Raw genomic sequence first — 114084 nt, 5'->3', positions numbered from 1 at the left:
CGGGGAAAACTCAGCGCCAACCCTCATCAGCTCCGTTCTGCAGGCGTAAAACTTTGAAAGCAGCTTCTGTGAGGAATTCCGGCAACTCAGGCTTTGCGGCTCAAAAAGCCCCCAAGCGCTGAGCGCCGTGAGTTTCTGGATGAGCGTCCCGGACACCCATTTGGGACCACTGATGAGGGTAATAACTGTGCTTGAAGCCTACCGCAAACATATCGAAGAGCGTGCAGCACTGGGTATCGTTCCCCAGCCGCTTAACGCCGAACAAACTGCAGGCCTGGTCGAGCTGCTGAAGAATCCCCCGGCAGGCGAAGAAGCTGTTCTGCTGGACCTGATCACCAATCGCGTTCCACCTGGCGTGGACGAAGCAGCCTATGTAAAGGCCGGCTTCCTGTCTGCCCTCGCCAAAGGCGAAGCAAAATCCCCTCTGATCGACAAGAAACGCGCTGTTGAACTGCTCGGCACCATGCAGGGCGGCTATAACATCGTGACTCTGGTTAATCTGCTGGACGACGCCGAACTGGCACCAGTAGCCGCCAAAGAACTCAAGCACACCCTGCTGATGTTCGATGCTTTCCACGACGTTGCGGAAAAAGCCAAGAACGGCAATGCTCACGCCCAAGGCGTACTGCAATCCTGGGCTGACGGCGAATGGTTCAAGAACCGTCCGACCCTGGCCGACAAGATCAGCCTGCGCGTGTTCAAGGTCACCGGCGAAACCAACACCGACGACCTCTCCCCTGCGCCTGATGCCTGGTCCCGCCCGGACATCCCGCTGCACGCCCTGGCCATGCTGAAAATGGCCCGTGACGGCATCGTTCCTGACGTACAAGGCTCCATCGGCCCGATGAAACAAATCGAGCAGATGCGCAACGACGGCTTCCCGATCGCCTACGTCGGTGACGTGGTCGGTACCGGTTCGTCGCGTAAATCGGCCACCAACTCGGTGCTGTGGTTCTTCGGCGACGACGTTCCTTACGTACCGAACAAGCGCTCCGGCGGTTTCTGCTTCGGCAGCAAAATCGCTCCGATCTTCTACAACACCATGGAAGATGCTGGCGCACTGCCAATCGAATTCGACGTCACCAACATGCACATGGGCGACGTGATCGACCTGTACCCGCATGCTGGCAAAGTCTGCAAACACGGCACTGACGAAGTCCTGACCACCTTCGAAATGAAGACCCCGGTGCTGTTGGACGAAGTTCGTGCTGGCGGCCGTATCCCGCTGATCATCGGCCGCGGCCTGACCGACAAGGCCCGTGCCGAATTGGGCCTGGGCCCTACCGACCTGTTCAAACTGCCTGAAGCACCTGTCGACACCGGCAAGGGCTTCACCCTGGCACAGAAAATGGTCGGCAAGGCTTGTGGCCTGCCAGAAGGCAAAGGCGTTCGCCCAGGTACGTACTGCGAGCCGAAAATGACCACCGTCGGCTCCCAGGACACCACTGGCCCGATGACCCGTGACGAACTGAAAGACCTGGCATGCCTGGGCTTCTCGACCGACCTGGTAATGCAGTCCTTCTGCCACACCGCTGCTTATCCGAAGCCGATCGACGTCACCACTCACCACACCCTGCCCGACTTCATCATGACCCGCGGCGGCGTTTCCCTGCGTCCGGGCGACGGCATCATTCACAGCTGGCTGAACCGCATGCTGCTGCCGGACACCGTCGGCACCGGTGGTGACTCGCACACCCGCTTCCCGATGGGCATCTCGTTCCCGGCCGGCTCCGGCCTGGTCGCGTTCGCCGCAGCCACTGGCGTGATGCCACTGGACATGCCGGAATCGATCCTGGTGCGCTTCAAAGGCAAAATGCAACCGGGCGTCACCCTGCGTGACCTGGTTCACGCCATTCCTTACTACGCGATCCAGGCTGGCCTGCTGACCGTAGAGAAGAAAGGCAAGAAGAACGCCTTCTCCGGCCGCATCCTGGAAATCGAAGGCCTGGACAACCTGAGCATCGAACAGGCTTTCGAGCTGTCCGACGCCTCGGCCGAGCGCTCCGCTGCCGGTTGCACCATCAAGCTGTCGAAAGAGTCGATCACCGAGTACCTGAGCTCCAACATCACCCTGCTGCGCTGGATGATCGGCGAAGGCTACGGCGATGCGCGTACCCTGGAACGTCGTGCTCAAGCGATGGAAGCCTGGATCGCCAACCCTGAGCTGATGGTTGCCGATGCTGACGCCGAATACGCTGAAACCATCGAAATCGACCTGGCCGACATCAAGGAGCCTGTGCTCTGCGCGCCGAACGATCCGGACGACGCCCGTCTGCTGTCCAGCGTTGCTGGCGAGAAGATCGACGAAGTGTTCATCGGTTCGTGCATGACCAACATCGGTCACTTCCGCGCTGCCGGTAAACTGCTGGATCAGGTCAAGGGACAGCTGCCAACCCGTCTGTGGCTGTCGCCACCGACCAAGATGGACGCTCACCAACTGACCGAAGAAGGCTACTACGGCATCTACGGCAAGGCTGGCGCACGCATGGAAATGCCGGGCTGCTCGCTGTGCATGGGTAACCAGGCACGCGTAGAACCGAACTCCACCGTAGTCTCCACCTCGACCCGTAACTTCCCGAACCGTCTGGGCGATGGTGCCAACGTTTACCTGGCTTCGGCCGAGTTGGCGTCGGTGGCGTCCATCCTGGGTCGCCTGCCGACCGTCGAGGAGTACATGGTTTACGCGAAGGAAATCGACACCATGGCCAGCGATGTGTATCGCTACCTGAGTTTCGACCAGATCGCCGAGTTCCGTGAAGCTGCAGCGAACGCCAACATTCCGGTCGTTCAAGCCTAACGTTACAGCGCTATAAAAAACGCCGCCCATCGCACGATGAGCGGCGTTTTTTTATGCCTGGCGTTCCGCCTTTTGTACCGCACCGTCCACACTCAGACCGCTGAGGCTGACCTGCGACCGCTCGACCTCCGGCAATGCGGCCAGCACGCTCAGTGCTTCATGCTTGAGGCGAGCCAGCACTAGGCGCTTGCCTTCAAGGTGCACACGAAGGAAGAACTCCTCCAGCGCTTCGATACTGGTACCGTCCAGGTCCGGCGACTCTTCCAGGCTGAGAATTACCGTATGAATCGGCACCTCGCTATGTCGGACCAGCCGTAATGCCGCCCCCAGAATCCGCTCGGCGTTGGCGAAGAACAGCGCCTCGCTCGGCCGGACAATCAGCACGCCCGGCACCGGTTTGGCCAATGGATGGCGCTGCAGGTCGACAAAGTCGTGTCCGCCGCCGATCTGCCCGAGGATCTGGATATCCGCCGCCGACATCTGCTTGAGCATCAGCAACACACTGATCGCCACCGCCAGCAACAGACCGTCCAGCACCCCGAGCACCAGCACTGCTGCCACGGCGCAGATCACCAGCAGGCGATCACGGCGCCAGATAAAGTAACGACCCAACGGCTGCAAGCTCAGGCCACGGCCCAGCGCATGCATGACAATCGCCGCCAGCACCGGCTCCGGGGTCAAGGCGATGTAGGGCAATACTGTCAGCACAATCAGCAACACCACCAGCGCCGCCAGCCCACCGGCCAAGCGTGAGGTCGCGCCCGCCGCTTCATTGGCGGACGTCGCGGAGTACCCCGCCCCGGCCGGCATGCCATGGAACAGCCCGGACAGCAGATTGGCCGCGCCAAGGGCCAGCAAGTCCCGGTTGGAAGTCACTCGGTCACCATGCTTGAGTGCGAAGGCGCTGATTGAGCCGTAGGACTCTGCGTAAAGAATCATCACCATGGCAAACCCCAACTCCCCCAGGCGCAACCAATCGGCAAAGGGCAGCACCGGCAGCCGTGGCACCTCCAGGCTGAGATCGATCACACCTATCAGCGGAACGCCATGATCCGGCAGATTCAGCCATTGACCCGCCGCGATACCGATCATTACCACCAGCAATCCACCGGGCCAACGCCGGAACCGTGCGAAGAGCCACAACAACATCAGCGCCACCGCCGCGACACCCGCGCCCGCCCAGTTCCACTGGGGCAACTGTTCCAGTAACTGAGGCAAAAAGCGGATCAGGTTAGCGTCACTCACGTGCACACCGACCACACTGGCGAACTGCTTGAGGATGATTGTCAGCGCCAGGCCAAAGGCAAACCCACGCAGCACCGGTTTGGCAATAAAGGACGTGACGCTGCCGAGCCGGAACAACCCAGCCAGTAAAAAGAACCCGCCGGTGACCAACACCAGGCCGAAAGCCAGCGTGGAGCGCAGCGCCGGATCACCACCTGACAGCGTCATGCTGGCCGCCGCCAGCACTGCCGCCGAAGACGAGGTCGCCGAGACAATGGCAAACCGGCTGGTACCCAGCAGTCCATAGCACAACAACCCGGCGAACAACGCAATGACGCCCGCCTGGGGCGCCAACGCGGCAATACTCGAGTAAGCGACCGCTTCGGGCAGCAGTAAACCGGCAATCGACAACCCTGCCAACAGGTCCTGCCAACGGTTCGGCCGATCACGGACGCTGGAAGGCTCAGCCGGCAATCGGACCTCCCCGGCCCGCTGACAGGCAGGCCTCCCCATGAGGCGCAAGGGTCTGTGGCGAGTGTTCGCGAGCCATGTAGGGTCTCCAGTCGGGCCTTTTCAGGTCGGTGAGGGAGTGTAGCGTCTAATCCGCCCATCGCCGACCAACGGCAGAGTTTGCCCCCGTACACGCGCACGGCTACCAGATCAGGTAGTTGTCCTGACCCGGCCTGCGGATAAGAATTCCTCCTGCTGCACGCGACCCGCAGACACGCTTGCACATCGATCCGGCGCTGCAACTCAAGGAGGAGTTATGCGCATTATCATGATCGCCATCGGTTCAGAGGGGGACGTCCCCCCCTTCATCAGCCTGGCTAATGCACTGGTGCGCCGTGGGCACCCTGTGACGGTGTGCAGCCTGCCGGCATTTGCCTCGATGATTGAAAACAACGGCCTGGAGTTTGTCGCGATCTGCGACGAAACGACCGGTAACACGGCCACGAACCACTCGAAAATCCAGGATTCCAGGACCTCGTTCGCCACACGGTGGAAAGCCCTCTCGGGCATGCTTGAACCAGTCTATGAGTACATTGCTGCCCGGCGACACGATGACATCGTCGTCGTGGGTTCGTTATGGGCGCTGGGCGCGCGGGTCGCCCAGGAAAAATTCGGCATGCCTTACCTTTCGGTGCAGGTATCGCCCTTCACGCTGATCTCCGCTCACCTGCCGCCAGTACACCCCAGGTTCAAGGTTGCGCAGGGCATTCCGCTGGCCTTGCGCAAAATGCTCTGCCGCGTGATTGAGTACATCAGGCTGGATCGCACATGTGCGCCACAGATCAATGCCCTGCGTCACAAAAAAGGTTTGCAGGGCACAGTGAAGCAGGTGTTCAGTCAGTGGATGCACGCGCCTGACGGTGTCATCTGCCTGTTTCCCGAGTGGTTCGCCCCGGTCCAGCAAGACTGGCCGCAGCCGCTGCACATGGCCGGTTTCCCGCAGTCCGAGCATACCGACGAGACCCTTGACGACGAACTACAGGCCTTTCTTCGCGCAGGTCAGCCACCGATTGTTTTCGCACCGGGTTCGGCCCGGCACTTCGACGAGCACTTCTACCCCATGGCCCTGTCCGTCCTGCAAAAACTCGGGGCGCGGGGGATTTTCCTCGGCGAGCAGCGCACGCCCCTCAAACGCCTGCCCTTGAGCGTGTTACAGCGCGAGCACGCGCCCATGACGGCCCTGTTGCCGCACACGGCGGGCCTGGTGCATTCGGGCGCAATCGGAATCATGAGCCTGGCGCTGGCCGCCGGTGTCGGACAAGTCGTCATGCCGACCGCCCATGATCAGTTCGACAATGCCGAACGGCTGGTACGCATGGGGTGCGGCATCAAACTGACCTTGCCACTGGACGAAGCCCGCCTGCGTGACGCCTTGATCGACCTGCTGGAGGACGCTCGCATGGTGGCGGCCTGCGCCCGCACTCGACAACTTTCAACGCCCGCCATGCTGGCCTGCGAGCATGCAGCCAGCATCATCGAACGCTGCCGCCCCCCAACAAAACCACGCCTACTGCAGACGGCGTCATGAAGAGGCCCACGCTAGAGCGCTTACTATTTAAATTTTGATGCCTTGAACAATTGACAGACGGTCGTCGTGAACTAGATTTCCTCCTGTGCACGGAAGCACGGCAGCAGGACGACGATCATGGAAAAAGAATCAGGCTTCATGCACTGGTGGAATGACCTGCGCTTGGAGATGCTCAAGCGAGACGAAGCCCCACAGATTTTTGCGCTTCTGGAACAAGAAGTTCAGCGGCTGGGTTTTGATTATTATGCTTACGGTGTACGCCATTCGGTCCCCTTCACCCGCCCGAAAACCGACATCTGCGGCTCATACCCCAAGCATTGGCTGGAGCATTATCACCAGCACAACTACGCGGCAATCGATCCGTCGATCGTGAACGGGCTGCGCTCGACCCAAATGATGCGCTGGGACGATGCGCTGTTCGAGAACAGCCCGAGTTTATGGCGCGAGGCGCAAGACTGGGGGCTGCGAATCGGGGTGACTTTACCGATGCGCTCACCCAACAACACCTTGAGCGTACTGTCACTGGCTCGCACCTACACCCCCATCGGGGCGGCAGAGTGCGAGTACATACGCCTGCGCCTGCACTGCATCATCGAAATACTGAACTCCCGCCTGGCCGACATCGGCCATCAACAGACGACGTCGGAACTCATCGAGCTAAGCCTGCGCGAGCGGGAAATACTGCAATGGACCGCCGACGGTAAAAGTTCGGGGGAAATTGCGCTGATCCTCGGTATCTCGGTGAACACCGTGAACTTTCACTTGAAGATCATTCAGAAAAAATTCGGCGCTGCCAATAAAACCCTCGCAGCAGCCTATGGCGCCGCGCTGGGCTTGATCTAGCGCCACACCCAAACGATAAGGATATCGACCCATGATTACCGTGATATCACGGCATCGTCAGGAGCTCACGCCTGCGTTGCATGACGACCTCGGCCGTTACCGGCACAACGTTTTTATCAAGCAACTGGGCTGGGAATTGAACACCAGCAGCCCATTGCCGGACCGTGAGTTCGACCAGTTCGACCATGCCGATACACGCTACATCATCGCTCTGGACCGCGACCAGCATGTCCACGGCTGCGCCCGCCTGTTACCGACCACTCAACCGTACCTGCTGTCCGACGTGTTTGGTTTTTTGTGCGATCAGGCCATCCCCCGGCGTAGCGATACCTGGGAGGTCTCGCGGTTTGCCGCCAGCGCACTTGAGAACGGAAAACTGCCCATGCGGGTGTTCTGGAACAGCCTGCACAGCGCCTGGTCGCTGGGAGCAACCGAGGTCGTGGCAGTCACCACCCCTTCGCTGGAACGCTACTTCCTGCACCATGGCGTGCAACTGCGTCGACTCGGCCAGCCACAGCGGGTAAACCGCGATGACGTGGTGGCGCTGAGCTTTCCTGCCTACCAAAAAAACGGCCGCGCCGCGCTTCATGCGCAGTCAGCGGCCGTTACTTCGCTCAATCAGGCATTCCTGCGGTCCGGCTCAGCGCTGGCGCACCAGGCTGAGCGAGCGCAGGCTTAGGCTGTCAGCGAGTAGATCAACGCCGAAATCGCTACCAGGCCCACCAGTGTCACGAAGACGTTGGAGGCCTGGCCGCGATAACGCGCCATGGCTGGAACCTTGCGGATCGCATACATCGGCATCAGGAACAGGATGGCCGCGATGATCGGCCCGCCCAGGGTTTCGATCATGCCCAGGATGCTCGGGTTCAGCGTGGCGACGATCCAGCACACTACCAGCATGAAGGCTGCAGTCATGCGGTCCAGCGTCTTGGGTGCCGGACGCTTGCCGCTCTTGACGATCAAGCCCTTGAGGCCTTCGCTGGCACCGATGTAGTGCCCCAGGAACGACTTGGAGATGGCCACGAATGCAATCAACGGTGCCGCGAAGGCGATCGTCGGGTTGCTGAAGTGGTTGGCCAGGTACGACAGAATCGACAGGTTCTGCGCCTTCGCTTCAGCCAGTTGGGCCGGCGACAGGGTCAGCACGCAGCTGAACACGAAGAACAGCACCATGACCACCATCAGCAGGTGGGCGCGGGACAGGATCTGCGAGCTGCGCTCTTGGGCATGAACACCATAACGACGCTTCTGGTCCACCGCGAACGCCGAGATGATCGGCGAGTGGTTGAACGAGAACACCATCACCGGAATCGCCAGCCACAGCGTATGCATCAGCGCCGAAGGCTCAGGCAGCGTGCTTGCCGTGGTGAGGATGCCGCCATTCCAGTGCGGAATCAGGAACACCGCCAGAAACAGCAGCGCAACGATGAACGGGTACACCATCAGGCTCATGGCCTTGACGATCACCTGCTCGCCACAACGCACCACGCCCAGCAGGCCGAGGATCAGCACGAACGACAGGATCGCCCGCGGTGGCGGCATGATGTGCAACTGGTGTTCAAGGAAGCTGCCCACGGTGTTAGTCAGGGCCACGCTGTAAATCAGCAGGATCGGGAAGATCGCGAAAAAGTACAGCAAGGTGATCAGGGCACCGGCCTTGATCCCGAAATGCTGCTCGACCACTTCCGTGATGTCCGCGCCTTCACGGCCGGAAAGCACAAAGCGGGTCAGGCCACGGTGTGCATAGAACGTCATCGGGAATGCCAACACCGCCAGAATCAGCAGCGGCCAGAAACCGCCCAGGCCTGCGTTGATCGGCAAAAACAGGGTACCCGCACCAATCGCCGTGCCAAACAGGCCCAGCATCCAGGTGGTGTCATGGCGATTCCAGCTTGCAAGGCTAGCTGGTGCCGCCGCTTCAAAGCGTTCATCAACGCTATTGGCCTGATCATTCATCCGGTCGGATCTCCGCATTCCGGTCATTTGCCACACAGTCGGGACGAGTCAGAAAAGGCTGACAGGCAGCGCCCCGGCCGTAACAGGGGCGCGATTGTCCGGGATTAATCAACAGAAGCAAAGACTTAGCTGAGGAGTGGTTATGCGGATCAGTTCATGTGAGATGGCTTTTTGACGCACAGCCCGCGAAAACCGGGCCATCGATCCAAAAAACATTCAAGAAAAGCAAGATGCGTAACCGGTAATCACCACGCCGGAAATATCCAGCAACAACGACATTGACAGGCCCTTTGCAGCCACAGCATGATCGGCCCATGAACATTTTGACGCTGAACCTCACCCGCACCACCACGACCGCCCTTGGCGGGTCGAGTGGTGGCTGGCTGATATGAACCCAGCGCAGTAACCGCAAGGCCCCGCCAGCAATGGACGGGGCCTTTTTTTGGCCTTGCTTTTGGCCTTTCAAGGAGAAAAACCATGGCACTCCCTGCTTCCAGCTCCTCTGCCCTGTTGATCGTCGACATGCAGGTCGGGCTCTTCAACGGCCCGGAAAAACCCTATGAGGGCGAACGGGTACTGGGCAAAATCCAGCAACTGATCCGAAAAGCCCGCTCAGCCTCGGCACCGATCTTTGCCGTTCGCCATACCGGCCCGGCCGGTTCGCCCATCGCGGCCGGCAGTGCGTTCTGGCAGTTGCTGCCCGCCCTTGAACTGGACCCGGCGCTCGACACCCTGCTCGACAAAACCAGGCCCAGCAGCTTTTTTGGAACCGGGCTGGCACGACAGCTCAACGACGCGGGCATCAAGGACCTGGTGATCGTCGGCATGAAAACCCAGTTCTGCATCGACACCACCTGTCGGGTCGCAGTGGAATCGGGCTTTGACGTGACCCTGGTGGCCGACGCCCATACCTGCATGGACACCCCGCAGTTATCGGCCAAAATGATTATTGAGCATCACAATGCAACCCTTGGCGCCACGCTGGTCAAACGGCTGGACACCGCGCAGGTGGCGTTCTGACCGACACACAGTCGCGCAGTGCACATCCTTGCCAAACACGGCGCCAATGCCTGGGCTTGAGCCTCGCCATTGACGCCGCACTGGCACACTTTTTCGTTTGATCATCCCTCAGGAGCCCAGCATGCCTGCAACCGTTCTGGTACTGGTTGAAACCATCAATGACTACCTGCCGATTCTTGAGCATCAGGGCTTTCATCTGATTCTCGCGCCAACACCCAGCGAGCGCGCCCAGGCGATTGCCACTCATGGGGGGCAAATCAAGGCCGTGCTCACACGCGGCCCGTTGGGCCTGTACGCCGAAGAGATCGCCGCGCTGCCACAGTTACAGATCATCTGCGTGATCGGTGCCGGTTTCGAACATGTCGACCTGCAGGCTGCCAGCAACCGTGGGATCACCGTAACCAACGGCGCCGGGGTCAACGCCTCGTCAGTGGCCGACCACGCGATGGCCTTGCTGCTGGCACTGGTGCGCGATATCCCTCGGGCCGACGCGGCGGTACGCCGTGGCGAGTGGCCGAAAATCATGCGCCCGTCCCTGGCCGGCAAACACCTGGGAATCCTGGGGCTCGGCGCCGTCGGCATGGCCATTGCTCAACGGGCGACCCAAGGCTTCAACATGAGCGTCAGCTACCACAATCGCCAGCATCGCAACGACGTGCCCTACCACTACTGCTCAACCCCGACGGAGCTGGCGCGGGCCTCTGACTTCCTGATCATCGCCACCCCCGGCGGCATCGGTACCCGCCACCTGATCAACAAACAGGTGCTCGACGCACTGGGCCCCAATGGTTTCCTCGTCAATATTGCCCGGGCCAGTGTCGTGGTCACCGCCGACCTGATTACCGTCCTGGAGCAGCGGCGGATTGCCGGCGCCGCCCTGGACGTATTCGACGCAGAACCTCACGTCCCCGACGCACTCAAGGCATTGAGCAACGTGATCCTTACGCCCCACGTCGCCGGGTTATCGCCAGAAGCCACCCAGGCAACCGTGGAGCTGGTGGGTAAAAACCTGCAGGCGTTCTTTGTCGGGCGCCCCGTGTTGACACCTGTTGCCCTGCCCCCGCCCACCAAATCCAGACCCTAGGGGCACCCCGGTAAGGGACGACTGCACATCAGGAACGCTGATTATCCGGCAACACGCTAACCTATAAGGCCTTGTCGCGCTTGTGGCTCTTCGGGCGCGCCATTAGATTAGTCAATGATGTCTGGCCTCCAAAATAAGCAGAAGGGATAAGCATGGCGCTTACTGACCAGTCCACCCGTATCCGTGCGGGCGAAGAACTCGATGCCAGCCTGATCGATCCATACCTCAAGGCACATATCCCGGGTTTGCGTGGCACGCCGCAGATCAGCCAGTTCCCGGGGGGCGCGTCGAACCTGACCTACCTGCTGGAATACCCGGAGCAGGAGTTCGTGCTGCGTCGGCCGCCGTTCGGCCACAAGGCCAAGTCCGCCCATGACATGGGCCGCGAATTTCGCATCCTCAATCAGCTCAAGGACGGCTTTGCGTATTGCCCCAAAGCCTACGTGCACTGCACCGACGAGTCGGTAATCGGCGCCGAGTTCTATGTGATGGAGCGGGTCAACGGAATCATCCTGCGTTCCGAACTACCACCCGAGCTGGGCCTTGATGCCGATAAAACCCAGACCCTGTGCAAGAGCTTCATCGACAAGTTAGTTGAACTGCACCGCGTCGACTACAAGGCCTGTGGTCTTGGCGATCTGGGCAAACCCGAAGGTTACGTCGCCCGGCAGATCAAAGGCTGGAGCGAGCGCTACGAAAAAGCCCTGACCCCCGACGCGCCGAGCTGGGAAGCGGTCAAGGCCTGGCTCAACGACAAAATGCCGGCCGACCACCCGACGTCGAGCATCGTTCACAACGACTACCGCTTCGACAACGTGATCCTCGACCCGAACAACCCGATGCAGATCATCGGCGTGCTGGATTGGGAGCTGACCACCCTGGGCGACCCGTTGATGGACCTGGGCAACACCCTCGCCTACTGGATCGAAGCCGGCGACCCGGCGCCAGTGCAACTGATGCGCCGCCAACCCAGCCACGCCCCCGGCATGCTGACCCGCCGCGAATTCGTTGACTACTACGCTGAACGCTCGGGCATCCCGATCGACAATTTCGACTTCTACTACACCTACGGGCTGTTCCGCCTGGCCGGTATCGTGCAGCAGATCTACTACCGTTTCTTCCATGGCCAGACCCAGGACAAACGCTTCGCTCAGTTCATTCACATGAACAAACTGCTGGAACACATGAGCCTGCAAGTCATCCAGAAATCCAGCCTCTGATCGTGCCTGGCGCCACGCCCATCACAAGGAAAAAACCATGTCCAAGACTCAGTTGTTCGACCTCGACGGCAAGATCGCGTTCGTCTCCGGCGCCAGCCGTGGCATTGGTGAAGCCATCGCCAGGCTGCTGGCCCAACAAGGCGCCCATGTGATCGTCTCAAGCCGCAAACTCGAAGGCTGCCAGCACGTGGCCGACGCGATCATTGCCGACGGCGGCAAAGCCACCGCCGTTGCCTGTCACATCGGTGAAATGGAACAGATCAGCCAGGTCTTCGCCGGCATTCGCGAACAATTCGGGCGCCTGGACATCCTGGTCAACAACGCCGCCACCAACCCGCAGTTCTGCAACGTACTGGACACCGACCTCAGCGCCTTCCAGAAAACCGTCGACGTCAACATTCGCGGGTATTTCTTCATGTCGGTAGAAGCCGGCAAACTGATGCGCGAACACGGCGGTGGCAGCATCATCAACGTTGCCTCGATCAACGGTGTCTCGCCGGGCGTGTTCCAGGGCATCTACTCGGTGACAAAAGCAGCGGTGATCAACATGACCAAGGTATTTGCCAAGGAGTGCGCGCAGTTCGGCATTCGTTGCAACGCCCTGCTGCCAGGGCTGACCGACACCAGGTTTGCCTCGGCACTGGTGAAAAACGACGCGATTCTGAATGTCGCCTTGCAACAGATTCCGCTCAAGCGTGTGGCCGCCCCGAGTGAAATGGCCGGTGCGGTGTTGTATTTGGCGAGTGATGCGTCGAGTTACACGACCGGGGTTTCGTTGAATGTAGATGGGGGGTTCCTGTCCTGAAACCGGACACTCAAGGGCCATGCACCGCTGTTGAGCGACACCTTTACCGATAGCAAACAGCACAATGCCTGACCCTCAACGGGGCCAGGCATTTTTTGTTTCTGACAGGACCTGTAGCACTGCACTTCAACCGAGTTGATCATCTTAAACCTCATATCCGACGACACTTCTTTAACAATAGCGTTAACACTCAAGCGCACGTTCAAAAACAATCAACACCACTAACCGACCGCACTACCTTAAACATTCAGAAGTGCAATTTTTACTAACGACACAATCAAAGACGTTAGCATCCAACCCGCAGCTAAACGCATCAACAACTTTACCTCAGCTCGTTTGCTGCACGATGCTCACGCGCGCCCTATCACAATCAATCGGGAAAATAACGCGCCTACTATTATTGAACTGGAACATGCCCATGACGTCACCACTCAAACTTTCTTTCACCATGATGTGCCTGATGGCAACCGGATTTACCGGGCATCTTTACGCAAACAATGATGAATACGGCGCGAAGATCAGCGCACAGGTCAGCGCCAACTATGCGGCCACCCCTGACTCATGCGGCCGCTACGCACAACCGGCTTTCGCCTGTTCAGGCGTCATGATCAGGTCCACGCGTTACTCGGACGCCTATCGTTCGTGGGAGCCAAGCCCAAAATCCAAAGCTTCCGGCGGAGTATCGTTCTCTTACCTCAGAGCCGACTCGAAGTTCAACGAACTGGCAAGTGTTGGTCGCAACGGCTTCATCCGCTACCCGGATCATCAAATGCCCGCCGGCATTAATGGCACACAAGTTATTTGCGCCTTCCCAATTGATGGTGGCACTGATGAGCGGCAAGTATTAGGGTGCGACGACTCCAACCTGACCCGTGAATTTGAAAGCAGTTGCCAACGGCAAGGTATTTACACTGCAAAACAGTGGCATGACTTCTATATAAAAAATAATAAATCACATCATCGCCAGTGCTCTTTCGACGTACTCAACGGCCCGACCGGCCCCGCAGCAAAAGAGTTCATTGAAACCCTGCGGGCGATGCAATACATACAGGATGAAAGTTTTGGTCTTCTAGGAAAGAGCAATAACGAATTGCGCCTCGCCACATGGGCAAATGGCCTTGGAAAAGCATTTCCGGTCATGTCGTTCTTTTACATTGAAGGGGGCCTTGAGGCCGCACAAAAAGATCAAAAAGCATTTCATGCCGATACGGGAAGATTCGTTCCGGTCCTGAACATCACCTTGCCGCGCTCCCCCTCAGAGGATGCGACATTCACCTACCGCCCTTCTGACCAGCTCGCGCTGAACGATACGTCAGGCCACTCAAGTCACCGCTAAGGCAATACGGCTCGCATGATCGTTGCCACGTGCAACAAAGGAATGCAGCCGGGGACGCTCCGCGTCCACCTTCGGCTGCGACACAGGGCGTGGGAACGATCAACGATAAAGAATATTTATTCCAACAATTGCATTTAGAGAATTTATATTCCATAAATAGGCATCCTGAAAACAATAATCCAAAGGACCCTGTTATGCATGAACTCGGAATCGGACTCATCGGCACAGGCTTCATGGGGCGCGCCCATGCACTGGCCTTTCGCAACGTCAATGCGGCATTTGAGCTGCCCTTCACGCTTCGCCTCGCCGCCCTTGCCGACGCCGATCCTGTTCGCGCACAGGCGTGTGCCAATGCCTGGGGTTTCGAGCAGGCCCACAGTGACTGGCAGCAGTTGATCAACGATCCCAAGGTCAACCTGATCGCCATCACCACCCCCAATCATCTTCACTACCCCATGGCCATGGCGGCCCTGGCCGCAGGCAAATCGGTGTATTGCGAAAAACCCCTGGCCGTCAGCCTCGAACAGGCCAATGCCATGCGCTTGGCGGCGAAAGCGTCGGGCGTCGTTACCCGAGTGGGCTACAACTATCAGCACAACCCGATCATCACGCTGGCTCATGCATTGATTCAGAATGGCGACCTTGGCGAAATCATCAGTTTTCAAGGTGAGTTCAGCGAAGACTTCATGGCCGATCCGACATCGCCGTGGTCCTGGCGTTGCGAAGCCGCGCATGCGGGGGGTGCCCTGGCGGATTTGGGCAGCCACTTGCTGGCCATGGCGCGTTATCTGGTGGGCGATGTTCAGGCCGTGTGTGCCGATAGCCAGACTGTTCACCGGCAGCGGCCCGCAACGGCGGGTAGCCAGGAACAACGCGATATTGCCGTCGACGATCAGGTTCACGCCTTGCTGCGCTTTACCAACGGCGCCCGCGGCACCGTCAGCAGCAGTTGGCTCAAGCAAGGTTACAAAAATCACCTGAGCTTCGAGATCAGCGGCACCCTTGGCACCCTGGCGTTCGATCAGGAGCGCCTGAACGAATTGCGCCTGTGCCGCGCCGGTCAGGACGGGTTCCAACGGATACTGGCCGGGCCGAATCTGCCCGGATACGCCGCTTTCAGCCCTGCACCGGGCCATCAACTGGGCTACAACGAGTTGAAAACGCTGGAAGTACACGCCCTGATCATGGCGCTGGCCGGGCAAGGCCGGGACGGCACCGACTTCGAGCAGGCCTGGGAAGTGGAACGGCTGGCGGCCGCAATCCGAATGGCGGCGCAGGAACAACGCTGGGTCAGGATCGAAGAGGTCTGACGCGCTCGCTGCCGGGACCGATCAGCCGAGCACCAAACGCTGCGCCAGGGCCTTGGCCTGGCTCGCCACATCGGTCACCGCAGTGCTCTCCCACCACATTCCGCGCAACGGTGGGCCCATGGCGAACAATCGATTTGAGACTCGGCCTTCGGCATCCAGCACCGCGCCAGTCGCATCTGCTGCGATCCCCAGCGCCAACGGACCCGGCTGAACCAGCCCGCGTGCCAACAACTGCCGCGGTAACGGGCGGGCGACACGGCGCCAGTCATATTCTATACCGCTGGAATTGATCAGCCCGTCACCCGTGACTTGCGTCACTTCAGCTTCGCCACGACGCCGAATGCAGAGGCTCACACGGCCATCCGCTGAAGGCGCCAGGCCTTTGAATGAAGCGGCCTGAATCCGCAGTCGGCCTTCACGGTACAAGCGCGCCACCAAGGCGGCGCTCAAGGGTGGCGAACGGTGATGATGGCTCTCCCACCACGGCCGCACATGGCGCACAAACTGACGCCGCTGCACGTCCGTCGCCTGACTCCACAAACGGGCGATGTGAGCCCGCACCGTATCCAGTGGCGCTTGCCAGTCGACACCTTGGGCCATTGCCGCACGACACTGGCGCCGTAACTCCCGAACCAACTGCCGGGGGGTGCGAATACCGTGGTCCAGCGCCAGGAAGTCTTCCCAAACCGGAGGCTGGCGGCGCACATGTGGGAGCAAACCGTGACGGGAGAACACTTCGATCGGCCCACGATGCCCGGCCTGCTCCAGCGATACCACGGCATCGACCATGGTCAGCCCCGAGCCGATGATCAATACCGTCGACTGCGGATCAAGCTGCGCCATCGCCGCCACATCCCAAGGGTCGAGCGCCGCTGCGTTCAGGCCACTGGACTCGGTTTGTGGCGTGCGCGCAGCAGGAAACAGGCCGGTGGCGAGCACCGCGACACGCCCCCGCAGCCGGGTGCCGTCGCTCAATGTCAGCAGCGCTGCATGCGCCTCGGTTTGCAGGTCGACCACCTCACCCCGCACATGTTCGACGCTCGAACCCTGAAGCGCGCCCACCGCCCGGGCCTCGGCCAGGCGTTGCTGCACATACAGACCGAAGATCCCGCGTGGCGCAAACAACTCGGCCACCGGCACCGATTGCTGATCCGACTCCGGCCAACCGCCCTTGGCGATAAATGCCGTCAGCCATTGAGTCAGGTCATCCGGATTGTCCGGGTCAACGCTCATGCGCGCCGCGTTGCCATTCAGCGTATGGCCCAACTCGACGGCGCTGTAGGCCTCGCCCCGCCCCAGTTCGGCACGCGGCTCGATCACCAGCAGCCGACGCTCACCGGGCAACCGCAGCAACTGTACTGCCAGCAACGTACCGCTCAAGCCTCCACCGACAATCAGCACATCGGCGCTGCGCAGAACGTCACGGGGTTGCCCGCCAGAGGTTGAAGTCATGCTGTGCTCACTGATCCGCGTTACCTGAATAGAAAGAAGTCGCAGCTTGCGTGCACACGGAATGTAGCATCAGGTCGCCATCGACACCGGCGAAACACTGCGCTTGCCACGAGCGCCGCTCAAATCACCACATTACGCACGAACCGCACAGCCACCAGCCCCTCGTTACGATAGGCATGACGGCGGTTGCTTGCGAAACTGACAAACTCGCCTTGCGCGATCAGCCGCTGCTCTTCGCCGATCACCAGCGTCAAGCCTCCTTCAAAGACATAGAGTTGCTCGCTCCAGCCATCAGCGTCAGCTTCAGACAGGTATTCTTCACCCGGTTCCAGCCGCCACTCCCAGAGCTCGACTTCACGGCTGGCGTTGGCCTTGGCCAGCAAAACCGCTTTACTGCCGGGGATCAAACCGGCCCAGGCCAGTTCGTTGATGCGGCTCGGGTCACGGGCGTCGGGGGCCTGGATCAAGTCGCTGAACGCCACCGCCAGCGCTTCGGCCACGCGGTCGAGGGTGGTCAGGCTGACGTTCTTTTCCCCGGCCTCGATGGCCACCAGCATTCGCCGGCTGACCCCGGACTTTTCTGCCAGGGCGGTCTGGCTCAGCCCGGCGACATGCCGCAGTCGGCGGACATTCTGGCTGACGTGTTGCAGGACGGACGCCCGTTGAGTGGAATCGTTGTGCACTATATTGCTCACTGGGTGACGTTGGGCAGTATACTGCCCAACTTCGGGCGCATTGTGCGTCCCACTCAGGTAGTGCGCAAGGTCATGACGTCGTCAAACACTTCCCAGCCGTCCTCCCGGTTTTCACGGTTCAGCAAGGCTGAATGCGTGCTGGTGCTGATCACCATGGTTTGGGGCGGGACATTTTTGTTGGTGCAGCATGCAATGACGGTCAGCGGGCCGATGTTCTTCGTCGGCCTGCGCTTTGCCGCCGCAGCGAGCATTGTCGCGTTGTTTTCCTGGCGCAGCCTGCGGGACCTGACCGTGTTCGAGCTCAAGGCCGGCGCCTTCATTGGGGTGGCAATCATGCTCGGTTACGGTTTGCAAACCGTCGGCTTGCAGACCATTCCCAGCAGTCAGTCGGCGTTCATAACCGCGGTGTACGTGCCCTTCGTGCCCTTGCTGCAATGGTTGATCATGGGCAAACGCCCGGGTTTGATGCCGAGCATCGGCATCATGCTGGCGTTCACCGGGCTGATGATGCTCTCCGGGCCCTCCGGGGCGTCACTGAATTTCAGCCCCGGCGAAATCGCGACGCTGATCAGTGCCGTCGCCATCGCCGCCGAAATCATTTTGATCAGCACATACGCCGGCCAGGTCGATGTGCGCCGGGTAACCGTCGTGCAATTGGCGGTCACCTCGGTGCTGGCATTTTTGATGGTGGTGCCGACCCAGGAAGCCATTCCCGGATTTTCCTGGTTACTGCTATTCAGCGCCGTGGGCCTGGGTGCCGCCAGTGCGGCGATTCAGGTAGCGATGAACTGGGCGCAGAAAAGCGTTTCACCGACCCGCGCTACCCTGATCTATGCCGGCGAGCCGGTCTGGGCGGGGATCGCCGGGCGTCTTGCGGGTGAACGCTTGCCGGCGCTGGCGTTGTTCGGCGCAGCCTTGATTGTGGCGGCGGTGATCGTCAGCGAACTGAAAACCAAGGGCAAGAACGATACCGCGCTTGAAGAGGGCCCCCTGCGCGAACCCGTTGATTCGAACGACTGAATTCACCGTGCCGAAGTACGCAGAATCTCCAGCAGATCCTTGCGGGTAATCTCGCCGGACTTTACCGCTGCCGCCACATCGTCACGAGTAATCGCCAGGCGTCGGACGCCTGCTACAGCGTCCGACGTCTCAACATCTGACAGCCACAACGGCGCGATCAGCACGCCGCCGTACTTCGGCTCCATCGGCACCTCGTCATACGCGATGGGGCCTTTATAGTTGAAGTAAACGATGTACCGGGTGAATCCCTCTGCAAAGCTCTGGTCGTGATAGAGCACCGTGCCCGCAGGCAACATGTAACTACGCCCATCGTCATGGGGGCCTTCGATTACAAACGGCTCCTGGGTCTTGAGCATTGTCCGCCCGAAGATTTTTGAAGGGCCGTAGAGCAACATCAGGGCGGCGCCCAGCAAGACGCCACACACCACGCCCATGAACAGGTAAGCGAGTTTTTTACTCAGGGCGGTTTTATCCATAAAAGTGCATCGCTGTATTCCCTTCACGTTTGGCCTGCGTTTTGGCGGGCGTCAAAATACCACTTCCAGAGGCGGTTGAACGTGGCATTGATCACACCAGATCCTGTGAGTCCATTCCCTGGAAACAAGGATAAACAGGAGTTTTCCACCTACCTTGTAGGATCCTGCCACAGCTTGACGGTTGGTGATCCGGGGTCCGGCACGTATGATCCTTCACAAACTTTCGCAGATTAGAAGCCTATGTCCCTGATAGTTCTACTGCTTCTGCCATTCATTGGCAGCTGTCTGGCGGCCTTGCTGCCGCACAACGCACGTAACACCGAATCCTTGTTGGCGGGGCTGGTCGCATTGATCGGCACCGTCCAGGTGGCCCTGCTGTACCCGCAAATCGCCCATGGCGGCGTCATTCGTGAGGAGTTCCTCTGGCTGCCGAGCCTGGGCCTGAACTTCGTCCTGCGCATGGACGGGTTCGCCTGGTTGTTCTCGATGCTGGTGCTGGGCATCGGCACGCTGGTGTCGCTGTACGCCCGGTATTACATGTCACCGGAAGATCCGGTGCCGCGCTTCTTCGCGTTTTTCCTGGCGTTCATGGGGGCCATGCTCGGGCTGGTGATCTCCGGCAACCTGATTCAAATGGTGTTTTTCTGGGAGCTGACCAGCCTCTTCTCGTTCCTGTTGATCGGCTACTGGCACCACCGCGCCGACGCCCGCCGTGGCGCCTACATGGCGCTGATGGTGACCGGTGCCGGGGGGTTGTGCCTGCTGGCGGGGGTCATGCTGCTTGGCCATGTCGTCGGCAGCTATGACCTGGACAAGGTCCTGGCCGCCGGCGATCTGATTCGCGCCCACTCCCTCTACCCCATTCTGTTACCCCTGATCCTGATCGGCGCCTTGAGCAAAAGCGCCCAATTCCCCTTTCATTTCTGGCTTCCCCACGCCATGGCCGCGCCGACACCGGTCTCGGCTTATTTGCACTCGGCCACCATGGTCAAGGCAGGTGTATTTCTTTTAGCCCGGTTGTGGCCGTCGTTGTCCGGCAGTGAAGAATGGTTCTACATCGTCAGCGGGGCTGGCGCCTGTACGCTGTTGCTTGGCGCGTATTGCGCGATGTTCCAGAACGACCTCAAGGGCCTGCTCGCGTACTCGACCATCAGCCACCTGGGCCTGATCACCCTGCTGCTGGGGCTGAACAGCCCACTGGCCGCCGTGGCGGCGGTGTTCCACATTCTCAACCACGCCACCTTCAAGGCGTCGCTGTTCATGGCCGCCGGGATCATCGACCACGAAAGCGGCACCCGCGACATTCGAAAACTCAGCGGCCTGATCAAACTGATCCCGTTCACCGCGACCCTGGCCATGGTCGCCAGCGCCTCGATGGCGGGCGTGCCGTTGCTCAACGGTTTCCTGTCCAAGGAAATGTTCTTCGCCGAAACCGTGTTCATCAATGCCACCGCCTGGGTCGAGATGAGCTTGCCGATCGTTGCGACCATCGCCGGCACCTTCAGCGTCGCGTACTCCCTGCGGTTCACCGTGGACGTGTTCTTCGGCCCCACCGCCACCGACCTGCCCCACACCCCGCACGAACCGCCACGCTGGATGCGTGCGCCGGTGGAGTTGCTGGTGTTCACCTGCCTGGTGGTGGGGATTTTCCCGGCGCAAGTGGTGGGCCCGCTGCTCGCCGCGGCAGCGTTGCCGGTGGTGGGTGGGACGCTGCCCGAGTACAGCCTGGCCATCTGGCATGGCTGGAACGCGCCGATGATCATGAGCCTGATCGCCATGTCTTGCGGCATTCTGCTGTACCTGCTGCTGCGCAATCAGCTCAAGCGCGGGCGCTTCAAGTACCCGCCGATCATCGGCCGCTTCAACGGCAAACGCCTGTTCGAGCGCAGCCTGGTGGTCATGATGCGTGCAGCCCGGCGCATTGAACGGCGAGTCACCACCCAACGCCTGCAAACCCAATTGTTCCTGCTGGTGCTGCTGGCGGTGCTGGCCGGGCTGGTTCCGATGCTTCACAGCAACCTGACGTGGGGCGACCGGCCAAAGATTCCGGGCTCGATCGTTTTCGTCACCCTGTGGTTGCTGGCGATTGCCTGCGCACTGGGCGCCGCCTGGCAGGCCAAGTACCACCGGCTCGCGGCCCTGACCATGGTCAGCGTCTGCGGGTTGATGACCTGCGTGACATTCGTCTGGTTCTCGGCCCCTGACCTGGCGCTGACGCAACTGGTGGTCGAAGTCGTGACCACGGTGTTGATCCTGCTCGGTTTGCGCTGGTTGCCGCGCCGGATCGAAGACGTCTCGCCACTGCCCAGCAGCGTGCCCAAAGCCCGGATTCGCCGTTTGCGCGACTTGCTGCTGTCGATTGCCGTGGGTGTCGGCATGGCCGTGCTGTCCTACGCCATGCTGACGCGCCAGACACCCAACTTCATCTCCTCGTTCTACCTCAGCCGCGCCTTGCCCGAAGGGGGCGGCAGCAACGTGGTGAACGTGATGCTGGTGGATTTCCGTGGCTTCGACACCCTCGGCGAAATCACTGTGCTGGTGGCCGTGGCCCTGGCCGTGTTCGCCCTACTGCGACGCTTCCGCCCCCCCAAAGAGAGCATGCAACTGCCGGCGCAACAGCGCTTGCTGGCACCGGACGTAGTCACCGACCTAGTCAACCCGCGCCAGGCCAGCGACACTGCGCTGGGCTTCATGATGGTGCCGGCAGTGCTCGTGCGGCTGCTGCTGCCGATTGCGCTGGTGGTGTCGTTCTACCTCTTCATGCGCGGACACAACCAGCCGGGTGGCGGCTTTGTCGCCGGGCTGGTGATGTCCGTGGCGTTCATCCTGCAATACATGGTGGCCGGCACCCAATGGGTCGAGGCGCAGATGAGCCTTCGGCCGTTGCGCTGGATGGGCATCGGGTTGTTCTTCGCCACCGTGACCGGCCTTGGTGCGATGGTGGCCGGCTATCCGTTCCTGACCACCCACACCTGGCACTTCACACTGCCAGTGCTGGGTGACATTCATATCGCCAGTGCCTTGTTCTTCGACGTCGGCGTGTACGGCGTGGTCGTCGGCTCGACCTTGCTGATCCTCACCGCCCTGGCTCACCAGTCGGTGCGTGGCCACAAACCGGGCTATCAGCCCAAACCCATTGCCAAGCCAGGAGCCGCCTGATGGAAGAAGTCATCGCAATTGCCATCGGCGTACTGGCGGCCTCCGGGGTCTGGCTGGTGCTGCGCCCGCGGACCTTTCAGGTGGTGATGGGCCTGTGCCTGCTGTCCTATGGGGTCAACCTGTTCATCTTCAGCATGGGCAGCCTGTTCATCGGCAAAGAACCGAACATCAAGGACGGCGTGCCGCAGGACTTGCTGCATTACACCGACCCGCTGCCCCAGGCGCTGGTACTGACGGCTATCGTCATCAGCTTCGCCATGACGGCGTTGTTTCTCGTGGTACTGCTGGCCTCGCGGGGCCTGACCGGCACCGACCATGTGGATGGCCGGGAGCCTAAAGAATGACCTTGATGCCTCATTTGATTGCCGCACCGATCCTGCTGCCGCTGCTGACCGCCGCGCTGATGCTGATGCTGGGCGAGAAGCACCGCCCGCTCAAAGCCCGGATCAACCTGTTTTCCAGCCTCGTGGGCCTGGGCATTGCCGTGTTGCTGCTGCAATGGACCCAGCAAACCGACGTGCCGGGCTCTATCGGCGTGTACCTGCCGGGCAACTGGCAAGTACCGTTCGGCATCGTGCTGGTGGTCGATCGCCTGTCGGCGCTGATGCTGGTGCTCACCGGCATTATCGGCGTGAGCGCCCTGCTCTTCGCCATGGCTCGCTGGGACCGTGCCGGCGCGAGTTTCCACGCGCTGTTCCAGATCCAGCTGATGGGCCTCTACGGGGCCTTCCTGACGGCGGACCTGTTCAACCTGTTCGTGTTCTTCGAAGTGCTGCTCGCGGCCTCCTACGGCTTGATGCTGCACGGTTCGGGTCGGGCGCGGGTGTCGGCAGGCCTGCATTACATTTCCATCAACCTGCTGGCGTCGTCGCTGTTCCTGATTGGCGCGGCACTGATCTATGGCGTCACGGGCACCCTGAACATGGCGGACCTGGCGCTGAAGATTCCGCTGGTGCCGGAAGCCGATCGTGGTTTGCTGCACGCCGGCGCGGCCATTCTGGCCGTGGCGTTCCTGGCCAAGGCCGGCATGTGGCCGCTGAACTTCTGGCTGGTGCCGGCCTACTCCGCTGCCAGTGCACCGGTGGCGGCGATGTTTGCGATCATGACCAAGGTCGGCGTCTACACCTTGCTGCGTCTGTGGACGCTGCTGTTCTCCGGCCAGGCCGGCGCATCGGCCTACTTTGGCGGTGAATGGCTGACCTATGGCGGCATGGCCACGATTGCCTGCGCCGGGCTGGCGATACTCGCGGCCCAGCGCCTGGAGCGCATGGCCAGCCTGAGCATTCTGGTGTCGGCCGGGATTCTGCTGTCGGCCATCGGTTTTGCGCAGCCCAACCTGATCGGCGCGGCGCTGTTCTATCTGGTCAGTTCGACCCTGGCTCTCAGCGCGCTGTTCTTGCTGGCGGAGTTGATCGAACGTTCGCGTTCGGTCAACGAGACGCCGCTGGACGATGAAATCGAAGCCCTGCCGCGACCGCTCGAACCCACCCAGCCCACCAAAGGCATCAACCTCGACGATGACCAGAAAGCCGTGGTCGGCCAGGTGATTCCCTGGACCATGGCGTTCCTCGGCCTGAGCTTCATTGCCTGTGCGCTGCTGATTATCGGCATGCCGCCGTTGTCAGGGTTTATCGGTAAGCTGAGCCTGCTCAGCGCCCTGCTCAACCCGCTGGGCCTGGGCAATGACAGCCCCGAACCGATGTCGAACGCTGCCTGGGGGTTGCTCGCCCTGCTGATTCTCTCGGGGCTGGCGTCGCTGATCGCCTTCTCGCGCCTGGGCATCCAGCGCTTCTGGACACCCGCGGAGCGCCCGTCGCCGGTGTTGCGACGCTTGGAGTGCGTTCCCATCATCGCCCTGTTGGGCCTGAGTATTGTGCTGACCTTCAAGGCCGAGCCACTGCTGCGTTACACCCAGGCCGCGGCCGCCACCTTGAACGACCCGAAGCAGTACGTCATGGCCGTGCTCGGTACCCGCGCGGTGCCCGGCCCTGAAGCCAAAGCCGCCCTGCAGGAGGTGCAACCATGAAACGCCTGTTCCCTGCACCCTGGCTGTCGCTGGCGCTCTGGCTGTTGTGGCTGGTGCTGAACCTGTCGGTCAGCCCTGGCAACCTGTTGCTCGGCGCGCTGCTGGGGTTCTGTGCGCCGTTGATGATGCGCAAGCTGCGACCGTTGCCGATCCGCATTCGTCGCCCTGGCGTCATTGTGCGGTTGTTCTTCCTGGTCGGTCGGGATGTGCTGGTCTCAAACATTCTGGTCGCCTGGGGTGTGTTGAACGCCAGTCGCTGCCCGCCGCGTTCGCAGTTCATCAAAGTGCCGCTGGACCTGCGCGATGCCAATGGCCTGGCAGCGCTGTCGATGATTACCACGGTGGTTCCCGGCACCGTGTGGTCGGAACTGGCGCTGGATCGCAGCATTCTGCTGCTGCATGTATTCGATCTGGATGACGAGGCGCAGTTTATCGAGCACTTCAAGACGACCTACGAGCGCCCCTTGATGGAGATTTTCGAATGAGTGCCCTGCTCTCGAACGCCATTGTGTTCAGCCTGTTCCTGTTTTCCGTGGCCATGGTCCTGACCCTGATTCGCCTGTTCAAAGGGCCTTCGGCACAGGACCGGGTTCTGGCGCTGGACTACCTCTACATCCTCGCCATGCTGATGATGCTGGTACTGGGGATCCGTTATGCCAGTGACACTTATTTTGAAGCGGCGCTGTTGATCGCGCTGTTCGGTTTCGTCGGCTCGTTTGCCCTGGCGAAATTCCTGCTGCGTGGCGAGGTGATTGAATGAACCCGATGGATAACTTGCCGCTGTGGGTGGAGATACTGGTAGCGGTGCTGCTGGTACTCAGCAGCCTGTTTGCCTTGATCGGTGCAATGGGCATGCTGCGCATGAAAGACTTTTTCCAGCGCATGCACCCGCCTGCATTGGCCTCGACCCTGGGGGCCTGGTGCGTGGCGCTGGCCTCGATCATCTACTTCTCGGCACTCAAATCTTCGCCGGTCATACACGCCTGGCTGATTCCGGTGCTGCTGTCGATCACCATGCCGGTGACCACGTTGCTGCTGGCGCGGGCGGCGCTGTTCCGCAAGCGCATGGCGGGCGACGATGTGCCGGCCGAGGTCAGCAGCCGGCGGACTGAAAGCGGGAGTTGAACTCGAAGTGCTGGCGGGCCTTCTCGCCGGATCGGCGATGCTTTTCAGCCCCAGGCAACGACCAGCAATCCTGCCCCCAGCACCAGGCACAGCGGTGAGTAGACCAAGGTATCGAGACGGGCAAACGTCGACTCGACCTTCTCCTTGAAGAACCCCACCTGATTGGAATCGCCAATTGCCCGGGCGAACATCAGCATCGCAATCGCGCTGATCAACCATTGCAATGCCCAATGCCTGATCGGCGTCATAAACAACCCGGCCCGCAGACTCACCAACCCGGCAATCACCAGCAACGCCACGGCAACCGCCGAAGTAGCCAGCGCAGACGGTTTGAATGCGGGCCGCAACGCTGCGTCGTCACTGCCCTTGACCTGCGGAATCACGGCTCCAATGGCCCATTGGCCACCAAGCGCCCAATAAACATGAACCAGGCAGATCAGCACAAAAAACGCGGCAATCCCTTGAGCAACTACAAACGTCATGACCAGACTTCCTTGATTTGGAAAGCGGAAGAATGAACCCCAAACAGACTTTTTGTAAGTATGTTTTCCATGGGTGATGTTAAAGTGCCGCCCCATGAAACTCGCCCGAACCGACCGCTCGCTCATTGCCTGGATGCTCTATTGCTGCGTCCTGTTCAATGTGTTCGCCTGCAGCCTCGGTCACGGGCAAATGGTCGGGATGCAGCTCAATGGCATCGGCGGCCAGTTCTGTACCGTCGACCCGGCGACCCAGGCCCCTGCGCAATCGAGTCCGACTGAAGATAAACTGCCGACCCTGTCCAAGGCGTTCGGCTGTCCGCTGTGCTCCACCGGTGGCATGGGGCCGGCGCTCAACTCCAGCCTGACGCTGGCGGTACTCGGGCAACAACACAATCCGCCACCGGCGACCGTTTCCAACGCTGAAACCCCTGCACGCTTCACCTGGCCGTCGGCCAACCCTCGCGCACCTCCTGTCGCTTAAGCCCTTCGCCCTTTTTGCTCTGCTCACCGCGCAAACGCGTGGCGTGCGTGTGTGAGCGACTTCCTAGCCAAGTCTTCAGGATTTACCGATGAAACATATCTCCCTGCTCGCAGGCCTTTTCGGCTGCGCGTGCGCCCCTGTCTGGGCACACACTTCCATCAACCTGGCGCCGACCACCATCGACGCCAGTGAACAGGAACCCACTGCGGGCCTGAGCCTTGACCAATCCAGTGGCATGGCTTCACGCCTTGGGCTGAGCGTGCGCGAAACACCCGCGTCGGTCGCGGTGGCCAACCGCAACGACATCGAACGCCATGGCGCCCAGAACTTTCAGGATGCCGCCAATACCTTGCCCGGCGTGAATGCCAGCGCCCCGCCGGGGTTCGGTGGTTTTGTGTCCTACCGTGGCTTCACCAGCAGCCAGATCACCCAGATGTTCAATGGCATCAATGTTTCCAGCGGCCTCGCACGCCCGGTGGATGCGTGGATTTATGACCGTGTGGAACTGGTCGGCGGACCTTCGTCCCTGATCAACGGTGCAGGCTCGGTTGGCGGGTCGCTGAACTACGTCACCAAACTGGCGACCCGTGAGGAACTGGCCGCCGAAGGCCGGGTCAGCTATGGCCGCTACGACACCACCGAGACGGCGTTCGGCGTCAACCACGCACTGACCGACGCCAGCTCGGACGTTCAGCACTATGCGCGGCTGGATGTCAGCCACAACACCGGCAATGGCTACATTGATCGCCAGGAACGCGACGCCTGGAGTGCAGCGTTCTCGCTACTCAGCGACCTGACACCCGAGCTGTCACACACCCTGGCACTGGAATACCAGGACGAGCATGAAGACAGCCCTTACTGGGGCACCCCGGTGCTTAACCCGAAGGCTGGCGAGTTGAAGATCGACCGGCACAACCGCTTCAACAACTACAACGTCGAGGACGGTCGGTATGAACAGCGCACGCTGTGGGTGCGCTCAATCATCGACTACCGCCTCAACGACAGCACCCTCCTGCGCAACACCCTGTATCACCTGGACAGCCAGCGCGATTACCGCAACTTGGAAACCTACCAGTACAACGCCGACAACAGCGCGGTGAACCGCTCCACGGCGTATCAGGTCCGGCATCAGGGCGAACAGAACGGCAACCAGTTCGAGTTGCGTCACGACACCCGCCTCTTCGGCCTGGGCAGCACCTGGTCCGGTGGGTTCGAGTACAAGGTCAACCAGACGACCAACTCGCCCTTGAACATCAAAGGTGCAAGCACGGTTAACCCCGATCATTATCAACCGGGGCACTTTTACAACATTCCCGGCACACAATCCGGGTATGTCAGCGACAAGACCAACGAAGTCACCACCCGAGCACTGTTTGTCGAAAACCGTCTGGCGCTGACCGACACCCTGTCGCTGTTGACGGGCCTGCGCTACGACGACATTGACCTGGACGTCACCAATCACCGCACCGTGACTGCCAGCAATCCGCACCATCTCAAGCGCAGTTGGGAGCCGGTCACCGGACGTGTCGGCCTGACCTGGCAATTCATACCCACCGCTAATGCCTACGTGCAATACAGCACCGCCGCCGAGCAACCGGGCGGCACCCAGGACTTCGATGTGTCGAGGGGCAAACAGTGGGAAATCGGCAGCAAATTCGACTACCTCGAGGGTCGCGGTTCGGCAACCGTGGCGGTGTATCGCATTGAGCGCAGCGACTTCGCCGTGACCGACCCACAGGACCCGACCAAGAGCATCCCGGTGGGGCAGCAGACCTCAAAAGGCATAGAACTGGCGAGCTCCTTCAGGATCACGCCCAAGCTCCTGGCCGAAGGCAACGTTGCCTGGGTGGATGCCCGGTACGACGACTTCAATGAAAAAAATGCGGCCGGTGCGGTGGTCTCGCGCAAAGGCAACACACCCACCAACGTCCCCGACCGTGTTGCCAATCTCTGGCTGACCTACGACTTCGCTCCACGCCTGCAAGGTGGGGTGGATGCACGCCATGTGGCCTCGGTCTATGCCGACAATGCCAACACCCTGACCGTGCCGTCGTATACCTTGTTCGGGACCTTCCTGAGCTTCAAGGTGGATCAGCACACCACGGTCACTGGCCGGGTACGTAACCTGACCAACGAGGTGTATGCCGAGTTTGCCCATGTTTCGCCCGCGTATTACCTCGGCACACCGCGCACCTTCGAATTGGCGGTGCAAACCCGATTTTAAAAGCTTCGCGAGCAAGCCTGCTCCCACATCAGGTCTCGGTCGTTCGCAGGATTTACCTGCACAGGAGATCTAATATGGGAGCGGGCCTGGCGGCGCTCCGCTTGCTCGCGAAAGCGGCAGAAGGCACATCACGGGCCAGTCTATCCGCTTATTTCAGTGCGGCAGAGACCTTATCCGCCACATCCCTGGGCACCCAGGCCTGCCAGACTTCCGGGTGCGCCTTCATGAACGCTTCGGCAGCCTGACGCGGCGGCGTATGCGACTCACTCATCTGGGCCAAGGCCTTGTTCAAGGGCCCGATAGGCAAGTCGACCTTGCTGAAAAACGCTGTGAGTTGCGGGTATTGCTTCTGGAACGGCGTGGACACGCCAATCGAAAGTTTGGAGGGCAGCGAGCGGCTGGGTTTCGGGTTGGGGTTATCGGCGTCCGTCAAGGTCTTCCAGGCTTGGGCGTCGAACGGCGGCTCCTCCAACTGGATCAACTTGAACCGACCCAGCAAGGGCGTCGGTGACCAATAATAGAAAAGAACCGGTTTGCCACGACGGATCGACGAGGTGATCTCTGCATCCAGCGCAGCGCCCGAGCCGCTGCGAAAGTTCACGTAACTGTCCGTCAGCCCATAAGCCTTGAGTTTTTGCTGGTTGACCACTTCAGAGGTCCAGCCAATAGGGCTGTTGAGAAAGCGCCCCTTGCCCGGACTCTCCGGGTCGCTGAACACATCCTTGTAACGCGGCAGGTCAGACACACTGCGCAAGTCCGGCGCCAGTGCCTGAATGCCCTTGGCTGGGTCGCCCTTGACCACATACTCCGGCACCCACCAACCTTCGGTCGCCCCTTTGACCGTATCCCCCAGGCTCACTACTTTGCCTTCAGCCTCGGCCTTGACCCACACCGGGCTGCGACCGGCCCACTCCTCGCCAATGACCTGGATGTCATTGTTGGCCAACGCGGTTTCCAGGGTGATCGTGGTGCCCGGCAAGGTGTCGGTCGGCAGGTCGTAACCTTTCTCGACAATGATCCGCAAAATGTCGGTGATCAGGCTACCGCTTTCCCAGTTCAAATCGGCAAAGTGAATTGGCGCCGTGGCCGCACAGACTGGAAGCGGTGACAACAACACGCCCATCGAGGCCAGTAAACCGACCAGCAGCTGTCGAAATCCTTTCATGCTTTTTTGAACCTCGTTCTTGAACCTTATGATGGCGTTCACAGAAGTAGCAGGATGGTCTTCAGACAAAGACCGCACACCCCTGAATACTCAGTCCATTGACTGTAGTAGAGGTTCCTGCGCTTGAGGTTCAAGAATCAAGATTCAGAAGCGTCCTGCAATCGTTGCAGCTCACGTCGCACCATGCTGGCGTATTCCGCCGGACGCAACACGTAAACCTGCGACGCCACCCAATTGAGCCAGGCCCCCTGCAAAACCGGCTTCTGGGCAAACAACCGCTGGGCTTCTGCCTCGGCGCTCTGGGCATGCTGCTCATGAAACCCGGCGCGGGTAAGGGTCACTATTCGCTGGCCTTGAAGGTAACGAGTTCGCCCTTGCGCCACTTGGCGGCTTTGCCGGTCACGGCTTTCAAGGTCTTGGTCAGACCTTCCTGCAACTGCTCGTTGGCCGCAAATACGGTGACAACGCTATGACCTTCCTTGAACAGAATCGCGTGACCGTCCGCGGTGGACACAAAGGCGTAGTCGCCCAGGCCATACACCGTCAGTTTGATTTCGCGGAACTTGATTTCGAACTTGCCGCCTTCACGGCTGGGCAATACCGCCGCACGAAAATGATCACCGACCTTGAGTTCCAGGCGCGGTTTGTCATCCACCACGAGCGCCGTCTCGGTGTCGATCTCGGCAACATAAATGCCTTCGGGGGTCTGTTCGGTGATGTACACAAAGCGCGACTGAAACTGTTTAACGAGCTTTGCGCGCAGATCACCCAACACAAACAATGCGTGCATATCGAGATTACTTACTGCCAAGGAAACATCCCCACATCTGTAAATGACGTTGCCCGCAAAAAAAACGGACAGCAAAAAACGGCTACGCCGACGGTATCGCCACAATGACCCAAGCTGAAACCTTGAACCGAGCAGGATGCTCATTCATCGCAAGGCAGGAGAAGACTAATGGAAGGTCACTCGTGCCGTCTTCCCTGGCGGTCGTCAGATATTGAAGGAAAACGCCCTTCTAACGGCCAGAGAGTGATTGACTATCAAATTTAGGGAAAAAACTCTTTTAGAAAAGCACTTTTCCGACATATCGACAGAAAAAAATTGCTTTAGATAAACACACACCTTCAACAGCTGGAGGTGATTCTAGTTCAGCAACACTCCATCAGACTACTCAAAAGCGACGGATCAACCGCAGCGAACTACAGAAAAGGACTTCATATGTGCACGCTGACAACCTTTACACCTACGCCAGGCCATTCCACGAACACCCCGCCAATGATGCCTTGCGATACGTTCTATTCTTCACACCTGTTGCCTCAACGACCTGAGCCACCACGCTATCGGGTGGTGCTGGCCGGGAAGGAGTTTTTCCATATCAAGGACAGTACAACAGGCCAGGTAAGAGGGTTTCGCGGCGACCACAACCAAGCCTGCGCCCTTGCCAGAACCCTTGAGATCAGCACCTGAGCCCGTTTCATGCCCTCTGCCGGTGGTTCGTTTCGTCGGTGCGCTGACTTAACTCAGCCACCGGCAGGCAACAACTGCCATACTGCCCGACCAGTGAAAGCCAGCCCTCTGGGCGGCGGCGCTCAAAACAACAGAATAATCTTCAAGGGAAGGCGCTACGTGACGGAATTTGATATTGGCGAATTTTTTATCCACGGTGAAGCCAGAGAAGTTGAAGGTGAGTTCCAAGCCGTCATCGTGATGCGCGCCAAGCCACCGCTGACCACCGTGACGTATCACCAGGTCGAAAAGGATCGCTGGTTCAAAACAGCCGACGTGGCCGCTGCTGCCGCCAAAGAGTCCGCCAAGGCCTTGAAACTGGCCGTTGATGAAGGCGCACTGAAAGTCTGACTGGCGTAACCGGCCTTCAAGGAAGAGGCCGCTCGACCCATACAACGGCGAGTTTCCATTTAAGAGCATCATGATAATTAACATAAATTCGCCCACTCATCTGGCGGATTTTCTGTCCGTGGCGTCACCCATCACCAGCCCTGTGGCGCAATCGCCAGACGACGACGGCGGCAACACATTCAGCCTCGCCCCTGTTCTACAGCCAGCCAGCGCGCTGGAAGCAAAAAAGAACCGGATCAAGTAACTAAAGAAACAGCTCGAGCAACTTCAACAGAAACTACGGCGAGCCAATGCGCGTCTGGCGGCGATCAGCAATGCCCGCTGCACCTGCGCAACCGGCCGTGCACTGGCCATCTCGGCCGCACGCACGCAAGTACAGGCCATCACCCGCGCGATCTCCATGGCGACCACCGCTCTGTATCAGGCAGAAGTCGGCGTCATCGGGATGATCGATACGTCGGCGTGACGCAGACCTGCCTGGCACTTGTTTGAGCCAGACAGATCACGTCATCAGGTCCTCAGATCAAATTGCGTTTGATTGCTTCATCCAGGGTGCTTTGAGTCAATTGCTTGAGCAAAACATCACCGCGCTCGTTGAATGGCAACCCGGCGATCAACAATATCTGCATCCAGGTACGCGTACTCTCCTGCTTGACCACGCGGCCCAGTACATTGCCGTCCTTGTCCTTGAATACGGTCTCAAGCGTGAAGGTATTCTTGAAGGTGGTCGGGATGACAAACATCGTGAACCCGGTCAACCACGCACTTGCCAGGCTGCCCTGCTCGTTGTTCGTCAGTTGAGCGGAAACGTACAGATTGGAGTCGGTCTTCTGGGTCGTGACGTTTTCAAATCGAGCGGACTCCTTGAACGTTTCCAGCACACCCTTTTCCACTGCAAGCTGATTGCCGCCACCACCCGATGCGGCACCGTTGAACTGGTATTGCGTGGTCACCCGCAAATACACGCTCGGTTTTTCCTGCTTGGCCTGTACCGGAGGCCATTGATCGACGGGCGCCAACTCATGCTGGGAGTAAGAAATGCAACCGCCCAGTGTGCTGCTGGCCAACAGCAGTAAAGCCAGAAATACTTTATTCATAAACAACCGGAGCCTTCAGAGAACGATGAAGTTGTAGTGTGGAATCGGCCAGCAATTGGGCAATCAGATCACGCAGTTGAACAGCCCCGAGGTTGGTGTTCAGGTAATCGTTGTCCCAGAACCCGACGTTTTCATCGAGTTTCACCTGCCCAATGGATTTGGCTAATTGCTTGCCGCGACGGTCCTCGATGACTAGTTCTCCGGCCAGGTCGTACTTATCGGTGTAAATCGGCCCATTGACCCAAATCCAGAAGGTCAAAGTCACCAAGGCACCAGGAATATAGGCTGGGTGAGTGGTGCGTTTACCGGACAGTGACGTCAGTTTGAACTTGAGGACAACATCGTCTTCACCCGCCTTGGCCGGATACACCACGGTTCGTTTGAAGTAATCGCTTTTATCCACGTACACGCTGATTTGCTCGGTCAGTTGTTTGCTGCCGCCTGCACGTACGTTGTCGTTCAATCGAGGGGCAGAGATCACGACATCATCGACTTCCGCACCGCGATCCAGCGTCGAGGTGGCTCGGACAACCGGATCACCAATCGGTCCCAGCGGTGTAAAAGACACACACCCGGTCAGAGACAGGCCGAGCATGACCGTCATTGCATAAAAAATGCGTTTCACAGCAGACATCCTTGAGAGTTTTATAAAAAGCCTGAGCGCGAAAGAGACGTCGAAGCGGGCGCAACGAAACCGGTGCAGAACGGACACACACCGAAAACAGTTAGCTGAATGACAGGACGATACAAGTAGATAAACCTGTAGCGCAGAGCACGGCTTTTATCCGGGTGCGCATGTCAGGCATGGCAACTCTATGACGTCAAAAACGCGGCGAGAGAGTAAGGCTTGTGCAAGGCAATCGCAATAGCTTATTGCCATCACTCATTTCAAAATCATGACCAATAGTTCCCCCCCAGAGACAATGCCGCTGCCCCCATACCCACAGACACAAGACTGATGACCAGGGCAGTCGTCAGTCTTCCTGAAAGTACAATTGTGGGAGATCGCGAGCCGCGCCCAGATGGTCGACGATCTAATCCAGCGTTTGCATTAAACGCATTGCCCCCCCTTTCAGTGCAGGCTGTCGGACTTTTCCGCATGCAGTTGCGCCAGCCACGCAGCCCTGCACTCCTCGGCTTCGTCGCGACTGGCGAACGCCGTGCCACGCTGCTCACCGTTCAACAACACGACCCAGCAGACACTCTGGCCCATTGCCCTTAGCCCCTGCGGCACACCGCTGCCAATCATCACCGCGACATCGACTTTGCACTGCATGACTCAACCCCGATCTTTTAATTAGCCGCCTGACTATGTGGCCATAGTAAGACGCTCATTCACGGGGAAACAGCGGACACCTTGCACAGCTTTTTTGTGTATCCGGTAACAATCGCAGCCGCAGGAGCCGCTCTTCAATGCGCGCCTTCAGGCTTGTAGCCCAGACGCAAACCGCCCCAATGGCGGCCCTTGAGCATGATCGGCACCGACAGGTCGTGCATCAACTCCCCGGTGTCGCGAGTGTAGGTTTGCAACAGTACGGGCTTGTGATGGCTACCGCAGCGAATACCGGTACGGTCGGCGAATTTGCGTTTGGTGCGGCTGTGCAGGCTGTCGACCTGCGCATCGCCGGTCAATGGCTGGCTGAACACCGCGTTATGGGTCGGCACATAGCCCTGCTGCGTGCAGGCAATGGCAAACACCAGCCCCTCGTGACGTGGCAGCAGCGGCTCCTGGATGGCCGGCAAGACCTGATCGGTGTAGCGATCGAAACGGGTCTGGTACTTGGCCGGCGTGGTATTGGGAATAGTCTGGTAGTTGCGGTCGAACAAGTCGTCGAGGCTGATGCGACCTTGTTCGATGTCGGCCTCGAAACGCGCAGCAATCTGACTCGCCCCTTCCCGAGCCAGGTCGTAGATGCGTTGGTGATAGTCATCCAGCCCGACTTCGGCCAGGCGCTCGCTGATGGTTTCGGCCTGCCCCTCCATCTGCACCGCCGCGTCGGCCAGGTGCCGGGTCTGTTGATCGCTGACCGCCAGATCACTGCGCATTTGCTCGACCGCGTGAAACAGGCTGTCCAGTTGTTCACGGTTGGTGTCTGCGCCCTTGGCGATGTCGCTGACCTGGCCTTCTACGCCAGCGGCCAGTCGCGCGATGTTTTCCAGATGCTGGCCGGTGAGTTCCACCTGTTCGACGCCCACTTCAAGGTCGCTGGACAGTTGGCGGATCTGCTCCACTACTTGCGCTGTACGCTGCTGGATATCGGCCACCATTACCCCGACTTCATCGGTGGCGGTCGCCGTGCGCCCTGCCAGGCCGCGAACTTCGTCGGCTACCACGGCAAACCCACGACCATGCTCCCCGGCCCGGGCGGCTTCGATGGCCGCGTTCAGGGCCAGCAGGTTGGTCTGGCTGGCAATCGATTGAATCACCAGGGTCACGCGCTGGATGTCTTCGCTGCGCAGACTCAAGGCTTCGATCAACTCGCGGCTATCGTTGGCGCGCTGACTGAGCTGATGCATGCGCACGATAGAGTCGGCGAGCACGGTGCGCCCTTCGGCGCTGCTTTGATGGGCTTCACTGGCAGCGCCGAGCGCCTGTCGACTGAGTTGGGAAGTGGTTTTTTCGGTGCCGATCATCACTTCGGCGCTGCTGACGATCCGGGCGGCAGCATCGAGTTGCGATTGCAGTTTGCCGGCCAGTTGCTTGACCGAGAAGGCCACACCAGCGGCGGACAATGCGTTATGCGTGGTGCTGTAAGAAAGATCGCGAGTCAATTCGCCGAGGGCACCGGCGTTATCGGTGACAGGCAATTGCGCAACGGTCCGCGAGCGCAAGCGCGGTAACCAGACAATCACGATGGCCACAGGCAGGCCGATGTACAGTGACCATTCCCACACAGCCATGCCGCACAACAACAGCATCAGGGCGATGCTTTGTAGTGTGGGTGCCAGCCAGCGTGTGCCGACGCTGGACGTCGACGCCAATTGCGGCGCTGCGCCAGCCAGAGATCCATCTCTCGTCATGTTCGTTACCCCATACGGCTTCTATTTGTTGTACCTGCATTAAACGCCACTAGAAGGCCATTATCCATGGTCCCTTAGTCGGGGGCTTGAAGCAGATCAATAGAAGCGTCGGGATATTTGCAAGACCGCAAAAAGCTTCGCGGGCAAGCCCACTCCCACAGGTGTATGTATGACCTGTGGGAGCGGGCTTGCCCGCGAATTTGCGCTACAGAATCAGGCTTGACGCTGGTGCTTGTCGATTTGCTCGTGACGCTCTTGAGCTTCGATGCAGTACTTGGTGGTCGGGCTGATCAGCAGGCGTTTCAGGCCAATTGGCTCGCCGCTGTCATCGCACCAGCCGAAGGTGTCTTCAGCGATACGGCCCAGGGCCATTTCCAGCTGAGGCAGCATGCGTTGGTCACGGTCGATGACATTGACCAGCCAGTGACGCTCTTCTTCAACGGAAGCAGCGTCCGCAGGATCGGCAGGCGTGTCCAGGCTTTCGATGGCTACACGGCTTTGCTCGATGCGCTCGTGGGTTTCGACCTTCATGGCTTGCAACAGCGCAGTGAAGAAAGCCAGTTGCTCGGCATTCATGTAGTCATCTGCCGGCATGGCCAGCAACTTTTCCTTTGTCATTGATTTCTCTATAAAAAATACGTGCATTAAGGCGAATTAGGGAGCGTTCCGGTCGACCCGTTGCGGTCTCGGAAAGGCGCCATACATTCCAAGCGCCACCCGGCACTCAATTTACGAGGGGCGGCAGTCTAAGGCCGACTTGAAGCCTCAGCAACTGAAAAGACAGGGAATTTGTCTGACAAAGCCCTTAAATTGCTCTACGGCAAGCTTTGGGGCGGTTATCGGAGTGCGTTTATAGCAAGAAATTCAATCGAGCGGCTGTATATAGAAGACAAACGGCAACGCCATGCGGGTCGGCATGGCGTAACGGGTCGTAAAAAAGCGCCGCCAAAGCACGATTTCGGGGTGCGCCAGGTCAACCGCGTGGCGCTCGTTGCTCCTGCGCAAAACGTTCAGCGTTTCAGTTTACGCTTGTTGCGGTACTGGTCGATGACCACCGCAACGACGATGATCAGGCCTTTGATGATGTCCTGAATGTAAGCGTCGACCCCGACAAAGGTAAATCCGCTGGCCATGACGCCGAGGATCAGGGCACCGATCACGGTGCCGGTGATGCGCCCCACTCCCCCCGCCAGGCTGGTGCCGCCGATCACCGCCGCGGCAATCGCGTCCAGCTCATAAGACATGCCCATCCCGGCCTGCCCCGTCGCCGCCCGGGCCGATGCCACCACCCCGGCCAACCCTGCCAGCAAACCGGCGATACTGTAGACGATCACCAGATGACGTTTGACGTTGATCCCCGAAGTCCGCGCCGCCTGCATGTTGCCGCCGATGGCATAGGTGTACTTGCCGTACTTGGTGTAGCGCAGCGCGATGTGGAAGATCACCGCCACCACCAGGAAGATGATCACCGGCATCGCACCGTGACCAATGGCGGTGTAGGAATCCGAGAGCATGCTCACCGGCTGGCCTTCGGTGTAGAACCGCGCGAGGCCACGGGCTGACACCATCATGCCCAATGTGGCAATAAAGGGCGGAATCCCAGTAATCGCGATAATGCTGCCGTTGATTGCCCCGGCCAGCAGCCCAACCCCGAGCCCGGCGACCACCGGAATCCACACGGGTAAGTCAGTCAGCGATGGAAACACCGCCCGGGCAAAATCCGAGGTCTGCGCCAGGCTGGCAGCGATCATGGCCGACAATGCCAGCACCGAGCCGGATGACAAGTCGATGCCGGTGGTGATGATTACCTGGGTCACGCCGATCGCCAGCAGGCCGATGATCGAGACTTGCAGGATCATCAACACCAATCGCTGGGAGTTCATCAAGAAGCTCTGGTCACGCACGATCCAGCCGAACACCTCAAACACCAGGCCGATACCGATCAGCACCAGGAAGATGCTCAACTCGGTCGGAAAGCGTCGACGGCTCTTGGCTGGTGCCGTTGCAGGCTTGTTTTCCAGTATCGCGTTCATAACCACTCACCCTTCAAATGAAATCTGGCATCGAATACATACCTGTGGCGAGGGAACTTGCTCCCGTTCGAGTGCGTAGCGCTCGCCAGATCTACGGTATATCCGAGACATTGGGGCCGCTCCGCGGCCCAGCGGGAGCAAGCTCCCTCGCCACAGATACGGCGTTCACCCTTGACTTAATGGCGTAGAGACATGCCCGAGGCAAGTTGCATGACCCGCTCTTGGGTCGCCTCGCTACGGTCCAGGGTGCCCATCAGGTCACCTTCGTGCATGACCATCACCCGGTCGCTCATGCCGAGTACTTCCGGCAGCTCCGAAGAAATCATGATCACTGCCATGCCTTCGCTGGCGAGGTAGGCAATCAGCCGGTAGATCTCGGCCTTGGCTCCGACGTCGATGCCACGGGTCGGCTCGTCGAGAATCAGAATGCGCGGGTTGGTCATCAGCCAACGGGCGAGCAAGGCTTTTTGCTGGTTGCCACCAGACAAGGTATCGATGCACTGCTCCAGCGACGGGGTTTTCACCCGCAGCTTCTTGCACATGTCTTCGCACAAGGCGCGCAGGGCTTTTTGCTGGATGAAGCCGTTGCCGACATAGTGCGGCAACACCGCCATCTCCATGTTTTCCAACACCGACAGGCACGGAAACAAGCCGCTGAGCTTGCGATCCTCGGTAAGCAAGGCAAAACCCTTCTCAATGGCCATGTGCGGGTCGCTGATGCGCACGGCCTGGCCATCGAGGCGGATTTCACCGCCATCGCTTGGGGTAATGCCAAAAATCGCTTCGGCGACGTTGGTCCGCCCCGAGCCCATCAGCCCGGCGATGCCGAGGATTTCACCGGCATGCAGGTCGAACGAAACGCCTTTGAAAATGCCGTTCAGACGCAGGTCCCGCACCGACATCAACAGGTCGCCAATCGGCTTCTCCCGCACCGGGAACAACTGGCTGAGTTCGCGTCCGACCATCATCGAGATCAGGCTGTCGCCGTCCATGCTGTCGGCCCGTTGCAGGCCGATGTAGGCACCGTCCCGGAACACCGCGACTTCATCAGCGATGCTGAACACTTCGTTCATTTTGTGGGTGATGTAGATGATGCCCTTACCCTGGGCCTTGAGGTCGGCAATGATCGAGAACAGATGGGCGACTTCCTTGTCGGTGATCGCCGAGGTCGGTTCGTCCATGATCAGGATGTCCGAGTCGTAGGACACCGCCTTGGCGATCTCGACCATCTGCCGCTCGGCGATGCTCAGGTTGCCGACCTGCTCCTGCGGGTCGAGATTGATCCGCAGGCGCTCCAGCAACTGCGCGGTGCAGCGGTGCATGGCCCGGTGGTCGATCATGTGAAACCCGTTGAGCTGCTCACGGCCGATCCAGATGTTCTCGGCAATGCTCATGTGCGGCATCAGGTTGAGTTCCTGGTGGATCATCGCGATCCCGGCCTGTAACGCGGCCAGCGGCGTGTCGAAGGTCACTGGTTTGCCGCGCAGGCGCAGTTCACCGGCGTCGGGCTGGTAGATACCGGCGATGATTTTCATCAGGGTGGATTTGCCGGCGCCGTTTTCACCCATCAAGGCCAGCACCGACCCCGGCCGCACCCGCAGTTGAACATCGGACAAGGCCACCACACCGGGGAACCCCTTGCTGACGTTGATGATCTCCAGCAGGTACGGCTCATCGACCGGTGCAGCGTGTGGCTGGACACCCACTAACGGGATGCTCGAAGCAGTCGCTGAAGCGAACATGATCAGGTACTCCATCAGCAAGGTTGGCAGGGCCACCTTGCGTGCTTATTGTTGTTTTTGAACGGACGGATTAATTGAACTGATCAACGTTTTCCGGGGTGATCAGCCGGTACGGCACCCACACGGCCTGCTCGACCGGCTCGTTCTTGGCCATCTTCACCGCTGCGTCGATGGAGCCGACCGCCTGGCCCTTGGCGTCCTGGAACACCGAGACCGCGAGGTCGCCTTTCTTCACCGCACGCAAACCGTCGGGCGTCCCGTCGACACCGGCAATCAGCACACTGCCCTTCTCGACCCCGGCCTGCTTGAGGGCCATGGCCGCGCCGATGGCCATCTCGTCGTTGTTGGACACAATGGCGTCGAACTTGCGGCCCTGGGTCAGCCAGTCGTTGACCAGGGTCATGCCTTTATCCCGCAGCCAGATGCCGGTCTGCTCCTGATTGATTTTGATGTCCGGGTACTTGGCCAGTACGTCTTTCACGCCTTTGGTGCGGTTGGTCGTGGAATTGTTGGCCAGGTCGCCGAGCAGGATCACGATGTCACCCTTGCCCTTGAGTTTTTCGGCCAGGTATTGCATCTGCATCTGGCCGGCTTCCAGGTCATTGGAGGCCACGGTGATCACACCCTTGGGCAGGTTCAGGTCATCCGGGCGACGGTTGACGTAGACCAGTGGAATCCCGGCCTTGACCGCCGCTTCGGTAATTTTTTTGGTGGCGGCGGTGTCCACCGGGTTGACCACGATGGCGTCGACCTTCTGGCTGATGAAGCTCTCCACCTGGCTCAACTGCTTGACCACATCGCTGCGGGCGTCTTCGAATTGCAGTTTGACGCCATCGGGCATGGACTTGGCTTGCTGATCCATGGATTCGCGCAGGTAGGTAAGCCAGGTGTCATCGAACTGCGACATGCTCACGCCAATCTTCAGGTCAGCGAAAGCGGCACCACTGGCCAACATCAGGGACAGGGCAAGCGAGGCGAAACGGATCTTGGTCTTCATGAACAGTCTTTCTCCACATTCTTGTTGGTTTTATGGATAAGGCGCAGGACGCATTCAGTCAGTAGGCAAGTAAACGGTGGGGGTGCCGGAAAGGCAGCACACCAGGGCCCCTTGGCGTTCATCACAAAGAAACCTGAAAAAGGCAGGGAATTGAGCGCGAGGTAAAAATGCAGTCCGTGAAAGGCGCAAGGCAGTGCTGAAGGTTTGCATGAACGGTACCTATCGTTGTTTCTTGTTTTTTGTTCGTCCTGCCCGACATCAAGGCGGGCTTGAAGGCGAGTAGAACGTTGATAGTCGGTAACCTTGAAATGACTTTATTGGAAAATAATTTCTATATCAACTCATTTTAGAATTTTATTCTAATTTGATTCCGTGCCCACAAAACGGCTGCATGATCACCCCCTGACGGCGCTCGTGACTCAAGCGCGCAGCGTCTGGAACGCGGGTGGTCGCCAGTGCATCACGGGGCTCGACCGGCAATGGGCCAGCGCCTTGCAATGCCGCTTGCAGTTGCAAATAGAACTGCTGCCAGCACAGCGACGCATAAAAAAGCCGGCCGCCGTGGCCGTAACCGACCAGTCCGACTCGCTTAGCCGTAAAACCGTGGACGTTCTGGCAGCGCGACGTTGATGATCGCTCCGCTCTGCTGCGCCTCGATGCACGCATCCGCTGCCACCGCCGCCGCAAAACCGTCCCACGCCGACGGCCCGCCGACCTGCCCGGCGCGTACGCCATCGATGAACGCCTGCAACTCGACGTCATAGGCGGCGATGAAGCGGTCCTTCCAGTCCATCAGAATCGCATTCGACAACTTGGCCCCGCTGCGCAGTTGTACCTGGGACGGCTCTGGCAACCTGGCAATACCGGTTTCGCCGACCACCTCACACTGAATGTCGTAGCCGTACTGGCAGTTGACGAAGACTTCAACGTCGATGCGTGTGCCCTTGGCCGTTTCCAGCAGGACGATTTGCGGGTCTTTCAAGTGCGCGTGGGCCTTGCTGGTCTTGCGCGGGAACACCACTTGTACCGACACGTAGTCATCGGCAAGCAACCAGCGCAGCACGTCCAGTTCATGGATCAGTGTGTCGGTGATTGCCATGTCGGTCTTGTAGTTCTCGCCCACGCTCGGGTTACGGTGCGCGCAATGCAGCATCAACGGCTCGCCGATCTGGCCGCTGTCGATCACCGCTTTGAGTGCCCGATAACCTTCATCGTACGGGCGCATGAAACCGACTTGCACCAGCCGTTTGCCGTGGGCCACTTCGGCCTCGACAATCTTGCGGCAGCCCTCGGCCGTCACCGCCAACGGCTTCTCGCAGAACACCGGTTTACCCGCCGCAATCGCCGCCAGTACGAACTCTTCGTGGCTCGGGCCCCAGGAGGTGACCAGAACCGCTTCAACCTCCGGCGCGTTGATCAGCGCATGCCCGTGCGGGTACACCTCGGCGGTGAGTTTCAGGTCGGCAATGACTTTGGCAGCCTGCTGCAAGTTGATGTCGGTGACCGCCACCACCTGACTGTTGAGCAGGGTCTGGCTGCAACGACGAATGTGATCCTGGCCGATGGCGCCGGTGCCGATGACGCCCAGTTTCAAGGAATGAGAGAGCAAAGACATGTAGAAACTCCTGTTGAAGTGACAGCGCAATCAGTACTGACGGGCCTTGGCCAGTCGTTCATTGAGGGTTTTGGCCACCGCATCGGTGCGGGCGCTGGTGGAGACTTGCGCCACACCCACCCGCCACCAGGACAGGTATTTGTGAATCATGGTTTTGGGCAGGACCTTGATGTCGATCAGCGTCGACACGCTCTGCAACCGCGCATCGGCCAATGCTGTTCGCAACTGCTCGACAGTGCTCACCTTGTAGGTCTTGCAGCCATAAGCCGCCGCGCTCATGGCGAAATCCACCGGCACAAACCCGCCGTCGAGCTTGCCAGTTTCAGGATTACGGAAACGGAACTCGGTGCCGAAGCTGTCCATGCCATGCTCCATCTGCAAGTTGTTGATGCAGCCAAAGGTCATGTTGTCGAGCAGGATCACGTTGATCTTGCGTCGCTCCTGGATCGAGGTCGCCAGCTCCGAGTGCAGCATCAGGTAAGAGCCGTCACCGACCAACGCATAGACCTCGCGTTCAGGTTCCGCGAGCTTCACACCGAGTGCGGCATTGACCTCGTACCCCATGCAGGAATAACCGTACTCGACGTGATAGGTGTTCACGCCCTTGCTGCGCCAACTGCGCTGCAAATCGCCGGGCAGGCTGCCAGCAGCGGCGACGATCACCGCATCGTCAGCCAGGGTTTCGTTCAATACGCCGAGCACACGGCTTTGGGTCAGGCAGGAGCCGGTCAACTCAATGAATTCACGCAGCACCGCCGGGTCCATGTGGTCGTTGATTTCCGGGACGAAATCCGAAGGTTGGTATTCGACCTGGTAAACCCGATCCACCTCTTCATCCAGTTGCGCCTTGGCCTGACGCGGTTGCTCGCCCCAACTGGAGCGGTAACCGGTGAGGGCTTCGGACAAGGCCTGCAAACCGGAGCGAGCATCGGCCAGCACCTGCACGCCATCGAGCTTCAGCGCATCGCAAGGGCTGATATTCAGGTTGAGGAAGTCCACGTCAGGGTGCTGGAACAACCATTTCGACGCCGTGGTGAAATCCGAATAGCGGGTGCCGATGCCAATGATCAGGTCGGCTTCCTTGGCCAGCAGGTTTGCCGCCAGACAGCCGGTTTCACCGATGCCGCCCACGTTCAGCGGATGGCTGGAAACCACCGCACTTTTACCGGCCTGGGTCTCGGCGAACGGAATATCGAATCGCTCGGCAAACGCCTGCAACACTGCATTCGCTCCCGAGTATTTGACCCCGCCACCGCAGATGATCAGCGGTTTGCGCTTGCCTTTGAGCAGCGCTACCGCATCCGCCAGCATCGCTTCGGTGGCCGGGCGACGGTCGATGCGGTGCACGCGTTTTTGCAGGAAGTAATCCGGGTAATCGTAAGCTTCGGCCTGCACGTCTTGCGGCAAGGCCAGCGTCACCGCGCCGGTTTCCGCCGGATCGGTGAGTACGCGCATGGCGTGGATCGCCGCGCTCATCAGTTGTTCGGGACGGTTGATGCGGTCCCAGTACTTGCTCACGGCCTTGAAGGCATCGTTGGTGCTGATGCTCAAGTCGTGGAACTGCTCGATTTGTTGCAACACCGGGTCCGGTTGGCGACTGGCGTAGACGTCGCCGGGCAACAGCAGCAAGGGAATGCGGTTGGCGGTAGCGGTCGCCGCAGCGGTCAGCATGTTCGCCGCGCCAGGACCGACCGACGAAGTGCAGGCGTAGATCTTGCGCCGCAGATGCTGCTTGGCAAAACCGATGGCCGCATGGGCCATGCCCTGCTCGTTACGGCCCTGATGGACGATCAGGTCGCCGCTGTCCTGCTCCAGTGCTTGGCCGAGGCCCAGCACATTGCCATGACCGAAAATGGTGAAGATCCCGGCGACGAACTTGCTTTGAACCCCATCGACCTCGACGTACTGGTTATCGAGGAATTTCACCAGGGCCTGGGCCATGGTCAGTCTTGTTGTGGTCATGCTTGCACCTTTTATGAATGCAAATCTGGTCAATGTGGGAGCGGGCTTGCTCGCGAAAGCGGTCTGACAGTCACATCGATTTTGAATGTGCCACTGTCTTCGCGAGCAAGCCCGCTCCCACATTAGATTTATGCCAACCCAATATCCTGTGTCAGGCCAGGGAGTTCTTCAGGTGATCCATGCTCGCGCCGATCGCCTGCCGGATATCCGTCAGCCCGTGCACGCTGTCGGCAAACGGCTCGAACGACAGGTAGCCGCTGTAGCCGGTGCTGAGCAAGGTATCGATCTGTGCCGCGTTGCCGAGGATGTCGCCCTCGCCCACCAGCACCCGATGGCCATCGCGGATGGACGTTAGCCGCGCTTGCGCATCCTCGACTCCCGAGATGTGCACCAGCCCGGTCAGCTCAGGGAAAAACTCGTGTTCACTGGCCAGATGGTGGTGAAAGGTGTCGTGCACCAGACGGAACACATCCAGCCCGCCAATCGCCTTGATCGCATCCACTGCCGTGCGTTTGCGCCGCAGCGAACACTCTTCGAAACCCAGCGGTTCGATGAAACCGAGAATCCCGTACTCGCGCAGGATCGGCGCCAGTTCGCTCAACGCGGTGCGCAGACCGGCGCTGCGTTCAGCTTCGTTGCGTGAGTCGGCGCGATCATTCAGCGGGCACATGACCAGCCCACGAGCGCCGCAATCACGGGCATACGCCGCGAGTGTCAGGGCTTGTGCACGGCGCTCGGCATTCCACACATCGAACGGGTACAACGCGTTGATCGACAACACCTTGATGCCGTGCGCCGCGCATAACTCACGGACATAAGCGGGTGGCGTACCGTCTTCGATCTCGATGCCCTTGAGGTCGTTGCGAAGCTCGATGGCGTCGGTGTTCAGGGTGACCGCCAGCTCAATGAAATCCGGCAACGACAAACGTGGGGCGACCATACGGTTCAGCGCGAAACGCAGGGGCTGGCTCATTATTCTTGTTCTCCGCACTCAAAGTGAACGTAGCCTACTTGGCGGTCGGCATGCTGAACTCAGGGCCTTTGACGATGCTGTCCGGCCAGCGCTGCATGACGCTTTTATAGCGGCTGTAAAAACGAATGCCTTCTTCGCCATACGCATGGTGATCGCCAAACAGCGAGCGCTTCCAGCCGCCAAAGGAATGCCAGGCCATGGGCACCGGAATCGGTACATTGATGCCGACCATGCCGACCTTGATGGCGCGAGCAAACGAGCGGGCAATCCCACCGTCGCGGGTGAAGCAGGACACGCCGTTACCGAACTCATGGGCGTTGATCAATGCCAGCGCGCTGGCGAAATCAGGCACGCGGACAATGCCCAGCACCGGGCCGAAGATTTCCTGCTGGTAGATGCTCATTTCTGTCGTGACCTGGTCGAACAGCGTCGCCCCGACAAAAAAACCGTTTTCAGCACCCGGCACCTTGAAATTCCGACCATCGACAATCAGCTGCGCACCCTGTGCCACGCCTTGATCAATGAAGCCCTCGACCTTGGCCTTGTGTTCGGCCGTCACCAACGGCCCCATGTCGCTGTCGCCCAGCATGCCGTTGCCGACTTTCAACTGATCGATACGCGGCAGCAGTTTGGCAATCAACGGGTCCCCCACATCGCCCACCGCCACGGCAATCGAAATCGCCATGCAGCGCTCGCCAGCCGAACCATATGCCGCGCCGATCAATGCGTCGGCTGCCTGGTCCAGGTCGGCGTCGGGCATCACGATCATGTGGTTTTTCGCCCCGCCCAGTGCCTGCACGCGCTTGCCACGGGCGGTGGCTTGCTGGTGGATGTACTCGGCAATCGGCGTCGAGCCGACAAAGGAAATCGCTTCGATGTCCGGGTGCTGCAACAAGGCATCGACCGCAGTCTTGTCGCCCTGAACCACGTTGAACACACCGTCCGGCAAACCGGCCTCGGTGAGCAGGCGCGCCATCAGCACACTGGCCGACGGGTCACGCTCGGAAGGCTTGAGGATGAAGCAGTTGCCGGTGACCAGCGCCAGCGGGATCATCCACAACGGCACCATCACCGGGAAGTTGAACGGGGTGACGCCGGCGCAAACGCCCAACGGCTGGCGCAGGTTCCAGTTGTCGATGCCGCCACCGATGTTGTCGCTGAATTCGGTTTTCAGCAGGCTCGGCGCGCCGCAGGCGTATTCGACGATTTCGATGCCGCGAGTCACTTCACCCATGGCGTCGGAAAACACCTTGCCGTGCTCACGGCTGATGATTTCAGCCAGTTCATTGTGATGACGGTCGAGCAGCTCCTTGAACTTGAACATCACCCGCGAACGGCGCAGCGCCGACTGCTCGGACCAGGCCGGGAATGCCTGTAGCGCGCAGGCCACCGCCTCATCCACCGTCTTGTGGCTGGCCAGCCCGACCCGCGCCTGAATGGCGCCGGTGGCCGGATTGAACACCGGGCTGAAGCGCTCACTGCCGGTGTCCTGCACCTGACCGTCGATGTAATGGCCGATAACCGGGGCATCACTCATTGTTCTTGTTCTCCGTGCAGATAGTGGAATTCAGACGTTGGAACTCAGAGGTCCAGCAGCCAGCTGTGCTGCGGATCGTTGTGGAACTGCCAGACCCGTTTCGGCCCAGCCATGACATTCAGGTAATACGACTCGTAGCCATAAGGCACGCTGACCGGGTGATACCCCTTGGGCACCACCACCAGGTCGCTGTTTTCCACGGCCATGGCCTGGTCGATGGAACGGTCGTCGGTGTAGACCCGTTGAAACACGAAGCCCTGGGGCGGGTTGATCTGGTGGTAATAGGTCTCTTCAAGAAGGCTCTGGTGCGGCAGGTCGTCGATGTCGTGCTTGTGCGGCGGGTAGCTCGACGAATGCCCGGACGGTGTGCGCACCTCCACCACCAACAACGAATGCGCCGGCTCGGTGTCCGGCAGGATGTCGCAGACATAGCGGGTATTGGCGCCCCTGCCGCGCACGCTGCGCTTCATGCTTTCGGGCTTGATCAGGCGCGGGCCCAGGTTGGCCGATGCCGACCCGGGTGCGGCGCACACGGCAATCTGCACGTCGCCGAGGGCAACCACCTGCGCCTGGCTGCCGGGCGGCAGGTACACGGCGAACGGTGAGGTGTCTTCGAACACCGAGTGGCGATTGCCGATGTTGTCCCAGTTGAACGCACCCTGCCCAGGCGCTTCGCCTTTGACATCGACCCGACCGCTGAGCAGCACCAGACACAGTTCTTTGTCTCCCGCACTGACCGCCCGGGTTTCGCCCAGGCTCAAGCGATACGCGGCGAAACCGACATATTCCAGCGTGCCGGCCGCCAGCTCGACCATGGTCTGGCCACGAGCATTGCTTTTGATCAGCAGGCTCATTGCCCGGCCCCCTGGTCGAGTAAGGCGCGCAGTGTCTCGAAACCTTTCTTGGCGTAGACGTAGCTGGGCGCGACCGCCGGATCCTGCTCGGCTTCGACCACCAGCCAGCCGTGATAGTCGGCGGCGAGCAGCACGTCGAGCAGCGCGGCGAAGTCGATATCGCCGTCGCCCGGCACGGTGAACGTGCCGTTAATGATGCAGTCAGGAAAACTCCACAAATTGTTGCGTGCCAGTTGCACCACCGGTTTGCGCACATCCTTGAAGTGCACATGGCAGACACGCCCGATGTGTTTGCGCAGCACCTCCAACGGCTCGCCACCGCCCATGTAGCAATGGCCGGAATCGAACAACAGGCCGACCTCGCTACCGGTCAGGGCCATCAGTTGGTCGATGTCGGCAGGCGATTCGACATAGGCGCCCATGTGGTGGTGATAGGCCAACCGCACGCCGTGGGACAAGGTGAAACGTGCCAGCTCGGTGAGCTTGTCGGCGTAGGCCTGCCAGGCTTGCCCGGTGTGGAAACGCGGACGTTCCACCAACGGGATGCGCTGGCCTTGAATGGAGTCGGCGACTTCGCCGTACACCAGCACCTTGGCGCCGTTTTGCGCCAGCAGCTCGACATGACTGGCGATGGCGTCGATCTCTTCGGCCACCGAACGCCTCGCCAAGCGGCTGGAATACCAACCCGACACCAGCGCCAGGTCGTAAGGCCGAAGCACATCGCCCACACCCTTGGCGTCCTTGGGGAACTTGCCGTTGAGCTCAAAGCCTTCGTAGCCGATTGCCTTGCCTTCACTCAACGCAGTGCTCAGCGGCGTCTCGCCGCCGAGAGACGGCAGGTCGTCGTTGCTCCAGGAAATCGGGTTGATGCCAATTCGGATAGCGGGCATGGCTGCACCTTTTATTGTTTTTACATGAAACCGTAAGAGCGACGCTGCCCCCTGTGGGAGCGGGCTTGCTCGCGAATGCGGTTTGTCATTCAGCATTGATGGCGGCTGACCCACCGCATTCGCGAGCAAGCCCGCTCCCACATTGGAATTGCGTCAATTCATCAGGCGCGGGCGGTGCACCAGGCATTGATCAACTCGACAAACGTGCCCTGCACTCTCTGGACCAGCGCTTCATCATCGATTTCTCCGGCCATCCACGCTCGGCTCGGCTCCTGGAAAATCGTCCGACCCACCGCAAACCCGCGGCAGGCCTGGCTCTGGCTCGCCTGCGCAAAGCCTTCGGCGAGCGTCGCGGCGGGGGCGTTCAACCCCAGCAACACCACGCCACGGCAATACGGGTCGCGTTCCTGAATCAGTTCGTCGAGCTGCTTCCACTCGTCACTGCTTTGCGCCTCGATCTTCCACCAGGCCGGAAAGATGCCGAGGTTGTACAGGCGTTTGATGGCGCGGTAGAGCACATCCGGATGAGGCGAGGGGTGATCCTTGGGCGGGATGATTTCCAGCAGCAACTCGTGGCCGCTCACCTGCGACGCCTGATACAAACCCTTGAGCTGCGCTTCCTGCTCCAGGCGCAACAGCGGCTCGTCGTCCGGGTGAAACTGCACCAGGCATTTGATGATTTGTTCCTGCGGCCAGGCGATCAGGTTGCTGCCAATCGAGCGGCCATGTTCGAAGGCCAGCGGCCGCGAACCTTGCACCTCCACGGGCCGCGCCACCCACCAGCCACGACCGGTGGCCGCATTCAACGAGTCCTGGCCGAAACGCTGGTCAGCCAATACACCGACATCGGCGTCTATGCCCCGCTCGCGCAAATCTGCTTCGACCCGTTCCACAGCGTTGATGAACAACTGCTTGAGTTCGCCAATGCTGCTCAGGTCACGACCGCCCTTTTGCGCCAGTTCCACCAGTTGACCCCGGTGGTCGAAGGCAAAGATGAACAGTTGCTTCCAGGCCTTGCGCGGGACGCTGACCTGATGCAGACGTTGCAGCACCGCGTCCTGGTCCGGCCGGGTGATCGGCACCGGGCTATTGAACAGGTAATTGAGCTCGGCGCGGGTCGGCATCGCAGGGGCGCAGGCGTGGCGTGATACCACCAAACCACCACACGCATTGGCCAACTGGCAGCAGCGCTCGTCATTGGCGTCCTCCAGCCAACCGCTGAGAAAGCCCGACATAAAGGCATCACCGGCGCCCAGTACGTTGAGCACCTCGACCCGCACGCCAGGATAGATCGCGCCGTCTTCGAGACGAACCGGAATCACCCCGTGAATCACCGTGCAGCCTTGCGGCCCGAGCTTGACCACCAGCGTGGCTGGCGTCAGGCGCCGCACATTGCGCAACGCAGCGAGCAGATCCTCGGAGCCGCCAGCAATCAAGAACTCGTCTTCAGTACCGACAATCAGGTCGAAACGTGCAAGGATCTTCTGCACGTGCTGGCTGACGTTCTGGTCGGCGACAAAACGGGTTTCACCATCGGCTTTACCCGCCAGCCCCCAGAGAACCGGGCGGTAGTCGATGTCGAGCACACGTTTGACGTGGTGCTTCTCGGCGTACTCCAGTGCCTGAATACTCGCCTTGTAGACGCTGTCCGTGGAGAAATGGGTGCCGGTGATCAACAAGGCTTTGCTGGAAGCGATAAAGGCTTCGCTGATGTCTTCGGCGCGCAGCCCCATGTCGGCGCAGTTCTCGCGGTAGAACACCAACGGAAAGGTTTCGCGGTCTTTTAGACCCAGCAGGACCATCGCGGTAAGACGCTCCGGATCAACCTTGATGCCGCTGACGTCACACCCTTCGCGAGCCAGGGATTCGAGCAGGAAGCGCCCCATGTGGTCGTCGCCCACCCGGCTGAGCATGGCCGACCTCAACCCCAGCCGCGCCGTCCCGAAAGCAATGTTCGCGGACGAACCGCCCAAGTACTTGGCGAAGCTTGAGACATCCTCCAGCCGCGCACCAACTTGCTGCGCATAGAGATCGACGCCCAGGCGCCCCAGGCAAATCAGATCCAATTGACGCCCACTGGCAAAACGAGTCTGGCCCATGCTGGCTCCTGTTATTTTTATCAGCCTGCGTTCGGGTGCGTAGTCGCACCGAACACTCTTGGTGGGTGGAGACTAAAACGTTCGCGAGCGACAAATCAATATTTATTCCATTGATTTTTTACATGGAATATTTTTTCCAATAAACTTTCCCACACCCCTGCCAGACACCGTGCATCGTTTCAGCAATTGTCTGGCCGACCCAAGGCTCAAGATTTTATTTGCGCCTACCCTGTAGACTGCGCACAGCCAACCTATTGTCAGGGGCAGCCCGTTACCAAGCGGCCCTATAAGAACAAGCCAGAAGGATTATTTATGTCCCGCACCGATCAGCCGGCTACCGCCGAGACCACGCCCGAGAGCGACCTCGCCAGCCCCCCGATCAATGCCGAGCGCTTGCTGCAGCTGATTACCAACGAATACGAAAGCCTGCCGCGCCAGCTCAAGCGCATCGCCAGTTACATGAGCCAGCAGAGCGACCGGATCATGGTCGACCGCATCAGCGACATCGCCCGTGAGTGCGAAGTCCACCCCTCGGCCATCGTGCGCTTCTCCCAGCGCTTCGGGTTCAGCGGGTTCAGCGAAATGCAGGCGTTGTTCCGCGAGGCGTATACGCACAAGACCACGCCGGTGCAGAACTACCAGCAACGCATTCGCAGCATGATCGCCAACAAATCGCAGAAAGCCAGCGGTGGCGACCTGGCACGCGAATGCATCAATGCCACGTTGTCGGGCATCGAACGCCTGGGCCTGGAGCTGGATGACCAGGCCTTCGACAAGGCCGTGGACCTGGTGGTCAATGCCGACAACATCTATGTGGTCGGCGTACGCCGTTCCTTCGCGGTGGCCGACTACCTGGTGTACAACCTGCAACACACCAACAAGCGCATTCACCTGGTCTCGGGGCTGGGCGGCAGCTACCGCGAGCAAATGCGCAGCGTGCGGCCCAACGATCTGGTGATCGCCATCAGCTTCACGCCCTACGCCAAGGAAACCCAGCACTGCCTGCGTATCGCCCAGCATCATCAGGCGAAAACCCTGATCATCACCGACAGCAACCTCTCACCCCTGGCTAAACGGGCGAACACCGTGCTGCTGGTCAATGAAGGCAGCTCGTTCGCATTTCGCTCACTGAGTGCAACGTTGTGCCTGTGTCAGGCGCTGTTCATCGCCGTGGCGTATCGCCTGGAGCTAAAGATGGACGAGATTCACGAGCAGGTCGGTTTCGAGGACTGAGGTTCAGCCGCCGTGATGAGTGTGGGCCTGCAACGAACCCGGCACCCCGGTGCGAATCAGCCCACCCTCTTCGATCCAGCTCAGGGTCGACTGATAGGCCCGTTGCAGCAATTGATCGGTCTGGGTGAAGTCGAATACTGAGATCCCCAACGGACAGAGCGGCGCAACCACATGAATCGCCGCGCGCGGTGCGTACAACTCAATGTCGCGCACCAGTTGGCGCATGCTCATCAGGTTCAAGGTGTGCAAGGCCAACGCCACCAGCCCCGGCGGCGGACTGGGGCAGGCGCAGCCAAAACCGGTCGGCACCACCACAACCCGTGTCGCGCCCAGGCACACTGCACTGGCAATTGGCGTGTTGCTGGCGACGCCGCCGTCGACCAACAGTTTGTCGCCGATCTGCACGCTCGCGAACACCAGTGGAATCGCCGCACTGGCCAGTAACGCTTGCTCAGCGCTGCCACTGGACAACAGTTCTTCGGCACCGCTGAGCAAATTGGTGGTAACGATGTACAGCGGCAGCTCGGTGTCTTCGATCAACGTGAAAGGCAATGCTCGCCGTACCAGACGCTCCAGCGCCGAAGACTGCAATAGAAAACCTCGGCGACGAAAGATCGCCGACAGGGTATCAAGCAGTGAAAACGGAAACACATCGTCCTTGCGCAAACCGCGCCAGAAGTCTGCCAGCTCGGCCACGCCTTGCGCATGTGGTCGGGCGGCGAAGTAGGCACCGTTGATGGCGCCGACCGATGCACCAATCACCAGGTCGAACGAAACCCCCGCCTCGACCAGCGCCTGCAACATGCCGACTTGAACCGCGCCGAGGCTACCGCCACCAGCGAGCACCAATGCAGTTTTTTCGACAGGCATGGCGGACCTCCCGCTCAACTCGAGTACCTTGACTGTCAAGCATAGCGGCTGCGCTTGATAACACTCAGGTCGCGGCCCACGCCAGGGCCCTGGCCAACAGTTCTTTGCGCAACACCGGCGGGCTGACCACGGCCAAACCGCTCTGCGCCTGGGTTTCCAGCAGTGTGTTGACCTTCAGCACACTGGTTGCCCCGCCCATCAGCAAATAGCTTTTGCGCTCCTGGATGCTGATGACATTCAGCAACCAGTCATCACTGAACTTGCCCAACTCCCTGGCAATGCGCGGACGCTGGCGTTGCAGCAGTGCCTGTGCATTCCAGACGCAGAGCTGTGCAAAAAAACGCGGTAACAGATCGCTTTGCTCCATGGTTTTCAGGTCTTGAAGCAGTGCGACGTGCAGTTTGCCTTCGAGCGCTTCCTGGCATTCCATGAAATACCGCGCCGGCCAGTCGTCACTCAACCCCGCCAACCTGGCCAGCACCGCGTAAGCCTGGATGTCCTGATCGGTGGTGACCAGAGCACCGAAGTTCAAGGTGTTATCGAGAATCCCGGCCGCCAGCAAGGTGGCGCTGTGCGGGCTGATGGAGGCCAGCAGCCCGGACGCGACCCAGCGCTGGTAGATCTGGGTGCAGGCCGCGCCAATGACCCGAATATCCGCCCGCTGCGCCAGACGCTCGGCCCAGAAGGCTTCAAACCCCGGATGATGATCAATCACCTCAATCACCTGCTCCACCTGCACGACAGTGTCCAGATAACGAGGATCGGAGACGTCCACCAGCACGAACTCGTCATCCGGCTGCGGCACATGACAATCGAGACCTTTGCCGCCGTCACGCAGCGAGGGGCTGATACTCAGGTTCAGCGGTGCACGACTCACGGCCAGTGCCGGGCGCCCTGTCAAGTTGAGCAATTCGGCGTAGGCGATGCAGCCGGCATAGGCGTCGATGTCCAGATATGCCGAGCCTGAAGTCACAATGATCATAACGTCCCTGTCGAAGGCCCATGGCCCTGCTACCAAATCCGGGCACCTTCGCACCTCGTTGTTACACGGGTGTGACAGTGGCTAAGCTCATCGGTTTACCACTAAATTGGTGGCGCATTGTCTGTGATTGTTTGCTGCCCATCTCCCAAGGAGCCGTACATGAAGCTGATCGGAATGCTCGACTCACCCTATGTCAGACGTGTCGCCATTAGCCTGAAATCGCTGGACATCCCCTTCGAACACGCCTCGATTTCGGTGTTCAGGGGCTTTGACCAGTTCCAGCAGATCAACCCGGTGGTCAAGGCTCCCACGCTGGTACTGGACGACGGCGAGGTGCTGATGGATTCGACCTTGATCCTCGACTATCTGGAAGCTTTGGCGGGGCCTGGCAACAGTTTGATGCCGGCGGACTTGAACCTGCGCCTGCGTGCGTTGCGGCTGATCGGCCTGGCATTGGCGGCCTGCGAGAAGTCGGTGCAAATCTATTACGAAAGGAACCTGCGGCCTGCCGAGAAACGGCATGAACCGTGGCTGGAGCGCGTCAGCGGACAGTTGCTGGCGGCGTATGCGGTGCTGGAACAGGAGCTGCAAAAGCAGCCGTTGAAGATGGACGGTTCGCTCACCCAGGACGGCATCAGCCTTGCTGTGGCCTGGAGCTTCACACATCTGGTGGTGCCGGATCAGGTGCAGTCGGCGCAGTTTCCGCAGATCAGCGCGTTCACCGCTTACGCGGAACAGTTGCCCGCGTTTGTCAGCACACCGATGACCTGAACAAAAATGATTGTTCCCACGTCGAACCGCCAACGTGGGAACAATCGGTTCATCAGGCCGGTTCTGCCTGTTTTTTCTCAACCACCGGTGACGCTTCAAACCGGTCCGCCAGGAACGGCGTGATGTCCAGCGGCAATGGCTCGTTGTTCACCAGTTTGTCCAGCAGTACGCCAGTGATCGCCGAGGTCAGGATGCCGGTGCGAAAGTGCCCGCAGGCGTTGAGGTAGCCATCCACACCCGCCATCGGGCCGAGGATCGGCAGCTCATCTGGCGAACCCGGGCGCAAACCCGCCCAGGTGCGCTTGAGATTCACGTCAGCCAGCTCCGGAATGCAACGCACCGCGCCTTGCACCAGTCCGGCGATTTCCGGGTAAGTGGTGGTCACGTCGTAGCCTTTATCCTCGGTGGTGCTGCCGATGAGGATTTCACCGTTGTCCTTTTGCGCCAGGTAGCAGTCGCTGGTGGTCAGGCAACCTTGCAGCAACTTGGGCATGCGTTCGGTCAACAGGATCTGGCCCTTGACCGGTTTCACCGGAATGCTGACGCCGGTGGCCATCAGGCTCAGGTCTGCGGCCCAGGCCCCGGCGGCGTTGATCAAGGTGTCGCAGTTGAACAGCCCGGCTTCGGCCGTCTGCACACCACTGACCCGCGAGCCCTTGTGCAGCACGCCTGTCACGTTGGTGTTGAAGTACATGTCGACGCCATTTTGCCGCGCACCTTCGGTGTAAGCGTCTGCGAGCCGGAACGGGCTGACCTGGTGGTCGCAAAGGAACTCCAGCGCCCCGCGCGCCTCATGGCTGACACTCGGCTCGGCTTCACGCAGGGCCGCCTGGTCGAGCCAGCGTACCTGGTCAGAGAGGTGTGGAATGCAGGCAACAATGTGCTCGGCATACAAACGGTCTTCGTCGTCGTAGATCACGAACTTGAGCCCGGTCTTTTCGAACTTGAAGTCCATGCCATGGTTTTCCTGCAACTCACGGTGCAGCTGCGGGTACATCGCATTTGATTGCAGAGCGAAATCGAAGAACGAGTCCGGCAGGATGTGCGGCGTGCTGGAGTCGACCGCCACCGCCGAACCCTGCGCTTCGCGCTTGCGGTTGGCCGACATCATGCGAAAGAAAATCACCCCGCAGCCCAGGCCGACCGACTCGCCGATCGCCCACAGGCCACCGGCAGACGCGCGCGTGGCGTTGCCAGGGCGCTTGGCGTCGATCAAGGCGATTTTCAGGTTTTTGCGCTTGGACAGTTGATAGGCGCAGGACGCCCCGATCACACCGCCGCCGGCGATTACAACGTCGTAGTACTTACTCATGGTTCAACGCATCCGTGCTGGTGGTCTGGAAGGCCGAAAAAGGAATCGGGTCAATCGGGAAACGCGGGCGCAGCCAGCCCACGTCGGCGCGGCCGGTGGCCTCGCGCAAGCGGTCGCTGCAATAGCCCACGCACATGCGCCCCTGGCAGTCACCCATGCTCACGCGGGTGCGCATTTTCAGGCTGGCCATGTCTTGAACACCTTGACTCAAGGCGCGATCGATGTCGGCGCGCGTCGCGTGCTCGCAACGGCAAATCACGGTGTCGGCTGCCGGCAGCGCGGTTTGCCCGGCGCCGCGTTCGGTGTAGCGGTCGACCGCGGCCCGAAAGCGCACGATGGATTTGAGCTTGCCCAGATAACGCTCACGCAGCGCCAAGGCTTGATCTTCCTTGAGCACGTGACGTTGCAGCAGTATCGACACTGCGGCAATCCGCCCGCTGAGCATCGCCGCCTCGCCACCGCGAATCCCGCCCATGTCGCCGGCCATGTGAATGTGTGGTTCGCTGCTTTGCTGCCAGGTATTGGTGGTGGCGCGCAGGTAGCCGTCGTCGCTGAACCCATGGCCCAGGCCCATTTGCTGGCTGAGTTGGGTGCGCGGGATGAAACCGTAGCCGACTGCCAGTGTTTGCGCCGGGACTTTCTGGGCACGACTCGCGTCCGGTTGCCAGGTGGTTGAGTACGGTGCAACCGTGACACCGCTCAACTCGCCCTCCCCGTAGGCATCCACCACCCCCCAGCCGTAGCGCATCGGGATGCGGTGCATTTTCAGGTAAGCAAGCATGCTCAAACCGTCGAGGAACAGTTGCGGCTTGTTCAGCAGCGCCAGGCTTTCCTTGGCGATTTTGCCGAAGGCGCAAGCTTCATAAACACCTGCCACCGTCACCCCGGACGCGTGGAGCTGACAGGCCACCAGCGGCAACAACGGGCCGGTGCCGGCGATCACCACCGGGCCCTGCGGCTTGACCACGCCGCTTTTGATCTGCAATTGCAAACCACCCAGCAGCATTACCCCAGGCAACGTCCAGCCCGGGAACGGCACACTGCGTTCGTGACAACCGGCGGCCAGCAACAGATGCGAATACTCGACCTCCTGCAAACGTTCGTCCGCGTCCAGCAGCACCAGTGCGCGGTGCCCTTCGGCACCGATTACGCGGCTGTTCAGGCAGACGTCGATCAGCCCGGCATTAACCTGGAAATCACCGTGCAGTTTGGCCAGTGCTTCCGAGTAACGCGGCCCCAGGTAATCCAACTGCACACCGTCGCGCAGCGGCCCGCGATAGACCACGCCACCCAGTCGCGACGCCTCCTCGAGCAAGGTGCAGGCCACGCCATGTTCAGCCAGCTCAATGGCGGCCGCCATACCCGCCGGGCCACCGCCGACGATCACCGGTTGCAGGTTCATAGTGCCTCCTGCTCGGCAATGCGATTGACGGCGGTATCGACCTGCATGCCCGGCCGGACCAGTGTCTGGCAGGCGCGGCGCTTGTGTCGTCCGTTGATTTTCACCAGGCAGCAGTGGCAAACACCCATGCCGCAATAGGCGCCGGAAACCTGGTCGTGGTCGTTGCGCGCAACCTGGCGCATTCCCAGGGACTGAATGACCGTGAGCACGGTTTCGCCGATTGCGGCACTCACCGGTTGGCCATTGATCTGGATGGTCATATCCGCCTGCTGAAGCGGCTGGATGTCAAACGGTCGGTCTAGGCGATGCATTACTCATTTCATCCGTGAAGAGGTTCGGGTAAGGGTTGTCAGCTTCATGTTGCACTCCCCACTTGCAGGCCCGCGGTCAGAAATGACCGGCCGGTCTGCAAAGGCTCGTCGACTATGCAACAAGAGCAAGCCAGACAATGTAGTCCATGTCTTGCAAAGGACTAGGATCTTTTACCCTAAGGTAAATAACCCATTCGAATATTGATCCAGGCCAGTAAAAACGCAGGCTGTTGGCAGGGTTTGAAATCAGAAAACTGTATGACCTGAAGTAAGCGCTCTGGCCCGGCCTTCTCCTGCGAATCAAATAAAAAAACCGCCCTCGCGAAGCAGGGGCGGCGTTGTGCAAAAGGGCCAGAATCAGTGCACAAACATCGCAATCAAAATAATCATCGGGATCGTGTGTCGGGCAACCGACTGTGCGCGACAGGTCAGTTTCAGCGGGTTTATGCATGGGCCTCCCGCCTCTGCACTTCGCCAGTCAGCGCCGACGCTGGACGTTGAGATAAGCCCCTGTCAGCAAGACAAACGCCGAAGGCAGGTAAAACACCATCAACACCACAAAGATAAACTGCGCTGCGGAAGACGACTGCGCCAGGGCGAAATAGACAGACGCCAGACCGCCCAATGCACAGAGAATGCCCATGACCCAGCGCACCCACGAGGCACCTTTATAGAGAAACCAACAGAGGGTGGCGCTGATTGCGAATCGAATGCCGCTCTTGATATCAGGTTGCAGCAATACGCTGAGCAGCGGGATGAGCAAGAAACCGACAATGATCGGTATCACCATTCTTTTTTTGACGTTCAATGCTGCCAATGTCCTTTTCGCCAGGGTAAAGCCCGAGGGCGACGCAGTATAAACGTCAACGAGCCCGGCTTAAGCATCAAGGCGTCGCCCGATATCGGTGCCGAAAAACGATGGGCGAGATGAAATATTTTTTAGATAGCCCACACTCAATCCTTGGCAGACTGTCGTCCAGCCCTCTGAACCTCTCATCAGGAAAGCCCGATGCCCCGCATTCTGACCATTGAAGACGACGCAGTGACAGCCAGGGAAATCGTCACCGAGCTGACCCGCAACGGCCTCGACGTGGATTGGGTCGCCAATGGCCGTGAAGGCCTGGCCCGGGCGGCCAGCGGCGATTACGACCTGATCACCCTGGACCGCATGCTGCCGGAGCTCGATGGCCTGGCGATTGTCACCACCTTGCGGACCCTGGGCGTGAATACGCCGATCCTGATGATCAGCGCCCTCTCCGATGTTGATGAGCGGGTTCGTGGCCTGCGGGCCGGTGGCGATGACTACCTGACCAAACCGTTTGCCACCGACGAAATGGCCGCCCGGGTCGAAGTGCTGCTGCGTCGACAGAACACCGGGGGCCAGCTCAACACCGCGCTATGGGTCGCGGACCTGCAACTGGACCTGATCAGCCATGAAGCGACCCGTGCCGGACAGTTGTTGAGCTTGCTGCCCACCGAATACAAGTTGCTCGAATTTCTGATGCGTAACACCGGGCAGATCCTGTCGCGCATGATGATTTTTGAAGAGGTCTGGGGTTATCGCTTCGACCCCGGCACCAACCTGATCGATGTGCACATCGGTCGCCTGCGTAAAAAGATCGACCCGCCCGGCCTGATCCCGCTGATTCGAACCGTGCGAGGCTCGGGGTATGTCATTGCTGAACCCGTCTAACGGCTGGCGCTCTTCCAGCAGCCGCTTGCTCGCGCTCTACAGTGCCCTTTTCGTGGCCTGGAGCGGCATTCTCATGGGCGTGATGTATTACGAGGTCTCCAGCTACCTGGACAGCCTGGCCAAGCACTCGCTGATGCAACGCCAACATCTGTTTTCACGTTTTCATGGCGAGCAACTGGACGATGCGCTGACCACCAGCCTGACGTTCGACCAACGCGGCATTGACGCTTATGGGCTGTTCGACAAACACCTGCGTCCATTGAGCGGGCCGGTGCGCGCGATCCCCGCCGGCCTGCCACTGGACGGCAAGATCCATGAACTGCGCGACTGCTCTGACCCTGACGACCCCGGCCTGCCGTCCGACAGCTGCGATGCCGTGGCGAGCTATACCCAGGACGGCCGCTGGCTGCTGTTGGTCCGCGACAACGGTTCGTTGTTCGCCGTGACGCGAATCATCCTCCATGCGTTGCTCTGGGGTGTGTCGCTGACCATCATTCCCGGCATCGCTGGCTGGCACCTGCTGCGGCGGCGACCGTTACGGCGCATCCGACAGTTGCAGGCCAGCGCCGAAGCCATTGTCGCCGGCAACCTGAACCTGCGTTTACCCCTGTCGAACCGGCGCGACGAACTGGACATGCTCGCGGCTATCGTCAACGCCATGCTTGAACGGATCGAGCGCCTGGTGAATGAGGTCAAAGGCGTCTGCGACAATATTGCCCATGACCTGCGTACTCCGCTGACCCGTTTGCGTGCGCAGTTGTACCGGATCCAGCAACAGGCCGGCGAACAATCGCCCCAGGCGCTGCAACTCGATCAGGTGATAGCCGAAACCGACACCTTGATGGCGCGCTTTCGCGGGCTGCTGCGCATTTCCGAACTGGAAGACCAGCGTCGCCGCGCAGGTTTTGTGGTACTCGACCCGTTGGCACTGCTGCATGAACTGCATGATTTTTACCTGCCACTGGCCGAAGAAGGCCAGTTGCGCCTGAGCCTGCACATTCCCGATTCATTGCCCAGCGTGACCGGCGACCGCGCCTTGTTGTTCGAAGCGCTGGCCAATCTATTGAGCAACTCGATCAAGTTCACCCCGCCCGGTGGCGAGGTAGTCCTGTGTGGCTCACGGCACGGCGGCAGCACTCGCATCGAGGTGCTCGACTCCGGCCCTGGCATCCCGCCCGACAAACGTGCAGCAGTGTTCCAGCGCTTTTATCGCGTGGATGACAGCGCGCAACACGCCGGATTCGGCCTGGGGCTGTCCATCGTCGCGGCCATCGTCAACCTGCACGGCTTCAGCCTTGAAGTGGGCAGCAGTGAACTCGGCGGTGCCCGACTCAGCCTGGATTGTCGGCAACGCTTGCTGGACAAGAACTGAAACCGCCGAGGTGTTGCGGGGCGGGGGCTTGAGCGTCGGGGCCAGGCCATGGTGTGTGTGACATCCGGTGTTTTTCTCCTGCGTTCGGCAGGCGCTGTTCTACAGTCAATGGAAGCACTCGGCCCGGTGTTTCTGACGCGGGCACTGGAGCGCTCGACCGCCCGACTTCCAGCAGTGTCCGGCCCGCAGACATGAGTATTGAAGCTCGATAAAGGTTGTCGCCATGACACTTCCCTATGATCCGGGCCGCAGAGCACTGTATCGGCCCGAAGAACGAACCAGCGTCTTCACCTCGCTGGTGGTCAATGACCTGCAACTGTGCACCGAAGCCTCCCGATTGGCATACCTGCGTTTCGAAGAGTCGACGACAGCGCGTACACAGCTGTCCGACGCACTGGATCTGGCGGGGTTCAATCATGAACTGACGCATTTCGTCGATGCGACCACCGACGGTGCCGGTTTTGGTGTCATGGACAGCGCCATGGGCACGGCATTACTGGTGTTCCGGGGCACCCAACCGGACCACGTCCTGGACCTGCTCACCAATCTCCAGTTCTTCCACGCGCACTGGAGCCTGGGCACCGGTCAGGTTCACCGGGGCTTCAAGATGACCGCAATCAACCTCTGGGCACAGGTGTCGACATGGCTGCAAGGGCCGGCCCTTTCTCGCAGTCGGTTAATCATCTGCGGCCATAGCCTGGGTGCCGCCATCGCCACGCTCCTGGCCAAACCCGCGTCAGCGAACCTGCTCGTGACGCTGGGCTCGCCGCGCGTGGGTGACCCTGACTTCGTGGCGAGCCTGGCGGGGCTGCACAGCATTCGCCTTGTCGACTGCTGTGATCTGGTGACGTCCCTGCCGCCTGACTTTCTCGACTATCAACACGTCGGACAACTGCACTACATCGACCTCAACGGCTTTGTTCACCTCACGCCCAATGAGCCATTCATGGCGCAGGACCAACAGCAGGCGGTGCAGTTCTATGATGCCCACTACAAGCACCAACCCGGGAATGTCGTCACCCGACGCCTTGCCGATCATGCGCCATTCAACTATGTCCGGGCGTTCTGGTGACACTGCCCCGCAAACCGTACCGGGCACCGGTTCTACGGCGACATGGATCGCCATGTCACTGTAGATCCGGTTAACTCACCGGTCATTCAGCCGGTCATTTGAGCGCTGGCAATCGCCGCCGATGCCGCCAACATCGCCCGTAACAACACTGCACAACCGGCGGCCAGGTCATCCGGCGTGGCGTTTTCGATTTCGTTGTGGCTGATACCACCCTCGCAGGGCACGAAGATCATCCCGGCAGGCCCCAACTCGGCCAGGAAGATCGCGTCATGCCCTGCCCCGCTGACGATGTCCATGTGGGACAACCCCAGCCCTTGCACTGCGCTACGCACGGCATCAACGCAGCCCTTGTCGAAATACAGCGGCGGGAAGTCGGCGGTCGGCGTCAGCTCGAAACTCAAACCGTGTTCGTCGCAGGTGCTGTCGATCACTTGCCGCACCTCGGCGATCATCGAATCGAGCCGCGCCGGTTCCAGATGCCGGAAGTCCAGGGTCATGCGCACTTCGCCGGGAATCACGTTGCGCGACCCCGGATAGGCCTGCAGGCAACCGACGGTGCCGCAGGCGTGAGGTTGATGAGCGAGGGCTGCACGGTTCACCGCGAGCACGACGGCGGCAGCGCCGACCAGTGCATCCTTGCGCAAATGCATCGGCGTCGGCCCCGCGTGGGCCTCGACACCGCGCAGCTTCAGGTCAAACCACTTCTGACCCAGCGCGCCCATCACCACACCGATGGTTTTGCGCTCGTCTTCCAGAATCGGCCCTTGCTCGATGTGCGCTTCAAAGTAGGCACCCACCGCGTGGCCGCTGACGTTGCGTGGGCCGGCATAGCCGATGGCGTTCAGCGCCTCCCCCACGGTCACGCCTGCTGCATCGGTTTTGGCCAGGGTTTCTTGCAGGGTGAATTTCTCCGCAAACACGCCTGAGCCCATCATGCACGGGGCGAAACGCGAACCTTCCTCGTTGGTCCAGACCACCACTTCCAGGGGGGCTTCGGTTTCCACGCCGAGGTCATTGAGGGTGCGCAGCACCTCGACACCGGCCAGCACGCCAAAGCAACCGTCGAACTTGCCGCCCGTGGGTTGGGTGTCAATGTGGCTGCCGGTCATCACGGGGGGCAGTTGCGGATTGCGTCCGGCGCGCCGGGCGAAGATATTACCGACCGCGTCGATGCTCACCGTGCAGCCTGCTTCCTCGCACCATCGGACAAAAATGTCCCGTGCCTGGCGGTCGAGGTCCGTCAGGGCCAGGCGACAGACCCCGCCCTTGACCGTGGCCCCGAGCTTGGCCAGTTCCATGAGCGACTGCCAGAGGCGGTCGCGGTTGATGTGCTGATGGCCGGACTGCAGAACGTCGACGGCAGCGTTCATGGTGATCTCCTCAGGCTGTTTTTATGGGGTTCTTCAAGCATTTCCCTGGCGCTTTTGAGGCCTCATCGCGAGCAGGCTCGCTCCCACAGTGGATCTCCAGTGCTCACAAAACTCTTGTGGGAGCGGGCTTGCTCGCGAAGATGCCATCGATCACACCGCAGTTTTCGCAACAGACGGGCTAGTACGCATGGCGCACAACCCGTAATAAATCAGCCCGCCAAGGGCCGACCCGGTGAACCAACCGTAGCTGTAGAACCAGCTGAACATATCGCTGCCCAGTGACAGCAAGGTCAACACCACCGGCACGCCGAAAGCGAGGAAGCCGTTCAGGTTCCACGCCGGGTACACGTCGTCGCGGTACAACCCGGCCAAATCCAGTTGCTGTTTCTTGATGATGAAGTAGTCCACCACCATGATCCCGGCAATCGGCCCAAGCAGGCTTGAGTAGCCGAGCAGCCAGTTGGAATAGACCGTCTCCAGGCTGACATTGGAGACGATCAGGCCGAGTTTTTTCAGCAACTCATGCCCCATCAGCGCCAGCCCTACCAGCCCGGTCAGCATCACGGCTTTGGTGCGGTTGATGAGTTTAGGCGCAAGGTTCTGAAAGTCGTTGGTCGGCGAAACAATGTTGGCCGCGGTGTTGGTCGACAGTGTGGCGATGATGATCAGCGCCATGGCGAACGCCACCCACACCGGGCTCTGGATATGCCCGATCAGGCTGACCGGATCAGAGACGGTCACACCCACCAGTTTCGCCGACGCGGCAGTCATCACCACCCCGAGCGAGGCGAACAGGAACATGGTCAATGGCAAGCCGAAAATCTGCCCGAGGATCTGGTCTTTCTGGCTTTTTGCGTAGCGGCTGAAGTCCGGGATATTCAGTGACAAGGTGGCCCAGAACCCGACCATCGCCGTCAGCCCGGCCATGAAGTAACCGGTCACGCTGGCGCCTTCAGGACGTTTCGGTGGCTGGGCCAGCAACTCGGTCAGCGACACATTCGGCATGGCCCAGACCAGCAGGCCCAGCCCCACTGCTACCAACAGCGGTGCCGAGAGTGTTTCCAGCCATTTGATCGACTCGGCGCCGCGCAGCACCACCCACAGGTTCAGCGTCCAGAACATCATGAAGCCGATCACTTCGCCAGTGCCCCCGAGGGATTTCCAGCCCTCGAAAACCGAGCCGAGAAACAGGTGAATCGCCAGCCCGCCAAACATCGTCTGGATACCGAACCAGCCGCAGGCCACCAGCGCACGGATCAGGCACGGTATATTGGAGCCGATCACCCCGAAGGATGAACGCAGCAACACCGGAAACGGAATCCCGTACTTGGTGCCCGCGAAGGCATTGAGGGTCAGTGGAATCAGCACAATGACATTGGCCAGCAGAATCGCCAGCAACGCCTCGCCCACCGTCAGACCGAAGTAGGCGGTAAGCACCCCGCCGAGGGTGTAGGTCGGTACGCACACCGACATGCCGATCCACAGTGCAGTGATGTGCCATTTATTCCAGGTGCGTTCGTGCACCTTGGTCGGTGCGATGTCGTGGTTGTAACGAGGACTGTCGAGGACGTCGCTGCCGGCTTCCAGCTCGTACAAGCCTTCACGCTCGGTCACTTGCGATCTGATCTGTTGCATGGCCGCTCCACTGTTCTTTTGATTATTGTGCTCATCGAACTGGCCAGCGGATTGACCGCAAGCCTGACGATGGCCGGAGAACTTACGACTCTTGCCAACCGGCCAAGGTATCAGCGGCGGCACTCAATAAACGTGCCGACTCTTCCACTGACTCTTTTGATGGTTGGCAAAATCCATGTAAACAACTGATGTTCATCAGTTTTATTTCATATCTATCAAGCCCCCAACTACTTGCATGAACACCCAGGCCAAATGCCAGCAAGTTGTTTCAACCCTCGGGACCCTATTGGGTGCATTACCGTTATCGGGTATTTTTTAATCAACCACAGGCGCACCTCAAATGGCTGATTTCACATAGGAAATCTTGACCATATTTCGATCCTGTCAAGTGCGTCAAAAGGGTGAGCGGCCTCACCATTTTGGTGATTTATTAAATTAATCGTTTTAATTCAACACTTTATTAAATTCATAAGCTTATAAAAAATATTCTTGCCCATTCAATAAACTCCAGCTAGCGTTTATTCCTGACAGTGCTGACAGGAATACAAGTTCCACGGCCTGCTTCATATAAAAACATTGAGAACCGGCATAAGTCGGTCAAGCCTGCGAGGAACTCGGAATGTCTCTGTTGATCCGTGGCGCCACCGTTATTACCCATGATGAAAGTTACCGCGCTGATGTCTTGTGTGCCGACGGCGTCATCCAGGCCATTGGTCATCACCTCGATACTCCCGCAGGCTGCAACGTGCTCGACGGCAGTGGCCAATACCTGATGCCCGGCGGCATCGACCCGCACACCCACATGCAACTGCCCTTCATGGGCACCGTCGCCAGCGAAGATTTTTTCAGCGGCACGGCGGCGGGACTTGCCGGTGGCACCACCTCAATCATCGATTTCGTGATTCCCAACCCCCGGCAATCGTTACTGGAAGCCTTCCATCAGTGGCGCGGCTGGGCCGAAAAATCAGCATCCGACTATGGCTTTCACGTTGCCATCACCTGGTGGAGCGAGCAGGTCCACGAGGAAATGGCCGAATTGGTCAGCCTGCATGGGGTCAATAGCTTCAAGCACTTCATGGCCTACAAGAACGCGATCATGGCGGCCGATGACACGCTGGTTGCCAGTTTCGAGCGCTGCCTGGAGCTGGGCGCCGTACCGACCGTACACGCGGAAAACGGTGAACTGGTCTATCACCTGCAACGCAAACTGATGGCCCAAGGCATCACCGGGCCCGAAGCGCATCCGCTGTCACGCCCCTCCCAGGTTGAAGGCGAAGCTGCGAGCCGGGCTATCCGTATCGCCGAAACCCTCGGCACACCGTTGTACCTGGTGCACGTTTCGACCAAAGAAGCCCTGGATGAAATCACCTACGCCCGCAGCAAGGGCCAACCGGTCTACGGCGAAGTGCTGGCCGGGCATTTGCTGCTGGACGACAGCGTTTACCGGCACCCGGACTGGCAAACCGCTGCCGGTTACGTCATGAGCCCGCCGTTCCGGCCTCGTGGCCATCAGGAAGCACTGTGGCATGGCCTGCAATCGGGCAACCTGCACACCACCGCCACTGACCATTGCTGCTTCTGTGCCGATCAAAAAGCCGCCGGCCGCGACGATTTCAGCAAGATCCCCAACGGCACGGCCGGTATCGAAGACCGCATGGCGGTGCTCTGGGACGAAGGGGTCAATACCGGCCGCTTTTCGATGCAGGACTTCGTCGCCCTGACCTCCACCAACACCGCAAAGATCTTCAACCTCTACCCGCGCAAAGGGGCGATCCGCGTCGGCGCCGATGCCGATCTGGTGCTGTGGGACCCGCAAGGCACCCGCACCATTTCCGCCAAGACCCACCACCAGCATGTCGACTTCAACATCTTTGAAGGCAAGACCGTGCGCGGCGTGCCCAGCCACACCATCAGCCAAGGGAAAGTGGTCTGGGCCGACGGCGACCTGCGCGCCGAACGCGGTGCCGGGCGCTACGTCGAACGCCCGCCTTACCCGGCAGTGTTCGACCTGTTGAGCAAGCGGGCTGAGTTGCACAGGCCAACGGCTGTGAAACGCTGAGATCGAGGCCTTCGGCCTTCGCGAGCAAGCCCGCTCCCAAAGGGAAATGCATTTCAAATGTGGGAGCGGGCTTGCTCGCGAAGGGGCCGGCACAGGCAACACAAAAAACAATGCCCATTAGAGGCACTACCTCAAATAACCGTGAGGCCAACACCGTGATCAAGACCTTGAACCACCTTCCCCACCCCCGTGAGGATGCGGCCACCCTCGCCGGCCATTTCAGCGATCTGGCGCCGCCACTCAACGCCCGGCAAGCGGACCTGGAGGCCTCGCGTTGCCTGTACTGCTACGACGCACCGTGCGTCAACGCGTGCCCGAGCGAGATCGACATCCCATCGTTCATCCGCAACATCCATCAAGAAAACGTTCAAGGCGCGGCACAGAAAATCCTTTCGGCAAACATTCTCGGTGGCAGTTGCGCACGGGTCTGCCCCACCGAAATCCTCTGTCAGCAGGCCTGCGTGCGCAACAACGCCGAGGAGTGCGCGCCAGTGCTGATCGGCCTGCTGCAACGCTATGCCCTCGACAATGCGCACTTCACCGAGCACCCGTTCAAACGCGCCGCCACCACGGGCAAACGCATCGCCGTGGTCGGTGCCGGGCCTGCCGGGTTGTCCTGCGCGCACCGCAGCGCCCTGCATGGCCACGACGTGGTGATTTTCGAGGCGCGGGAGAAGGCCGGCGGCCTCAATGAGTACGGGATCGCCAAGTACAAACTGGTGGACAACTTTGCCCAGCGTGAGCTGGATTTTTTGCTGGAAATCGGCGGGATCGAGATCCGTCACGGGCAAAAACTCGGCGATAACCTAAGCCTCAGCGAGCTGCACCAGCAGTTCGACGCAGTGTTCCTCGGCCTCGGTCTGGCCGCCAGCAAACAGTTGCGTCTGGCCCACGAAGAGGCCCCCGGGCTGCTGGCCGCCACCGATTACATCCGCGAACTGCGCCAGGCCGATGACCTGAGCCAACTGCCGCTGGCCGAGCATTGCCTTGTCCTGGGCGCAGGCAACACGGCGATCGACATGGCCGTGCAAATGGCCCGTCTCGGCGCTCACGACGTGAACCTGGTGTACCGCCGTGGCCTTGAAGACATGGGTGCGACCGGTCATGAACAGGACATCGCCAAAGCCAATCAGGTCAGGCTGATGACCTGGGCGCAACCGCAGGAAGTCTTGCTCGACGACAAAGGCCAGGTGCGCGGCATGCGTTTCGCCCGTACTCGCATGGACGGCGAACGGCTGATCACTACCGGGGAAACCTTCGAACTGGCCGCCGATGCGATCTTCAAAGCCATCGGCCAGTGCTTCGATGACAGTGCGCTCAGCGATCCGCTGGCCCGTGAACTAAAGCGCCAGGGCGACCGCATTCTGGTGGACGATCACTTACGCACCAGCATTCCCGGCGTTTATGCGGGTGGCGACTGCACCAGCCTCGATCAGGACCTCACCGTGCAAGCCGTGCAGCACGGCAAGCAGGCGGCTGAAGCGATCCATGCTCAACTCATGCTCAACGTGGAGGCCGCGTAAATGGCCGATCTCTCGATTGTCTTCGCCGGCATCAAAGCGCCCAACCCCTTCTGGCTGGCCTCCGCACCGCCCACCGACAAGGCCTACAACGTGGTTCGCGCCTTCGAGGCCGGCTGGGGCGGCGTGGTCTGGAAAACCCTGGGCGAAGACCCGGCGGCGGTCAACGTCTCATCGCGCTACTCCGCGCACTTTGGCGCCAACCGCGAAGTCATGGGCATCAACAACATTGAGCTGATCACCGACCGTTCGCTGGAGATCAACCTGCGGGAAATCACCCAGGTGAAAAAGGATTGGCCAGACCGCGCCCTGATCGTTTCGCTGATGGTGCCGTGCGTTGAGGCATCCTGGAAAAACATCCTGCCACTGGTAGAAGCCACGGGCGCCGATGGCATCGAACTGAATTTCGGTTGCCCTCACGGCATGCCGGAGCGCGGCATGGGCGCAGCGGTCGGCCAAGTCCCGGAGTACGTCGAGCAGGTCACCCGCTGGTGCAAGACCTACTGCTCGCTGCCGGTGATCGTCAAACTCACACCGAACATCACCGACATCCGCGTCGCCGCACGGGCGGCCCACCGAGGCGGCGCCGACGCGGTGTCGCTGATCAACACCATCAACTCGATCACCAGCGTCGACCTCAACCGCATGGTCGCCTTGCCGACAGTGGGCAACCAGAGCACCCACGGCGGTTACTGCGGCTCAGCGGTGAAGCCGATTGCGCTGAACATGGTTGCCGAAATCGCCCGCGACCCGCAAACCCAGGGCCTGCCGATCTGTGGCATCGGCGGTATCGGCAGTTGGCGGGACGCCGCCGAGTTCATGGCGCTGGGCAGCGGCGCGGTGCAAGTGTGCACGGCGGCGATGCTCCATGGTTTTCGGATCGTCGAGGACATGAAGGACGGGCTCTCACGCTGGATGGACAGCCAAGGCTACTCAAGCGTGCAGGATTTTACCGGGCGTGCCGTGGGCAACACTACGGACTGGAAATACCTGGACATCAACTACCAGGTCATCGCCAGGATCGACCCGCAAGCCTGTATCGGCTGCGGCCGCTGCCATATTGCCTGCGAAGACACCTCACACCAGGCCATCGCCAGCCTGAAACAGCCGGACGGCACCCACACCTATGAAGTGATCGACGACGAATGTGTGGGCTGCAACCTGTGCCAGATCACCTGCCCGGTGCAGGACTGCATCGAAATGGTGCCTGTCGATAACGGGAAAGCGTTTCTGGATTGGAACCATGATCCGCGCAATCCCTACCATGTCACCAGTTGAGATCAGTGTCGCCTGATCAGACGCCTTCGCGAGCAAGCCCGCTCCCACAGGGATCTGGTGAACGCTGGAGATCCAATGTGGGAGCGGGCTTGCTCGCGAAGAGGCCATCAGCCGCGCAGCAAATCTCACGGTTCCAACCCGATCCCGCGCAAAATCACGCTGGTCACGGTTTGCACCGCCCGTTCGAACTGCATGTCCGAGAGTGCCTGGTGGTCGTTGAGGATGTTGATCTGATGGTCGAAGTCGGCGTAATGCTGGGTCGAGGCCCAGATCATGTACAGCAGGCTTGAAGGTTCCACGGCCAGGATGCGTTTGTCTTCCACCCATTGACGAATTTTCGCTTCTTTCATCTTGGCCCAGTCGTACAGGCTGGCGTCCAGCGCCTCACCCAGGGTCGGCGCGCCGTGGATGATTTCGTTGGCCCAGACTTTGGAGCCATACGGCCGGCTGCGGGAGTGGTTCATCTTGGCGCGGATGTAACTGCTGAGCACTACCCGTGGGTCATCGAACATCTCGAAGCACAGCGCATCCTGCTTCCAGACTTCCAGCAAGTCGAACAGCACCGCGCTGTACAGTTCGTTTTTGGTGCTGAAGTAGTAATGCAGATTGGAGCGCGGCAACTGCACTTCTTTAGCAATGTCAGCCATTGCGGTGCTGCCAAAACCTTTCTCGGCAAAGACCTTCTCGGCGGCCAGCAGGATTTTCTCGACGTTACTGCGACGAATCTCGATCTTGTGATTGCCCATGAGGGCTCCCTGGCACCGGCATTGCCCAAGACTAGCATCGGCTCTGGATCGGGGCGACAACCGAAAACGAAACTTCGCACACAAGGCTTCCCCGGACAAAACGGATTGGTTAGCATCGCCGCCCCTCTTTCCAGCCGCGCCTGAGGTGCTCCGTCCAAGCGCTGATTCGCGACACGGACATGCCGGTGCTCCAACACCTTTTCAAACGTCTCGTTGAGTCATTGTCATGAACATCCGATTGCGCGCCGCCAGCGACGACCATGCCCTCAGTGTCCTGTGGGAGCGTTCGGTACGAGCGACTCATGACTTCATCAGCGAAGACGATATCCAACTGCTACTGCCCCACGTGCGGGATGCCTACCTGCCCAGCCTTGAAGTGTGGCTGTACGAAAATCCTGACCGTTCGCCCGCAGGTTTCATTGCCACCAACGGCGATCATGTCGAGATGCTGTTCATTGAACCCGACCAGCGCGGGCAAGGCATCGGCCGGCGATTGCTGGAGCATGTCAAATCCCGACACCCGACGCTCAGCGTCGACGTCAACGAGCAGAATCCCCAGGCCCATGGTTTCTACCGGCATTACGGCTTTGTAGACGTCCGCCGTTCAGAGACCGATGGCCGGCCCCCCCCTTTCCCATGGGTGCACATGGTGCTCAAACAGCCCTGAAACCAATGTGCGGTTTCCCTGACCTGCGGTTCATGTTCTATTAACGCCCCATCGTATTCACTCAAGGTACTTAACGATGCAACTGAAAAAAGCCCTGACCACCGTTGCCCTGCTCGGCTCGCTGTTCGCCGCCTCCTCGGTGTTCGCCCATGCTCACCTGAAAAGCACCACACCGGCCGCCGACAGCAGCGTAACCGCCCCGACCGAGCTGCGCCTGGTGTTTTCCGAAGGCGTTGAAGCCAGTTTCACCAAAGTCACGATCACCAGGGACGGCGCAGCCGTTGCCGTGAAAAGCATCGCCACCCAAAGCGCTGATAAAAAGACCCTGATCGTTACTCCCGCCGCTCCGCTGACAGCCGGTGACTACACGGTTGAATGGCATGCGGTGTCGATCGACACCCATAAAAGCAATGGCGACTACCGCTTCAACGTGAGTCAGTAATCGATGTCGAGCGCGTTGGTCCTGTGCCGTTTCCTGCATTTCACCGTCGTGCTGATGCTGTTCGGGAGCTGTGTGTTCAGGCCCCTGCTGTTGCGCCATGCGCCGCTCAACCCAGCGCTCGCGGCACTCGACCGGCGCCTCGCGGGGCTGAGCCGATGGCTCACCGGGTTCGCATTGTTCACCGGGGTGTGCTGGTTGCTGTTGATCACCGCGAGCATGGCCGGCTCATTGTCGGCAGCGCTTGATGGGCCGACCCTGCAATTGGTGTTGGGCAGTACGTTCTTCGGTCAGGTCTGGAGCTGGCACCTGCTGTTCAATGCCTTGTTATTAGCGTGTTTGCTAAGCCCGCTGAAACACTCGTTTGCCCTGCGCCTGGGTATGAGCAGTCTGTTGCTGATCACCCTGGCCCCAGTCGGCCATGGCGCCATGCTCGATGGCCTCAGCGGTCAGTTGCTGATCCTCAACCAAGTGATTCATTTGGCCTGCGTCGGTGCCTGGCTGGGCGGCTTGATGCTGCTGGTGATGATCCTGCGGCAACCGGCGACGCATGCCGTCGGCCCGATCCTGCAACGCTTCAGTGGCATCGGCTACGGCCTGGTGGCCGGTTTGCTGGTGACCGGCCTGATCAACGTCCGGGTGTTGACCGGTGAACTCTGGCCGACACCTTTGTTCTCGGGGTTTGCGCTGATTCTGTTGATCAAGGTCCTGCTGGTCAGCGCCATGCTGGGGCTGGCGCTGTTCAACCGGGTGCGCATCAATGGCTGCGAACAACGCCTGGCTACCCTGCGCGCCAGCGTCACGCTTGAATGGCTGCTGGGGATCGGTGCCGTTGCAGCGGTTTCCCTGCTGGGCACGCTGCCGCCGATGGTCGCGCCGCTATAGCCGTCCGCTGTCGGCGGAGGCTAACAGACGGTGTTCCATCATCAAGCCTTGAGCAACATGTAACTGGCCACGGCCAGGCAAACACTGGCAAATCCCACTTGCAGCGCCCGGGCCGGAACCCGGGCGCTTAGCCGGCGACCCATCAGCATGCCGGCGATGCTCGCCACGATAAACACTGCGCCCTGCGCATCAATGGTCACGCCGGCATGGAACGCGCCGATCACACCGATGGCCGAAATCAGGCTGATGACCATCAAGGATGTGGCGACGATACCGCGCATCTGCACGTCGGTCAGTTGCTTGAATGCGGGCACGATAAGGAAACCACCCCCGACCCCGAGCAGCCCCGACACTACCCCGGTCACCGCCCCGAGCGTCGCCAGGGTCGCGGTGCATTTGGCAGTCCAGGAAAAGCGTCCGGTCTGTTGATCGAGCATGCAGTTTTTCTGCCCCCAATTGGCGTGCCCATGGTCACTGGGGCCCGGCTCCTGCTTTTCTCGGCGCAGCATCCGCCAGGCCACCATGACCATCAGCAAGCTGAACAAAATCATCAGGACTTTTTCCGGTAACTGATGGGCAAAGTAGATCCCCAGCGGCGAAAACAGCGCGCCGAGCAACGCAATCAGCAGCGCCGCGCGATAGCGCACCAACCCATGACGCAAGCCATCGATGGCACCGACCGCCGCCGCACTGCCCACTGCAAACAACGCCACTGGCGCCGCGTGGGTCATGGTCCAACCCAAGCCGAGCACCAGGGCCGGCACCGCCAGAATGCCGCCACCGGCCCCGGTCAACCCCAGGACCAACCCCATTACCGCACCCAATAATGTCGCCAGCAGCATAGTGTTCTCTCAATCGACCTTGGACACGCGGGTCAGCCATTCACGGCCTTTAAGCATGCCGCGCCAGTAAAACCACGGCAGCACCGTCGCCTTGAGGAACCACGCAGAGCGTCGCGCCACGGTCGGGTCGAGGGGAAACGTCGGCAACAACTTACCGGCATAGCCGAATTCAGCGAGGATCACCTTGCCCCTCTCCACGGTCAGCGGGCAGGAGCCGTAACCGTCGTACTTGAGTGGCAGCGGTTGGTGCTTGCGCAGGGCCAGCAGATTCTCCGCCACCACGACAATTTGCTTGCGCACCGCTGCCGCCGTCTTGGCGTTGCTGGTGGAGCAGACGTCACCGAGGGCGAACACCTCCGGATACCGCACATGCTGCAAACGGTGGACGTCCACTTCGCACCAACCCGCAGCATCGGCCAGCGGGCTTTGGCCGATGAAGTCCGGGGACACCTGCGGGGGGACGACGTGCAGCATGTCGAACTTTTTCGCGTGCACAGTCACCGCACCGGCAGAGTCCTTGACCTCGAACCAGGCGGTTTGCGTCGGGCCGTCGACCTTCACCAGGTTCGAGTTGAACGCCAGCCGCGTACGGTATTTTTCGATGTACTTCATCAGGGGTGCAATGAAGGTGGCCACACCAAACAGCGCGGCGCCGGCCAGGTTGAACTCGACGTCGACGTTCTTCAGCACACCTTGCCTGAGCCAGTGATCACACGACAGGTACAAAGCTTTTTGCGGTGCCCCGGCGCATTTGATCGGAATGGCCGGCTGGGTAAAGATCGCCTTGCCGCCACGCAGGCTTTTGACCAATTGCCAGGTATAGGCCACGTGCTGGTAACTGTAGTTCGATGTCACGCCGTGCTGGCCGAGCGTTTCTTGCAGGCCTTCGATTTTCTCCCAGGCCAGGCGCAGGCCGGGGCACACGATCAGGTTTTGATAGGTGACGCTGCGCCCGTCATCAAGGGTCAATAGACGGCTTTGCGGGTCGATGTGGCTGACGGCGGCTTGCAGCCAGTGCGCCTGACGCGGCATGACCGATGACATCGGCCGCACGGTGTTTTGCAGGTCATAGGCGCCAGCACCGACCAGGGTCCAGGCGGGCTGGTAATAATGCTGGGCGCTGGGCTCGATGACGGTGATGTTCAGGCCCGGATCACGCTTGAGCAGGCTGGCGACGAAGCCGATACCGGCCGTTCCGCCGCCTATCACCACGATGTCGGCACTGATGGTCTGGCCCCAGTGTTGATCGTTCATAGGTTGTTGCCTCTGTGTCTGCACGCAAGGGGCGTTGCCGGTGAGGCGTCACGCCCAGCTTTTCATCACCGCGCCGCAATACAGGCCGGAGAGTGTTTTCATCACCTGAATCACTTCGTGACTGGCCAGCCCGTAGAAAATGTACTTGCCTTCACGGCGGGTGCTAACCAGCCCTTCGTCGCGCAAAATACCCAACTGCTGCGACAAGGTCGGCTGACGCACGCCGGTCATGGTTTCCAGCTCGCCGACATTGCGCTCGCCCTGGGTCAACTGGCAGAGAATCAACAGGCGATCTTCATTGGCCAACGCCTTGAGCAGCGCACAGGCCCTGGAGGCCGAGGCACGCAATTGCGCCACTTCACACTCGCTCAAACTGGATTGCATTTGCAGGGGACCTTGAACGTCACTTAAGCTGCGGACATTATGTTTAAACATAAACTGTTGCAACCCGTTACTGCCTTTACGTCATCCAGCCAGGGCCCGTCTCTATGTCAGCGTTGATCCAAGCCTTCCTTGATGACGCATCAAAGACCTACACCTACGTGATCTACGAACACGACGGCGGGCACTGCGCAATTGTCGACTCGGTGCTCGACTACGACCCGGCGTCCGGCCGCACGGCCACCACCCAGGCTGATCGGGTGATTGCCTTCGTACGGGAACATCAACTGCACACCCAATGGCTGCTGGAAACCCACGCTCACGCCGACCACCTGTCCGCCGCGCCTTATTTGCGTCGCGAGCTGGGTGGCAAGATCGCCATCGGCCAGGCCATCAGCCAAGTGCAAAACGTCTTCAAGCGCCTGTTCAACCTTGAACCGGAGTTCGCCATCGACGGTTCGCAATTCGACCATTTGTTCGCACCCGATGAAGTGTTTTCCATCGGCACGCTCAAGGCCAAGGCGTTGCATGTGCCTGGTCATACCCCGGCAGACATGGCCTACCTGATCGAAGATGAGCTGATTCTGGTGGGCGACACGCTGTTCATGCCGGATGTCGGCAGCGCCCGTTGCGACTTCCCCGGCGGCAATGCTCAGCAGTTGTTCGCCTCGATGCACACACTGTTGGCCTTCCCCGCCGACACGCGCCTCTACATCTGCCACGACTACCCACCTGCCGGCCGCAGTTCACAGTGCCAGACCACCGTCGGCGAGCAGCGCAAAAGCAACATTCATGTGCACGACGGTATCGACGAAGCCGCGTTCGTCGAGATGCGCACCCACCGCGATGCCGGATTGGGCATGCCAACCCTGTTGCTGCCGGCCATTCAGGTGAATGTGCGGGCCGGTAACCTGCCGCCCGCCGAGGACAACGGCGTGGTCTACCTGAAGATTCCGGTCAATACCCTGTAATCAGGCTCCCAGGGTCAAGCCATTGGCCGGCAACGGCAACGCAGTTTTGTAGCGCACCTGCTTGAGCGCAAAGCTTGAGCGGATATTGGCGACGCCCGGGACCTTGGTCAGAAAGTCCATCATGAAGCGCTCAAGAGACTGAATGGTCGGCACCAGCACGCGGATCAAATAGTCCGGGTCGCCGGCCATCAGGTAGCACTCCATGACCTCCGGCCGGTTGGCGATCGCCGCCTCGAATTGCGCCAGCGCCTCCTCTACCTGCTTCTCCAGGCTGACGTGAATAAACACGTTGACGTGCAACCCCAGCAGGTCGGCATCGAGCAAGGTCACCTGCTCGCGAATCAATCCCAATTCCTCCATCGCCTTGACCCGGTTAAAGCACGGTGTCGGCGACAGATTGACCGAGCGGGCGAGGTCGGCGTTGGTGATGCGGGCGTTCTCCTGAAGGCTGTTGAGAATCCCGATGTCTGTACGATCCAGCTTACGCATGAGAACAAACCACCTGTTTTTTATGTTTATGCAGATTTTTTATCCGCAATCAGCCTAAAGCGCAACGAAACAGAGAGAAATATTCTTCTCGGCCGGGCCTATGATTGTTGTAGGACAAGATTTCTTTTACCGAAGAATGACGGTCAGCTCACTACAAGAAATTCACAAGATCGAGCGTAGAAAGCCATGAATCAAGCGTATGAACCGCTGCGCCTGCACGTGCCCGAACCATCGGGTCGTCCTGGTTGCAAAACAGACTTCTCCTACCTGCACCTGACCGATGCGGGCACAGTCCGCAAACCCCCAATCGACGTAGAACCAGCCGACACCGCTGACTTGGCCAAGGGCCTGATTCGCGTGCTCGACGATCAGGGCAATGCCCTCGGCCCATGGGCTGAAGGCGTGCCGGTAGAGATCCTGCGCAAAGGCATGCGCGCCATGCTCAAGACGCGGATTTTCGACAATCGCATGGTGGTCGCCCAGCGTCAGAAAAAAATGTCGTTCTACATGCAGAGCCTCGGCGAAGAAGCCATCGGCAGCGCCCAGGCCCTGGCCTTGAACATCGACGACATGTGCTTCCCGACCTACCGCCAGCAAAGCATCCTGATGGCCCGCGAAGTGCCACTGGTGGACCTGATCTGCCAACTGCTGTCCAACGAGCGCGACCCGCTCAAGGGTCGCCAGTTGCCGATCATGTATTCGGTACGCGATCACGGTTTCTTCACCATTTCCGGCAACCTGGCCACCCAGTTTGTGCAAGGCGTGGGCTGGGGCATGGCCTCGGCGATCAAGGGCGATACCAAGATCGCGTCGGCATGGATCGGCGACGGCGCTACCGCTGAATCGGACTTCCACACCGCCCTCACCTTCGCCCACGTGTACCGTGCGCCGGTGATCCTCAATGTGGTCAACAATCAATGGGCCATTTCGACCTTCCAGGCCATTGCCGGGGGTGAAGCCACGACCTTCGCCGGTCGTGGCGTCGGTTGCGGCATCGCCTCCCTACGGGTCGATGGCAACGATTTTGTCGCGGTCTATGCCGCCTCTGCCTGGGCTGCCGAACGCGCCCGCCGCAACCTCGGCCCGACCATGATCGAATGGGTCACCTACCGCGCCGGCCCGCATTCCACCTCTGACGATCCGTCCAAGTACCGCCCTGCCGACGACTGGAGCCACTTCCCGCTGGGGGACCCGATTACGCGCCTCAAGCAGCACCTGATCCGCATCGGCCAGTGGTCCGAGGAGGAACACACCGCTGTCAGCGCCGAACTCGAAGCCCAAGTGATTGCCGCGCAAAAAGAAGCCGAGCAGTACGGCACCCTCGCCGGCGGCCAGATCCCTAGCGCCGCGACGATGTTCGAAGACGTCTACAAAGAGATGCCGGAGCACTTGAAGCGCCAGCGTCAGGAACTGGGAATCTGACATGAACGATCACAACAACAATATTCAGTTGGAAACCGCCATGACCACGACCACCATGACCATGATCCAGGCCCTGCGCTCGGCCATGGATGTGATGCTTGAGCGTGATGACAACGTCGTGGTCTTCGGCCAGGACGTCGGCTACTTCGGCGGCGTGTTCCGTTGCACCGAAGGCCTGCAAACCAAGTACGGCACCTCACGGGTGTTCGACGCGCCGATCTCCGAAAGCGGCATCGTCGGCGTCGCCGTGGGCATGGGTGCCTACGGTCTGCGCCCGGTGGCCGAGATCCAGTTCGCCGATTACGTTTACCCGGCGTCCGACCAGATCATTTCCGAGGCCGCTCGCCTGCGTTATCGCTCGGCCGGTGAGTTCACTGCCCCGATGACCCTGCGCATGCCCTGCGGTGGCGGTATCTACGGTGGCCAGACTCACAGCCAGAGCATCGAAGCGATGTTCACTCAGGTCTGTGGTTTGCGCACGGTCATGCCGTCCAACCCCTACGACGCCAAAGGCCTGCTGATCGCCTCCATCGAAAACGATGACCCGGTGATCTTCCTCGAACCAAAACGCCTGTACAACGGCCCGTTCGACGGCCACCACGACCGCCCGGTAACCCCATGGTCGAAACACCCGGCCGCACAAGTGCCGGACGGTTACTACACCGTGCCGCTGGACGTTGCCGCAATTACCCGTCCGGGCAAGGAGGTGACCATCCTGACCTACGGCACCACCGTTTATGTGTCGCAAGTGGCTGCTGAAGAGGCCGGTGTCGACGCCGAGGTTATCGACCTGCGCAGCCTGTGGCCGCTGGACCTGGAAACCATCGTCAAGTCCGTGAAGAAAACCGGGCGTTGCGTGATCGTTCACGAAGCCACCCGCACCTGCGGTTTCGGTGCCGAGCTGGTGTCGCTGGTGCAGGAGCACTGCTTCCACTACCTGGAAGCGCCTATCGAACGCGTCACCGGTTGGGACACCCCCTACCCGCACGCGCAAGAGTGGGCGTATTTCCCCGGTCCGTCCCGTGTGGGCGCGGCTTTGAAACGGGTTATGGAGGTCTGAATGGGCACGCACGTTATTAAAATGCCGGACATTGGTGAAGGCATTGCAGAAGTTGAACTCTCGGTGTGGCACGTCAAGGTTGGCGACATGGTCGTTGAAGATCAGGTCCTGGCCGATGTGATGACCGACAAGGCGATGGTCGATATTCCGTCGCCCGTGCACGGCAAAGTTATTTCGCTGGGCGGCGTGCCTGGCGAAGTAATGGCCGTGGGTAGCATCCTGATCAGCATCGAAGTCGAAGGCGCGGGCAACGTTAAAGAGTCGTCCCAGCCGCCAGCGATCAAGGAAGTCAAAGAAGCACCGAAAGCCGCCGTCGCAGCGCCAGCCGTTGAAACCGTGGCGGCCAGCAAACCCGCACCGGTAAGCCGCCCTGCGGCACAAGCGCCAGTGGCTCGCGAGGCCGATGAGCGTCCCCTCGCTTCCCCGGCCGTGCGTAAACATGCCCTCGACGCTGGCATTCAGTTGCGTCTGGTCCAGGGCACGGGCCCTGCCGGGCGGATTCTGCATGAAGACCTGGAGGCGTATCTGGCCCAAGGTCCGTCAGCCAAGAGTGGCGCTGGCGCCGCGTATGCTGAACGTCACGACGAAGAGCAAATCCCGGTGATCGGCATGCGGCGCAAAATTGCCCAGCGCATGCAGGAAGCCACCCAACGCGCCGCGCATTTCAGCTACGTCGAAGAAATCGACGTGACTGCGGTGGAGGAACTGCGGGCGCACCTGAACGAGAAACACGGCGCCACTCGCGGCAAGCTGACCTTGCTGCCGTTCCTGGTACGTGCCTTGGTCGTCGCCCTGCGCGACTTCCCGCAGATCAACGCCCGTTACGACGACGAAGCCCAGGTCATCACCCGCCTCGGCGCGGTGCATGTGGGTGTCGCGACCCAAAGCGACATCGGCTTGATGGTGCCGGTCGTGCGTCACGCCGAGGCGCGCAGCCTGTGGGACAGCGCAGCGGAAATCTCCCGCCTGGCCAGCGCCGCCCGCAATGGCAAGGCCAGCCGCGATGAACTGTCCGGCTCCAGCATCACCCTCACCAGCCTCGGCGCGCTGGGCGGTATCGTCAGTACCCCGGTGCTGAACCTGCCGGAAGTGGCCATCGTCGGCGTGAACAAAATCGTCGAGCGGCCAATGGTGATCAAAGGCCAGATCGTGATTCGCAAGATGATGAACCTCTCCAGTTCGTTCGATCACCGCGTGGTCGATGGCATGGACGCGGCGCTATTCATCCAGGCCCTGCGTGGCTTGCTCGAACAACCCGCCACGCTGTTTGTGGAATAAGTATTTGTGGAGCAAGGCATGCAACAGACTCTGAACACCACGCTGCTGATCATCGGCGGCGGCCCTGGCGGTTATGTGGCAGCGATCCGCGCGGGCCAACTGGGCATCAACACCATTCTGGTGGAAGGCGAAGCTCTGGGCGGTACCTGCCTGAACATCGGCTGCATTCCCTCGAAAGCGCTGATTCATGTGGCCGAGCAGTTTCACCAGACCCGGCACCACAGCCAGCATTCGGCGCTCGGGATCAACGTCTCGGCACCGACCCTGGACATCGGCAAAAGCGTCGAGTGGAAGGACGGCATCGTTGACCGCCTGACCACCGGCGTCGGGGTGCTGCTGAAAAAACACAAGGTCCAGGTCATCCATGGCTGGGCCAAGGTCATCGACGGCAAGACCGTCGAGGTCGGCGACACCCGCATCCAGTGCGAGCACCTGCTGCTGGCCACCGGGTCGAAAAGCGTCAACCTGCCGATGCTGCCGATCGGCGGGCCGATCATCTCCTCCACCGAAGCCCTGGCGCCGAAAAGCGTGCCGAAACGGCTGATCGTGGTCGGTGGCGGCTACATCGGGCTGGAGCTGGGCATTGCCTACCGCAAGCTCGGTGCCGAGGTCAGCGTGGTCGAGGCGCAGGATCGCATCCTGCCGGCCTACGACGCGGAACTGACCCAACCGGTCAACGAAGCCTTGAAGCAACTCGGCGTGAAGCTTTACTTGAAGCACAGCGTTGAAGGCTTTGATTTACAAACCAATACCCTGCTGGTGCGCGACCCGAACGGTGAAACCCTGAACCTGGCCACCGATCAGGTGCTGGTGGCCGTCGGGCGCAAACCCAACACCCAGGGCTGGAACCTCGAAGCGCTGAAGCTGGACATGAACGGCTCGGCGATCAAGATCGACAAGCGCTGCGCCACCAGCATGCGCAATGTCTGGGCCATCGGCGACCTGAGCGGCGAGCCGATGCTCGCTCACCGGGCCATGGCACAGGGCGAGATGGTCGCCGAGCTGATCAGCGGTAAAACCCGCGAGTTCAACCCGACCGCCATCGCCGCCGTGTGCTTTACCGACCCGGAACTGGTGGTCGTCGGCAAGACCCCGGACGAAGCCAAGGCCGCCGGCCTGGATTGCATCGTGTCGAGTTTCCCGTTCGCGGCCAATGGCCGGGCGATGACGCTGGAATCGAAAAGCGGCTTCGTGCGGGTAGTCGCACGGCGTGACAATCATCTGATTGTCGGCTGGCAAGCGGTGGGCGTCGGGGTCTCCGAGCTGTCCACGGCGTTCGGCCAGTCCCTGGAAATGGGCGCTCGCCTGGAAGACATCGCTGGCACCATCCACGCTCACCCGACACTGGGTGAAGCGGTGCAGGAAGCGGCGTTGCGGGCGTTGGGGCATGCGCTACACATCTAAACGCGATCAACTGTGGCGAGGGAGCTTGCTCCCGCCGGGTCGCGAAGCGGCCCCTTGCTAACTTCCAGGCACATCGCGCTGCCTGGATTTTCGACTGCTTCGCAGCCGGGCGGGAGCAAGTTCCCTCGCCACAGGATTTCGAACAATGGAGAACTCATGAGTTACCTAAGAAATCTGCCGACCAGTTGATCGTCCGGGCTGCGATTCAGCCCGAGAATGAAGTATTGTTGTCCCCATCCAAAAAAAACGTCAGAAGCCTTGAACCGCTCAGGCGATTGTTAAGTGATAGAGGGTGTCATGGGTAACGAAAGCATCAATTGGGACAAGCTGGGTTTTGACTACATCAAGACAGACAAACGCTATCTGTCTTACTGGCGCAACGGTTCCTGGGACACAGGCACCTTGACCTCCGACAACGTGTTGCACATCAGCGAAGGCTCGACCGCCCTGCACTATGGCCAGCAATGCTTCGAAGGCATGAAGGCCTATCGCTGCAAGGACGGTTCGATCAACCTGTTCCGCCCGGACCAGAACGCCCTGCGCATGCAGCGCAGTTGCTCGCGCCTGTTGATGCCGCCAGTGGAAACCGAAGCCTTCATCGAAGCCTGCAAAGCGGTCGTGCGTGCCAACGAGCGCTTCATTCCGCCGTACGGCACTGGCGGCGCGCTGTACTTGCGTCCGTTCGTGATCGGCGTGGGTGACAACATCGGTGTGCGCACCGCGCCCGAGTTCCTCTTCTCGATCTTCTGCATCCCGGTGGGCGCCTACTTCAAGGGTGGCCTGACCCCGCACAACTTCCTGATCTCCAGCTATGACCGCGCCGCCCCACAAGGCACCGGCGCAGCCAAGGTCGGTGGCAACTACGCCGCCAGCCTGATGCCCGGCTCCCAAGCCAAGAAGGCGCACTTCGCCGACTGCATCTACCTGGACCCGATGACCCATACAAAAATCGAAGAAGTCGGCTCGGCCAACTTCTTTGGTATCACCCACGACAACAAGTTCGTCACGCCGAAATCCCCTTCGGTACTGCCAGGCATCACCCGCCTGTCGCTGATCGAACTGGCACAATCGCGTCTGGGCATGGAAGTCATTGAAGGTGACGTGTTCATCGACAAAATCGGCGATTTCAAGGAAGCCGGCGCCTGCGGGACTGCCGCGGTGATCACGCCAATCGGCGGTATCAGCTACAACGACAAGCTGCACGTGTTCCACAGCGAAACCGAAGTCGGCCCGGTCACCCAGAAGCTCTACAAAGAGCTGACCGGTGTACAAACCGGTGACATCGAAGCGCCAGCGGGCTGGATCGTCAAGGTCTGACCCAACGCTGAAGCACTAAAAAGCCCACCCACCGCGCAAGCGATGAGTGGGCTTTTTGTTGCCCGTCAGACCCGCGTTCCGAGGTATTCCTGGATCCGCACCACCGCCGTTTCGGGAGCAAGCACCGCACTGTCGAGCCGCAATGGCTGGCTGTCCCAGGCTTCATACTCGTGATCGAGCACCGATTGCCAGGTCACTGCCCTAAGACCTGGGACATCCACCACGCGGGACTCAACCCGACGCCGATGCTCCGCCAGGTCAGAACACACGATTTCGATGTCCACCAAGGGCCGTCCCTGCCGATCGGCAATCTCGCGCCAGGCCTGGCGACTCTCGGCGACCGGGTTCACGCCATCGACAATCACCGTACGCCCCAGCCCCAGATTGGCCTGTGCCAATGCATTCGCGACATCGTAGCCCGCCTTGCCGATATCGCCCGCCAGAACCTGCGCGTTACGAATCGCTTGCTCAATGCTGTCAATGCGCACGTACGTCGCGCCGGTACGCAACGCAAGTTCGCGGGCAATGGTGGTTTTCCCGGTGCCGGGCAAACCGGAAAAAACGATCAGCATAAGGTTTCCTTGAACGCTGCCAATGCTCGGTCCGTTTGAGCAGCGTCCTGTTCAATGCGGGAAAACAGCCAGTCCAGAAAGACCTGCGCCTGCGCCGTGACCTGCGGCGCGACGCCGTAATAGTAGCGCGGCAACGGCATACGCCACTGCGGCAGCGGACAGCTCAGCCGTCCATTCGACAAATCGTCACCCAAAAATGAAGTCGGGCACAAGGCAACACCCAGCCCCTGCGCAGCGGCCTGGAGAACCTGGTGCATGTGATCGAATTGCAGCGCAGTCTGGGTTTCTGATTGCGCGCCACCAAACTGTCGGGCCCAATGGTGCCAGTCCTCGCGACGCGTCTTGGCGGTCAGCAGGGTATGGCGACTCAGGGCGTTGAGGTCTTCAAGCGCCAGGCGTTCGAGCAACGAAGGTGCCGCGACCAGTACTAGGTCATCTTCGAACAGCACTTGCGCATCAATCGCGGGCGCCCAACCGTCGCGGCCGCGTCGAATGACCACATCGAAGCCGTCTCGTGCGTGGTCGGGCGCCTGGGTGCTGCTCTCCACTTGCGGCTGAATGTCCGGGTGCAACGCCACAAACTCTGGCAGCCGGGGCGCCAGCCAGAGCATGGCGAAGGTCGGCCGGACATTGATCTTCACTGTACGCTGCGAAGCGTGCTGTTTAAGCATCGCCGTGGCGTCGGCAATCTGCGAGAGGCCGGCGCTGACCTGCTCAAAGTACTGCTGGCCTGCCGGGGTCAGTACCAATTGGCGGATACGCCGTTCGAACAGCTGCACGCCGAGGTGTTCTTCCAGCCGTTTGATATGACGGCTGACGGCGCTGTGGCTGACATGCAGCACGTCTGCCGCCCGCGTGATGCTCTGGTGGTGAGCGGCAGCGGCGAAGGCACGAACAGCATTCAAGGGAGGGAGAGAATTAATCATGCGTCTAATTTAGTCACATATAGGGCGCAATTAAAGCGTTTGTCACACCTGGCCCGCCACGCCACTCTTCACGCCACGCAGTGGGCGTTATTGGATGGAGTGAGGCATGACCAGCTACGGATTATTTTTACTGTTCGCCGCCCTGACCATTCTCAGTCCGGGCCCCGGTGTCGTGTTGACCCTGTCCAACGCGTTGCGCCACGGCTGGAGCGGCGCCCTGCCCGGTATTCTGGGCATTGCCCTGGGCTCGGTCATCGTCGCAGGCATCAGTGCAACCAGCGTCGGCTTGATCCTGGCAACTTCGGCAAGCGCCTTTGCCATGCTCAAATATGCCGGCGCCGCCTACCTCTTGTACCTGGGTTACAAAACCTGGCGCAGCGACCGGTTCATTCTCGATCGCAGCGAGGGCACCACCAGCCCTTGGCGGCGCTTCATCGGTGCCCTGTCGGTACAACTGCTGAATCCCAAGGCGTGTTTTTTCTTTCTGGCGGTGTTTCCGCAATTCATTGATGTCCATGAACCTTACCCCCGTCAGTTTTTCACACTGATGTCGTCCTACGGGGGGTTGCTGATCATGATTCATGGCACCTATGCCCTGCTCGCCAGCGCCACCAAACGATGGCTATCAACGCCCAGAGGGTCGTGGCTCGCGGCCAAGGTCTCCGGCATGACCTTCTTTGGCTTTGGCCTGCTCATGGCCACCGCCAGCCGTTAGTCACTTGCGCTGCTCGCCCGCCGAGCGCGGCATAACGCCGTGCTCGTCAATCATCCCGTGTCAGCACTTCCAGCAGTTCAATCTCGAAGATCAGGTTGGAATTGGGCGTGATGTGCGCGCCCATTGAACGCTCGCCGTAAGCCAGGTGCGCCGGCACCAGCAGCTTGCGCTTGCCGCCGACTTTCATGCCCATCAGGCCCTGGTCCCACCCCTTGATCACGCGCCCGGTACCGATCACGCACTGGAACGGTTTGCCACGGTCCCAAGAGGAATCGAAGACCGTACCGTCCTCAAGAAAACCGCGGTATTGGGTGGTGATCAGCGCACCTTTGACGGCTTCTTTGCCATCGCCCAACTCAAGGTCGATGACCTGTAATTCGTTGCTCATTGATTGCTCTCGTTTACTCGTGCCCTTGGGGCGGGTCGTAGATCGGGTCCGGGCGGTCCAGGCGCCCCACCGCCTCACTGAAAATATCGTCCCAGCGCCCACCGACCCGCGACAGCAGAAATTTGGTTTCTTTTCCAACAAGTATTCCTGACATCCTGTCATTTAAAAGGGGCAACCCTTGGTCACCCCACAGCTCCGGGTCGGACGATACCTTAAAAAATCAAACGTTCAACGCTCAATGGGCGTGACATCAAGAATTTGCCCATCGGTGATGCGCACCATCATGTACCGGTCATTGACCTGCACCCACTGGCTCAGGCTCTTCGGGGTCTTCAGCCCCCGCTGTTGCCAGTTGGCCAAGGCTTTGTCACCGCGTTTGTAAGCGTCCGGCACGTGGTCGCCAATGTGCAGGGCGCGGAGATTGACGACGGGGGCCTGCGCGGTTCTTTCCGGTGGATCATCGGCCAGCGCAACCGGGCTGATGCCGGCGACAGCGGTAACAATGGCCATCGCGGCAAAAAAGGTGTTGTGGGTCATCGGGACTCCTCCAGTGAATGCCTGTGACCACAATCGCGGTCAATCGTTGAGAGACTCACTTCAACTGTAGCGATGATTTGCACGAACGACCGCCCCACAACGTCCAAAAGCAGCCCGCCAGCATTTCGGTTAATATCGCGCGCCCTCCTGCACGCTGATAAGGACATCCGTATGGCTGTTTCAACTATTGTTTCGTTGCTTGTCCTGGCCGGTCTGATGTTCTACGTCATCGGTATTTACAACACCCTGGTCAGCCGCCGCAACGAATGGCGCAACGCCTTTGCCCAGATCGAAGTCCAGCTCAAGCGCCGCTATGACCTGATCCCCAACCTGGTGGAAACCGCCAAGGCCTACCTGAGCCATGAGCGCGGCACCCTCGAAGCCGTCACCGCCGCCCGCAATGCGGCGTTGAGCGGTCTTCAGGCGGCGGCAGCCGAGCCAGGCAATGCCCGGCACCTTGCGCAACTGGGGTTGGCCGACGGCGCACTCAACAGCGCGCTCAGCCGGTTGAACGTCACGCTTGAGGCTTACCCGGACCTCAAAGGCTCGCAAAACATGCAGCAGCTCAGCGAAGAGCTGACCAGCACCGAAAACAAAGTGGCCTTTGCCCGTCAGGCCTACAACGATGCCGTCATGACCTACAACACCTACAAGCAGACGTTTCCGCCCGTGCTGCTGGCCGGTATGTTCGGCCACGGCAGCGATGCCAGCCTGCTGGCGTTCGCCGACAGTGCGCTGATTCAAGCCGCGCCCAAGGTATCGTTCTGACTTTTTGCCCACGGATGGCTTGATGAATTTCTTCCAGCACCAGCGCCATGCCAAACGGCGCACCGGCCTCTTGATCGCCCTGATGGCGCTGGCTTTGATCTGCCTGATCGCCATTACCAGTGTCGCCGTGACGCTGGCATGGGCTGAGTTTCAGGGTTTCAAGAAAGGCTGGATGACGCCGGACTGGAAGACCGTGGCCATCGCCTCGGCGATTGTGGTGAGCGTGGTGGTGGCCGGGAGCCTGGCCAAAATGTACGAGCTGCGGCACGGCGGCAAGGTCATCGCCAAACGCCTGGGTGGACGCCTGCTGAACATCGTTCAGCAAAGCCCGGAAGAACATCGCCTGCTCAACATCGTCGAAGAAATGGCCCTGGCCTCCGGCACGCCGGTGCCGTGGGTGTACGTGCTGCCGGACACCGGCATCAATGCCTTTGCCGCCGGGCTGACGCCTCAGGACGCCGTGATCGGCGTGACGCAAGGCGCGATCCAGTTGCTCTCGCGTGATGAAATGCAAGGGGTGATCGCCCATGAGTTCAGCCACATCTACAACGGTGACATGCGCATCAACACCCGGCTGGTTGCGCTGGTCCACGGCATTCTGATGCTGGGCCTGGTGGGGCGCGTGTTGCTGCGTGGCCAGGGACGCTCAAACAGCAGTAGCAACACCTCCTCCAGCAACAACAGCCAAAACGGCGCACTGGGCGCGGTCGGGTTGGTCCTGACTGTCGCGGGTTTCATCGGCACGTTGTTTGGCGGGTTGATCAAAGCCGCCGTCAGCCGTCAACGCGAATACCTGGCCGACGCCTCGGCCGTGCAGTTCACCCGCAACCCGGACAGCATCGCCGGCGCCCTGAAAAAAATCGGCGGCTATGCACAGGGCTCTCGACTGACGGCCGAACACGCTGCCGAATTCAGCCATTTGTATTTTGGCCCAGGACTCGCCACAGGGCTCAGCGGCTGGAACGCCACTCACCCGTCGCTGCGCAAGCGCATCCTACGCGTTGACCCGCACTGGGATGGCACGTTTCCAAACATTGCCGCCCTGCCCTCGGCGGAAAACATCAGCGTACCGCCGCTGGAGTGGAACGCGACGTTCAACCTGTTATCCAGTGAAGCGACGGCGGTGATTCTCGACATGGAGGCCATCGAGCAATCGATTGCCCGCATCGGTGATCCTCAACCCGCGCATCTGGCAGAGGCGCAGCAGGTACTCGCACGTTTGCCCCGACAACTGAAAGACGCGGCCCACCGCTGCAAGGGCGCGCAGGCGCTGGTGTACAGCCTGTGGTTCTCGCGCGCGGGGCCGATGCACATGGATGATTATTTTCGCTTTCAGGAAAAAATCGGCGTGGAGATGGTCAATGCCATGCAGGGCCAGGGCGTTGCACTGGCGGCGCTGGATCCAGGCCTGCGCCTGCCACTGATCGACCTGGCGATCCCGGCACTCAAACGCCTGGGCAAGCAACAATTCAGGCAATTTCGGGACAACCTTGAGTCGTTCATCCAGATGGACCAGAACGTCGAACTGCTGGAGTGGACGCTGTTGCGGATCATCGATCGCAACGTCCTGGGCGCGACTGCGGCGCCGTTCACATTCAACCTGAGCGAATGTGCCAACGAAATCGCCACCCTGCTCGGCGTGCTGGCCACGGTGGGACAACAACGCCCCGATCTGGCGCGTAAAACCCTCGCCCACGCTTGGGTGCTCTTGCCCTTCGACGCGCCTGAACATGTCAGCCTGGACCTGAATACCCTCGACACCGCACTCCAGCGCCTGCGCCAACTCAAGCCTGAAGCAAAACTGCTGCTCCTGCGCGCCATGGCCCGCTGCATCGAACACGACGGTAAAGTCAGCGCCGCCGAGGCCGAGCTGATGCGCGCCGTGGCCGATTTGCTGGACTGCCCGATGCCGCCGTTGCTGGGAACGTCCTTCAACAGCGCTCAACAACAGGCTGTGGCCTGAAACGTCACGCCCTCACCCAAACACAGAGAATGGCGGCGCAAGACTGACGGATGCAGGTTCAACCTTTATCCTGAGCGCTGCGTTCAGGACTGCAACGCGGTCCCTCGCGCCTTTTCGTCGACCGTTTTAGCGTAATCCCGGAGTAAGCCCATGCCCCATGAAGGCAATCTGTTGCAAGCCGCTGTCGTGTTCCTGTTCGCGGCCGTGCTCACCGTGCCTTTGGCCAAACGCCTGCAACTGGGCGCCGTGCTCGGTTACCTGTTTGCCGGGGTGATCATCGGGCCTTCGGTGTTGGGGCTGATCGGCAACCTGCAGAGCGTCAGCCACATTTCCGAGTTGGGGGTGGTCCTGCTGCTGTTCATCATCGGCCTGGAGCTGTCGCCGCGACGGTTGTGGGTGATGCGTAAATCGGTGTTCGGCGTGGGGTTCGCGCAAGTGCTGTTGACCGGCTCGGTGATCGGCGTTCTGGCGCTGTTCGTGTTTGGCCAACCGCTGAACAGTGCGATTGTCCTGGGCCTCGGCCTGGCGCTGTCGTCCACCGCATTCGGCTTGCAGAGCCTGGCCGAACGCAAGGAACTGACCAGCCCGCACGGGCGGCTGGCCTTCGCGATTCTGCTGTTCCAGGACATCGCGGCGATCCCGTTGATTGCCATGGTGCCGCTGCTCGCCGGTGGCGATCACAGCGCCAGCACCGCCGATGACTTGAACCATGGCCTGCGGGTACTCGGCAGTATTGCGGTGGTGGTGATCGGCGGGCGCTACCTGTTGCGCCCGGTGTTTCGTGTGGTGGCCAAAACCGGTCTGCCGGAGGTGTCCACCGCCACCGCGTTGCTGGTGGTGATCGGCACGGCATGGTTAATGGATCAGGTCGGCGTGTCCATGGCGCTGGGGGCGTTTCTCGCCGGTTTGTTGCTGGCGGACTCCGAGTACCGCCATGAACTGGAAGCACAGATCGAACCGTTCAAGGGCCTGCTGCTGGGGCTGTTTTTCATCAGCGTCGGCATGGGCGCCAACCTCAGCCTGCTGCTGAGTGCGCCCGTCGCGGTGCTGGGGCTGACGCTGCTGCTGATCATGATCAAGCTGCCGTTGCTGTTTGTGGTCGGACGGCTGGCCGGTGGTCTGGGCCGAGTCAATGCGATCCGCCTGGGCATCGTGCTGGCGGCGGGCGGTGAATTCGCCTTCGTGGTGTTCAAGATCGGTCGCGATCAGGGGCTGTTCGAACCGCGCCTGTACGACCTGCTGGTGCTGACGATCACCCTGTCCATGGCGCTGACGCCGTTGTTGCTGCTGATCTGCGCCCGGTTGGTCAAACCCAAGGTGCAACCGGTGGCCGTGCCGCCGCACCTGCGTGAAATCGACACCGAAACGCCTCGGGTGGTGATCGCCGGTATGGGCCGGATGGGGCAGATCGTCGCGCGTATCCTGCGGGCGCAAAACATCCGCTTCGTGGCCCTGGACACTTCGGTGGAAACCATCGAGCTGTCGCGTAGCTTCGGCGGTGTGCCGGTATTTTATGGCGACCCGATGCGCCCGGAAATCCTCAACGCGGCGAAGGTCGAACAGGCCGAGTTCTTCGTCATTGCCACCGATGACCCGGAGACCAACATCAAGACTGCCGAGCTGGTGCGCAAGCTCTACCCGCACATGAAGATCATCGCCCGCGCCCGTAACCGTCAGCACGTGCACCGCTTGGTCGACGTCGGCGCGCAAGCCGTGCGGGAAACCTACTATTCAAGCCTGGAAATGAGTCGCCGGACACTGGTCGGCCTGGGGCTTACCCAAACCCAGGCCGATGCGCGCATTGAGCGTTTCAAGGATCACGACGAACAGGTGCTCGAAGCTCAGCACGCGGTCTACGACGACGCCGCCAAAGTCATGCAAACCGCTCAGGAAGCACGCGCGGAACTGGCGCGGTTGTTCGAAGCGGATCAGCAGGAAGAAGAGTCCGGCAAGGTGTGAGCGTGCTCAACAGCAGATTCGCGAATCTGACTGCCCGCAAGTACTGCGCGGGCAGCCACGCGTTGCACATCCGGGTGAATGGCGAACGCCTGGGCAGCACGCGGTTCGAGACTCTGACCTAACGCTTCCAGGCCCTGAGGTCGATCAGCCGTTCATGTTTCGCAGCAGACAACGTGGGCAGTTCGTCGACCTCCTGATACCCCTCGTCTTTGGCGTACAGCAGGTATTTGCTCGAGCTTTCGTTGCCGGTGTTTTCAAACACCACATAGGTTCCGCGCTCGGAAACCATGACCCAGCGCGGGCGGTTTCTTTCGGCAAAGGCAATTCGCTCGATGCGATGGCTCACCGGGTCAACGTAGAAGGCTGCGCCTTGCAGGTAGTTCGAGGTGAACTCCCCTGACAGCACCAACACGCCCTGCCCCTGCTCGCTGCCCGCGCATTGCCAATGGACTGAACCTCCCCGCGAATCCTCGGCGTTGTCGTACAACCAGTGCTGCGGGCCCGAGTCACGCAAGGCGTACACCCAGGAATGGGTCCCGTCCATGCCGCGTAACAGCTCGATCCGGACATCGGGCGCGCCCAGCCTGCAACTGGCAATACGCTTGAGTACGGCGGGATCGGCCAAGGCTTGCGAGGCCGACACCAGCAACATCACACCGCCCAACAAACCTCGTAATGTCTTCATCCCGCACACTCCGCGGACCAATACCAAAGCGTCTGACTGGGCGTGTCGCCATCCAACACCGGCATCAACTCTCCCTCGACGAAGTGATGGCGAATGTCGGTGCGTTCCCAGCGTTGCCAGTCACCGGTTTGCGGGCAGGGTTGATGCCCCCCGACGCGGGTCAGCGGTGGTGGTTCGGGACGGTCGAGGTCAAAACGTGTCTGCCAGCGCCGGGTGACCTGCCTGTCGAGAAAAGGCGTGCCCTGGGTGCAGAGAATCGCGTCGATATCGGCACAACGTATTGGCCGAATCAAAGCATTGACGGCGGTGTAGGCCGGCGGGACCTCGCTGCCCGCCGGAATCAGCGCCGGAAGCTCACCCGCCCGCAAAATCAGACCCGCGTTGAAGGGCAACAGATTGACCTCCGGGGCATCGGCCAGGCTGGCGTGGAGTTGCTGCGTCCCGCCAAGCTGTTCCACCAGCGCGGTACTCAGAACGGTGCACCAGTTCATGCCTTTGACACAGCCCAGTAACTGACGAGTCAACCCGCCCGCCTCGTTGTCCGGCTCGACCCCGAGAAACTGCCGGGCCAGCATCGTCTCGATCTCCAGGTAACCCGGTCTGTCGTAAGGCTGGAGAATCGAGGGGCCGGCATAACCGTGTTCCGGTTCGATGGATTCGCACAGAAACCCCAGCCATCCCAGAAAACGCGCAGCCCCATTGGCCTCGGCCAACAGCGACCACGGTAATGTCAGCTTGATCACCGAGCGGGTTTTATCGCCGTGCAGCTCAAAGGTGTTCATGGCAAACAGGCTGTATTCGCCGACATCCGTCACGCCCTTGGCACTGCTCACACACCACGCGTACTGGCTGTTCGGGCCGCTTGAGAGGAGTTTTTCGCGGGAGGCATCGAAGGTGGTGCGGGTGAGTTTTTTCGGCCGTTCATACACCTGCGACTTGAGCACACTGGCGAACTCCTCGTGGAACCGCTCGAAGCATTTCACCACCGCCTGCTTCTTCCCGGTGGTGTAACCCTCCTTGAAATAGAGCGTCACGATCAACCCCAGGCGAATCACCGGCGTACCGTCCGGCAACTCGAATTCGAAGGCTTTGCCTTGTTCCATCCACGACGCCACTGCGTTCATCTGCGCATCCCTTGCCTGGCGCACGCGGGCGCCTTCACTCGTCAGCGGCGGATGGTGCAGCAATCACCGCAACGCTTCAAGGTTGCTGCAAGACTGAATGTGCAACCCCATCAGCAAGTCCTGCTCGCGATCACACAACTGCACCACGTAATCCCATAACACCCGCAGGCGCACGGACTTGTGCAACTCGCGGCGGGTGCTGATCCAATAGCTGCGCTGGATGCTTTCGGCCGGCAGCAGCGGCACCAGTCCGGGATCACTGCTGGCCATGTAACACGGCAACACCGCGATGCCGAGCCCCGAGCGGGCAGCCTGTTGCTGGGCGATGACACTGGTGCTGTGAAACACCACCTGCGGGCTGCGGCAAAAACTGTTGAGGAACATCAGTTCCTGACTGAACAACAGGTCATCGACGTAGCCGATCCAGGCATGTCGCGCCAGGTCTTCGCGGCTGCGCAGCGGTGGCGAGCGCTCGAGATAGGCCTGGCTGGCGTATAGCGCGAGGCGGTAATCGGTGAGTTTGCGGGTCACCAGCATGTCGGCGGCGGGCCGCTCCAGGTGAATGCTGATTTCCGCTTCGCGGTTGAGGATGCTGACAAACCGTGGCACGGCCACCAGTTCCACTTCCAGTCCCGGATAACGTTCGAACAGCCCGTTCATGCGGCTGGCCAGAAACATGATGCCCAGGCCTTCGGTGACCCCGACACGGATCTTGCCCAGCGGCGCACTGGACTGGGTGATTTCTTCCTGCGCCAGCAAGGCGACGTTTTCCATGGCCTCGGCATGCTTGAGCAGTGCTTCGCCGGCCGGTGTCAGTTCGTAGCCCTGGGCGTGCTGGACGAACAGCGCAGTGCCGAGGCTGGTCTCGATGGCCTCGATGTGCCGGGCCACGGTGGCGTGGGTGGTTTTTAAACGGCGGGCGGCGGTCAGCAAGCGGCCGCTGCGCTGCAACTCCAGAAAAAACCGCAAGTCATTCCAGTCGAACATGAGCCTTCCTTGCCGATGCCAAGAGACTACGCTGTTTAAAAACGCACAGCAGCTGAGCAAAAACTAACATTCTTTTGCCGAAAACTAACAACTAGGATGGACCGTAATAAGAACAACACGCTGCGAGGTCATGGATGCAACCTGCCGTTGATGCATACGATTACATCGTGGTCGGCGCCGGGCCGGCCGGTTGCCTGCTGGCCAATCGGTTGTCCGCCAACCCGCAACATCGGGTACTGCTGCTCGAAGCGGGCGGGCGCGATAACTATCCGTGGATTCACATTCCGGTCGGCTATCTGTTCTGTATCGGCAACCCGCGCACCGACTGGTGCTTCAAGACCCAGGACCAACCCGGCCTGCAAGGTCGTGCACTGAGCTACCCACGCGGCAAGGTCCTGGGCGGTTGTTCTTCCATCAACGGCATGATCTACATGCGCGGCCAGGCCCGTGACTATGACGGCTGGGCAGCCGAGGGCAATCCGGGCTGGAGCTGGAATGACCTGTTGCCGCTGTTCAAGTACAGCGAAAACCATTTTGCCGGCGACACGCAGTTCCACGGTGCGGCGGGCGAATGGCGGGTCGAGCGTCAACGCCTGTCGTGGCCGATTCTCGATGCCTTTCGCAGCGCGGCCGCGCAAAGTGGTATCGCCAGCATCGATGACTTCAACACCGGCGACAACGAAGGCTGCGGCTATTTTCAGGTCAACCAGAAGGCCGGCGTGCGCTGGAATGCCGCCAAGGCGTTCCTCAAACCGGTGCGTAAACGCCCCAACCTGACGGTGCTGACCGACGTCGAGGTCGACCGCGTCTTATTGGAAAACGGCCGCGCCCAAGCCGTCAGTGCGCGTTGGCAAGGCCAGGCGCAACGCTTTACCGCACGCCAGGAAATCATTCTCTGCGCCGGTGCCGTTGGCTCGCCGGGCATCCTGCAACGCTCCGGCATCGGCCCTGGCAGCCTGCTCAAACGCCTGGGAATCGGCGTGACCCACGAGCTCAGTGGCGTCGGCGGCAACCTGCAGGATCACTTGCAGTTGCGGTTGATCTATAAACTGGAAAACGCTCGCACCCTGAACCAGATCGCCGGCAGCCTGTGGGGCAAGATGGGCATGGGCCTGCGTTACCTCTACGACCGCAGCGGGCCGTTGTCGATGGCGCCGAGCCAACTGGGCGCGTTCGCGCGTTCCGGCCCGGAACAAGTCTCGGCCAACCTTGAATACCATGTACAGCCGTTGTCCCTGGAGCGATTCGGCGAACCGCTGCACGCGTTCCCGGCCTTCACCGCCTCGGTCTGCGACCTGCGACCGCAGAGCCGTGGCCGAATCGACATCCGTTCCGCCGACCCGCAGGAAGCACCGCTGATCCAGCCCAACTACTTGAGCCACCCCGAAGATTTGCGGGTCGCGGCCGACGCCATCCGTCTGACCCGGCGCATCGTCGCCGCCCCGGCCCTGCAACCGTTCAACCCGGTCGAGTACCTGCCCGGCGCCGAATTGCGCACTGAAGCGCAACTGCACGAAGCCGCGGCGCGAATCGGGACTACTATTTTCCATCCGGTGGGCACCTGCCGAATGGGCCACGACCAACAGGCCGTGGTCGACGCTCAACTACGGGTTCACGGCATACCGGGGCTGCGCATCGCCGACGCCTCGATCATGCCGCGCATCACCTCGGGCAATACCTGTTCACCCACGCTGATGATCGCCGAGAAAGCGGCGCAGCTGATTCTGGCCTCATCGACAAGGAGTCTCACCCCGCAAACACAACAGATCACCGAACCGCATCTGTAGGAGCTTCACCAATATCGCGCCAATCATGGCGGCACCAGTGGAACAACAATAAATAAACACTGTGAGGGATACCGATATGTCAGAACAGGCTCAGGCCATCGCGGGGACACTCAGCGCTGGCACCAGCAAGGACACCCAGAAAGTCATCTTCGCTTCATCGCTCGGGACGGTGTTCGAGTGGTATGACTTCTTTCTCTATGGCGCCCTTGCGGCGGTCATCAGCAAACAGTTCTTCGCCGGGGTCAACGACACAACCGCGTTCATTTTTGCGCTGATGGCTTTCGCCGCCGGTTTCATCGTGCGGCCATTCGGCGCGCTGGTGTTCGGTCGGCTGGGAGACATGATCGGACGTAAATACACTTTCCTCGCCACCATCATCCTGATGGGCCTGGCGACGTTCTGCGTCGGCCTGCTGCCGACCTACGCCAGCATCGGCATCGCCGCACCGATCATTCTGGTGGTGCTGCGCATGCTCCAGGGCCTGGCGCTGGGCGGCGAGTATGGCGGCGCGGCCACCTACGTTGCCGAACATGCGCCCGTTGGCAAACGGGGTTTCCATACCAGTTGGATTCAGTCCACGGCCACCCTTGGTTTGCTGCTGTCGCTGTTGGTGGTGCTCGGGTGCCGCTACTTCACCGGGGACCAGTTTGAAGTCTGGGGCTGGCGGATTCCGTTCCTGCTGTCGATCGTATTGTTGGGGATTTCCACCTGGATCCGCCTGAGCCTGCACGAGTCGCCGGCCTTCCTGAAAATGAAAGAGGAAGGCAAGGTCTGCAAGGCGCCGATTCGCGAGTCGTTCGGCCAGTGGGAGAACCTCAAGGTGGTGTTGATCGCGCTGTTCAGCATCAACGCCGGGCAAGCGGTGACCTTCTATGCCGCGCAGTTCTACGTGCTGTTCTTCCTTACCCAGTTCCTGAAAATGGACCCGGCCCTGGCCAACACCTTGCTGATCGTCAGCGTGATCATCGGTGCGCCGTTTTTCATTTTCTTTGGCTGGCTCTCGGACCGGGTCGGGCGCAAACCGATCCTCATGCTCGGCCTGTTACTGGCCACTGCGCTGTACTTCCCGATATTCAAGACCCTGGCCCACTACGCCAACCCGGCCATCGACCGCGCCAGCCAACAGGCACCGATCACCGTGCTGGCGGACCCGGCCACCTGCACCTTCCAGTTCGACCCGGTGGGCAAGGCACGTTTCGACAGCCCTTGCGACAAGGTCAAGACGTTCCTGGTCAAACAGGGCCTGCCCTACAGCAGCGCAGCCGCCCCCGCTGGCAGCGGCGTGCAGGTGAGCATTGGCGATGTGAAAATCGACGGCTACGACGAAGCCGCCCTGCGCGGTGCCGTGACCCTGGCCGGTTACCCGCAAACGGCCGACACCCAGCTCATCAACAAACCGATGATCGTGGCGTTGATCGTTGCGCTGATTATCATCTCGGCGATGTGCTACGGCCCGTTGGCGGCGTTGATGGTCGAGCTGTTCCCGACGCGCATCCGCTACACCTCGATGTCCCTGCCCTACCACATCGGCAACGGCTGGTTCGGCGGTTTCCTGCCAACGGTGTCGTTCGCGCTGGTGGTGTACACCGGCGATATCTTCTACGGCTTGTGGTACCCGGTGCTGATCACCGGGGTGAGCCTGGTCGTGGGCATGATCTGCCTGCGTGAAACCAAGGATGTGAACCTGGACAAGAACTGACACGGTCTGCCCGCACAAGCGGCCTGACACCACGGGGCCCTGGCAGACTCCTCCATCAACAGAAACGCCCCGCAATGCGGGGCGTTTTCATGAGTGCGGCCATTCAGAAATCGGCTTTGACCGACACCATGAAGTTGCGCGGATCACCGTAGTAATTGCCGAAGGTTTCGGTGCCAACGGTGCGATAGTAGCGCTTGTCGAAGAGGTTGTTGCCGTTGAGTGCCAGCGACCAGGTGTCATCGATGCGATAGCCGATGCGACCGTTCCAGACGGCATAGCCGGCCTGGGTGATGCGTTTACCGGTCGCCGGCGAACTGCGGAAGTTGTCGCTTTGCGCATTGACCCCGGCGCCAATCGAGAAGCGCTCCAGCGAACCGCCGAGGCTGTAATCGCCCCACATCCGCAACATGTGCCGTGGCACATAAGTGTTGAACGCCGCACCGTTGTTGCCACTGTCGATGTCTTCCAGGGTTTTGGTCTGGGTATAGGTATAACCAGCCAACAGTTGCAGACGGTCAATGACCTCGCCGCTGACTTCGGCTTCGAAGCCCTGGGCCCGGACCTTGCCGGCGTTGAGGTAGCAGTAGCCATCCGAGGACGCGCAGGACGAGTTGTAGTCGGTTTGCGCCTGATCCTTCTGCACCGTGCGGAACAGGTTGAACGCGCTGTTCAGGCGACCGTCGAACCACTCACCCTTGATACCCAGTTCATAGCTCTGGCCCAGCATCGGCGTGAGGGACGATCCGCTTTGGGTTCTGGCATTGCCTTGTGGCGTGAAGATGTCGGAATAGCTGGCGTAGGCTGTCAGGTGCTCGTTGAGGTCGAACAACAGGCCGGCAAACGGTGTGACCTGACCGGTTTCCGTCGTCTTGGCCGTTTGTGCGACACCCGAGTCGATGAAGAACGAATCCGTGTCCGATTTGTACCAGCTCACCCGACTGCCGACGACGAAGGTCAGCGGGTCCGCCACTTTCAGCCGCAGCGTGGAGTAGGCACCGTACTGTTTGGTGACTGACTTGACTGGCCCACCGCGTGAGGCGTTATCGATGAAGTAACTGTCGTCCGGTTGCGGCACATGCCGGTCGGGATTGAACACGTCCTGGTTTTGTTTCAGGAAGGAGACCGCATAGAAGTCGTCCTTGTTCGAGCGGCTGGCGTTCACCCCGAACACCAGTTCATGTTGCTGGCCGAGGGCTTCAAACTTTCCGTCTATATAAGCGTCGAGGCCATAATCGACCTGATCGTAATCGTACAGACTGCCCAGCAGGCGAGTGCTGCTGGTACCCGGAGCCACAGAGCTGGCAGCAAAGGCGTATTTCGTGTCTTGGGTATTTTGCGTATAGACCCCCGCCACCTTGAGTGCCCAATCATCGTTGAACTGGTGTTTCAGGTCACCGAAGTAAGTGGTTCGCTTGCTGCGCCAGGTGTTCCAGGACGGGTCCAGGCAGGTCGAGCGGCTGAGCTTCAGGTCCGCACCGGATTTATACCTTGGCAGGCCGCCCCAGCAAGGGCTGGCATCGACGTCTTCATACGCGATGCCCAGGCCCAGCGTCGTCTCGGGCGTCAGGTCGTAATCGAGCGCGCCGTAGTAGACCTGATCCTTGCGTTTGTCGTTGTCGTAAAAGGAATGCCGACTCTGTTCGGCGATCACTGCCCTGCCGCGCAAGGTGCCGGATGCGTTAAGCGGTCCGCCGGTGTCCACTTGCCCGCGATAGTTGTCCCACGTACCGCCCGACAAATCGAGTTCGGTTTTTGCAGTGCCCTGGCCACGTTTTCGCACGAAGTTCACACCGCCGGCCGTGCCACCCGAGCCTTTCATCATGCCCGCCGCACCGCGCAGCACTTCAACCCGGTCGTAAAAAGCCATGTCGCTGCTAAAACTGTCGGCCTGGACGTAACTGTTGCCCATGTCCAGCGGCACGCCGTCGTACTGATACTGGCCGCTCATGCGAAAACCACGGGAGTAGAAATACTTGCCACCCATGGTCGAGTCGTAAACAGTGATCCCAGGGGTCTTTTCCATGACCTGATCGATGGTATTCAGGTGCTGGTCATCGAGCATCTTGCGGGTCATCACGGTGACCGACTGTGGGGTCTCCTTGAGCGAATGCTCGCCCTTGCCGATGGTTACCGCGCCCGTGGTGTAGGAACCACTGTCTTCAGTGGTCGCGCCGAGCATTTGCGCATTGATGCTCGTGGCGCCCAGCTCCAGGGCTGAGCCGTTGGCAGGTCGGGGGCGCAGTACATAACTGCCATTGGCCTGCGGTTCGGCTTGCAGCGTGGTGTTACCGAGGATCCGGGCAAACCCTTCGCCGATTCCGAACGAGCCCTTAAGCCCCGGCGAATGCAGCCCTTCGGTTTGGCGGGCGTCGAATGAAATGGCCGCGCCGGCCGCACTGGCGAAACGAGTCAGTACTTCGGTCAGGTTACCCGCCGCGATATCAAACGATTGCACCGAGTGCTGCTCGGCCGCCGACACCGGCACCGCCGCCACCGATCCGGCACTGACGGTTGCCAGCGCCAGTAGCCCGCCCCTCACCGCACTCGACAGGCGACCCGCGCTCGGCTTGTACACAAAAGACATGCTTACCCTCCCCCATAACCATCATTTGAATTCACTGAGGGATGAGCCGAACAACGCCAATGAAAAGTGCACTCAGAAAGAAATATTCTCGAAAACCTGACGGCGCTAGGTCGAGACCCTGACCCAGTAACGGCTGTAGCGGGTGATGTTGAGTGAGAAACCGCTCTGCAACGCCGCCAGTGCCAGGTCGGTGTTATCGACCGGGAAGGCGCCGGATATTTTCAGCTCCGCAATGCTCGCATCACAACGCAGCACACCGGGGCGATAACGGGACAGGTCGTCCAGCAACTCGGCCAGTGGCCGGTCGATAGCAATGATGCTGCCCTGCTGCCAGGCGCCCACCGACGCATCGTTGTGGCGGATGGCACCCAGCGTCAGGGCGTTGAAGTTCAGGCGCTGCCCGGCCTCCAGCCGCACCGTCGGGCCACTGCCGGGAAGACTGACCTGCACCGCTTTCTCCAGCACCGCCACCTCACCGCCACGGACTTGCGAGCGAACAATGAAGCGCGTCCCCAGGGCCTGCACCTGACCATGGAGGGTGTTCACCCGGAACGGTCGCCGAAGTGGATCTGCCGCCGTACTGATGAGGATTTCCCCCCAGAGCAACTCAAGCAGGCGCTGCCCGCCGTCGAAGCGAACGTTGACCGAGGTGTCGGTGTTGAGCATCAGCGAGGTGCCGTCGGCCAGCCGCACCTCTCGCCGCTCACCGACTGCCGTACGGTAATCGGCCAACAGGTGTTGAGCCGTCTCGCTGCGCCAGCTCAACCAGCCCAGCGAACTGGCCGACGCCAGCACCACTACACTGCGCAGCACCTGACGCCGTGATCGTTCAGCGCCCTGCAAGGTCGGCGCAACAAACGCGCCTGGCACGCGCCCCATCTGCTGGCGCACCGACTCGATCCGCTGCCAGGCCTGCTGATGCAAGGCATCGGCGGCCTGCCACGCGCGCCAGTTCTCACGGTCCTCGTCGCTTGCCTGCCCCGATTCGAGTCGGGCGTACCATTGCGCCGCAGCACTCAAGGCCTGCGATTCGGAGGCTGACAATGGGGATTGGGGGGACGTCATGAGCGCTGCATCTGAAGTTGCATCAGGCAGCAATGTTCCATGGCCTTGGCCATGTAGTTGTTCACCGTGCGCGTCGAAATGCCCAACCGCCCGGCGATGTCCGGATAGGTCAGGCCTTCGAACTGGGACAGAATAAACACCTGCTTGACCTTCGAACCCAGGCCTTCGAGCATTCGATCGATTTCCAGCAGGGCTTGCAGCATGATCGCCTGTTCTTCGAGGGACGGTTGCTCCCCTTCAGGCGCACAGGCCAGGACGTCCAGATAGGACTGCTCCAGCGAACGGCGGCGAAACAAATCGATCAGCAAACCCTTGGCGACCCTCGACAGGTACGGCCGTGGTTCGCGAATGTCCATGGCGTTGCGAGCCTTGATGACACGCACGAACGTGTCTTGCGTCAGGTCCGCGGCATCGCAGGCGCTGGCCAGACGTTTGCGCAGCCAACCGAGCAGCCAGCCGTGATGCTCGCAGTACAGATCATTGACGGCACTGCGCAGGGAAAGGTCGTTGGCGGGCATGACGATGAAAATTCACTAGTGATAATGAATCGCATTGTCATGTAGCGTTCTGGCGTTGGCAATAGGCAGGTGCCCGCGCCATCGCCCGTCAAGGAGCGACGCATGACGCGCCGCTCCCTGTGTACGTGGATCAGGCGATAAAGTCAGTCGTCGCAGCCTGGCCAACCGTGCCTACCGCGAAATCAACGGCGCCCTGGCCGGTGAGGTCGATGTACAGGCTGGTCTGGTTGGTTTCGGCGAAGTACGTCAGGATCGCGTCGCCGGCATGGCCGGTGAAGCCGCTGACGAAGTTCAGCGTGGCCGCGCCGGTGGCGAACTCCTTGATGCCCGACAGGTCGATCTTGTCCAGGCCGGTGGTGAAATCCATGATCCAGTCTGGCGCCGTCATGGTCGAATCGGAGGCTGCGCCGTACACGAAGGTGTCCGCGCCTTCCCCGCCCCACAGGGTATCGCCGCCGCCACCGCCGTAGATGATGTCGTTGCCGGCACCGCCTTCGATCAGGTTGGCCGCCGCGTTACCGATCAGCAGGTCGTTGCCCGAACCGCCGATGGCATTTTCCACGGTCACGCCATGGGCGATGGAGACGTTGCCGACCAGGCCGCCCACGTCGGAGAACGAACCTGCGTTGAGGTTGATCTTCTGGTTCTGGGTGAAACCGGAGAAGTCAAGGGTGTCGTTACCGCCACCGTCCCACACCGAGAACACCAGTTTGGACGCCGCCGAGGTAGCGCTGTAGTAATCGCGCTCGGCGTTGGAGTTGAAACCATACACGGTGTCATCGGCACGAGTGTCGAGGTTGGCACCGTAGAGTTTCTGCACGGCAACAATGTCATCCATCAGCGGCGCCGACGCGTACGCGCCCTTGAAGTCCTGGCCGGTGTTGCTCTCACTCCAGTAGCTCATCAGGCTGTAGCCACGGGTGTCCTGAGCGTAAGTCACGTCGTTGTAGGTCGGGTTGCCATTACCGGCGTTGTAGACGCCAGGATGGGACAGGCCCAGGCTGTGACCAATTTCGTGGGTCAGGGTCTGACGACCGTAGTTGTTGGTGCCCGGCGTCACGTTGACCCGGTACTGATCGTTGATCAGGTACCAGGACTGACCGTCATAGCTGCCGCCCGACGGCAGGTAAGCGAACGCTGCACCGCCGGTGCTGACGTCGTAGTTACCGAAGCTCAGGTGACCGTCACCGCTGGCTGCGCCTTCTTTGAAGGTCACGTTGGCCACGTCCGACCAGGACTGTAACGACAGTTTCGCCTGCTCTTTCTGCAGGTCGCTGAACTCGCTGAAGGTGCCCAGTTTAGGGTTGTAGTTATCAGGAGCCTTGTTCATGAAGCTGAAGCTCAGCTCGACCTTGCCGTTCGCGTCCTTATCGTGCCAGGACATGTTCTTGCGCAGGATGGAATCAGCCGCCTGATCGGCGGTGAAGGAAGGTTTGCCATTGATCAACTCACTACCGCCGCGATCATACAAATGGCTGAAGGCGTCAACCTGAGAGTAGGCCGAGCTGACCTGGCCTGAAGATACAACCGCTTTTGCTTTGGCTTGCGACATCACTTACGTCCTTGTTTCAAATAGTCGGTTTCCGATAGACCACGGCGACCCCGTTAGCGAGATCGTCCTATCACTCGCCCCATTACAGGCGCCATGAAACTGACACAGTTTGAAACCCGCAGCCTATTTGATTTTTAGATAGCGTCAGTCAGACCCCGGCCAGCCGGTCATTTTTAATACTCGTCCCCTGCAAACTTTCCTCAACCCCAGCTTGCCCCAGGAAAGGCTCTGGACAGCGCCTGTGAGCGCGCGTTCAGTGCCGGAAAACAAATATGTAGTGCCATTAAAAAAACACTACAAAGCCGTTGACGCTTTCAATTTGCCCTTGCATGATGCGGACGTCTCCCCGATCGGGAGTACAGGCAAAGTGTTAACGAGCAGCCTCGTCCGACCGCCGGGCTGTTCGACCGTAAAGGTACTGCCCACAAGGCAGATTGATGAAGTTGACCTGGCATGACCGTCCACTGCATGGACGAGAGGCACTGGCGAAACCCTCACGGTGTGTGCAGCCCAATACCGGCAGCAACCTCCAGATGGATCGCGGCTTTTGTCCCTGGTGACGTCATTGCGTAGCAGCTTCTCAGCAGGACTACATCTCAGGCCCGGCGCCTGTTGTGTAGTCGACAGGCCAGCCCTGTCGTCCTGGTTGCGGTAACAGGGATTTTTTTACCGCAAGGGCTACACGTTTCAGCGAACCAACCAGAACAGATCACCATTTGGTCAAGGGGCTTACACATGAATCTGAACAATCAACCCACTATTGATGAACTGGCTCGCATGTTCGCAGCGCAAAAAGACAGCCACGACAGTCATATCCTCTGGGTATCGACGTCGGGCCAGGTGCATATCGACTGCCTGTCGCCCCACGCCCACGAGGCCGAGTTCGAACAGAACACCCGCGACCTGTGCGCCCGACTGAAGATGTACCGTCGCGGCCAGGGTTATGTCGGCAAGAAGGCCGCCGCCGACAAGGACTTCATCGGCCGTGTCCTGCAAACCCTGCGCAATGAATGGCAGGCGCTGCAGAACCCCAGCGAAGTCCGGGTCATCGACCGTTTTTGCTGAGTCTCCACTGACGCCGTGATGTCCCGGTGTTAAACAACAGGGCCCGTTTGCCTCAAGCAACGGGCCCTGTTTTCGTTCAGCCAGACGACAAGGCCTGCGTCAGGCACTGCACGATTCGCTCGGCGCAGACACCCGAGGGGTCGAGATCAGGGTCGTAGATCGTCACGTCAATCCCGATGCACTGAGGCGAGCTGAACAACCCCGCCAGCAACTGCGTCAGCCTCGCAAAGGACGGGCCGTCCGGCTCCGGGCAGTCCGCCGCAAACATCTCGGCGCCATCGACGACATCCAGGTCCAGGTGAATCCAGAACCCGTCGGTGTGACGGGTGACCGTAGTCAGCACCTGATCGATCAACGGCTCGATGCCTTGCGCCGCCATCGTCTGGCTGGTGGTCAGCGTGATCGCAGTGGTGGCCAGGTCAGCCAGGTATTCATCGTTTTCACGAACCCCGACGACATGCACGTCCGCCTCTTGCACGTAAGGCCCGCGCCCTTCGAGGTTAACCAGCCTGGCATCGCCACGCCCGGTGACAATCGCCAGGTCTTCACCGGCCGCTGCCCTGATCTCATCGGCGGTGCCGGGATGACGGAAATCACTGTGGGCATCCAGAAACACCAGGCCATAACGCCCCCGGCGCTTCAAGGCCAGCAGGTTGCCCAGCAGAATGCTGCAATCGCCTCCCAGCACCAGCACACGGCGACCTTGCTCGATCAGCGGCTGGAGACGGTCGGCCAGGCGAGTCGAGTAATCCGCCATCGCCACGGCGTTGCGATCGCCCTCCCCGGCCGTCCATTGGGCGTTATAACGCGGTGGCACCACGCACCCGGCATCGTCAGCGTTCAATAACCCGAGCAGCCCACGATCGCGCAGGGCCCACGGCAGTTTGTAGCAGCCCGGCACGCTGCCGGGGGCCGGCGGGCTCAGCCCCAGATTAGAGGGTGCATCAAGAACGGTAAGTGTGCCGCGAGCCATGGCGTTGTTCCTCTTTCCATCGAGACGCCGAGTCTAAGCCATACCGAATCAGCCCGGCACTACACCGTGCTCTCGTGCCCGGATGCCGCGCCGCCCGGAAACACCAGGCGAAACACCGTGGCACTGCCAGGCAGGCTCTGGGCATCGGCCGAACCTTGGTGCAGGCTCATGATCGACCGCACAATCGCCAGCCCCAACCCGGTGCCGCCCTGCGCACGCGAACGGCTGTTGTCGACCCGGTAGAAGCGGTCGAACAGGTACGGCAAGTGCTGCGCCCCGATGCCTGCGCCAGGATTGCCGACCAGTAACGAGACTTGTTCGGCGTGAGCCTCGATCACGATGGAAATGACGTTACCGGGCGGGCAGTGGCGTATCGCGTTGGACAGCAAATTGGAGATTGCGCGCTGAATCATCAACCGGTCACCCAGCGTACTGCCGCTGCCCGAGACCTTCAGCGTGATGCGTTTGTCTTCGGCAGACAGCGAGAACAGTTCCACCACCCGCCGTGCCTCGTCCTCCAGCGCAATGCTTTCAAACGGGGCGAACGCCGCCGGGTGGCTGACCTGCGCCAGGAACAACATGTCGGAAACGATCCGGTTCACCCGTTCCAGCTCTTCGGTGCACGAGGCCAGTACCGCTTTGTATTCTTCGGGCGGGCGCTCGCGCGACAGGGTGACCTGCGCCTTGCCCATCAGGTTGGTGATGGGCGAGCGCAATTCATGGGCCAGGTCATCGGAGAACTGCGACAACTGCTGCACGCCACTGTCGAGACGGTGCAGCATGAAGTTGATGCCGTGGGCCAACTCGCTGAGTTCCTGGGGCATGTTGACCACCGACAGCCGATGGCCAAGGTCCTGGGTCGAGACCATGGCGGCCACCTTGCGAAACTCACGCAGCGGCGCCAAGCCCCGCTGGACAATCGCCCACGCGCTGATGCCGATGACAATCAACAGCAGCGGCAAGGCAACGATGGTTGAACTGAGGTAGGCGCTGAGCAGCGCTTCGTCATTGGAGCGATCAATCGACAGCAATACCGGCACCGTCTCACCGTCCTTCAATGGCATGAGCCGGGATGCGGTGAGGAAATGATTGCCCTGCCCGTCCGAGCGGCTGAAGTACGAGAGTTTGTCGACGGTCGCAGTGGCCGCCGCGGTCTGCGCCAGGGCCGGGTTCGGCAGCGTGGTTCCATAACTGAGCAGCGGCTGCGCCGGATTCTGTTTATCGAGTATGGTCAGGTTCAGGTTGTCGTGCCCCATCACCTGGTCCAGCAGCGAATGGGGTTTCTGGGAAATTTCGCGGGCACTCATGTCCATCGACAGACTGTGCTGGATCTGCGCCATTTTCTTTTCCAGGCTGCTTTTGGCCAGGCCATCCAGCTCATGGGTGAGCGCCAGAAACGCCAGGATCGCCAGCAACACCACCAACACCGCCCCCATGATGCTGACCGTCAAACCCAGGCGCATCGACAGACTCGCCGGCTTCATTCCCGAGCCTCCAGCACATAGCCCACGCCGCGCAGGGTATGGATCAGTTTGGTCTCGAACGGGTCGTCGATTTTCGCCCGCAAGCGGCGAATCGAGACCTCCACCACATTGGTGTCGCAGTCAAAATTCATGTCCCACACCAGCGAGATAATCCGGGTGCGCGAGAGCACTTCGCCGGTCTGACGCATCAGCAGGTGCAACAGCGCGAACTCCTTGGTGGTGAGGTCGATGCGTTGTTCACCGCGAAACGCGCGGTGGCGGCCCTGATCAAGTTCCAGATCGGCCACTTTTAATACGGGCGGCAAGGGAATGTGTTCGCTGCGCCGCATCAGGGTGCGGACCCGCGCCAGCAGCTCGGGGAACTCGAACGGCTTGACCAGGTAATCATCGGCGCCCAGGTCCAGCCCCCTGACCTTGTCCGCCAGGCGACCTCTGGCCGTCAGCATCATCACTCGCATGTTGCCACTCTTGCGAATCTGCTCAAGCACTTCCCAACCATCCAGCTCGGGAAGATTGACATCCAGAATGACCAGGTCGTAGGCCTGTTGGCGGGCCAGATGAAGACCGTCGGCACCCGTCGATGCAACATCCACAACATAACCACTTTCCGTTAAACCCTGGTGCAAGTATTCGGCAGTTTTCAGCTCGTCCTCAATCACAAGGATTCGCATACGTTTTCACCTTTCAATAAATACAGATAAATAAGCAGTGAATTAACCCGGGGAATTAGAGTGATTTCTTGTTTGACTTTCCGGGCCAATAAACAGAGGTACTTGCTACATCTTCAGCCTCGTCATTTCCTGCTTCCATGGACCGCAACCCTAAAGCCTGAAGTAACTACAAGGTCAACCAAGACGCCCGCGCTTGACGGCTAAAATATGGATTTGCGACGAAATGCCGCAGGTATTGACGCAGCATGCTGGCTAATTCTCTTGCTCTTGCATGGATATAAATATCTAACAAGTGCACTTCGACGGATAACTGCCGGCTATTTGTTTCTTGATATTACTCATCCTGCTGCCTTTCACCCCCAACACTTCTCATGCTAATGCAAAACGTTATGACGCAGCGGCGGATAACGTATTTGTCATTATCCAGTCACCTTTCTGATAAGCACGGCCCACTACATTCGCGGCATAGACATTACCGCATGAAGGAACCCTCAAAAGTGTATGGGCCTATAACTTTATACAAACCGCCAGGCATCAGAACTGCCCTCTCTTGTGTGGGCGTGTTGTCCATGCTGCTGACACTGAACGCCGCCGCGCAAGAACCCGCTCTCACCCTGAACCAGGCACTGAACACCGCGTTTGCCAACAACCCGGACCTTGCCGCCGCGCAATGGGAAATCGGCATTGCCCAGGGCGACCGCCAACAGGCCGGCCTGATTCCCAACCCAGAGGTGTCGTGGGAAGCCGAGGACACGCGACGCAATTCGCGCACCACCACGGTGATGCTCAACCAGCCGCTGGAACTGGGCGGCAAACGCGGCGCACGCATTGACGTGGCCAGCCGTGCTCAGGCGGCGGCTGATGTCGAGCTGGAGCGCCAACGCAACAGCTTGCGGGCCGATGTGATAGAGGCCTTCTACAGCTGCGCCACGGCGCAACAGCGCTTGCTGCTGACACGCCAGTCCCTGACGCTCGCCGAACGTGGGCTGCGTGTTGCAGAGGGGCGGGTCAATGCAGGCCAGTCATCGCCGGTGGAAGCCACGCGTGCGCAGGTGCAGTTGTCGCAAGTGCGCTTGCAGTTGAGCCGCGCCGAACGCGACCAGGCCACGGCCTACCAGCAACTGGCCCACGTCACCGGTTCACCGAAAGCGAGTTTCGAACGTGTCGAGGAACCGGCCGGCACGGTGCCGGTAGCTCCCTCCTCGCCGCAATTGCTGGGGCGGCTGGCCGAGACCGCCGAGCTGCGTCTGGCGCAGTTACAGATCAGCCAAAAAGAAGCGTCGTTGGGCCTGGAGAAAGCGCAGCGGATTCCCGACCTGACCGTGAGCGTCGGCAGCCAGTACAGCGAGACCGACCGCGAGCGCGTCAACGTGGTCGGCCTGTCGATGCCGATTCCGCTGTTCAACCGCAATCAGGGCAACGTGCTGGCCGCCGCTCGCCGGGCCGATCAGGCGCGGGACCTGCGCAACGCCACTGAGTTGCGCTTGCGCACGCAAGTCCAGGCCACCCTCGACCAATGGACCACGGCGAGCACTGAAGTGAACGCGTACACACAGACGATCCTGCCCGCCGCGCAAAGCGCCGTCGACACTGCCACCCGGGGGTTCGAGAAAGGCAAGTTCGCCTTCCTCGACGTGCTCGACGCACAGCGCACCCTGATCGATGCCCGCAGCCAGTACATCCAGGCCATCGCGGACGCCACCAGCGCCTGGGTGCGCATCGAACGTATCTTCGGCGACATGAACGCGCTCACCCGCACCCCTTGAAGCCTTTTCAAACCACGATTTTTCACACCCATTCGCCGCAGGCAATGGGGGTGTCGGGAGTATCCATGGACAAAAAAACCATCCTCGCCATCGCGCTGACCCTGATGGCCGGCGTCGGCCTGGGCTCATTGCTGACAGGACAGGCGCAAACACCCCGCGCCCAGGAGCAGCCGCATGCCAACCACGACGAAGACACTGCACCGGCAACCGATGCACATGCCGAAGGCGAGGCCGAGGAAGAAGGCCACCTGACACTGAGCGCTGAGCAGATTCAAGCGGCCGGAATCCAGCTGGCCGAGGCCGGGGCCCGGGACATCGGGCTGTCGCTGCCCTTCCCCGGCGAAATCCGTTTCGACGAAGACCGCACCGCCCACGTCGTGCCGCGTGCCGCTGGCGTGGTCGAACAGGTGCTGGTGAACCTGGGTCAATCGGTGAAAAAGGGCCAGTTGCTGGCCGTCATCGCCAGCCAGCAAATCTCCGATCAGCGCAGCGAGCAGGCTGCGGCGCAACGCCGGGTCGAACTGGCCCGCACCACGTTTGAGCGCGAGCGCGCGTTATGGCAGGACAAGATTTCTGCCGAACAGGATTTCCTCCAGGCTCGCCAGGCCTTGCAAGAAGCCGAGATTGCCCTGAGCAACGCTCGGCAGAAAATCAGCGTGCTCAGCGGCAGCACCGTGGCCAGCGGCGGCAATCGTTATGAACTGCGCGCCCCGTTCGACGGTGTGGTGGTGGAAAAGCACTTGGTCCTCGGCGAGGTGGTCAACGACAGCACCAGCGTCTTCACCCTCTCGGACCTGTCGCAGGTGTGGGTGACGTTTGGCGTCTCGCCCAAGGACCTGAACCAGGTGCTGGTGGGCAAATCGGTGAAGGTCAGTGCCGCCGAACTGAATGCCGAAGTCGCGGGCACCGTGACCTACGTCGGCAGCCTGCTCGGTGAGCAAACCCGTACCGCCACCGTCCGCGTCACCCTGGCCAACCCACAAGGCGCCTGGCGTCCGGGGTTGTTCGTGACCGTGCGGGTGGCCACCGAAACCCGCCGGGCCCAGGTCGCCGTACCAGAAACCGCGATCCAGACCGTCGAGGATAAACCCTCGGTGTTCGTACGCACCCCTGACGGCTTCAAGGTGCAGCCAGTGGTGCTCGGCAGCCGCGCAGCCGGTCAGGTCGAAATCACTCAGGGCCTCGCTGCCGGGGCGCAGGTCGCGTCCACCGCCAGCTTCATTCTCAAGTCAGAACTGGGCAAGGCCTCGGCCGAGCACGCTCACTGATCCGTCATTCGTCCAGGAAGCTCCTTATGTTCGAACGCCTGATCCAATTCGCTATCGAGCAGCGCATCATCGTGCTGCTCGCGGTTTTACTCATGGCCGGTCTCGGCATCGCCAGCTACCAGAAGCTGCCGATTGACGCGGTGCCGGACATCACCAACGTGCAGGTACAAATCAACACGGCGGCGGCCGGGTTTTCACCGCTGGAAACCGAACAACGCATCACTTTCCCGATTGAAACCGCGATGGCCGGCTTACCGGCGCTTGAACAGACCCGCTCACTGTCGCGCTCGGGGTTGTCGCAGGTCACGGTGATTTTCAAGGAAGGCACCGACCTGTTCTTTGCCCGCCAACTGGTGAACGAACGCCTGCAAGTGGCCAAGGAACAATTGCCCGAAGGCGTCGAAGCCGTGATGGGGCCGATTTCTACCGGCCTCGGGGAGATTTTCCTGTGGACGGTCGAAGCCCGCGAAGGCGCGGTCAAGGAGGACGGCAGCGCGTACACGCCCACCGACCTGCGGGTGATTCAGGACTGGATCATCAAACCCCAATTGCGCAACGTGCCCGGCGTCGCTGAAATCAACACCATCGGTGGCTACGCCAAGGAGTACCAGATTGCTCCCGATCCCAAACGGCTGGCGGCCTACAAGCTGACCCTGGCCGATCTGGTGACCGCACTGGAACGCAACAACGCCAACGTCGGCGCAGGGTACATCGAGCGCAGCGGCGAGCAACTGTTGATTCGCGCACCGGGCCAAGTGGCAACCCCCGAGGACATCGCCAACATCGTCATGACCACGGTCGACGGCACGCCGATCCGGGTCAAGAACGTGGCGAGCGTCGACATCGGCCGTGAACTGCGCACCGGCGCAGCCACCGAGAATGGCCGTGAAGTGGTGCTCGGCACCGTGTTCATGCTGATCGGCGAGAACAGCCGCACCGTGTCCCAGGCCGTGGCCGGCAAACTGGAACAGATCAACCGTTCGCTGCCGGCGGGCGTGGTCGCCGTGACCGTGTATGACCGCACCACGCTGGTGGACAAAGCCATTGCCACGGTGAAGAAGAACCTGATTGAAGGCGCGATCCTGGTGATCGTGATTCTGTTCCTGTTTCTGGGCAACATCCGTGCGGCGCTGATCACTGCCATGGTCATTCCGCTGGCCATGCTGTTTACCTTCACCGGCATGTACACCAACAAAGTCAGTGCCAACCTGATGAGCCTGGGCGCGCTGGACTTCGGCATCATCGTCGACGGCGCCGTGGTGATCGTCGAAAACGCCATCCGGCGCCTGGCCCACGCCCAGCAGCATCACGGCCGGATCCTCACCCGCTCCGAACGCCTGCATGAAGTATTCGCGGCGGCCAAGGAAGCACGACGGCCGCTGATTTTCGGCCAGTTGATCATCATGGTGGTGTACTTGCCGATTTTTGCGCTCACCGGGGTCGAAGGTAAAATGTTCCACCCGATGGCCTTCACCGTGGTCATTGCGCTGCTCGGCGCGATGCTGCTTTCGGTGACCTTCGTCCCGGCGGCGATTGCGCTGTTCGTCACCGGCAAGGTCAAGGAAGAGGAAAACCTGGTGATGCGCGGTGCCCGGCGCGTGTATGCGCCTGCACTGGCGTGGGTCATGGGCCGGCGCACACTGGCCTTCGCCCTGGCACTCGCGCTGATCGCTGTCTGCGCCGGGGTCGCCAGCCGCATGGGCAGCGAATTCGTACCCAGCCTCAGTGAAGGCGACTTTGCCCTGCAAGCCTTGCGCGTGCCCGGCACCAGCCTGAGCCAGTCGGTGGACATGCAGCAACGCCTGGAAAAACGCGTGCTGGAGCAAGTGCCTGAGGTCGAGCGGATGTTCGCCCGTACTGGCACCGCAGAAATTGCCTCGGACCCGATGCCACCGAACATTTCCGACAGCTACGTGATGCTCAAACCCAAGGCGCAATGGCCCGACCCGGACAAATCACGGGAAACGTTGATCGCCGATATCCAGCGCGCCACGGCGATGATGCCGGGCAGCAACTATGAACTGTCGCAACCGATCCAACTGCGCTTCAACGAACTGATCTCCGGGGTGCGCAGCGATGTGGCGGTCAAGGTGTTCGGCGACGACATGGCCGTGCTCAACAGTACCGCCGCGACCATTGCCGCCACGCTGCAACAGGTCAGCGGCGCCTCGGAGGTCAAGGTCGAACAAACCACCGGCCTGCCGGTGCTGACCATCAACATCGACCGCGACAAGGCCGCCCGTTATGGGCTGAACATCGGCGACGTGCAGGACACCATCGCCGTGGCCGTCGGCGGTCGTCAGGCCGGGACGCTGTATGAAGGTGACCGGCGCTTCGACATGGTAGTGAGGCTGCCCGATGCCATGCGCCAGGATGTCGACGGGCTGTCGAAGCTGCTGATTCCGGTGCCGGCCTTGCTCAACGGCAGTGCCAGCCAGATCGGTTTCATTGCCCTGTCAGACGTCGCCAGCCTGGACCTGGTGCTGGGGCCGAATCAGGTCAGCCGTGAAAACGGCAAGCGCCTGGTGATTGTCAGCGCCAACGTGCGCGGCCGCGACATCGGCTCGTTTGTGAAAGAGGCCAGCGAGCGCATCGATCAGCAGGTGCAGGTTCCGGCTGGCTACTGGACCACCTGGGGCGGTCAGTTTGAGCAACTGCAATCGGCCGCCAAACGCTTGCAGATTGTAGTGCCGGTGGCTTTGCTGCTGGTGTTCGCCCTGCTGTTCATGATGTTCAACAACCTCAAGGACGGTTTGCTGGTGTTCACCGGCATCCCGTTTGCGTTGACGGGCGGGATCATGGCGCTGTGGATGCGGGACATCCCGCTGTCGATCTCGGCCGGCGTGGGGTTTATTGCGCTGTCGGGCGTGGCGGTGCTCAACGGGTTGGTGATGATTGCCTTCATTCGCAACCTGCGTGAAGAAGGTCGTTCGCTCGTCACGGCGATCAACGAAGGCGCCCTGACTCGTTTGCGCCCGGTGTTGATGACGGCACTGGTGGCCTCCCTTGGGTTTATTCCCATGGCGCTGGCCACCGGCACCGGCGCCGAAGTGCAACGCCCCTTGGCGACCGTGGTGATCGGCGGCATCCTCTCCTCGACCGCGCTCACGCTGCTGATATTGCCTGCGCTGTATCACTGGGCGCATCGGCGTGAAGACGACGAAGTGCTTGAAGAGCGCCCGTCGAGCTAGTGCATCACCCGCGGGCCAGGCCAGCACCTGGTCCGCCTCTCCCTCGCCGTCACGATACTTCGTCTGAAAGTCAGGCTTGTGCAGGGCGGATTACCCAGCGCGTATTACGCTTCAATGTATCGGCAACGCCGTGCCGCCAGGCAGCCCCTCATTGCCTGGCAGCTTGATGTGATCCCAGGGGTCAGACAATGATCGTAAAGGCGTTGTTCGGTGATGACCGTGGTCAGCTCAAGCAGAAGATCATCGCCATTTATGCGCTGCTGATTCTGTTCAACGTCGCCGCCTGGGCTTGGGCCTTCCTGGCCTTTCACAGCTACCCGCTGCTGATGGGCACCAGTGTCCTGGCCTACTCGTTCGGGCTGCGTCATGCCGTGGATGCCGACCATATCGCAGCGATCGACAACGTTACCCGCAAACTGATGCAGGCCGGCAAACGACCGATCTGCGTCGGGCTGATGTTTTCGCTGGGGCATTCCACCATTGTGGTGCTCGCATCAATTGGCATCGCCGCCACCGCCATGGCCCTGCAAGGTCAACTGGCCGGTTTCAAAGCCATCGGCGGCATGATCGGCACGCTCGTCTCGACCTCCTTTCTGTTTGCCATCGCCCTGATGAACCTGGTGATTCTGCGCTCGGTCATTCGTGCCTTTCGCCTTGTCCGGCAGGGCAAACCCTACGTCGAGGAAGACCTCGACCTGCTGATGGCCAGCCGCGGGTTCCTGGCACGGCTGTTTCGTCCGCTGTTTGGCCTGATCAACAAAAGCTGGCACATGTACTTTCTGGGGTTTCTGTTTGGCCTGGGCTTCGATACCGCCACGGAAGTCGGCCTGCTGGGGATCTCCGCTGCCGGTGCCGCACAGGGCATGCCCATCTGGTCGATCCTGGTGTTTCCCGTGCTGTTCACTGCCGGCATGACCCTGGTCGACACCACGGACAGCATCTTGATGCTGGGGGCTTACGGCTGGGCATTCATCAAACCGATCCGCAAGCTGTATTACAACATCACCATCACTTGCGTTTCGGTGCTGGTGGCGCTGTTGGTGGGCAGCGTCGAAGGGCTTGGCTTGCTGGCCGACACGTTGGGGCTCAGCGGAACTTTCTGGGACACGGTGAGCGACCTGAACAACAACTTCGGAATGATTGGCTACGTCATTATCGGCGTGTTCATCCTCAGTTGGCTGAT

At 60.4% G+C, this 114084-nt stretch carries 102 protein-coding genes and 1 pseudogene (1 of these 103 cut by a window edge); 50 read left to right on the top strand and 53 right to left on the bottom strand.

The annotated features are described in order from the left end of the window. Positions 1–187: 187 nt before the first annotated feature. A complete protein-coding gene (gene acnB / locus AC1Z1G_RS12215; protein ID WP_483627820.1) occupies positions 188–2797 on the top strand; it encodes a bifunctional aconitate hydratase 2/2-methylisocitrate dehydratase in 2610 nt (869 codons plus the stop codon). A gap of 51 nt (positions 2798–2848) precedes the next feature. On the opposite strand, the gene AC1Z1G_RS12210 is transcribed toward acnB, so the two are convergent. Next, positions 2849–4495, bottom strand: a complete 1647-nt coding sequence (locus AC1Z1G_RS12210; protein WP_483627252.1) for a SulP family inorganic anion transporter — start codon at positions 4493–4495, stop codon at positions 2849–2851. Positions 4496–4787: 292 nt separating this feature from the next. On the opposite strand from AC1Z1G_RS12210, the gene AC1Z1G_RS12205 reads away from it, so the two are divergent. From AC1Z1G_RS12205 to AC1Z1G_RS12195, 3 genes are all read left to right on the top strand, one after another. After that, positions 4788–6059, top strand: a complete 1272-nt coding sequence (locus AC1Z1G_RS12205) for a glycosyltransferase (protein ID WP_483627251.1) — start codon at positions 4788–4790, stop codon at positions 6057–6059. Between the two features lie 117 nt (positions 6060–6176). Next, positions 6177–6902 carry an autoinducer binding domain-containing protein gene (locus AC1Z1G_RS12200; RefSeq protein WP_483627250.1) on the top strand — a complete coding sequence of 242 codons (726 nt, stop codon included), beginning with the start codon at positions 6177–6179 and terminating at the stop codon, positions 6900–6902. 31 nt (positions 6903–6933) lie between these two features. Beyond that, complete coding sequence (locus tag AC1Z1G_RS12195) at positions 6934–7581, top strand: acyl-homoserine-lactone synthase (protein ID WP_483627249.1); 648 nt, start codon at positions 6934–6936, stop codon at positions 7579–7581. On the opposite strand, the gene AC1Z1G_RS12190 is transcribed toward AC1Z1G_RS12195, so the two are convergent. Then, positions 7578–8858 carry a serine/threonine transporter gene (locus AC1Z1G_RS12190; RefSeq protein ID WP_483627247.1) on the bottom strand — a complete coding sequence of 427 codons (1281 nt, stop codon included), beginning with the start codon at positions 8856–8858 and terminating at the stop codon, positions 7578–7580. The genes AC1Z1G_RS12195 and AC1Z1G_RS12190 overlap by 4 nt on opposite strands. A 477-nt stretch (positions 8859–9335) precedes the next feature. On the opposite strand from AC1Z1G_RS12190, the gene AC1Z1G_RS12185 reads away from it, so the two are divergent. The 6 genes from AC1Z1G_RS12185 (at position 9336) to AC1Z1G_RS12160 (ending at position 15633) form a co-directional block, all read left to right on the top strand. After that, positions 9336–9878, top strand: coding sequence for a cysteine hydrolase family protein (locus AC1Z1G_RS12185; protein ID WP_483627245.1), 543 nt, complete (start codon positions 9336–9338; stop codon positions 9876–9878). 121 nt (positions 9879–9999) lie between these two features. Next, the gene (locus tag AC1Z1G_RS12180) at positions 10000–10962 is read left to right on the top strand and encodes a 2-hydroxyacid dehydrogenase (protein ID WP_483627243.1); all 963 of its coding nucleotides are present in this window, start codon (positions 10000–10002) and stop codon (positions 10960–10962) included. Between the two features lie 152 nt (positions 10963–11114). Next, positions 11115–12182 (top strand): phosphotransferase family protein, encoded by a 1068-nt coding sequence (locus AC1Z1G_RS12175; protein WP_483627241.1) that lies wholly within the window; start codon positions 11115–11117, stop codon positions 12180–12182. Positions 12183–12219: 37 nt separating this feature from the next. Further along, the gene (locus AC1Z1G_RS12170; RefSeq protein ID WP_483627239.1) at positions 12220–12987 is read left to right on the top strand and encodes an SDR family oxidoreductase; all 768 of its coding nucleotides are present in this window, start codon (positions 12220–12222) and stop codon (positions 12985–12987) included. Between the two features lie 418 nt (positions 12988–13405). Beyond that, entirely contained in the window at positions 13406–14323 is a 918-nt protein-coding gene (locus AC1Z1G_RS12165; RefSeq protein WP_483627238.1) for a halovibrin HvnA, read from the top strand. A 194-nt stretch (positions 14324–14517) separates the two neighbouring features. Beyond that, positions 14518–15633 carry a Gfo/Idh/MocA family protein gene (locus AC1Z1G_RS12160; protein ID WP_483627236.1) on the top strand — a complete coding sequence of 372 codons (1116 nt, stop codon included), beginning with the start codon at positions 14518–14520 and terminating at the stop codon, positions 15631–15633. Between the two features lie 21 nt (positions 15634–15654). On the opposite strand, the gene AC1Z1G_RS12155 is transcribed toward AC1Z1G_RS12160, so the two are convergent. Together AC1Z1G_RS12155 and AC1Z1G_RS12150 are read right to left on the bottom strand one after the other, a co-directional pair. Further along, positions 15655–17085 carry an FAD/NAD(P)-binding protein gene (locus tag AC1Z1G_RS12155; RefSeq protein WP_483627234.1) on the bottom strand — a complete coding sequence of 477 codons (1431 nt, stop codon included), beginning with the start codon at positions 17083–17085 and terminating at the stop codon, positions 15655–15657. A gap of 119 nt (positions 17086–17204) precedes the next feature. Beyond that, positions 17205–17768, bottom strand: coding sequence for a helix-turn-helix domain-containing protein (locus tag AC1Z1G_RS12150; RefSeq protein WP_483627232.1), 564 nt, complete (start codon positions 17766–17768; stop codon positions 17205–17207). On the opposite strand from AC1Z1G_RS12150, the gene AC1Z1G_RS12145 reads away from it, so the two are divergent. Next, a complete protein-coding gene (locus AC1Z1G_RS12145; RefSeq protein ID WP_483627231.1) occupies positions 17763–18800 on the top strand; it encodes a DMT family transporter in 1038 nt (345 codons plus the stop codon). The two genes, AC1Z1G_RS12150 and AC1Z1G_RS12145, sit on opposite strands and share 6 nt — an antisense overlap. Positions 18801–18802: 2 nt before the next feature. Here AC1Z1G_RS12145 and AC1Z1G_RS12140 read toward each other — a convergent pair whose 3' ends face one another. Then, positions 18803–19276, bottom strand: coding sequence for a hypothetical protein (locus AC1Z1G_RS12140; RefSeq protein ID WP_483627229.1), 474 nt, complete (start codon positions 19274–19276; stop codon positions 18803–18805). Between the two features lie 240 nt (positions 19277–19516). On the opposite strand from AC1Z1G_RS12140, the gene AC1Z1G_RS12135 reads away from it, so the two are divergent. Genes AC1Z1G_RS12135 through AC1Z1G_RS12110 form a run of 6 tightly spaced genes read left to right on the top strand, consistent with a single transcriptional unit; the run spans position 19517 to position 25586 of the window. Next, the gene (locus tag AC1Z1G_RS12135; protein WP_483627227.1) at positions 19517–22435 is read left to right on the top strand and encodes a monovalent cation/H+ antiporter subunit A; all 2919 of its coding nucleotides are present in this window, start codon (positions 19517–19519) and stop codon (positions 22433–22435) included. Beyond that, on the top strand, positions 22435–22779 hold the full coding sequence (locus tag AC1Z1G_RS12130; protein ID WP_008029186.1) for a Na+/H+ antiporter subunit C: 345 nt from the start codon (positions 22435–22437) through the stop codon (positions 22777–22779). Before AC1Z1G_RS12135 ends, AC1Z1G_RS12130 begins: the two co-directional genes overlap by 1 nt. Further along, positions 22776–24461 (top strand): monovalent cation/H+ antiporter subunit D, encoded by a 1686-nt coding sequence (locus AC1Z1G_RS12125; RefSeq protein ID WP_483627225.1) that lies wholly within the window; start codon positions 22776–22778, stop codon positions 24459–24461. The genes AC1Z1G_RS12130 and AC1Z1G_RS12125 overlap by 4 nt, the downstream gene beginning before the upstream one ends. After that, positions 24458–24946: a Na+/H+ antiporter subunit E gene (locus AC1Z1G_RS12120; protein ID WP_483627224.1), complete on the top strand. Its 489-nt coding sequence runs from the start codon at positions 24458–24460 to the stop codon at positions 24944–24946. Before AC1Z1G_RS12125 ends, AC1Z1G_RS12120 begins: the two co-directional genes overlap by 4 nt. Further along, a complete protein-coding gene (locus AC1Z1G_RS12115) occupies positions 24943–25221 on the top strand; it encodes a K+/H+ antiporter subunit F (RefSeq protein WP_347905773.1) in 279 nt (92 codons plus the stop codon). The genes AC1Z1G_RS12120 and AC1Z1G_RS12115 overlap by 4 nt, the downstream gene beginning before the upstream one ends. Positions 25222–25226: 5 nt before the next feature. Further along, positions 25227–25586, top strand: coding sequence for a Na+/H+ antiporter subunit G (locus AC1Z1G_RS12110; RefSeq protein WP_483627819.1), 360 nt, complete (start codon positions 25227–25229; stop codon positions 25584–25586). 44 nt (positions 25587–25630) lie between these two features. Here AC1Z1G_RS12110 and AC1Z1G_RS12105 read toward each other — a convergent pair whose 3' ends face one another. Then, positions 25631–26068, bottom strand: coding sequence for a DUF3995 domain-containing protein (locus AC1Z1G_RS12105; protein ID WP_483627222.1), 438 nt, complete (start codon positions 26066–26068; stop codon positions 25631–25633). A 94-nt stretch (positions 26069–26162) separates the two neighbouring features. Between AC1Z1G_RS12105 and AC1Z1G_RS12100 the strand changes: the two genes are divergently transcribed. Next, positions 26163–26549 carry a DUF2946 domain-containing protein gene (locus AC1Z1G_RS12100; protein WP_483627221.1) on the top strand — a complete coding sequence of 129 codons (387 nt, stop codon included), beginning with the start codon at positions 26163–26165 and terminating at the stop codon, positions 26547–26549. Between the two features lie 88 nt (positions 26550–26637). Then, positions 26638–28773 carry a TonB-dependent receptor gene (locus AC1Z1G_RS12095; RefSeq protein WP_483627219.1) on the top strand — a complete coding sequence of 712 codons (2136 nt, stop codon included), beginning with the start codon at positions 26638–26640 and terminating at the stop codon, positions 28771–28773. A gap of 148 nt (positions 28774–28921) precedes the next feature. On the opposite strand, the gene AC1Z1G_RS12090 is transcribed toward AC1Z1G_RS12095, so the two are convergent. The 3 genes from AC1Z1G_RS12090 to AC1Z1G_RS12080 all read right to left on the bottom strand — a co-directional run bounded on the left by AC1Z1G_RS12090 (position 28922) and on the right by AC1Z1G_RS12080 (position 30749). Next, positions 28922–29938 carry an ABC transporter substrate-binding protein gene (locus tag AC1Z1G_RS12090; RefSeq protein WP_483627217.1) on the bottom strand — a complete coding sequence of 339 codons (1017 nt, stop codon included), beginning with the start codon at positions 29936–29938 and terminating at the stop codon, positions 28922–28924. A 137-nt stretch (positions 29939–30075) separates the two neighbouring features. Continuing rightward, on the bottom strand, positions 30076–30279 hold the full coding sequence (locus tag AC1Z1G_RS12085) for a hypothetical protein (protein WP_483627215.1): 204 nt from the start codon (positions 30277–30279) through the stop codon (positions 30076–30078). After that, complete coding sequence (locus AC1Z1G_RS12080; RefSeq protein ID WP_483627214.1) at positions 30279–30749, bottom strand: hypothetical protein; 471 nt, start codon at positions 30747–30749, stop codon at positions 30279–30281. The genes AC1Z1G_RS12085 and AC1Z1G_RS12080 overlap by 1 nt, the downstream gene beginning before the upstream one ends. Positions 30750–31217: 468 nt before the next feature. On the opposite strand from AC1Z1G_RS12080, the gene AC1Z1G_RS12075 reads away from it, so the two are divergent. The 3 genes from AC1Z1G_RS12075 (at position 31218) to AC1Z1G_RS12065 (ending at position 32043) form a co-directional block, all read left to right on the top strand. Then, positions 31218–31409 carry a hypothetical protein gene (locus AC1Z1G_RS12075; RefSeq protein WP_483627817.1) on the top strand — a complete coding sequence of 64 codons (192 nt, stop codon included), beginning with the start codon at positions 31218–31220 and terminating at the stop codon, positions 31407–31409. Positions 31410–31568: 159 nt separating this feature from the next. Next, positions 31569–31799, top strand: coding sequence for a hypothetical protein (locus tag AC1Z1G_RS12070; protein ID WP_483627815.1), 231 nt, complete (start codon positions 31569–31571; stop codon positions 31797–31799). A 70-nt stretch (positions 31800–31869) separates the two neighbouring features. After that, positions 31870–32043, top strand: coding sequence for a hypothetical protein (locus AC1Z1G_RS12065; protein ID WP_483627212.1), 174 nt, complete (start codon positions 31870–31872; stop codon positions 32041–32043). A gap of 274 nt (positions 32044–32317) precedes the next feature. Here the strand turns inward: AC1Z1G_RS12065 and AC1Z1G_RS12060 are convergent, their stop codons facing one another. The 16 genes and pseudogenes from AC1Z1G_RS12060 to AC1Z1G_RS11985 form a co-directional block, all read right to left on the bottom strand. Beyond that, a complete protein-coding gene (locus AC1Z1G_RS12060) occupies positions 32318–32896 on the bottom strand; it encodes a hypothetical protein (RefSeq protein WP_483627210.1) in 579 nt (192 codons plus the stop codon). After that, entirely contained in the window at positions 32889–33521 is a 633-nt protein-coding gene (locus AC1Z1G_RS12055; protein WP_483627208.1) for a hypothetical protein, read from the bottom strand. The genes AC1Z1G_RS12060 and AC1Z1G_RS12055 overlap by 8 nt, the downstream gene beginning before the upstream one ends. Before the next feature lie 447 nt (positions 33522–33968). Further along, positions 33969–34172, bottom strand: coding sequence for a hypothetical protein (locus tag AC1Z1G_RS12050; RefSeq protein WP_483627206.1), 204 nt, complete (start codon positions 34170–34172; stop codon positions 33969–33971). Positions 34173–34306: 134 nt separating this feature from the next. After that, a complete protein-coding gene (locus tag AC1Z1G_RS12045) occupies positions 34307–35530 on the bottom strand; it encodes a methyl-accepting chemotaxis protein (RefSeq protein ID WP_483627813.1) in 1224 nt (407 codons plus the stop codon). A 600-nt stretch (positions 35531–36130) separates the two neighbouring features. Further along, positions 36131–36535, bottom strand: a complete 405-nt coding sequence (locus AC1Z1G_RS12040; RefSeq protein WP_347905753.1) for a TraR/DksA family transcriptional regulator — start codon at positions 36533–36535, stop codon at positions 36131–36133. Between the two features lie 392 nt (positions 36536–36927). Next, positions 36928–37950 (bottom strand): ABC transporter permease, encoded by a 1023-nt coding sequence (locus tag AC1Z1G_RS12035; protein ID WP_483627204.1) that lies wholly within the window; start codon positions 37948–37950, stop codon positions 36928–36930. 176 nt (positions 37951–38126) lie between these two features. Next, a complete protein-coding gene (locus AC1Z1G_RS12030; RefSeq protein WP_483627202.1) occupies positions 38127–39692 on the bottom strand; it encodes a sugar ABC transporter ATP-binding protein in 1566 nt (521 codons plus the stop codon). A gap of 70 nt (positions 39693–39762) precedes the next feature. After that, positions 39763–40689 (bottom strand): sugar ABC transporter substrate-binding protein, encoded by a 927-nt coding sequence (locus tag AC1Z1G_RS12025; protein WP_483627200.1) that lies wholly within the window; start codon positions 40687–40689, stop codon positions 39763–39765. Between the two features lie 354 nt (positions 40690–41043). Then, positions 41044–41223: pseudogene (locus tag AC1Z1G_RS12020) on the bottom strand (Gfo/Idh/MocA family protein); the annotation flags it as partial. 55 nt (positions 41224–41278) lie between these two features. After that, complete coding sequence (gene iolG, locus AC1Z1G_RS12015) at positions 41279–42304, bottom strand: bifunctional inositol 2-dehydrogenase/D-chiro-inositol 1-dehydrogenase (RefSeq protein ID WP_483627198.1); 1026 nt, start codon at positions 42302–42304, stop codon at positions 41279–41281. A 30-nt stretch (positions 42305–42334) separates the two neighbouring features. Beyond that, positions 42335–44266: a 3D-(3,5/4)-trihydroxycyclohexane-1,2-dione acylhydrolase (decyclizing) gene (gene iolD / locus AC1Z1G_RS12010; RefSeq protein ID WP_483627196.1), complete on the bottom strand. Its 1932-nt coding sequence runs from the start codon at positions 44264–44266 to the stop codon at positions 42335–42337. A gap of 151 nt (positions 44267–44417) precedes the next feature. Continuing rightward, complete coding sequence (locus tag AC1Z1G_RS12005; protein WP_483627194.1) at positions 44418–45239, bottom strand: TIM barrel protein; 822 nt, start codon at positions 45237–45239, stop codon at positions 44418–44420. 34 nt (positions 45240–45273) lie between these two features. Then, a complete protein-coding gene (locus tag AC1Z1G_RS12000; RefSeq protein WP_483627193.1) occupies positions 45274–46776 on the bottom strand; it encodes a CoA-acylating methylmalonate-semialdehyde dehydrogenase in 1503 nt (500 codons plus the stop codon). Positions 46777–46820: 44 nt separating this feature from the next. After that, positions 46821–47630: a 5-deoxy-glucuronate isomerase gene (gene iolB / locus AC1Z1G_RS11995; RefSeq protein ID WP_483627192.1), complete on the bottom strand. Its 810-nt coding sequence runs from the start codon at positions 47628–47630 to the stop codon at positions 46821–46823. Next, positions 47627–48520 (bottom strand): myo-inosose-2 dehydratase, encoded by an 894-nt coding sequence (iolE, locus tag AC1Z1G_RS11990; RefSeq protein WP_483627190.1) that lies wholly within the window; start codon positions 48518–48520, stop codon positions 47627–47629. Before iolE ends, iolB begins: the two co-directional genes overlap by 4 nt. Before the next feature lie 161 nt (positions 48521–48681). Continuing rightward, a complete protein-coding gene (locus AC1Z1G_RS11985) occupies positions 48682–50619 on the bottom strand; it encodes a bifunctional 5-dehydro-2-deoxygluconokinase/5-dehydro-2-deoxyphosphogluconate aldolase (protein ID WP_483627188.1) in 1938 nt (645 codons plus the stop codon). 312 nt (positions 50620–50931) lie between these two features. On the opposite strand from AC1Z1G_RS11985, the gene AC1Z1G_RS11980 reads away from it, so the two are divergent. Next, entirely contained in the window at positions 50932–51852 is a 921-nt protein-coding gene (locus AC1Z1G_RS11980) for a MurR/RpiR family transcriptional regulator (RefSeq protein ID WP_347905740.1), read from the top strand. A gap of 3 nt (positions 51853–51855) precedes the next feature. On the opposite strand, the gene AC1Z1G_RS11975 is transcribed toward AC1Z1G_RS11980, so the two are convergent. Beyond that, entirely contained in the window at positions 51856–52722 is an 867-nt protein-coding gene (locus AC1Z1G_RS11975) for a patatin-like phospholipase family protein (RefSeq protein ID WP_483627186.1), read from the bottom strand. A gap of 64 nt (positions 52723–52786) precedes the next feature. After that, entirely contained in the window at positions 52787–53704 is a 918-nt protein-coding gene (locus tag AC1Z1G_RS11970) for a DHH family phosphoesterase (protein WP_483627184.1), read from the bottom strand. 159 nt (positions 53705–53863) lie between these two features. Here AC1Z1G_RS11970 and AC1Z1G_RS11965 point away from each other — a divergent pair, with 159 nt between their 5' ends. Further along, positions 53864–54475 (top strand): glutathione S-transferase, encoded by a 612-nt coding sequence (locus AC1Z1G_RS11965; RefSeq protein WP_483627182.1) that lies wholly within the window; start codon positions 53864–53866, stop codon positions 54473–54475. A 52-nt stretch (positions 54476–54527) separates the two neighbouring features. Here AC1Z1G_RS11965 and hcnC read toward each other — a convergent pair whose 3' ends face one another. From hcnC to AC1Z1G_RS11945, 4 genes are all read right to left on the bottom strand, one after another. Then, positions 54528–55787, bottom strand: coding sequence for a cyanide-forming glycine dehydrogenase subunit HcnC (gene hcnC, locus AC1Z1G_RS11960; RefSeq protein ID WP_483627180.1), 1260 nt, complete (start codon positions 55785–55787; stop codon positions 54528–54530). After that, positions 55780–57189, bottom strand: coding sequence for a cyanide-forming glycine dehydrogenase subunit HcnB (gene hcnB / locus AC1Z1G_RS11955; protein WP_483627178.1), 1410 nt, complete (start codon positions 57187–57189; stop codon positions 55780–55782). Before hcnB ends, hcnC begins: the two co-directional genes overlap by 8 nt. After that, positions 57186–57500, bottom strand: coding sequence for a cyanide-forming glycine dehydrogenase subunit HcnA (gene hcnA, locus AC1Z1G_RS11950; RefSeq protein WP_347905735.1), 315 nt, complete (start codon positions 57498–57500; stop codon positions 57186–57188). Before hcnA ends, hcnB begins: the two co-directional genes overlap by 4 nt. Before the next feature lie 478 nt (positions 57501–57978). Beyond that, complete coding sequence (locus AC1Z1G_RS11945; protein WP_483627176.1) at positions 57979–58308, bottom strand: hypothetical protein; 330 nt, start codon at positions 58306–58308, stop codon at positions 57979–57981. Between the two features lie 201 nt (positions 58309–58509). Here AC1Z1G_RS11945 and AC1Z1G_RS11940 point away from each other — a divergent pair, with 201 nt between their 5' ends. The 3 genes from AC1Z1G_RS11940 (at position 58510) to AC1Z1G_RS11930 (ending at position 61637) form a co-directional block, all read left to right on the top strand. Continuing rightward, complete coding sequence (locus tag AC1Z1G_RS11940; RefSeq protein WP_483627174.1) at positions 58510–59193, top strand: response regulator transcription factor; 684 nt, start codon at positions 58510–58512, stop codon at positions 59191–59193. Continuing rightward, positions 59171–60565 (top strand): sensor histidine kinase, encoded by a 1395-nt coding sequence (locus AC1Z1G_RS11935; RefSeq protein ID WP_483627172.1) that lies wholly within the window; start codon positions 59171–59173, stop codon positions 60563–60565. Before AC1Z1G_RS11940 ends, AC1Z1G_RS11935 begins: the two co-directional genes overlap by 23 nt. A gap of 223 nt (positions 60566–60788) precedes the next feature. Then, positions 60789–61637 carry a lipase family protein gene (locus tag AC1Z1G_RS11930; protein WP_483627170.1) on the top strand — a complete coding sequence of 283 codons (849 nt, stop codon included), beginning with the start codon at positions 60789–60791 and terminating at the stop codon, positions 61635–61637. A gap of 86 nt (positions 61638–61723) precedes the next feature. Here the strand turns inward: AC1Z1G_RS11930 and AC1Z1G_RS11925 are convergent, their stop codons facing one another. Next, positions 61724–63007, bottom strand: a complete 1284-nt coding sequence (locus AC1Z1G_RS11925; RefSeq protein ID WP_483627168.1) for a Zn-dependent hydrolase — start codon at positions 63005–63007, stop codon at positions 61724–61726. Positions 63008–63157: 150 nt separating this feature from the next. Next, positions 63158–64642, bottom strand: a complete 1485-nt coding sequence (locus AC1Z1G_RS11920) for an NCS1 family nucleobase:cation symporter-1 (RefSeq protein WP_483627166.1) — start codon at positions 64640–64642, stop codon at positions 63158–63160. Between the two features lie 619 nt (positions 64643–65261). Between AC1Z1G_RS11920 and hydA the strand changes: the two genes are divergently transcribed. From hydA to preA, 3 genes are all read left to right on the top strand, one after another. Then, positions 65262–66701 (top strand): dihydropyrimidinase, encoded by a 1440-nt coding sequence (gene hydA, locus AC1Z1G_RS11915; RefSeq protein ID WP_483627164.1) that lies wholly within the window; start codon positions 65262–65264, stop codon positions 66699–66701. 155 nt (positions 66702–66856) lie between these two features. Further along, positions 66857–68224 carry an NAD(P)-dependent oxidoreductase gene (locus tag AC1Z1G_RS11910; protein WP_483627162.1) on the top strand — a complete coding sequence of 456 codons (1368 nt, stop codon included), beginning with the start codon at positions 66857–66859 and terminating at the stop codon, positions 68222–68224. Continuing rightward, positions 68225–69499, top strand: coding sequence for an NAD-dependent dihydropyrimidine dehydrogenase subunit PreA (gene preA, locus AC1Z1G_RS11905; protein WP_483627160.1), 1275 nt, complete (start codon positions 68225–68227; stop codon positions 69497–69499). 125 nt (positions 69500–69624) lie between these two features. On the opposite strand, the gene AC1Z1G_RS11900 is transcribed toward preA, so the two are convergent. Next, positions 69625–70245: a TetR/AcrR family transcriptional regulator gene (locus AC1Z1G_RS11900; RefSeq protein WP_483627158.1), complete on the bottom strand. Its 621-nt coding sequence runs from the start codon at positions 70243–70245 to the stop codon at positions 69625–69627. Positions 70246–70471: 226 nt separating this feature from the next. Between AC1Z1G_RS11900 and AC1Z1G_RS11895 the strand changes: the two genes are divergently transcribed. From AC1Z1G_RS11895 to copD, 3 genes are all read left to right on the top strand, one after another. Further along, positions 70472–70912, top strand: a complete 441-nt coding sequence (locus AC1Z1G_RS11895) for a GNAT family N-acetyltransferase (protein ID WP_483627157.1) — start codon at positions 70472–70474, stop codon at positions 70910–70912. A gap of 76 nt (positions 70913–70988) precedes the next feature. After that, positions 70989–71354, top strand: coding sequence for a copper homeostasis periplasmic binding protein CopC (gene copC, locus AC1Z1G_RS11890; protein WP_483627155.1), 366 nt, complete (start codon positions 70989–70991; stop codon positions 71352–71354). Positions 71355–71357: 3 nt separating this feature from the next. After that, the gene (gene copD, locus AC1Z1G_RS11885; protein WP_483627153.1) at positions 71358–72236 is read left to right on the top strand and encodes a copper homeostasis membrane protein CopD; all 879 of its coding nucleotides are present in this window, start codon (positions 71358–71360) and stop codon (positions 72234–72236) included. Positions 72237–72277: 41 nt separating this feature from the next. Here copD and AC1Z1G_RS11880 read toward each other — a convergent pair whose 3' ends face one another. The 3 genes from AC1Z1G_RS11880 to AC1Z1G_RS11870 are packed head-to-tail and all read right to left on the bottom strand — an operon-like array spanning position 72278 to position 74716. Beyond that, positions 72278–73078 carry a sulfite exporter TauE/SafE family protein gene (locus tag AC1Z1G_RS11880; protein ID WP_483627151.1) on the bottom strand — a complete coding sequence of 267 codons (801 nt, stop codon included), beginning with the start codon at positions 73076–73078 and terminating at the stop codon, positions 72278–72280. 9 nt (positions 73079–73087) lie between these two features. After that, entirely contained in the window at positions 73088–74332 is a 1245-nt protein-coding gene (locus AC1Z1G_RS11875) for an NAD(P)/FAD-dependent oxidoreductase (protein ID WP_483627149.1), read from the bottom strand. Between the two features lie 48 nt (positions 74333–74380). Then, positions 74381–74716, bottom strand: coding sequence for an ArsR/SmtB family transcription factor (locus AC1Z1G_RS11870; protein WP_483627147.1), 336 nt, complete (start codon positions 74714–74716; stop codon positions 74381–74383). A 104-nt stretch (positions 74717–74820) separates the two neighbouring features. Between AC1Z1G_RS11870 and AC1Z1G_RS11865 the strand changes: the two genes are divergently transcribed. Continuing rightward, the gene (locus tag AC1Z1G_RS11865) at positions 74821–75684 is read left to right on the top strand and encodes an MBL fold metallo-hydrolase (protein WP_483627145.1); all 864 of its coding nucleotides are present in this window, start codon (positions 74821–74823) and stop codon (positions 75682–75684) included. On the opposite strand, the gene bkdR is transcribed toward AC1Z1G_RS11865, so the two are convergent. Beyond that, positions 75685–76173, bottom strand: coding sequence for a Bkd operon transcriptional regulator BkdR (gene bkdR, locus AC1Z1G_RS11860; protein WP_483627143.1), 489 nt, complete (start codon positions 76171–76173; stop codon positions 75685–75687). It abuts the gene before it with no gap. A 186-nt stretch (positions 76174–76359) separates the two neighbouring features. Here bkdR and AC1Z1G_RS11855 point away from each other — a divergent pair, with 186 nt between their 5' ends. The 5 genes from AC1Z1G_RS11855 (at position 76360) to AC1Z1G_RS11835 (ending at position 82654) form a co-directional block, all read left to right on the top strand. Further along, entirely contained in the window at positions 76360–77595 is a 1236-nt protein-coding gene (locus tag AC1Z1G_RS11855; protein ID WP_483627141.1) for a thiamine pyrophosphate-dependent enzyme, read from the top strand. A 1-nt stretch (position 77596) separates the two neighbouring features. Further along, entirely contained in the window at positions 77597–78655 is a 1059-nt protein-coding gene (locus AC1Z1G_RS11850) for an alpha-ketoacid dehydrogenase subunit beta (protein WP_483627139.1), read from the top strand. Further along, positions 78656–79933 carry a dihydrolipoamide acetyltransferase family protein gene (locus tag AC1Z1G_RS11845; RefSeq protein ID WP_483627137.1) on the top strand — a complete coding sequence of 426 codons (1278 nt, stop codon included), beginning with the start codon at positions 78656–78658 and terminating at the stop codon, positions 79931–79933. An 18-nt stretch (positions 79934–79951) separates the two neighbouring features. Further along, positions 79952–81337, top strand: coding sequence for a dihydrolipoyl dehydrogenase (lpdA, locus tag AC1Z1G_RS11840; RefSeq protein WP_483627135.1), 1386 nt, complete (start codon positions 79952–79954; stop codon positions 81335–81337). A 297-nt stretch (positions 81338–81634) separates the two neighbouring features. Next, positions 81635–82654 (top strand): branched-chain amino acid aminotransferase, encoded by a 1020-nt coding sequence (locus tag AC1Z1G_RS11835; RefSeq protein ID WP_483627133.1) that lies wholly within the window; start codon positions 81635–81637, stop codon positions 82652–82654. 65 nt (positions 82655–82719) lie between these two features. On the opposite strand, the gene AC1Z1G_RS11830 is transcribed toward AC1Z1G_RS11835, so the two are convergent. Then, positions 82720–83226, bottom strand: coding sequence for a P-loop nucleotide/nucleoside kinase family protein (locus tag AC1Z1G_RS11830; RefSeq protein WP_483627131.1), 507 nt, complete (start codon positions 83224–83226; stop codon positions 82720–82722). Then, positions 83220–84152 (bottom strand): LysR substrate-binding domain-containing protein, encoded by a 933-nt coding sequence (locus AC1Z1G_RS11825; RefSeq protein ID WP_483627129.1) that lies wholly within the window; start codon positions 84150–84152, stop codon positions 83220–83222. The genes AC1Z1G_RS11830 and AC1Z1G_RS11825 overlap by 7 nt, the downstream gene beginning before the upstream one ends. Positions 84153–84258: 106 nt before the next feature. Here AC1Z1G_RS11825 and AC1Z1G_RS11820 point away from each other — a divergent pair, with 106 nt between their 5' ends. Then, positions 84259–84867, top strand: coding sequence for a LysE family translocator (locus AC1Z1G_RS11820; RefSeq protein ID WP_483627127.1), 609 nt, complete (start codon positions 84259–84261; stop codon positions 84865–84867). A 46-nt stretch (positions 84868–84913) separates the two neighbouring features. On the opposite strand, the gene AC1Z1G_RS11815 is transcribed toward AC1Z1G_RS11820, so the two are convergent. The 3 genes from AC1Z1G_RS11815 to AC1Z1G_RS11805 form a co-directional block, all read right to left on the bottom strand. Then, positions 84914–85255 (bottom strand): FKBP-type peptidyl-prolyl cis-trans isomerase, encoded by a 342-nt coding sequence (locus tag AC1Z1G_RS11815; RefSeq protein WP_483627125.1) that lies wholly within the window; start codon positions 85253–85255, stop codon positions 84914–84916. Between the two features lie 13 nt (positions 85256–85268). Beyond that, positions 85269–85409, bottom strand: a complete 141-nt coding sequence (locus AC1Z1G_RS11810) for a hypothetical protein (RefSeq protein ID WP_483627123.1) — start codon at positions 85407–85409, stop codon at positions 85269–85271. A gap of 74 nt (positions 85410–85483) precedes the next feature. Beyond that, complete coding sequence (locus AC1Z1G_RS11805) at positions 85484–85792, bottom strand: RcnB family protein (RefSeq protein WP_483627121.1); 309 nt, start codon at positions 85790–85792, stop codon at positions 85484–85486. 171 nt (positions 85793–85963) lie between these two features. Here AC1Z1G_RS11805 and AC1Z1G_RS11800 point away from each other — a divergent pair, with 171 nt between their 5' ends. The 3 genes from AC1Z1G_RS11800 to AC1Z1G_RS11790 all read left to right on the top strand — a co-directional run bounded on the left by AC1Z1G_RS11800 (position 85964) and on the right by AC1Z1G_RS11790 (position 90482). After that, the gene (locus AC1Z1G_RS11800; protein WP_483627119.1) at positions 85964–86560 is read left to right on the top strand and encodes a LemA family protein; all 597 of its coding nucleotides are present in this window, start codon (positions 85964–85966) and stop codon (positions 86558–86560) included. Between the two features lie 22 nt (positions 86561–86582). After that, positions 86583–88523 (top strand): M48 family metallopeptidase, encoded by a 1941-nt coding sequence (locus AC1Z1G_RS11795; RefSeq protein WP_483627117.1) that lies wholly within the window; start codon positions 86583–86585, stop codon positions 88521–88523. A gap of 150 nt (positions 88524–88673) precedes the next feature. Beyond that, a complete protein-coding gene (locus tag AC1Z1G_RS11790) occupies positions 88674–90482 on the top strand; it encodes a monovalent cation:proton antiporter-2 (CPA2) family protein (protein ID WP_483627115.1) in 1809 nt (602 codons plus the stop codon). A 118-nt stretch (positions 90483–90600) separates the two neighbouring features. Here the strand turns inward: AC1Z1G_RS11790 and AC1Z1G_RS11785 are convergent, their stop codons facing one another. From AC1Z1G_RS11785 to AC1Z1G_RS11775, 3 genes are all read right to left on the bottom strand, one after another. Further along, positions 90601–91167, bottom strand: a complete 567-nt coding sequence (locus tag AC1Z1G_RS11785) for a hypothetical protein (protein WP_483627113.1) — start codon at positions 91165–91167, stop codon at positions 90601–90603. Continuing rightward, positions 91164–92291: a type VI immunity family protein gene (locus tag AC1Z1G_RS11780; RefSeq protein WP_483627111.1), complete on the bottom strand. Its 1128-nt coding sequence runs from the start codon at positions 92289–92291 to the stop codon at positions 91164–91166. Before AC1Z1G_RS11780 ends, AC1Z1G_RS11785 begins: the two co-directional genes overlap by 4 nt. Positions 92292–92354: 63 nt before the next feature. Continuing rightward, positions 92355–93278, bottom strand: coding sequence for a LysR family transcriptional regulator (locus AC1Z1G_RS11775; RefSeq protein ID WP_483627109.1), 924 nt, complete (start codon positions 93276–93278; stop codon positions 92355–92357). A gap of 134 nt (positions 93279–93412) precedes the next feature. Between AC1Z1G_RS11775 and AC1Z1G_RS11770 the strand changes: the two genes are divergently transcribed. Both AC1Z1G_RS11770 and AC1Z1G_RS11765 read left to right on the top strand, forming a co-directional pair. After that, a complete protein-coding gene (locus AC1Z1G_RS11770) occupies positions 93413–95065 on the top strand; it encodes a GMC family oxidoreductase (RefSeq protein WP_483627107.1) in 1653 nt (550 codons plus the stop codon). A gap of 76 nt (positions 95066–95141) precedes the next feature. Then, positions 95142–96764, top strand: coding sequence for an MFS transporter (locus AC1Z1G_RS11765; protein WP_483627105.1), 1623 nt, complete (start codon positions 95142–95144; stop codon positions 96762–96764). 103 nt (positions 96765–96867) lie between these two features. Here the strand turns inward: AC1Z1G_RS11765 and AC1Z1G_RS11760 are convergent, their stop codons facing one another. The 4 genes from AC1Z1G_RS11760 to AC1Z1G_RS11745 form a co-directional block, all read right to left on the bottom strand. Further along, the gene (locus AC1Z1G_RS11760; RefSeq protein WP_483627103.1) at positions 96868–99348 is read right to left on the bottom strand and encodes a TonB-dependent siderophore receptor; all 2481 of its coding nucleotides are present in this window, start codon (positions 99346–99348) and stop codon (positions 96868–96870) included. A 105-nt stretch (positions 99349–99453) separates the two neighbouring features. Then, complete coding sequence (locus AC1Z1G_RS11755; RefSeq protein WP_483627101.1) at positions 99454–100413, bottom strand: FecR domain-containing protein; 960 nt, start codon at positions 100411–100413, stop codon at positions 99454–99456. Further along, the gene (locus AC1Z1G_RS11750; RefSeq protein WP_483627099.1) at positions 100410–100931 is read right to left on the bottom strand and encodes a sigma-70 family RNA polymerase sigma factor; all 522 of its coding nucleotides are present in this window, start codon (positions 100929–100931) and stop codon (positions 100410–100412) included. Before AC1Z1G_RS11750 ends, AC1Z1G_RS11755 begins: the two co-directional genes overlap by 4 nt. A 130-nt stretch (positions 100932–101061) precedes the next feature. Then, complete coding sequence (locus AC1Z1G_RS11745; RefSeq protein WP_483627097.1) at positions 101062–102483, bottom strand: serralysin family metalloprotease; 1422 nt, start codon at positions 102481–102483, stop codon at positions 101062–101064. Positions 102484–103218: 735 nt separating this feature from the next. On the opposite strand from AC1Z1G_RS11745, the gene AC1Z1G_RS11740 reads away from it, so the two are divergent. Next, positions 103219–103548 carry a hypothetical protein gene (locus tag AC1Z1G_RS11740; RefSeq protein ID WP_483627095.1) on the top strand — a complete coding sequence of 110 codons (330 nt, stop codon included), beginning with the start codon at positions 103219–103221 and terminating at the stop codon, positions 103546–103548. Between the two features lie 76 nt (positions 103549–103624). Here AC1Z1G_RS11740 and AC1Z1G_RS11735 read toward each other — a convergent pair whose 3' ends face one another. From AC1Z1G_RS11735 to AC1Z1G_RS11725, 3 genes are read right to left on the bottom strand one after another with little or no spacing between them, the layout of a single operon-like run. After that, positions 103625–104521, bottom strand: coding sequence for an arginase family protein (locus AC1Z1G_RS11735; protein ID WP_483627093.1), 897 nt, complete (start codon positions 104519–104521; stop codon positions 103625–103627). Positions 104522–104580: 59 nt separating this feature from the next. After that, positions 104581–106005: a heavy metal sensor histidine kinase gene (locus AC1Z1G_RS11730; RefSeq protein WP_483627091.1), complete on the bottom strand. Its 1425-nt coding sequence runs from the start codon at positions 106003–106005 to the stop codon at positions 104581–104583. Further along, the gene (locus AC1Z1G_RS11725; protein WP_483627089.1) at positions 106002–106676 is read right to left on the bottom strand and encodes a heavy metal response regulator transcription factor; all 675 of its coding nucleotides are present in this window, start codon (positions 106674–106676) and stop codon (positions 106002–106004) included. The genes AC1Z1G_RS11730 and AC1Z1G_RS11725 overlap by 4 nt, the downstream gene beginning before the upstream one ends. Before the next feature lie 569 nt (positions 106677–107245). Between AC1Z1G_RS11725 and AC1Z1G_RS11720 the strand changes: the two genes are divergently transcribed. From AC1Z1G_RS11720 to AC1Z1G_RS11705, 4 genes are all read left to right on the top strand, one after another. Continuing rightward, the gene (locus AC1Z1G_RS11720) at positions 107246–108442 is read left to right on the top strand and encodes a TolC family protein (protein WP_483627087.1); all 1197 of its coding nucleotides are present in this window, start codon (positions 107246–107248) and stop codon (positions 108440–108442) included. A 65-nt stretch (positions 108443–108507) separates the two neighbouring features. Continuing rightward, positions 108508–109710: an efflux RND transporter periplasmic adaptor subunit gene (locus tag AC1Z1G_RS11715; RefSeq protein ID WP_483627085.1), complete on the top strand. Its 1203-nt coding sequence runs from the start codon at positions 108508–108510 to the stop codon at positions 109708–109710. Between the two features lie 26 nt (positions 109711–109736). Continuing rightward, positions 109737–112901 carry a CusA/CzcA family heavy metal efflux RND transporter gene (locus AC1Z1G_RS11710; RefSeq protein ID WP_483627083.1) on the top strand — a complete coding sequence of 1055 codons (3165 nt, stop codon included), beginning with the start codon at positions 109737–109739 and terminating at the stop codon, positions 112899–112901. A 188-nt stretch (positions 112902–113089) separates the two neighbouring features. Further along, positions 113090–114084: the 5' portion of a HoxN/HupN/NixA family nickel/cobalt transporter gene (locus AC1Z1G_RS11705; protein ID WP_483627081.1), read on the top strand. Its footprint extends 49 nt past the window's final position; only the first 995 of its 1044 coding nucleotides appear in the window; the start codon lies at positions 113090–113092; its stop codon lies off the right edge, out of view.

The organism is Pseudomonas sp. JL27(2026), assembly GCF_056933555.1.
This window is presented reverse-complemented; position numbering and strand designations above follow the sequence as displayed.

Coding starts and splice junctions, on each gene's coding strand:
- AC1Z1G_RS12165 (WP_483627238.1), top strand. CDS start 13,406: ATGACGTCACCACTCAAACTTTCTTTCACCATGATGTGCCTGATGGCA.
- AC1Z1G_RS11830 (WP_483627131.1), bottom strand. CDS start 83,226: ATGCTGATCGTTTTTTCCGGTTTGCCCGGCACCGGGAAAACCACCATT.
- iolE (WP_483627190.1), bottom strand. CDS start 48,520: ATGCCCGCTATCCGAATTGGCATCAACCCGATTTCCTGGAGCAACGAC.
- hcnC (WP_483627180.1), bottom strand. CDS start 55,787: ATGAGTAAGTACTACGACGTTGTAATCGCCGGCGGCGGTGTGATCGGG.
- AC1Z1G_RS11925 (WP_483627168.1), bottom strand. CDS start 63,007: ATGAACGCTGCCGTCGACGTTCTGCAGTCCGGCCATCAGCACATCAAC.
- copC (WP_483627155.1), top strand. CDS start 70,989: ATGCAACTGAAAAAAGCCCTGACCACCGTTGCCCTGCTCGGCTCGCTG.
- AC1Z1G_RS12205 (WP_483627251.1), top strand. CDS start 4,788: ATGCGCATTATCATGATCGCCATCGGTTCAGAGGGGGACGTCCCCCCC.
- AC1Z1G_RS11875 (WP_483627149.1), bottom strand. CDS start 74,332: ATGAACGATCAACACTGGGGCCAGACCATCAGTGCCGACATCGTGGTG.
- AC1Z1G_RS11930 (WP_483627170.1), top strand. CDS start 60,789: ATGACACTTCCCTATGATCCGGGCCGCAGAGCACTGTATCGGCCCGAA.
- AC1Z1G_RS12125 (WP_483627225.1), top strand. CDS start 22,776: ATGACCTTGATGCCTCATTTGATTGCCGCACCGATCCTGCTGCCGCTG.
- AC1Z1G_RS12030 (WP_483627202.1), bottom strand. CDS start 39,692: ATGTTCGCTTCAGCGACTGCTTCGAGCATCCCGTTAGTGGGTGTCCAG.
- AC1Z1G_RS11815 (WP_483627125.1), bottom strand. CDS start 85,255: ATGAGCAACGAATTACAGGTCATCGACCTTGAGTTGGGCGATGGCAAA.
- AC1Z1G_RS11810 (WP_483627123.1), bottom strand. CDS start 85,409: ATGTCAGGAATACTTGTTGGAAAAGAAACCAAATTTCTGCTGTCGCGG.
- AC1Z1G_RS12045 (WP_483627813.1), bottom strand. CDS start 35,530: ATGATCGGCACCGAAAAAACCACTTCCCAACTCAGTCGACAGGCGCTC.
- AC1Z1G_RS11715 (WP_483627085.1), top strand. CDS start 108,508: ATGGACAAAAAAACCATCCTCGCCATCGCGCTGACCCTGATGGCCGGC.
- AC1Z1G_RS11975 (WP_483627186.1), bottom strand. CDS start 52,722: ATGCCTGTCGAAAAAACTGCATTGGTGCTCGCTGGTGGCGGTAGCCTC.
- AC1Z1G_RS11820 (WP_483627127.1), top strand. CDS start 84,259: ATGACCAGCTACGGATTATTTTTACTGTTCGCCGCCCTGACCATTCTC.
- AC1Z1G_RS12050 (WP_483627206.1), bottom strand. CDS start 34,172: ATGCAGTGCAAAGTCGATGTCGCGGTGATGATTGGCAGCGGTGTGCCG.
- AC1Z1G_RS12040 (WP_347905753.1), bottom strand. CDS start 36,535: ATGACAAAGGAAAAGTTGCTGGCCATGCCGGCAGATGACTACATGAAT.
- AC1Z1G_RS11735 (WP_483627093.1), bottom strand. CDS start 104,521: ATGGCTCGCGGCACACTTACCGTTCTTGATGCACCCTCTAATCTGGGG.
- AC1Z1G_RS11800 (WP_483627119.1), top strand. CDS start 85,964: ATGGCTGTTTCAACTATTGTTTCGTTGCTTGTCCTGGCCGGTCTGATG.
- AC1Z1G_RS12170 (WP_483627239.1), top strand. CDS start 12,220: ATGTCCAAGACTCAGTTGTTCGACCTCGACGGCAAGATCGCGTTCGTC.
- AC1Z1G_RS12100 (WP_483627221.1), top strand. CDS start 26,163: ATGAAACTCGCCCGAACCGACCGCTCGCTCATTGCCTGGATGCTCTAT.
- AC1Z1G_RS11760 (WP_483627103.1), bottom strand. CDS start 99,348: ATGTCTTTTGTGTACAAGCCGAGCGCGGGTCGCCTGTCGAGTGCGGTG.
- AC1Z1G_RS11805 (WP_483627121.1), bottom strand. CDS start 85,792: ATGACCCACAACACCTTTTTTGCCGCGATGGCCATTGTTACCGCTGTC.
- AC1Z1G_RS12005 (WP_483627194.1), bottom strand. CDS start 45,239: ATGAGCCAGCCCCTGCGTTTCGCGCTGAACCGTATGGTCGCCCCACGT.
- AC1Z1G_RS12185 (WP_483627245.1), top strand. CDS start 9,336: ATGGCACTCCCTGCTTCCAGCTCCTCTGCCCTGTTGATCGTCGACATG.
- AC1Z1G_RS12090 (WP_483627217.1), bottom strand. CDS start 29,938: ATGAAAGGATTTCGACAGCTGCTGGTCGGTTTACTGGCCTCGATGGGC.
- AC1Z1G_RS11725 (WP_483627089.1), bottom strand. CDS start 106,676: ATGCGAATCCTTGTGATTGAGGACGAGCTGAAAACTGCCGAATACTTG.
- AC1Z1G_RS12175 (WP_483627241.1), top strand. CDS start 11,115: ATGGCGCTTACTGACCAGTCCACCCGTATCCGTGCGGGCGAAGAACTC.
- AC1Z1G_RS11965 (WP_483627182.1), top strand. CDS start 53,864: ATGAAGCTGATCGGAATGCTCGACTCACCCTATGTCAGACGTGTCGCC.
- AC1Z1G_RS11740 (WP_483627095.1), top strand. CDS start 103,219: ATGAATCTGAACAATCAACCCACTATTGATGAACTGGCTCGCATGTTC.
- hydA (WP_483627164.1), top strand. CDS start 65,262: ATGTCTCTGTTGATCCGTGGCGCCACCGTTATTACCCATGATGAAAGT.
- AC1Z1G_RS11755 (WP_483627101.1), bottom strand. CDS start 100,413: ATGACGTCCCCCCAATCCCCATTGTCAGCCTCCGAATCGCAGGCCTTG.
- AC1Z1G_RS11895 (WP_483627157.1), top strand. CDS start 70,472: ATGAACATCCGATTGCGCGCCGCCAGCGACGACCATGCCCTCAGTGTC.
- AC1Z1G_RS11785 (WP_483627113.1), bottom strand. CDS start 91,167: ATGAAGACATTACGAGGTTTGTTGGGCGGTGTGATGTTGCTGGTGTCG.
- copD (WP_483627153.1), top strand. CDS start 71,358: ATGTCGAGCGCGTTGGTCCTGTGCCGTTTCCTGCATTTCACCGTCGTG.
- AC1Z1G_RS12140 (WP_483627229.1), bottom strand. CDS start 19,276: ATGGATAAAACCGCCCTGAGTAAAAAACTCGCTTACCTGTTCATGGGC.
- AC1Z1G_RS11880 (WP_483627151.1), bottom strand. CDS start 73,078: ATGCTGCTGGCGACATTATTGGGTGCGGTAATGGGGTTGGTCCTGGGG.
- AC1Z1G_RS11900 (WP_483627158.1), bottom strand. CDS start 70,245: ATGGGCAATCACAAGATCGAGATTCGTCGCAGTAACGTCGAGAAAATC.
- AC1Z1G_RS11780 (WP_483627111.1), bottom strand. CDS start 92,291: ATGAACGCAGTGGCGTCGTGGATGGAACAAGGCAAAGCCTTCGAATTC.
- AC1Z1G_RS11710 (WP_483627083.1), top strand. CDS start 109,737: ATGTTCGAACGCCTGATCCAATTCGCTATCGAGCAGCGCATCATCGTG.
- AC1Z1G_RS12115 (WP_347905773.1), top strand. CDS start 24,943: ATGAGTGCCCTGCTCTCGAACGCCATTGTGTTCAGCCTGTTCCTGTTT.
- AC1Z1G_RS11850 (WP_483627139.1), top strand. CDS start 77,597: ATGAACGATCACAACAACAATATTCAGTTGGAAACCGCCATGACCACG.
- AC1Z1G_RS12060 (WP_483627210.1), bottom strand. CDS start 32,896: ATGAATAAAGTATTTCTGGCTTTACTGCTGTTGGCCAGCAGCACACTG.
- AC1Z1G_RS11790 (WP_483627115.1), top strand. CDS start 88,674: ATGCCCCATGAAGGCAATCTGTTGCAAGCCGCTGTCGTGTTCCTGTTC.
- AC1Z1G_RS12130 (WP_008029186.1), top strand. CDS start 22,435: ATGGAAGAAGTCATCGCAATTGCCATCGGCGTACTGGCGGCCTCCGGG.
- AC1Z1G_RS12065 (WP_483627212.1), top strand. CDS start 31,870: ATGATAATTAACATAAATTCGCCCACTCATCTGGCGGATTTTCTGTCC.
- AC1Z1G_RS11765 (WP_483627105.1), top strand. CDS start 95,142: ATGTCAGAACAGGCTCAGGCCATCGCGGGGACACTCAGCGCTGGCACC.
- AC1Z1G_RS12110 (WP_483627819.1), top strand. CDS start 25,227: ATGGATAACTTGCCGCTGTGGGTGGAGATACTGGTAGCGGTGCTGCTG.
- AC1Z1G_RS11825 (WP_483627129.1), bottom strand. CDS start 84,152: ATGATTAATTCTCTCCCTCCCTTGAATGCTGTTCGTGCCTTCGCCGCT.
- preA (WP_483627160.1), top strand. CDS start 68,225: ATGGCCGATCTCTCGATTGTCTTCGCCGGCATCAAAGCGCCCAACCCC.
- AC1Z1G_RS11980 (WP_347905740.1), top strand. CDS start 50,932: ATGTCCCGCACCGATCAGCCGGCTACCGCCGAGACCACGCCCGAGAGC.
- hcnB (WP_483627178.1), bottom strand. CDS start 57,189: ATGAACCTGCAACCGGTGATCGTCGGCGGTGGCCCGGCGGGTATGGCG.
- AC1Z1G_RS11730 (WP_483627091.1), bottom strand. CDS start 106,005: ATGAAGCCGGCGAGTCTGTCGATGCGCCTGGGTTTGACGGTCAGCATC.
- AC1Z1G_RS12200 (WP_483627250.1), top strand. CDS start 6,177: ATGGAAAAAGAATCAGGCTTCATGCACTGGTGGAATGACCTGCGCTTG.
- AC1Z1G_RS12135 (WP_483627227.1), top strand. CDS start 19,517: ATGTCCCTGATAGTTCTACTGCTTCTGCCATTCATTGGCAGCTGTCTG.
- AC1Z1G_RS11970 (WP_483627184.1), bottom strand. CDS start 53,704: ATGATCATTGTGACTTCAGGCTCGGCATATCTGGACATCGACGCCTAT.
- AC1Z1G_RS11985 (WP_483627188.1), bottom strand. CDS start 50,619: ATGGGCCAGACTCGTTTTGCCAGTGGGCGTCAATTGGATCTGATTTGC.
- AC1Z1G_RS12195 (WP_483627249.1), top strand. CDS start 6,934: ATGATTACCGTGATATCACGGCATCGTCAGGAGCTCACGCCTGCGTTG.
- AC1Z1G_RS11845 (WP_483627137.1), top strand. CDS start 78,656: ATGGGCACGCACGTTATTAAAATGCCGGACATTGGTGAAGGCATTGCA.
- AC1Z1G_RS11770 (WP_483627107.1), top strand. CDS start 93,413: ATGCAACCTGCCGTTGATGCATACGATTACATCGTGGTCGGCGCCGGG.
- AC1Z1G_RS11720 (WP_483627087.1), top strand. CDS start 107,246: ATGCTGCTGACACTGAACGCCGCCGCGCAAGAACCCGCTCTCACCCTG.
- bkdR (WP_483627143.1), bottom strand. CDS start 76,173: ATGCGTAAGCTGGATCGTACAGACATCGGGATTCTCAACAGCCTTCAG.
- AC1Z1G_RS11920 (WP_483627166.1), bottom strand. CDS start 64,642: ATGCAACAGATCAGATCGCAAGTGACCGAGCGTGAAGGCTTGTACGAG.
- AC1Z1G_RS11745 (WP_483627097.1), bottom strand. CDS start 102,483: ATGTCGCAAGCCAAAGCAAAAGCGGTTGTATCTTCAGGCCAGGTCAGC.
- AC1Z1G_RS11935 (WP_483627172.1), top strand. CDS start 59,171: ATGTCATTGCTGAACCCGTCTAACGGCTGGCGCTCTTCCAGCAGCCGC.
- AC1Z1G_RS12025 (WP_483627200.1), bottom strand. CDS start 40,689: ATGAAGACCAAGATCCGTTTCGCCTCGCTTGCCCTGTCCCTGATGTTG.
- iolG (WP_483627198.1), bottom strand. CDS start 42,304: ATGTCTTTGCTCTCTCATTCCTTGAAACTGGGCGTCATCGGCACCGGC.
- AC1Z1G_RS11855 (WP_483627141.1), top strand. CDS start 76,360: ATGAATCAAGCGTATGAACCGCTGCGCCTGCACGTGCCCGAACCATCG.
- AC1Z1G_RS12180 (WP_483627243.1), top strand. CDS start 10,000: ATGCCTGCAACCGTTCTGGTACTGGTTGAAACCATCAATGACTACCTG.
- AC1Z1G_RS12160 (WP_483627236.1), top strand. CDS start 14,518: ATGCATGAACTCGGAATCGGACTCATCGGCACAGGCTTCATGGGGCGC.
- AC1Z1G_RS11775 (WP_483627109.1), bottom strand. CDS start 93,278: ATGTTCGACTGGAATGACTTGCGGTTTTTTCTGGAGTTGCAGCGCAGC.
- AC1Z1G_RS11835 (WP_483627133.1), top strand. CDS start 81,635: ATGGGTAACGAAAGCATCAATTGGGACAAGCTGGGTTTTGACTACATC.
- hcnA (WP_347905735.1), bottom strand. CDS start 57,500: ATGCATCGCCTAGACCGACCGTTTGACATCCAGCCGCTTCAGCAGGCG.
- AC1Z1G_RS12035 (WP_483627204.1), bottom strand. CDS start 37,950: ATGAACGCGATACTGGAAAACAAGCCTGCAACGGCACCAGCCAAGAGC.
- AC1Z1G_RS12105 (WP_483627222.1), bottom strand. CDS start 26,068: ATGACGTTTGTAGTTGCTCAAGGGATTGCCGCGTTTTTTGTGCTGATC.
- AC1Z1G_RS12075 (WP_483627817.1), top strand. CDS start 31,218: ATGATGCCTTGCGATACGTTCTATTCTTCACACCTGTTGCCTCAACGA.
- lpdA (WP_483627135.1), top strand. CDS start 79,952: ATGCAACAGACTCTGAACACCACGCTGCTGATCATCGGCGGCGGCCCT.
- iolD (WP_483627196.1), bottom strand. CDS start 44,266: ATGACCACAACAAGACTGACCATGGCCCAGGCCCTGGTGAAATTCCTC.
- AC1Z1G_RS11865 (WP_483627145.1), top strand. CDS start 74,821: ATGTCAGCGTTGATCCAAGCCTTCCTTGATGACGCATCAAAGACCTAC.
- AC1Z1G_RS12095 (WP_483627219.1), top strand. CDS start 26,638: ATGAAACATATCTCCCTGCTCGCAGGCCTTTTCGGCTGCGCGTGCGCC.
- AC1Z1G_RS11940 (WP_483627174.1), top strand. CDS start 58,510: ATGCCCCGCATTCTGACCATTGAAGACGACGCAGTGACAGCCAGGGAA.
- AC1Z1G_RS11870 (WP_483627147.1), bottom strand. CDS start 74,716: ATGCAATCCAGTTTGAGCGAGTGTGAAGTGGCGCAATTGCGTGCCTCG.
- AC1Z1G_RS12155 (WP_483627234.1), bottom strand. CDS start 17,085: ATGACTTCAACCTCTGGCGGGCAACCCCGTGACGTTCTGCGCAGCGCC.
- iolB (WP_483627192.1), bottom strand. CDS start 47,630: ATGAGCCTGCTGATCAAAAGCAATGCTCGTGGCCAGACCATGGTCGAG.
- AC1Z1G_RS12120 (WP_483627224.1), top strand. CDS start 24,458: ATGAAACGCCTGTTCCCTGCACCCTGGCTGTCGCTGGCGCTCTGGCTG.
- AC1Z1G_RS12190 (WP_483627247.1), bottom strand. CDS start 8,858: ATGAATGATCAGGCCAATAGCGTTGATGAACGCTTTGAAGCGGCGGCA.
- AC1Z1G_RS12000 (WP_483627193.1), bottom strand. CDS start 46,776: ATGAGTGATGCCCCGGTTATCGGCCATTACATCGACGGTCAGGTGCAG.
- AC1Z1G_RS11750 (WP_483627099.1), bottom strand. CDS start 100,931: ATGCCCGCCAACGACCTTTCCCTGCGCAGTGCCGTCAATGATCTGTAC.
- AC1Z1G_RS11795 (WP_483627117.1), top strand. CDS start 86,583: ATGAATTTCTTCCAGCACCAGCGCCATGCCAAACGGCGCACCGGCCTC.